The organism is Methanomassiliicoccales archaeon, assembly GCA_029907465.1.
Taxonomy (GTDB): Archaea; Thermoplasmatota; Thermoplasmata; order Methanomassiliicoccales; family JACIVX01; genus JACIVX01.
Map to the genome: position 1 here is coordinate 1 of JARYLV010000001.1, position 115,343 is coordinate 115,343.

Genomic DNA, 115,343 nt, shown 5'->3' on the forward strand with positions numbered 1-115,343 from the left:
TCAACCCCATCGGGGTAAGGAGCTGCTACGATGAGGGAAAAAGAGTCGCGGAGAGTATCTTATTTGCTTACCACAGGAGGGAAGGTGTCGAGATCAAGATCGCGAGGATTTTTAACACCTACGGCCCGCGGATGGCAGAGGACGATGGCCGAGTGGTCTCGAATTTCATCGTGCAGGCGCTGAAGGGTGATGACCTGACAATATATGGAGACGGATCGCAGACGAGGTCATTTTGCTATATTTCTGACCTCATCGACGGATTGATCCGACTCATGAACAAAAAGGATTTCACAGGCCCAGTCAATTTGGGGAACCCGGAAGAAATAGCAGTTATCGAGCTCGCTAAGAAGATCATTGGACTGACTGGTACATCGTCAAGAATCACTTTCAAGCCATTGCCGCGGGACGACCCTTCACGGAGGCGGCCAGATATCACGCTTGCGATGAGAGAACTCGGGTGGAGACCCACAGTCGATTTAGAGACGGGCCTAAAAAAGACGATCGCCTATTTCAGGGAGCATTTGCAAAGGGATTGATGCGCCCTCGCTGCATAGCAATGGATTATAAGCGTTCTTGCCAATTTAGAGAGCAACTTAAATAAAAGATGGTCAGATGAATGTTGTCAAGAGGATCGCAAGGAATACGCTTTCCTTGGCTGCTGCTTACATATTTAGTCAGATCATCACCTTAGTCCTTTCGATTTTCCTCGCGCGGTTCCTTGGCGAGGAGATGTATGGGACGTACGTCTTCGCGTTCGCTATTGCTGGCCTGATCTTTGTGATCGCAGATTTTGGACTCAACGGTCTTTTGGTTGTGGAGGTCTCGAAGAATCGGTCAATCGCTTCGCGATACATGCCAACGACGCTGCTGCTCAGGTCCATACTCGGCGTCATCTGCATCTTGATTTCATTTTCAGCAGTTCTGATCGCATCCTATCCGAAAGACACCGCCTTTGTCATCATGATCGTCGCTATGACGAGCTTCTTCGGAAACTTGACGGCCGTCTTCTTTGGCATGTTCAATGCCTTCGAGCGTATGCATCTGAATCTCCTCGTTCAAATCATCGAGCGGTCTTTTACCGTGACGATCGTTATTGCAATGCTCTTTTCTGGATTCGGCTTGACAGAAATTGTCCTTGTCATTTTCGCAGGAAGCATCCTCAGCTTCTCAATCGCATATCTGATATTTTCCAGGTCAATTACAAGGCCTGTCTGGAAGGTCTCCCTCGGCGACGCAAAGGCACAGTTTAGACGTGCAACGCACTTTGCGACTTCGAGCGTTCTCATCACACTCCTCTACACCGTCAACACTGTCTTAGTGCAGATCTGGGGCGGCAATGTCGCGGCAGCCTATTACGGCGTCGCATATAACCTCGCGATCCCACTCAGCCTTCTCCACACCTTCTTTCTCGGGGCAATCATGCCATTGACCTCGCAGACTTTCGAACAATCGATTACGAAGCTGAAGATGATCCAGCAGAAAGCGATGAAATTCCTGTTTTTCTTCGGCCTCCCGATCACGGTCGGTGGTATTATCGTGGGCGGGGAAGTCGTCACATTCCTGTATGGGGAGAATTTCGCACCAGCTGTCCTGCCATTTCAAATCCTCATCGCCGTCGTCGCCGTTAAGTACTTTTGCGGGAACATTGCAAATGTGCTCGCCTCCGCGAATCTAATGCGCCTCAACGCTTATTCCGCTGCAGCTGGCACGGCGGTCAATATCGGACTTTGCGTAGCACTCATACCCCTTTACGGACCAGCGGGTGGTGCGACTGCGTTCCTATTGGCGAACATTGTGATGGGGTTCATGAGCCTACGCTTCATGACAACACGCCTCTTTTCCGTTGATTATGTTGATATCGGATTGAAGACGACCGTCGCTTCAATCGCACTCGCGGTTTTCCTGTTGATTGTAAAAAGCTATCTCGATATCATCTTCACGATCCTTGCCGGCGCGATCTTTTACTTCGCAGTCGGACTCATGATTGGAACTTTTAACAAGGGGGACAAAGACATCCTCTTCAGACTTGTGAAAGAATGACCTCACATCGGAATTCGAAATGATTAAGTGATTTGACTCTAATCAAATCCTTCAGGGGATAACATGGTTCTTGAGTTGAGCGTGGCAGAAAGAAAGGATGTGATCACAAGGGATGGGAAGAAGATCGGAACGCTGGTAGGCGCCAATGTTGACACGAAGACATGGACGGTCTTGACTTTAATCGTAGAGGTCTTCAAGGAGGTCATCGAGGACCTCAAGATCAAGAAATCCGTTTTGAAGGCACCTAGGATCACCTTGAAGACCGATATTGTTGGTGTTGTCGGGGACGTCGTCCAATTGAATGTCGACATCAAAGAGCTCAGGGAACACATCTGAAGCACGGGAATCCAATTTTGTGGATCTCCGTTTAATCCAGTAGAATCAAAGTTCAAATAAAGAGGCCGAGTGCGTACATAATCGCGATACCAATAAGCACAAGGATAAATCCTGAATATCGCTTTTTCTCCTCATGAAAGGCTTCTGGAAGTAAATCGCATATGCCTACGTAGAGGAATGTTCCAGCTGCGAGCGCGAGGGGGATGCCGAGCTCGATTTTTGCTATGATCTCGAAGGCAAGGACTGCAATCCACGCACCAGCTGGTTTCGTCAATGAGAGGGGGGTAAGATAGGCAAAGATTTTCTTATTTTCAAATCGAGCGAGCTTGAAGACTGTTGATAGAGAGAAGAGTTCGATGCTCTCGTGGGCCATAATCGCAGCAAAGACGATTACACCTAGAGTTGGTTCGACAAGCACCGCGATCCCTAGTCCGATACCAGCAACAAGAGAATGAATCAGAAGGCCGAAGAAGGCGGTGAAACCAGTGAGCATATGATCATGTTCACATCCTTCGACGCATTCCCTTGCATGGCTGTGCATGATTACTCGCTCAGCGAACAAAATGAAAATGAACCCGATTAGAACGAAGAGAAGTGCACTGTTTGCGCCTGCCATTTCCATCGCGTCTGGAATCATGTGCAGGAACGCTGCCCCGACGAACACACCTGCGCTGAACGCAGTGAACAGATGGAGTTGCAGTGATGTCCAATTCCTGATGAGCGGGAGAATCCCTCCGAGGAGTGCTGCAACTGTGATCGCGATTGAGTAGATGAGAAGGATCAGAAGAGAATCCATAACGATCGCCTTTTAGGATGACGGTGTAACGCAGTGACATTGAGATAAACGTTTTCTGTATGAGACCGAATTGGTACTACGAAATGATTATCAACCATGATGTCGCATTTAAAAAAGTGATTAATATGGTCGAAAACATCGAGGATGCATTTGTTACTAATCTCGAGACAATGATAGAATTTGCGAAGGAAGGAATCGTGAGCAAAACGTTTCTCGATACACCAGATTTGAAAATGGTTCTCTTCTGCATGGCAAAGGGGCAGAGCCTCTCAGAGCACACGGCGAGCATGCCGGCATCGATTCATGTGATGAGGGGGAAGGCAATGATAATCCTAGGAGAAAATAAGTACGAAGCATTGCCAGGCACTTGGATATACATGCCAGCTGAGTTGAAGCACGCAATCAATGCACTCGAGGATTTCGTTTTCTTGCTGACGCTGCATAAGTCTATAAAGAAGTCCACAAATAAATGAAAAGAAAGCGAGATTAATACAAATTGACCTGGTTGATCTAGAATAAATCATTATTATCTGAATCGTTGAAAAGTAGTATAAAAATGTAAAATAAAAAAATATGTCAGTCGATCATGCATTCTGGAGTTTACCTAAGCCGATATCATTGATCTGGTAGTCCCGCGAATCGACGAGATAAGACTGCCAGCCCGTTGTCTGCCCAAGATAATTCATGTAGAGGATGATACGACCGTCTGTAGTACCGAGCAATACGTCCGTTCTCCCATTGCCGTCGACATCTCCAGCCGCCATCACAGTGATTGTAGAGATGGTGAAAGATAAGCTACTGATTGAGTACCTCCCCAGCGCTGTCTGCTCGATGAAATATACCTTAGAGCCAGTTGCTAGTACAATATCCCTCAGGGTATTGCCGCCTACGAAAATACCTGCGTCTACATCAATGCACCCTGCAAAATTGGAGTTATCCGCGATTACCTGCACCAAGTACGGAAGGATATTTCCCTCGTTATTGAGTCCAACCCAGACCTTTCCGTTTTTACTCAATTCTCCCACAACAATGAGATCATTCGATCCATCATTGTTCATGTCAGCGATCGCGAGTGCTTTAGCTGTACTTCCAACCAATCCCCCTGCAGCTGTAGTCCTCACAGACATCTGATAAATATTGACATAATCGAGAGAAGTGGCGGTGGAAGCTCTATTCGTGTCTTCTACTTTGATGTACAGCTTTCCTGACGTCTCTGCAGGCAGGACATATGTATATAGAGATGGTGATGTTGAACTCACTCTTACAGATACCATTGAAATGTATGTGATATTATCCGTTGAATAATAGAATTGATAATTATCTTCCGCAGAGGACTTACTTGCATACAACTGGAAAGTATGAGTGGTACCCGGTGTCACTTGTATAGTCCAGCGATGATCTAACTTATCGCCAGTTCTCCACGTCACATTGAGCACCCAATAATCAAAGTCAATAACGGATGGTTCGTTAAGGAAATATGTATTCGAGAAACTCACCTTCAAGCTGATCAAGGAACTTGCCCACTGGATAGAGCCAGTTAAATTAAATTCGTCCTCGATCCACTCCCCTGTTGAATTTCTGATTTGCATCATATTATTCGTGGGATCTCCAGCACCCAAACCCCATTTGATATAGTCAGATCCGTCGTATCGATAGGTTTTATACCTGACCTTAAATATGAGTCGCTCAATCTGCACGTCATCGATCAGGCCAGTTGGGTCCCATGACCTTATATATGCTGTTTGACCATAGATTACGGTGTAATATTGATTGTCATTGGGACGCAGTTGCGTTGCATCCGTTTCGTTTGTGGTATCTTTTGTAGTGTCTCTTGCGGCTGGAGTACTGTCCTGATATCTATAAACCCATTTCTCGATAATTCTCTCGAAGACGCCCGGATCATAAAACGCATTTTGCGTATCTAGATACGTTCCAGTTGGTTGACCAGTTTGAGTTCCGTAAATATGAATATCGGCATCGGCGTAATCAACGACGTCCGTGGCAGTTCCCGTTCTTGAATACCGAGTCCAAGTAACACCAGCACCATCGCTGTTCTTATATATCTGAACTGTGCCATCATTTCGACATACCGCGATGTCCAGTGACCTCAGCGGATCGTTCCCAGGCGTAAGTACCCAATCGAGGTCACCGACCTCAAGGTCGACGATGGCCGAGGTTAACGAGGCGTCAACGACCTTATATGACCAAATACCATCATTTCTATAGAAACAGACTATGCCATTCGAGAATCCTATTATGACATCTAGATCGTTATCGAAGTCTATATTGCCAAGCTCAAGAGCGGTCGGTGTTGCCGATTTCCCGAGATTAGCAATCGTATATCGCGTCCAGTATCCATCATTTATGTATTGGAATAGCCAATAGGTTTCTAGTTTACCAGATTTATACTCTGAAATAACCGCAACGATGTCATTCTTTCCATCGTTATTCATGTCTCCAGTTCTAACAAGGGCGGACTTATAGATAGGATCCTTTGCCTCGTTGACACCTTCCAGCATATCTGGAGGAGACCAGTAGTTATCGTTCTTGTAGAAAAACATCGCGTACCTCTGGCTCCACGAAGCACCACCAGTCGGGAGGTCGATACCTGCGACGAAATCTAATTTGTACTTGGGGACTGTAATTGTAATGATCTTTGAAAGAACGTAAGTTTCGTTACCTGCTTTGAACATATCATACCGCAACGCGTATGCGTTCTTGCCCGGTATCCAGGGAGCCCCTTCAGTGGCGTTGGCCAAATTGATCGCGAATCTATACACATTCGTACCGACCTTTGTCACATTGCTGACTGGGCCGTTCCACCCGCTCACTGGCGGAATCCTCTTGATCTGTGCATTCCAGAAAAAGTCCCTGATCTCGACGTCCCCGCCATACTGGTACCAATCGCCACCATATCTGTTTCTGATCTCAACGTAAATGGTATTGTTTGAGAGATCATAAGTCGAGAACTCACTGGACGGAATTGAATAACTTGAGTCCTTAAAGGTCAAGAACTGGGGGTAATCCGCTGTACCGACTGTGATTAATTGTGTGGCGAAGAAGATATTGTTCGGAACCCATGTGTCCCTCAGTTGAACCTGCACCATGTATTTCTTATTGTTTTGAAGTTTTGAGCAGTCGATCGTTGCATTGTACACATAATATCCCGAGTTATAATCATACCTCTGGAATACAACATTTGGAGTCGAGACAGCTGAGACAGTGACCTTTGTGGTTGGGTCGATCACTAGCAATGTATTCTCGTTCTCCGTGTTTACTAAATACTTACTAGCGACGACCACAACGGCTTTTTGACTCTGCGAGAAGACCGTCCTTGGGGTGGCTGTGTAGTTCTTATTTGTCCACTCAGAGAGCTCAAAAATATTGAACCCTTGCAAGGCGCTATAGTTCAGGTTCCCTGGCGGTTCTCCCCTACCGTAACCGCCTCCCATAAGAATCTCAGAGGTGATAACAGTGTGAGAAATGCGAACGCTCGCCTCGTTACCAGTTTCGTCTGTCGCAGAAATTCTATAGTAATAGGTCCTCGAGGCTGCTTCGAGAATGTCACTCCTTGCGACGCCGTAGCCCGTGAAGTACCCGGGGTTATAGGGATCTTCTACTAGCCTCTGAAAAGCAGAAAGGGTTGTGTTTGTGTAAGTTACCTCAATCCACCAGTAGTCGAAATAAACAACATCACCGCCCTCGTTGTGGAATGTTACGTTTATTTCCTTTAGCTCTTCAGCTGTATCATAACCCATTGCCAGTAGATTGAACACACGTGTGATCGGCGTTGTCCACCTTAACAATGGAAGGCCTTTTCCTGTGCCGTCAACGTTAAGAAACATATTCGTCCCATTGAAGTCAGGACCAGTGTAATATCTGACCTTCAACACAACGGTTTGGAAAGTTTTTCCAGTGATGTCGTCTGGGAAAGGGAGCATCCATGCCGTTACATTCGCATATTCGCCGTCAGGTACAGCGAGAAAATCACCGTCACTGTATCTCAACTTCGTGAGCCCCAATGCAGCAACATCTTCTCCAGTTGCTGGAGATAGGTGTGACGTATTGACAGTTCCTAGAGTCTCATAGTTGTCCTCGTTAGTGACAACAACGCTACTCTTATTGAGATTTCCATTTGGATCTGTCACATAGCACCGGACCATGAAGGTTGAACCTAATATGGAACTGCTCGGTTCAATAGCGGCGTAAATGATTGTAGGTGGACCGGTGGTGTATGGTTGAATCGTCAGTATGAGTACAGAAATCGATCGTCTGCCGCCTGAGTCCTCAGCAATGATTTCAATGGCTCTTTCACCCGTGTTATCCGAAACTGGCACTTCGATATCTACTGTAGTTGAATAAGTGTTGTCACCATTGGAATCAGTCATTTCGTAAATTCCGACACCGAAGCCGATGTCATCATTGATACCGAGGTGAGATACATTGGCATATACATCCTTAAGGTCGCCGTCTATGTCGGTCACCTTGGCATAAACCTTAATCACCTGGGTCTGGAGCACGGTGCTCGTTGTGATCCATAGTGAGCCTGTCTTAACACCTACCCACTTGTTCATAACGACCGGAGGATTATTGCCCCCAGCACCAAGCAGATTCGCCGACCAAATTAATGAATTGACCGTTGGGTCGGCGATCATCAACGTAACAGATGAACTCGGGGTGATAGTGATGCCATTTGCAGTGGCATCAAACCTCCAGACATCCCCAATTTTCCATTCATCCGACTGCACGCCGTTGATCGTCCCATCTCTAATATGCAATGTATGCGGCTCTTCGTCCACAACCAGGTAAATATCAGTCCTGTAGTCCTTTAGAGTTGGACCGGATTTGTGAGTCACCTCGATTATACAGGTTCCACCGTTTATGAACGATAAAGTGGCATCAAAATCTCCGTACACTTCTTCTTTTGGTGGAGGCATTGTGCCAACATACCACATAATGCTAGAAAACAAAGTCACGGTGATTGCCAGGACGAGGATATTCGCGATAATTTCAGACACTCCTTCCTTGGCCTTGCGCAACTTCTTAAGAATCTTATTCATTCCCTAAATCCTCCACAGCTTATTGATATCAATAGCCCTAGCCTCTGGATATTTAGATTCTTAACAGTATATGAAGCTATCGCGATAATTCCGCTTTTTGCAAATCTCGGGTATCAATAGACTGAACAATGGAGTATCAGCGCAAATCTAAGAACCACAAGGATTTACTACCAACTCGTCGTTGCAAAACAATGCCATGAATATTCATTTGCATGATGTTTAATCACACTACCAGTAACTGGGCAACTCCCCTTTTTTGATTTTGATGAAAAAGAAAAAGGGTAAGGAAAAATCGCAGACCTCAATCAACGAGCTTCTTTAGGACCCACGCCATATTTTTGCCGAGCGTCTTGAGGGTCTCTATGCCTTCTTTGTCGTTCAGGATATCCCCTGGCTTCGTGGCAGTCGCAACGTTCCAATAGCTAGATCCCACCACAATCCACTGGCCGATAAGGAAGAAGTAATTTAGATCAGAGAACGTTGCTAGCGCTCCTGCCCTCCTCTGCACAGCGATGCCAGCGCCTACTTTCCGTTTGAACATATCTCCATTGACCCTTGACACAAAACCGACGCGGTCAATAAACGCCTTCATCTGGGATGTCACATTGCCGAAATAAACCGGGGATCCAAGAACCATCCCATCGGCTTCTTTTATCATTTCAATGTATTTGTTGATATTATCTGTGTCAATTACACACTTCCCGTCCTTGTTCTTGAAACAAGCGTTGCACGCGTTGCACGCTTCAATCCTTTCGCTCCCGAGCTGTATCAACTCTGTTTCAATCCCTTCGCTCCTCAGCTCTGCGAGAACGGTTTCCAGTGCATGATACGTGTTGCCATTTTTCCTTGGACTTCCGTTGAACGCAATTACCTTCATCCAATCACCTACAACCGATCAATTTCCTGAGAGCAGATTACATTGGGAGATAATAATTTCTTCCTCGCGAGGTCACCTCTTCTGGCGAGGAACACCCAAAAAGGGAGATGAAGCGTTTAAAAGAAATCAACCATGAAACTTTAAAATCGTCAAAGTCATTCCACCAGATTGGCGACTAAGAAGAGAAAATATGCCAGTAGTCGCAAAGGGGTACAAAGGAGGAGAATATGCAACTCTATTTGAGAATGATCCAAGACAATGCGACGGGAAAAGGTGTCATCGAAATTCTTGAGCAGAGGACCATCACTTGCAGGGCGAGAATAGGACTGATCACATATGACAATGAGGAACAGAAGAAATTCTTTGTGGACGCGCTTCTTGAAGGGGGAAAGTACGGCTCGGTAATCCCCCTTTCGAAATGAGATGAGGTGAAAGAATGAAGCTACAATTGAGAATCGTTCAGGACGAGAAGACTGGAAAGGGCGTAATCGAAATCATCGAAGACAGGAGCCCCATGATCAAAGCGATCATTGGCTACATTTCGTTCGATGATGAAAATAAGAAAAAATTCTTTATCGACGCCCTCCTCAAGGGCGGGAAGTTCGGAGAAGTGGTTCAAGTCTGAACTCGGGGATGAACAGAAAAGGACAGCTTGTCAGATTTGGCATCAGAGGATCATACATCGAAGACTAACTAAACATCTATCAAAACCCGTCCCGCTTTCGCTAATGATTTCTGGCTTCGCCATCAATTTCAACGATCTCTCCGTCCGCAATTGAGACATGTATTACGGCTTATAGGCCACGATATGATCGTTCGCAATTGCGAGGAAGGCTTCTGCCACGACTTGTTCGTCGAGCGCTTCCTTGCCGAGCCGTTTTGCTTCGTCGATCACCGTTCTCGCGAGTGAGACCGCTTCGTCAGCCGTGTAAATTCGGCGATCCGTCACCCTCACGTCAACGAAGCCAGCCGCTTCAATCATCGAGAGATATTCACTCTCAGGAATTGCACCTGAAACACAGGCACTCCAGAGCTCAAGACTCTCTCTTGCCTCAGATGGGAGGTCACCGATGAGAACCCTGTCCGAGATCGCAAGCTTCCCCCCAGATTTGAGGACTCTGAACGCCTCGCGAAAGACTTTTTCTTTGTCTGTCACTAAATTGATCACGCAATTGCTTATTATTACATCAACGGAGCTATCCTCAACGGGAAGATTCTCTATGAGCCCTTTTCTGAATTCAACGTTCGATAGTCCCAATGATTTCGCCACTTTATTCGCTTTTGCGACCATTTCGTCCGTTGCATCGATCCCGATGACCTTCCCTTTGTGACCAACTTTCTGCGAGGCGAGCAACACGTCAAGTCCAGCACCGCTACCGAGATCAAGAACAACTTGACCGGGCTTGAGCTCTGCGATCGCGACGGGGTTTCCGCATGCACAATTTGATTCCTTCACCTCTTCTGGCACTGAAGCCAATTCCTCTTCTGAATAGATCTTGATAATCTCTCTTGTCCCTGCAGAGGAATCGCAACATGATTTTCCTTCGACCGCAACTCTAGAATACCGATTAATGACGGCGGTCTGTATTGAACTGTTTTTTCCACCTCGCTCCTTGAAATCATCAACCATTAATTCAACACCTCCACTGCCAATTAATGCAAAGATTAGGACGACGGGATAAGAGGTTAAAACATCTAGAAACCGTAGAGCGATAGCATTTTTCCATGCGGATGCGAATAACCCCGTCTCTCTCATAAATTTTGTCCCGAGAGTAGAAGAGAATGGACTAAAATTTTCGGAAAAGTAACAACTAATGGAATCAATTGGCTGAGTCGCAAAGATATGTAATGACATTTTTACAATTCTCCCATGAAATAGGCAAGTTAAAAAAAGCTATGAGAACTTGCTTTTGCAATCCCAGTGTTTCCGCCGGATCAAGAAAAATAATAAATAGTTTTGATTTGATGTCAGTAACACGAATATCTAATTCGTATTATGGAGGAAAGAAAAAATGCACATTCCTGACGGGCTCATGGCGCCCGAGATCCTTGCAGTTGGGTGGGCGATCGCACTCGCAACCATCGCGTTTTCAATCTTCAAGGTGAATAAAAAGATCGATGAAAAGACTGTCCCTCTGATGGCGATCCTTGCAGCAGGGATTTTTGTCGCACAGATGCTCAACTTTCCTATCTTTGGGGGGACGACTGGTCACCTCATTGGGGCTGCACTTGCTGCGGTGTTAGTCGGCCCATACGCGGCCGTGATTATCCTGACCGTTATCCTATTGATCCAATGCTTTGTCTTCGGAGACGGCGGACTTACGGCGTTAGGTCTCAATCTCACGAATATGGCCGTCATCGGCACCTTTGTCGCCTGGGGCACCTACAAACTCTTTCCCGTAAAGTTGGAGAAGGTTGGCGTCATTGCAGCCGCGTGGGCATCGATCTTCGTGGCAGCATTCGCCTGTGCGCTTGAACTTGCAGCGAGTTTTAGTATCTCAGGTGGTGCGTACGGTATTGAGGCCGCGATTTCACTCCCTTCGATGCTAGGATATCACGCGGTCATTGGGATTGGCGAGGGGATCATCACCGGTGCAATCTTCCTCTACCTGGCAAAAGTCGCGCCTGAGATCATAAAAACGAGAAAACCAGCTGAGGAGGTGACAACGTGACCGAGAAGACCCTGCTGAAGGCGATCGTCGGCATCATCATTCTCTTCGCAGTTGGGCTCGTATTTTACTTCATCTTTTCCGCCCCATACGGGGACGGGCTCGAAAAGACGATGGAAAATGCGGGCGTGGAAGAGGGGGAACCAGTTTATCACGCTCCCTTTGATTACGGCGAGGACTACGTGACAGCTTTCTTCGCTGGCCTCTTAGGCTTCGCCCTTGTCTTCGGCGTCTCGTATGCCTATTTCAAGATTGCTGGAAAAAAGAAGGAGAGTAAGGAAACGAAATGAAGCATCATGAAATCGATCAGTACGCGAAACAGTCGCCGCTCTGCAACTTCGATCCGAGGGTGAAGATCGCAAGTACAGTCATCTTCATCATCTCGATTGCCCTCCTCCGGGAACTAACCCCATTGGTCATTTCCCTTCTTTTTCTCCTCCTCGTTGTGGCGGCCTCCCGTATCCCTCCGATCCACATCGTGAAATCCTACGCCATGGCGCTTCCATTCATCGTGTTCGCCTCCCTTACGATGTGGTACTCCTCAGGTCCCGAGGAGGCTGCCGCAATGTTCCTTCGGATCACAGATTCAGTTTTCGCACTTATCCTTCTTGTCTCCACAACACCGTTCTTCGAATTCCTAAAGGCGCTCCGTTGGTTTAAGGTCCCAGCGATCATCATTTCACTCCTCCTCTTTACATACCGGTTCATCTTCGTTTTTATTGATGAACTCGAAAGGATGAAGCTGGCGCGGGAGGCGCGTGGCTTCAACGGGGGAAAGAGTCTTCTGCACGTTGAGGCACTCCGCACAATCGCTTACACGGCGGGGATGATCCTTGTACGATCACACAGCAGAGCGAACAATATTTATTCCGCCTTGCTTTCTCGTGGCTACACGGGTGAGGTGAGGACACTGAGCCGTCTGAGGGCGAGACCACGTGACGCGGTCTTCGCTGTAGCGTTCATCGGCACGTCCGTAATGTCCCTCTTCATCCAGGCCGGTGTGATCGTTTGGACGCTTTGAAACTCGTGAACGTTTCGTACACCTATGCCGACGGTATACAGGCATTAGAAAATGTATCGCTGACGATTTCAGAAGGGGAGAGAGTCGCAATTGTAGGTCCTAACGGTGCTGGAAAGAGTACACTGCTCCGGATCCTTGCTGGCTTGTATTTTCCAAATGCCGGGAACGTGGAAATAATGGGTGCGACACTCTCGAAGAAGAACGCTGAGCACTTGAGGAAATACATCGGCTTCTTGTTCCAAGACCCAGATGACCAGATCTTCATGCCGACCGTGTGGGACGATGTCGCCTTTGGGCCGATCAACTTGGGCTTGCACGAAGAGGAGGTAAAGAAGAGGGTGGGAGAAGCGATGAAAATGGCCGGCATCGAGGGGTACGAAGAGAGAGTGCCGCACCATCTGAGCTATGGCGAGAAGAAAAGAGTTGCAATCGCTGGGGTGCTTGCAATGGGGGCACCGATCCTCCTTCTCGATGAACCCACGGCGAACCTTGACCCCCAGGGAAGGAGGGATCTCGTCAATATTCTTGACTCGGTTTCTCAGACGGTTGTACTGGCCACGCATGACCTTTCTGTCGCATTCGAACTGACGAACAGGGTGATCGTGTTGAGAAAGTCAGTAATCTTTGACGGCAGACCGTCAGAACTCGTCGAAAGGCCAGATGTCCTCACGAGTGCTAATCTCGAATTACCATCGATGCTCAGGCTAATGGATCGGTGGCGCCGCACGACCAACAGGAAATTCCGCCTCCCATTGACGGTCGATGAAGCGCTAGGCATTATCGATGAGGAGTGCCGCAAGAATAGAAATTGATAGAGATAAGGTGTTGCAATTCATTTTTTCAAAACCGGCCTGAGACCCTGCTCTTGATGCTGTGAATAAGACTCTCGAATGTCGCCCTTGGGGGCACCACGTCAACCCTGACCCCAGAGGACTCCAGCATCCGTCTCGTCGGCTCCCCGATCGCCGCAACGATCGAACGGTCAAGCGCCTCGTTTACAACTTTTTCTGGATACTTTCTCACCGCAGCTTCAAGGAAAACTCTTGCCGACATGGGGCTCGTGAAGGCAAGAATGTCCAAATCCCCTGCGACCATGGCATCGACAATTTTAGACAAACCTGGGTCTTCAAGATCCGGTACGAGCGAATAAACGATAGTCTCGGTGACCTCAGCGCGACACTCCCTCAACTTCTCGACAAGCTTTCTCTCTCCCTTATCCGATCGAATAAGGAATATCCTCTTACCTTCAATGGACGATGATAATAGCATTTCAATGATGCCTTCTGATGAAAAAATCCTGGGCATCATATCCACGCGAATCCCTATGCCCTCGATCGATTTTGCCGTCTCGGGGCCGATCGTGACGATGCAAATCCGCTCCAGAGCTTCGATCAATTCGTCCCTTCTACCCCTCTTATCAGCCAGCTCGACCATCGCCCTCGCACCGACCGCACTCGTGATAATGACGATGTCGATCTGCCCCAGTATTGCTTGGTGGAGAAATACATCATAATCAGGAGAATCGACGATTCTCACCTTCAACGGCGAGGCGCAGACCGGCTCAAATCCATGAAATTTCGCAATCTCGACCGCTTCTTCAATCTTTTCTTCTGGCCGCATGATAGCGAGGCGCATCAACGCAAATCACCAAGGATGTTTCTTAAAGAAACAACATGACCAATGACGATCAGTGCTGGCGGTCTGATCGATTCCCTCCTGCATATCTCTGAGATCTTTGACAACGAACCAGTGACGACGCGTTCCTCCGCTGTCGCCCCTCTTTCAATGACTGCAACCGGCGTCTCCGGATCGAGCCCCCCGGCAAGAAGTCTTTCTATATTTCGCTCCATCGCCGAAACCCCCATGAGGATGACGATCGTGCCGCCAATGGAGGAGAGTGCGTCCCAATTGAGAACCTCCTTTTCTTTCTCAGCGCTCTCATGACCCGTAACAACAGTGAAGGCCGATGAGTAATCTCGATGCGTGACCGGGATACCCGCAAGCGCAGGGACAGCGATCGCCGAGGTCACACCAGGGATCACGTGCACATCGATTCCATGCCTTTTCAAAAACTCAGCCTCTTCCCCTCCCCTGCCGAATAAGAAAGGGTCACCGCCTTTCAGCCTGACAACAGTCTTCCCTTCCTTCGCCTTTTCCAAGAGAATTTCATTGATCACTTTTTGTTCTACAAGATGCTCGCCACCCCTCTTGCTCACATCGATGATCTCCGTCCCTTTTTTCGCGAAGGAGAGGAGTTCCTTCGGGATCAGGAAATCATGCACGATCACATCCGCCTTCTCGATGACTGCCTTCCCTTTCACCGTGATCAGGCCAGGATCGCCAGGCCCTGCCCCTACCAGAAAGACTTCCCCTTTCCCGTCACTCATCGTCGATCACTTTCCATCCCTTTTCTCAGTTCAGAAACGATACTATCAAGAGCTTGTGGAATCGTTTCAATTGCGAACGTTCGATCGACCTTCGCCAGTCGCTTACCAAACTCGGTCAATACAACCCCCCTCACCCTCATATGATTGCCATCGACCTTGGCCCATAGGCCGATTGGAACGGAGCACCCACCGCCGAGTGCCCCCAGGATAAATCGCTCCACATCGACCTCCATCCTTGTCACTGGATCCTCAATAGACTTCAACATCTCCTCGTATTCTGAACCCTTCTTGCAAACGACCGCAATCGCGCCCTGTCCGACTGCTGGGATAAATTCTTCTGGGTCCAGCGGGAGAAAATGACCCCCAAATCCAATTCGCTCCAACCCTACCCTCGCCATGACGATCGCATCATATTCTCTCGACTCGAGTTTGCGCAGGCGTGTCGTCACATTGCCCCGCAGATCCTTGATGACAAGGTCGCCCCTCTTGCTCATCAGCAGCGCTTTTCTTCTGATACTCGAAGTCCCAACGACCGAACCAGGGGGAAGTTTTTCCAATGGAAGGGGAGGGATAATTACATCCTCGACTGGCCCCCTGGGAAGTACCGCAGCGAGGCAGGTCCCCTCCGTCAACTTAACAGGCATGTCCTTGAGGCTGTTCACAGCGACATCAATATTCCCATCGAGTATCTCCCTGTCAAGCTCTTTGACGAAGGCACCATATCCACCAAGGGCGCTCAAGGGGCGGTCTCTGATCTTATCGCCACTCGTGACGATCCTCTTGATATCAACACTAACATCTGGAAACTTCTTCTTAAGGGCGTTAATAAAAATAGAGGTCTGAGCGAGTGCGAGCTTGCTTCCGCGCGTGCCGACGATCATCGTGTAATTTCCCTCAAGACTTCGTCAAATGCGTTCACAGTTCTCTCGATATCATCGTCAGAATGCGCCGTCGACAGGAAATTCGTTTCGAATTGAGAGGGGGGTAAATAAATACCCTTCTCGAGGAGACCTCTGAACAGCCTGTTGAAGAGCGCAGTATCCGATTTCTTCGCATCTTCGTAATTGCGTATTGGACCCTTCGTCATGAAGAGCTGGAACATTGAACCTATACCAGCCACGGTGAAATCGAGACGCAAATCATTGACTACACCTTCAATCCCCTTCCTGAGCGCTTCACCCCTTCGATTCAACTCCCAATGTCCAATCCTCGCCAGCTCCTTTATCGTCGCGATACCCGCGGCGAGACTCATCGGATTCCCGCTAAAAGTGCCCGCCTGGTACACCTTCCCCGTCGGGGAGATCATTGACATAATTTCCTCGGGGCCGCCGAAGATCCCGAGTGGCATACCGCCACCAGCGATCTTGCCGAGCGTCGTCAAATCAGGCTTGACACCAAAATATTCCTGAGCACCACCCATTGCGAGGCGAAATCCAGTGATGACTTCATCAAAAATCAGCAAAATCCCTTCGTCGCTCGTCAGTTCCCTGAGGGAGGCAAGGTAATCCTCATCCGGCAAAATTGGTCCTGCGTTCCCGATGACTGGCTCAATAATAAGAGCGGCGATTTCGTTCTTATTTTCCTTAACGATTTTCTCAACGGCAGGAATGTCATTAAAAGGGGCGAGCAGCGTGTTCTTCGTGACTTCCGCTGGAATCCCTAACGAATTCGGCACGCTATGTGTCGTAGCGCCAGAGCCCGCTTTGACAAGTACAGCGTCATGGGCACCATGGAAGGCACCCTCGACCTTGATCACTTTGTCCCTCCCAGTATATCCACGTGCTAGTCTGAGAACATGCATCGTCGCTTCGGTACCGCTGCTGACAAATCTCACCATCTGAATAGAAGGATAATAGCGGGAGATCATCTCGGCGAGCTCGATTTCCTTCTCAATCGGAGCTCCGTAGAGCGTTCCGTTCTCTGCTTGTTCCTGGACGGCTTTGACAACAGAGGGGTGAGCGTGCCCGAGGATCAGTGGACCGAATGCCATGCAATAGTCAATGTATTCATTTCCATCAACGTCCCAGACTCTCGACCCCTTACCCCTCGAAATATATATTGGATAAGGTGCGAACGCCCTCACAGGACTCGAGACGCCACCGGGCATGAGTCTCTTCGCTCGGTCGTAGAGCTCCTTTGATCGACACGTATCCCTCATCTGGAGAACCTCACTCCTTCAGCTTCTTCGCGACGTCCTTTGCGAAATAGCTCAATATGATATCAGCGCCTGCCCTCTTTATCGCAGTGAGAACTTCCATCATTATCCTATCTTTATCGAGCCACCCGTTCGCAGCGGCCGCCATGATCATCGAATACTCGCCACTCACGTTATACGCCGCGATCGGCACATTGAACATGATTCTCGCGTCTCTGATCACATCCAGATATGCAAGTGCCGGTTTGACCATCAAGATGTCCGCGCCCTCCGCAAGATCTAGCTCCATTTCTCTGAGGGCTTCACGCGCGTTCGGGGGATCCATCTGGTGTGACCGTCTGTCCCCGAACTTCGGCGCTGATTCAGCAGCCTCCCTGAATGGGCCATAGAATCCCGATGCGTATTTCGCACTATACGACATGATCGGGATGTTCTTGAAGCCAGCATCATCCAGTGCCGTTCTAATCGATGCGACCATACCGTCCATCATTCCGCTCGGTGCGATCATGTCTGCACCAGCCTCTGCCTGGCTGACTGCGGTCTTCGCGTAGAGGTCAAGTGTTTCGTCATTGAGGATCTCATTATCCCTGACCTTCCCGCAGTGACCATGTGATGTGTATTCGCAGAGACAGAGATCGGCGACGACGACAACATCACTCGCTTTCTTAATATTCTGGATCGCTTTCTGTGCCACGCCATCTTTTGCCCACGCGCCGCTACCCTCTTCATCCTTGTGCCTCGGTATCCCAAAAACCATGACCGCCGGGATGCCGAGTTCGTATGCTTCGGCCGCCTGCTCCCCCGCCATTTTAACGGGATACGCATTCACCCCCGGCATCGATGTGATCGGTTTCGGCTTCGTCAGGTTTTCGTTGAAAAACATCGGATAGATGAAGTTCTTAACGGACAATCGCGTCTCTCTCACCATCTCCCTGATCTGCGGGTTCATCCGCAGACGCCTCAGTCTCGTATCAGGAAACATTTTTACTCTCCTCCAATCTGAATAATTCGCGCGCGGCCTTAAGAATTTCTGCCCTTTTCTCACGAGAGGCCAATTTAAGCATCTCCGTCGGATCGGCCAAGAACCGATTCGCAAGGGCATTTGCAAAATCCGTCACGATCGTTTCGATATCCTCTGGACTGTGATTAAGCCGGTTTATCGCCTTGCGAATCTCCACTTCCTTGATCGCCTCGAATTTCTGACGGAGCGCCTTGATAACTTCCGACGCCCCCATTTCTTCCAATTTCTTTTCCAGCAATGAAAGCTCTTCGCCGATGATCCTTTCGGCCTCGAGAACCTCCTTCTTCCTCCTCATTATGTTTTCCTGTGCAATATCCCTGAGACCATCAATGTCGTGCATCTCCACATTTCTCAACGATCGGACATCATCAGCGACGTTTCTCGGGAACGAGACATCGATGATGATGAGTTTCTCCCCCTCACCCTTCTTGGCGAGCGCTTTCTCCACTCGGGCGCGATCGAGGATCACGTGCGGAGACGAAGTCGCGACGAGAACGATGTCGCACCTATGCAGATAGTCATAAAGGCTGTCGAGACGGATCGCCTGGCCACCGAGGTGCCATGCGAGTTCAACAGCCCTGTCATATGTGCGATTTGAAACGAAGATAGCGTTCGGTTTCTTTCCGATCAGGTGTTTCGCGATCAGTGTCGCCATTTCTCCCGCTCCGATGACGAGAATCGTCTTACCCTCAAGGCTACCGAGAAGGCGTTCCGCGAGGTCAACAGCAGCCGACCCAATTGAAACCGCCCCTTTGTTAACCCTCGTCTCCGTGCGAACTTTTTTCCCGACGCTGATCGCCTTCCTGAAGATGAGAGAGAGAACGGGGCCGATACACCCCTCGCTCTCCGCGAGCTCATATGCACGTTTTACTTGAAACTGTATCTGATCTTCCCCGACGATCATCGACTCTAGACCACTTGATACTCTAAGCAGATGTCTGATCGATTCAAGATCGGAGCGGAACTGGACGAGATTTTGATCGTGGTCAAATGGAATGAACCTGCTGACCATCGCCTCCATTCCATTCCTCGTCACACTCGGCTCATCCGTCACGGCATAGAGCTCGACACGGTTGCATGTACGGAGTACCGCGCATTCCTTCACTCCTGGAACCCGGCGGAGATGGTGCAATAACGCTTTCTCATCATGCCGGCCAATGAGTTCAAGGGCCTTCATATCGACGGATTTGTGCGTTACATGTGCGCTTATGATCATTTCAACTACCTCTGTCCACTTTCTTGAGTGCCCGTCTCTTCGCTGATTGATAATCCTCGCCAAGCATCGCAAGAATCTCCTTGTCCTGGACCACTGATCGCAAAAACGCTTCCCTCAGCCTTTGATCGGGGATCTTTTCTTTGATTTCCTTTCGCAATTCTTCCTGCAGCTCCACCATTAATGACCAGTTTGCATCAATGAGCTTATCGATCTCTTCCTTGAGAACCTTTGAAACAGCTGGACTGCGACCTAACGTGGAGATTGCGACAACAAAATTGCCCCGATCGATGACGGAGGGTATTAAAAAAGACCCGATGCCGTCAGCCCTATTGAATTGTTTACCCATGGAAATGGCACAGGCGCAAATCATATCGTTGAGGAAGAAATCATCAGTCGCTGCGACTACAAAATCCGCCCATGCGACCCAACGTTCAAATGAGGTTCGAATGTCCTCTTTGACAAATTCCAGGCCTTCGTCTTTCGAGCCCATGGGGATCTCGAGACTGACTACGACGACCTCAGCCTCCCTTGCGAAGTACCTTGCCTTGCGGAGTCCGACTTCACCCCCACCAAAGACCACAACCCTTTTCCCGGTAAGATCGATCATGAGAGGAAGCATCGGCACCACTCTAATGGCAAGGAGAGTTTTTACTCCATATGCACCCGAAGCATTCTGATATGAGATAATAACCTTTTCTCACGGCGAGTAGATATTTTCAATTTAATTCGCATGATTAGGCCTGGTAGGTTTTCATCTGACCAGCGCGTATTCTAAAGCGGAAGGCCACACCAGAATTCTTGTCGCATAGAGTGAAAGTCAGGTGTGTTCGAAAAGAATTTATCACTTGCGTGTACGAACGACATAATGAATTGGGAGATCTCGACCACTTGTATGAAATCATGACCAATGGATACCTGCCAGTGTGATCATTTAATCGATTTAAGATTCTTCAGAGCGGGCCGATTAAATGGAAGTTATTTTATTATGGCAGTGATTAATCCGGAATGAATTATCAAAGAAAAATGTGAGAAGTGAGGATGACTTTATGGATAAAAGAGGGATACTCGTCGTAGGACACGGAAGTAAGCTTGACTACAATAAGAACGTCGTCAGTCATTATGCTGCTAAACTCGGAGAACGGCTCAAGGAATTCTCGGTCGCCGTCGGTTTCATGAACATTAATCGACCGACGATCAAAGAAGGATTGGATCAATTGCTCACAGAGGGCATTGACACGGTTTGTGTAGTCCCATGTTTCCTCGCGCATGGGATCCACACAAGGGACGACATCACATCTGAGCTCGGGATCCCCCAAGGAAGCAAAGGGGGGGTCGTGGAAATCAATGGAAAGAAGATCACCATTAAGTATTGTGAGCCAATCGGATTCGATGATCGTATTGTCGATATTCTCGAGGAGCGAGTAAGGGAGAGGCTTGGGAAGGAGTAGTTGTGAAGGTCCTCGTAATGGACGCGACGCACGGTGGCTTGACCCTCGCCTTGGAGTACCGGCAGAGGGGTGCGGAGGTCACGCTGGTTGATTGCTACCGAACTGGTGGAGAAGAACTTAAAAGGGAGGCCGCCAGTGCTGGTATTTGTCTCGAAAACAAGGCACCAGCGGATTTTTTCGACATTGTGGTCGCGCCCGTCCACTGCCCTGATCGGTTTCTCGACGGAGTAAGATGGGGGAAAAAGATCACGACGCACAGGGCCGTTGGTGAGCTCTGCGCCTTCGATGCAAAGATTATTGAGATAACTGGTACAAAGGGGAAGACTTCAACAGCCCACCTAGTCGCCGGTCTTCTCAGCGCCAAAGGGAATCGCGTCTTGCTATTGAGTAGCGGCGGGCTCGTCCTGTATGACGGTGAGAAGAAGAAGACGATTAAGGAGAAGGTGAGCATCGCACCTACTTCGATCCTGGAGATTGCGAGGATGGGGGTCGAGTTTGACATCGGCGTTTTCGAGGTCTCCTTGGGCGGGACGGGACTCGCAGACATCGGCGTCATTACAACGATAGGTGACGATTATCCAATTGCACAAGGAACGAGAAGGGCATTTGACGGAAAGGTGCAAATGGCCCAGACGGTGAAGAGGACGCTCGTTATCAGGGAGGATGAGAGAAGCCTCTGGACCCCTCACGTGGGAAAAGACATCAGGGTTTTAACATTCGGTAACGGCGGGGACGTCGATGTAGAAATTGGTCAGGGGTTGCGACTTGGGGATAGGGCTGAAATAAAGATAGTCCTAAAGGGCGGAGATTATGCAACAGTCGGTCTTTCCGGGAACTTTGTCGTGCCAGCATATCTTCCAGCTTTTTCAGCTGCGGCCACAGTTGCCGTTGACCTCGGCTTTAGTCTCAAGGAGATTACAGAATCTCTCGCTGTTTTCGAGGGAGTGCCTGGGAGGGGAGAAATCAGAAAGGAAGGCGCTTTATGGGTTATTCGTGACAGGAATCCTGGCGTCAGCGCTAACTCCGTGCGCTTCCTTATCGAGTGTTTGAAGGGTTATTACCAATTGAAGAGAATTGCTGTTGTCGTCGAACCGGTCTCCAAGAGGGTCTGTGAGAAGCTTGACCTCAGGGCACTTGAAAAAGTTATTATTGACCATAGGGATTGTATCAGCGATGCGTGCTTGCTGGGCGACTCCTATGATGACATGTTGCATGGAGATGTGTTCCGTGTGATCGGGAGTATCGCTGAAGTTGGCAAAGACTCCGAGGTGGTTCTCTGGTGCACCAAGGAGGGGTTCAGATGACTGATGTACTCCATCCGAGGCCAAGTCCGATCATCGCTGCGATGTACACCCTTAGGGATTTAGATGTCGATGTCATCGTCATGCACGGCCCTCCAGGCTGTGGCTTCACAGCGTCCCGGCTGCTTGAGGAAGCTGGTGTCACCGTTGTAACGACAGGTATGCAGGAGAACGACCTTATTTTCGGTGCTGAACAACGGCTTGTGGAGGTTCTCAAGAAAGTGGATGAGGAGTTCTCACCGAAACTAGTCGGCGTCGTCGGAACCTGCGCGAGTATGATCATCGGCGAGAACCTCGATGCGGCGATCAAGAAGGCAGGGATTCGCTCGACCGTCCTCCCGATCGATATCCATGCGTGCGCTGGACCTAATACAGTGGGAGCGATCAAGGTTCTTGAGGTAGCGGCGAGCAAGGGGATCATCCCGAATGAGGAGTTTGAACGCCAGAAGGAAATGCTTATGCGTGCAACCGCGCTAGAAAGAGAGAGGGGGATGACGAGTAAGCCTTACCTTAAACCCCACCGTGGTGCAACGAAGTTGAAAGTTGCAAAGAGGATTATTGAATACCTCTCCCAAAACAAAAGGATCGCCGTGGTCCTCAACGCCAAAAAGGAGACGGCATATAGATTCGCCGATGTGATGCGCGCGATTGAATACGCGAGAAGGAGGATCGGAGGGTATGTGGTTTACGTTGCAAATACAGATCCGAACATCGGTCTCCCCCGCATCAGAAGGTATTCAATGGACATCCTCAGAGACCTGAGAGAAGCTGGTGTCACGGTCGATTACTTGAGCGGTGGGCTTGACGAATACCCCGTTGCTGGGGAGAGGGCTGCAAAATATCTCGAAGACAAAGGGATAGACCTCCGTGTTCTGTGCGGATTGCCGCATGCTATCCCAGACCTCAGGGTGGAGGACATTCTCGTGACCGATCAGCCGAGGGAGCTGAGGAATTTCATTGACTCTGGTTTCACCTTTGCGGTCGGGGAAATCTCGACGCACTCGATGCTCATGGGGGCTAGGGGGATAGTCAATAGCGAGCTCGGGGACACGATCAGGGAGCTCGTTGACGAGGTGCAGACATGAAACAGATCGCCATCTATGGTAAAGGTGGCATCGGTAAATCGACTATATCGGCAAACGTAGCCGCCGCCCTCGGTGAAAGAGGACTCAACACTTGGTACATAGGATGTGATCCGAAAGCCGATGGGAGCATGACGCTCCTCGGCGGTCGCAAGATTGAGACTTTTTTGGAGAGACTGAGATCGTCACCCGGCGAAAACCGTCCAGCTTACGTGGAAGGTTTCAACGGTGTCAAATGCATAGAGACGGGTGGGCCGATCGCTGGCGTGGGATGTGCTGGTCGGGGGATCATCGTCGCTGTGCAAGAACTTTACAAGCGCTATTTCGCGGACAACATCGATGTCATCATCTACGATGTCCCAGGCGACGTCGTCTGTGGCGGTTTTGCCGCGCCGCTTCGCGAGAAATTTGCAAACGAGGTCTACATCGTCACAAGCGGCGAATACCTCTCCCTATACGCCGCGAACAATATTGTCAGAGGGCTTGAGAACCTGAGGGTCAACCTGGGTGGTCTTATTTGCAATTCAAGAGAAATCAGAAATGAAGAAAGAATTGTAAGCGAATTCGCAAGGAAGATCGGAAGCCACATGATCAGCTTCATTCCACGAGACCCTATAGTGAGGGAATGTGAAAACAGGGGAAAGACCGTCATCGAGGGCGCACCGGAGAGTTCGCAAGCTAGTGCTTATCGTAGACTAGCTGACGCGATATTGAAAAATTCAGATCTCAGGATACCGAAACCCATCGACCCGGAGGAGATCCGGGCTTTGCTGAGGGAGAATGAATAATGGGCATCAGGCGGGTCGTCATCGCCGGTGCGGGGAGCGGCGTAGGAAAAACAACGGTTGCTACTGGTCTAATGGCGCTTCTTTCGAAAAGATTCAAGGTTCAAGGATTCAAGGTTGGCCCCGACTTCATCGATCCTGCGTACCACACTGCGGCAACTGGCCGTCCGTCAAGAAACCTCGATTCATTTATGCTCCATCGCGATACAATCCTCAATATTTTCGGCTGGTCGACGAGAGACGCGGATATTGCGATCATCGAGGGTGTCAGGGGGCTTTACGACGGACTCACTTCGACTGGCGATGTCGGGAGCACTGCTGAGATCGCAAAGATTCTTGGTGCCCCTGTTGTCCTCGTTGTCAACGCAAGAAGCCTTGCAAAGAGCGCTGCTGCACACGTACTCGGCTTCAAGATGCTCGACGAGTCAGTCAGGATCGAGGGGGTGATCCTCAACCAAGTGAGCGGTGAAAGGCACAGGAAAAAGGCGACCGAAGCCGTCGAATCGTTGACGAAAACAGAGGTCATCGGTGCGATCGAAAGGAGGAAGGAGCGTCTACCTGAAAGACACCTTGGGCTCGTGACAATGCCAGAGAAGAAAGACGCCAAGGCGACGGTAGAAATGACGGCCGATATCGCATCGGAGATAGACCTGGAACGGTTGATAGACATCTCAGAAAGGGTCGAACCGATCGATTTCCCAGCGGAATTTCCTTTTAGAAAGGGGGAGAATAAGGGAATAAGAATCGCTATCCCAGTCGATAAGGCCTACTCATTTTACTATCCAGAGAATATCGAATCGATCGAGGCAGCTGGTGCTAGAGTTATCAAATTCAAACCAGCGGAAGGCGATGCCTTTCCTGTCGCTGATGGATATTATATCGGCGGGGGATATCCAGAAATCTTTGCTGAGGAGATTAGCTCAAATCAGGATTTCATAGAGGGATTGAGGTCTGCGGCGTTGGAGGGCAAACTAGTTTACGGGGAATGCGGAGGGCTTATGACCTTCTGCAGGTCAGTCTCCTATGAAGGAAAAAAATGGCCTATGGCTGGGATCTTCGACTGCGACACTGAGATGACAACGGAGCGCCAGGGACTTGCTTATGTCAGTGCCATTGGAACAGAACATAATTTTCTTTTCAAAGGTATGAAGATCCGGGGCCATGAGTTTCATTATTCCCGCGTATTGCCAGTTCCATTTGGGCCATATGCATATGTGATTGAACGTGGCGTTGGCATCGACGGAAGGAACGACGGCCTTATCAGAAACAGGACGATCGGCGCATATCTGCACCAGCACGCCCTTTCGAATAAGGAATGGGGCACTAGGATCGTGCAAGAGGCGGGTCGACTGCCCTAGCGATTCTTTGTCTTCCGCGATAAAGGGGGATGAAGGGACCTCTTAACCATTCCCCAATACATATCCATTCGAACACCTTAATGTCCCCAAGAGGGATATTACTTGTTGGTCCCCGAGAGTTCGTTCGATGCTTGTCCGAACGAGTTCGAGCCTTGAACCAAAAACCTCTTCAAATAATCATTTTGTGCAACAATTAGGTGATTGCAAAATGAAAAAGAAAATCATCGGCATCGTCATGTCGCCGTTGCTCGTTGCCCTGCTGCTCACAATGGTGGCCATATCCAGTTCAGTACAAGCAGTAGGGATGGGTCAGACGGCCCAGACAAATTTCTGCGGGGACAGCGACCAGAACTGCCTAGGGTTCCAGAGCGGCAAGCAGATGACACAAGAGCAGATGAGAGAAAGAATCATGGAAATGTGCCAGATTGGATTACAGCGAAGGTTGTTCGGTCCGGTTGAATACGACAATGGTACCGTCACTGGATTCTTCATTGCATTCAATTTCGACGAATCGACCGGAACAATAACCAACTATTCCGTCAGAGAGGGGGATGAAATGCTAAGAGTCTTTGAGAACATCGAGATCAGCGACTTCACATCCGAAAACGTCAAGGTCATAGGCTCGATTTTCGTGGCTTCTGACGAAACACACCGCGTCATCGCTCACAACAATCCGACGGCCCTCCTCCACATCATGGCAAAGGGCCCGGCCGAGATAAGCATCACGATCCCAGAAGATTTTGAAATCCAGCAGGTCAGTTCCAATAACACCTGCCTTGATGTGGTATACAGGATCACAAAGGACAACTTCGTCGGCGCGATAGGGGTTTCAAACGGAACTGCGAGCCTCGTAGAAAATGGAGAGGGGACATACCTCAACGTTTCTGGCAACGACACGCATCTCTTTTTCAGGATGAGGCCTTACTTCCATGGAACAGGTCTAGGCATGCAATCGCAGCTCATGAACGCTGTTGTGGGGGGGCGCATTTGCGCGGAAATCAGAGTCATGGTGCACAACGGTGATACGATCTACGACGCCCAAGTCTATGATCACCGCTACACATTCAGGATTGTCTCGGCGGCGCAGAACAGGGTGACCGTGCAAGTCGCATCGGAACAACACGAAGGTCGCCTCTTCCTCTTCATGCTGGACAACGACACAATCAGTGTATCCAACCAGCTCCGTGTTAAGCTCGATGGTAGCGATGTGGCAAAAGCAAACGATATGGACGAGATCCTCAACGCAACTGGTACATCGACTTCCGACGCTAGATACTATGGATTCGAGATCGACGGGCTTCAGTACGTCCTCGTCTATGTGCCTCACTTCTCGGAGCATACTATTGAGATCTCGAGTCTTGCCACTTCCGCAGGAATTCCAGTGACCTGGATCGCTGTTGCAGTAATAGGAATCGGAGCTGTCGTCACCGCTGCGGCTGTTCTTGCGAAAGGCGGCAGGAAGCAGTAAGCTTGTTAGTCAGGCTTTCTCAACCTTTTCATTCTTCTTTTTTCAAATCTTGCGCAAAATGACTTCGTAGAGTTTTTTTGTGTAAGTAGGTGAGGGGTCATCAAACTCGCTGATATGACAGATCTCATACCCGCGAGCGAGTCGCTTGACCTTTTCCAATGAGAAGAAATGTACGACGAATTTCTGAGGACTTTCCCACATGTCCTCACCCCTGTGGATACCTTTCCCGTAGTGGGGGTCGTGAATGTTTCTCACGGAATAGATATTGAACGCACCAGGTCTCATCACCCGGAGACATTCCTGGAAAATAAAATCGAGCTCCTTCTCCGTCAGTTGCATCGTAAAAAACATGTGTGAAAAGATGCCGTCGACACTCGCATCAGTCAGCGGGATACCATCGCGGGCGTCGTGGACCATTGCGGTAAGCGATTCGCTCAACTGGTTGGCCTTCGCCTTCTGCACGAGATGTTCAATTGCAATAGGGGAATAATCCAGTGCGATGACCTCGAAGCCTTCCTTCAAGAACATGATCGTATCCCTACCTTCCCCACAGCCGAGTTCGATAATCCTCCTGGCCTTATTCTCCTTAAAAAAGCTCAACGCCCTCCTCGCGAATTCACTCGGCGTTTCCCCAAAATAATCTGGTTTCGTTTTGTACACGGTGTCCCAGTGCTCCTTCTGCGGATCAAACACTTTTCTTGACACATCGACAGGAATTGCGTTGCACCTTTTATTAATTCCGTGCATTGGTCAATTGACATCCGGGGTTCAAACGCAGACTGACGATCCCATCCCCGCAATGAAATCCTCAGTTCCTCGATAAATGCATAGCCTTTTACGCTGAGATATTTTTCTCCCTCCTAGTGTCTCTATGAAATGGAAATCAGAGGATTATTGGGTGAGCCATTACAATTTCAGAAAAAGCCTAGATATACCAAAGGTCAAGTTCCATGACACGACATTTAGGGACGGGGAACAGCAACCTGGCGTTGTCTTTACGAGCGAAGAGAAGTTGAGGATCGGAACGATGATGAGCGAGATCGGCATCGACAGGATTGAGGGTGGAATGCCTCTTGTCTCTGAAGACGACAAAAAAGCGGTCAAGATGCTCGCAAATGCGGGGCTCGATGCTGAAATTTTCGCCTTTACGCGATGTATGAAAGAAGATGTCGAGACCTCCGTGGCCTGCGACGTCGACGGAGTGATCATGGAGGTGCCATCGAGCGGACATCTCATTGGCGACGCGTACGAATGGTCTGAGGACAGGGCGAAACAACTGGCTGTTGAGGCAACTGCTTATGCGCATGATCACGGACTTTACGTATCATTCTTTTGCATCGATCTATCACGTGCAGACGCTGAATGGGCGCTCGATATCATCGGGGCAGTCGCGGAAGAAGGACATATGGACGCACTCAACGTTGTCGACACATTCGGGGCGCTTTCGCCTGAGGGTATGACGGAATTGGTCACGATGCTGAAGAACGCTTTCAGAGTACCGATCGAGGTTCATACACACAATGACTTCGGTCTCGCTGTCGCAAACACGATCGCAGCGGTCAAAGCGGGTGCAGAAGTTGTGCACACGACTGTCAACGGACTCGGTGAACGATCTGGAAACGCATCGTTTGAGGAGACGGCGATGTGCCTGAAAGTCCTTTATGGACAAGATCTTGACCTAGATTTCTCGCGTTTCAAGGAACTCTCTGACGCGGTTGAAAAGGCAAGCGGGGTGAAAAAAGCACCAAACAAGCCAATTGTCGGAAACGAGCTCTTTTCAATCGAATCTGGCATTGTCGCTGGTTGGTGGAAAACACTCGAGAAAAAGAACAAGGCTCTGACAATGTTTCCATATCACTGGACTCTTGTTGGACAGGACCCACCGAGAATTGTATTGGGCAAGAAAAGCGGTTTGGCATCAGTGCTCTATTGGGCGGAAAAGATCGGAATTGAACTCAGCGAAGAGAGGGCGAGAAAGGTTCTCCTCGAAGTAAAGAACGCATCGATCAGGAAGAAGGGATTGCTAACTGAAAAGGAGTTCAGAGCAATCGTCGAAACGGTTCGATAAAATAGAAACACGATTATCTATACCAAGGAGCACTAAATCCCAGTTGGAGCAAGCTAGTTAGGGAAATAATAGGCGAGTCTAGAGACAAAATCTACCATCTGCGCAAAGAGGAAATCAAAATAAGAAGGTCGATGCAGACTGGTCTCTCACGACATGAGGTACTCGAAAACCCTCATCGCGCAAGCCCTGCCTTGCGTGATGGCGCTGTAAACGTCTTTCGGGGATTCTGCCGACCCCACCACGAAAACGCCCTCGACAGGCGTACTACATAGATCGAGAGAATCTTTCACATTTGAAGGGAAGCCGTTAGATGAAACTGGAAGGTTGAGTATGCGAAATAGCTCAAGACTCGACTCTGGATGTCTGAGGCCTGTACTAAGAACCACAATGTCCGCTGGGAGCTCGTAAAGCTCCCTGAGCAATGTATTTTCCCCGCACACGATGGCCTTCTCCGATTTTTCTTTTTTCAAAATCAAGGAGGGTTGCCCGCGGACGAATTTAACTCCCAATTCCTTCGCTTTTTTGTACATTTCTTCCCCGTAAGTAGCATGGACTCTGATATCAATATAAAAGACCCAGACATCAAAATCTGGATGTGATTCCTTGAGGAGGATCGCGTTTTTTATTGAATTCATACAGCAGACGCCACTACAGTAAGGCACTCCGCCACTCCTCCCAGTTCTCGAGCCCGCGCACTGAACGAAAGCGATTGTTTTGTTGCAATTGCCATCCTGCCCGCTGAAAAGACCTTTGACATTCCTCTCCTCCTCGACGAGCAACCGCTCAAACTCAATTGAGCTCATCACTTCGCAGTACTTGCCATAGCCATATTCAGGGAAGAGTGTCAGATCGACTGGAACGAGTCCCGTCGCTATGACAATCGCGTCAACTTCGATTTCTTGCTTTTGATCCTCCCCCTCCCTTGGTGAAAGAATTACGGAGAATCGATCGGAGCTCCTCCGGATGTCCTGGACGACCGTATTCGTGTAAACTGAGACGCTTGGTCGCGAACAAATTTCACCAGTCAACCTCTTGGCAATAGAAGCCCCCGGTTCCATGGACGGGAAGACTCTATGAAGCCCAGCCACAATACCTCCCAGAACCGCTTCCTTTTCGACCAAGTAAACCTGAAGATTAGCGCTGGAAAGGTCGAGTGCTGTCTGTAGACCAGCTACGCCTCCCCCGACGACGAGCACCTTTCCGAAAGAATCCATACTCATCCCTGAAATTGCCATTAGGTGTGCTTCCATCAAATGTTCTTCTCATTTGACATTAGACTTGCATTATCCGAGCCCCAATCAATTCTGAACAATATTAAGTCTACTAGAAATTATTCTGGTTTGAGATTGACAATAGTCTCATTGTGCTCTTTCTCTTATATCATCGCATACCATTGTGTCCCTCTGACAAGAACTTGTTATTAAAAAACAATAATAAAGTTCATAAACAATCACATCCAAATACCACAGACAAAGTAGTCACTTGATTGATCATTGGGGTTTGAATAATGTCCGCATGGATCTATGCGATCGCTAGTGTCATACTTGTGAGCCTGATCTCAATAATTGGAATATTGTTCCTCATGCTCAATGATAACATCCTGAAGACATCTGTTTTTATTCTTGTTGGTTTGGCAGTCGGAGCTTTGTTTACCGACGCGTTTGTCCATCTGATTCCCGAAGCTTTCGAAGAGTATGGGACGGGAATTGAGGTGCCTATTTACATAATCGCGGGCATTTTCGCCTTCTTTGTTTTGGAAAAATTTTTGCACTGGCGACATGAGCACAGTTGCGAGTTCCAAGAAATCTGTAAGAAACCTGTTGGATATATCAATATGGTCTCGGACGGCGTACACAATCTTATTGATGGAATACTCATCGGAGTCTCGTACCTAGCTGGCTTTGAAGTGGGAATAGCGACAACGATCGCAATCGTTTTGCACGAAATCCCCCAGGAAATCGGAGATTTCGGCATCCTGGTATACGCGGGATTTACAAAATGGAAGGCCCTCTTGTTTAACTTTCTCGCCGCGACGGCTGCGATCGCAGGTGCAATTGCTTCGCTTATCATCGGGGAAAGCGTAAGTGGATACACGACCCTGATGTTACCACTGGCGGCCGGCGGGTTCATCTACATCGCTGGGAGTGATCTCGTTCCCGAGATGCACAAAGAATTGAACATAAAGAAATCAATCATCCAGATGATTTCAATCATCATAGGCGTGCTGGTCATTCTCAGTCTTGCGTTCCTTGAGTAATTGACTATTGAAATATCACTTGCAAATCGACATTATTCAGCGGGAACGGGCAAGCTCATGCCCTATTAGTAGTATCATAAACTTATAGCGAAATTATACCTCATAATAGTGCTATCACAGACTTAAAACAAAAAATTCGCTCTTGATTAAGCATTTCAATTGATGAATTTCCCGTAAGATTAACATTGATTTTCTTCATCCTTATATGCGATTCGCGTCGTCCTTGTACGAAGATAAAGAATCGAGGGGATTTATCCATCAACTTTGACCTAATTTTTTCATCACGAAGAAGAAAATCGCAACGGCGAATAACTGTATTAAGAATGAAAACACAACAACTGCAATGATTGAATGAACATAGATGAGACCGATGAAAGCCGTACCAAGGAACCAGAATACACCGAATGCAAGACTGAAGATCCCGAATGCCGACCCTCTTTTGTAGACCGGGACTATCTCTGCAATGACAGCTCGCATAAGGGATTCCTGTGATCCAGCGCCGAGCCCCCATAGAGCGACGCCGATAAGGACAAGTGTGAAATTGTTGAAAAAGACAAAAACTGAAAAGAACGAAGAAATGAAGGTGATGATCACGAGAACCTTCATACCGTTTACATCATAGAGATGACCAAACGACAACGCTCCAAATGCATCGACAACATTGGCCGTCGCGTAGAAAATTGGAATCCATATCGAGGGAACAGATCCAATCTTTTGAAAATGATATGCGAGAAATGGAAAATCGATGTACCCGATCGCAACGAGGGATGCGCCTGCGACATAAACCCAAAAAATCTTCGGCAACTTACCACTTTTTTCAACAGTCTTTGATCGTTCCATTTCCCTCGGCGCTGGGCAATATTTCCAAGCGACGTAGAGGATGACAAACGCGGCAGTTGCGGGGATGATCAGGATCAAGAAAGCTGTTGAGTAGCCACCATGCATCATCATCACTAAGGCGACAACGACTGGTCCGAGCACCGCCCCAACCGATGTGATCGCTTCATTCAATCCGAATGTCCATCCCCTACCGACCTCACTAGCGGCGTGGGAGAGCATCGCATCCCTCGCTGGTGCCCTGATCGCTTTACCAGCACGCTCGATGATGATGAGAATTGCTGCGGTGACCCAGTCGCCAGTAAATGCAAGTAGTGGAACTGCAACGAGGTTGATGCCATACCCGACATACAAAAAGGCCCAATATTTTCCAGTCCGATCGGTCATGCTACCGGTGAGTAATCTCGGTGTATACCCTATCAGTTCTCCAAATCCGATAATGAGCGCCACTGCAGCAGCACTGGCTCCAAGAAGCCCAAGATATGTACCAGAAATGCTCCTCGCTCCTTCGTAAGTCATGTCGGCAAGGAGACCAATGAGGCTCAGCAACAGGATAAACTTCAGAGCCTTTTTCTTGGAATTTGGAGTGATGACGTTTTCAACTGGCCTTTCTGAACCGATAATCCCATCCCTCTTTGATCCTATGGGCGAGATGAGGATACGGCAATAAAAGCAGTTCGATCGACTGAACGACCAAATCTCCGAGAAAATCGCAATGCGTGCGAAAAAAATAATTCCGATATCCTTAAATGTCGTTGTTGCCTCTCCAACTTGGAACGTGATAGGGTATGCTTGAAATTGAGGATCTTACGGTCGAGGTCGGCGGCAAAACTGTTCTCAGAGATGTCAATTTGAGTGTCATGCCTGGCTACACGAGTGTTCTCTTTGGCCCAAATGGGTCTGGGAAATCAACTCTGCTTATGACGATCATGGGGTTTAGCGAATATCAAGTCAAAAAAGGCCGAATTCTCTTCAGAGGAGTAGATGTAACGCATTTACCTATGCACGAGAGAGCAAAAATGGGCATTGGTATCATGATGCAGAGACCGCCGAATCTCGTGGGTGTTAAGCTTGGAAACCTCATAAGAGTGATCGGAAAAAATGCTGGTGACTTATATCAACTGGCAACCTCCCTAAGAATGGAGAAATTTCTCGAAAGAGATGTCAATGTTGGTTTCTCTGGTGGCGAGATCAAGAGATCTGAGCTGCTACAACTTACCGCACAGAACCCCTGCCTTTATCTTCTAGATGAGCCGGAGTCAGGGGTCGATCTCGAAAGCATCGAACGAATTGGAAATGCGATAAAAATGCTTCTAAGCGGTAGTCTCGAGTGCGCCGGAAAAAAATCTATCGACGGAAAGTCGGCACTCATTATCACCCACACTGGCCAAATACTTGATTATATTGAGGCCGATATTGGTTACGTGATGTGCAACGGGACCATATATTGTTCTGGTAATCCAAGAGAATTGTTACAAGAAATAAGAAAAAGGGGATACGAGGAGTGCATAAAATGCAAGATTCTTCGAGTGACTTAAGGAAAAGGGCTGAAGCGGCGAAAAGAAAAAGAGCTGCATACGGTGAAGACATCGACCTCGAAGACTACGATATCGCGCCGAAGAATTCACCAGAGACGGATAATCTGGAAAACCTTGATAACGAGATTAAACGCACGTTGCTGAACGCAGGTGTCGTTCCAACAGGTGAAGGGAGGGCTGGCAGTTTCCTTCTCCTCGATAACGCTGTTGTGCATAGATCGCAGAAGGAGGAGAGCGTCGAAGTGATGTCGACGCAGCAAGCACTCAAGAAGTACGACTGGGTCAATGATTATTATTGGAAGGCAATTCCTCCAGACACAGACAAGTACACCGCTACAACCTTTCTTGAAAACGCTGATGGATATTTCATCAGAGCTTTGCCGGGTGCAAAGGCGAGGATGCCTGTTCAGACATGCCTGCTTCTTGGCAGCAGGAACGCGGCGCAGACTGTTCACAATATCGTAATCGTTGAGGAAGGTGCTGAACTTGAGGTCGTTACAGGATGTGCCACGAAACCTGGTGTGGAAAAGGCACTGCACCTAGGCATCTCAGAGTTCTACATTAAAAAAGGTGGTAAACTGACATTCACAATGATCCACAACTGGGCGGAACAGGTCGGAGTCAGACCTAGGACAGTCGTTATCGTCGGAGAGGAAGCGACATACGTGAACAATTACGTGTGTCTGAAGCCGGTTAAATCAATCCAGATGTACCCGACGGCAAAGCTTGAAGGAAGAGGATCATTTGGCCGTTTCAATACCGTTGCAATTGCCCATCCTGGGTCGGAAATTGATATCGGCTCGAAAGTGGTGCTTTCTGCTCCAAATGCGAGAGCGGAGATCGTCTCGAGGAGCATCACGACTGGTGGGAAATCGATCGCGAGAGGTAGACTCGTGGGGGAAGCTCCAGGGATCAGAGCACATCTCGAGTGCAAGGGTCTCATCCTCCAAGAGAAGGGGATTCAGCTGGCTATTCCAGAACTCGAAGCAAGTGTACCAGATGTAGAAATGACGCACGAAGCGGCCGTCGGAAAGATTGCAAAGGATCAAGTTGAGTACATTATGGCGAGAGGATTGAGTGAGGCGGAGGCTGTTGGCATCATCGTGCGCGGGTTCCTGGAGGTCGGGATTAGGGGGATTCCAGAAGAATTGAAGAAAGAGATCGATAAGGCAATCGCCGCAACAGAACTGAGCAGCGGCTGAGGTCACAAACTTACGACCGTTAGCACCGCATCCCGATTGGATTGGTATTCGACTTGGTTCATTCGTATTTTTTTCGATGCCACAATAATTATCAGAATTCGCACCTTCTTGTCGTTGCATTCGCGTCGATCTAGCTGGCCAACGCAGTTATAACTAGCATGCGGAGGATGAGTGTAGTTTATTCTGTCAATCGGTACCTGCCCCTGGGGACATATATACAGAATCTTGCACCCTTCCCATACTCGCCAATTTCCTCGATTTTCATGCCAGTAATCGACAAGATTTCCTTGACCATGTAGAGACCTTTCCCATGCTTTCCAGTAAAAAGGTCTTTTTTCAAGTCATCCCGTATCCCAATCCCATCGTCCTCGTATACAATGAGAAGTCCGTCCCCAGCCTCATTGTAACGAACTTCAATTCTCTTTGTATGTCTCCCATGTCTCATCGAGTTATCGACGAGATTATGGAAGACTTTCTCAAATAATGGATCGACCTCGATGAATACCCCTTCGAGATCGACCTTTATGTTGATGCCGGTAGTATCGAGAGCGGAAATTCCACGCTCAAAGAGATCTGAAGCCTTTTCCCAGCGAGGTTCTACTGAACCAAGACGCTCGTAGTCACGAGTCGAGTTGAGTATGCGTTCAATGTTCCTTCCAGCATTCGCTGCCTTTTCGAGATAACTGCGGATATCATTCTCTGTTGCCCTATCTCTCGCAAGCTCAATGTAACCAAGCACGGCTGTCAATTGATTGAGGATATCGTGACGCGAGACTCTCCCGATCAGATTGAGTTTTCTGTTTGTTCTCTCAATCATCTCCATCATTTTCTTCTTTTCAGTCATATCGGTTCCAAATGAGACAATACGCACACCAAACTTTGAATTCCTGATCTCGCTGTTCTGCCAGAATATGTAACGCTCCTCTCCCGACTTCGTCAATACTGGATTTTCGAAGTTGCGAAGGAGAGCGTCTCCAGCCTTAAAAACTGAAAAGACTTCCCATACTTCTGGGTACCTATCTTTCGGGACAAGGGTCTCGAACCAATTCTTTCCGATCACCTCAACAGCCTTATAGCCTGTAATCCTTTCAGCCGTATCATTGAAAATCCTGATGTTGCCGTTTTCATCAAGGCCCACAATCATCACATTTGCTGTCTTGATTAAATTCTCCGCAAATTCCTTTGCCTCGATAAGTCCTTGCTGTGCTGCGACATGATCGATCGCCATGGCGATTTGATCGGAAACGTAGTTGAGGATGTCCAGCTCCCTCTTAGTGTATCTGATAGTTTCATCATAGCTCTGGACAACGATAGCACCAAGCTTTCTATCGCCGACCATCAGTGGTGCCCCCATCCAGTCCACCGGAAGGGTACCGAAAATTTCGATTTCACCCTCCCTGCTCAACCGCATAATATCGTCCTTTGAAGCGAGAAGCGCTTCTCCCTTCCTGACCACATATTCGGTGATCCCTCGCCCAAGCTTTCTTGACCCCGGAGGTGGGTCGTATTCATCGACAAAATAGGGAAAGGTGATCTCCTCATTTTCATTGTCAATGAGTGCAATGTAGAAATTTCTCACAGGCATAAGCTCCGACATGATCGAATGGACGAGTCTGTATAGTTGCTGGAGTGAGCCGATTGAGGTAACGGCTTGCGAAATACGCAGCATCGCCGATTTAATACTCTCAAGTCTCTTGCGGTCGCTAATATCCCTACTCGTGATGACCGCACCACCGAATTTCCCATTTTCATCGGTGAGGAAATTCCAGAAAGTCTCAACCCAAAGTGGCTTGCCATCCGCGCGGCGAAATCTCAATTCACACGTGTAATACTTATCTATGCCAATACGGCCCAGGACCTCACTTAATTTTGACAAGTCGTCAGGATGGATCAAATCATGCAATTTCCTTCCCATCAGGGCTCCAGGTGAATGACCTGCAGATGAAAGATGAGAAGGACTCGCATATTCGATTAGAAGGTCGGGGCCAACCTGCATGACCATATCCAGCATGTTATCAGTTATAAGCGCGAGACGGTGTTCACTCATCCTGAGCTTATTTTCAATCGACCGTTTGTCACTGATGTCAATAGCCGACAAGAGGCTCTGCTTCGTTCCAGGAATTATTTCGACCGTTACTATAATCGTCTTCACAGTTCCATTTTTGTCTATTGCATATGTCTCGTAACTTCGTGGAGCGTGCCGAGGATCAATTCTGCGCGCTACATGATATTTCATCAGCCTCGGAATCTCCGATGGCGGGACAAAATCCTTCCACGACTTTTTTCCTTCGATTTCTTCCTTCGCGTATCCCACGAGTCGTGAGAATTCGTCATTTACGAGTGAAATCGTTGTGTCTTCTTCGACGATTGCCATTGCTGTACCTGTGTTCATAAAAATCGTACGATACCTTTTCTCGCTGTCAGCAAGCGCAATTTCATACTTTCTCCGTTTCACCGCTTGCTCAATCATATTCGATAGCTCAGCAAATTGGGAGCGGATATCAGTACCCTTGTTGATGTAAAAGTCTGCTCCTAGATTCAGCGCCTCAATAACGACTTCCTCCCTACCCTTCCCCGTAAAAAGGATGAAAGGAATTTGGTTCCCCTGGGATCTGATCGTTTTGAGGAGATCGATTCCCGTACTATCACCCATTTGATAATCCGAGATTATTGCATCGTAACAATTCTTTTGAAGTAGTTTCAACGCCTCATCAACAGAACTTGCAATATCCGCTCTGAATTTCTCTTCGAGTTCAAGAAACCCCTTCGCTATCTCCAAAAATGGAAGTTCATCGTCGACGAGGAGGATGCGGATGAGACTGTGATCCTCCATTCCTATCATACAATTTTTCAATAAATAGAATGATTATAATAACATGGTGGCTTTGTTATCAAAAGCGATATTGACGGGATTTCTGTCAAGTCGATGCCATCGATACCTTCGCCATAGTCGATGATATTACCGTCATGATAATGACCTATCTTTCCCATCTATATCTCTAGGGATCAGTTTATTAATTGGAACACGACAGATCGCTTAAATCGACGGTGAAGCCGAGGAGATGATCAAAATTGATGAGAAGAAGACGTGAGGAAAATGTGGGTGATTAAGAAATCTGGCGAAAGGGAGGAGTACGACGAGAACAAGGTCAGGCAGGCGCTCTTGCGTTCTGGGACGACCGATGCAGAAGCCAATGAGATACTTGAAAAACTGAAAGGTCAACTCTACAATGGCATCACAACTCATGAAATCTATCAGCACGTCAGACGGATGCTTGACCGCAGGAGAAAGATCAGATATGGCCTCAAAGATGCTATCTTTTCGCTCGGACCAGAAGGACATTTCTTTGAGAGCCTCATTGCGAGACTGTTTCAAGAAGCTGGATATGCTGTGAGGGTCAGAGAATGCATAAGGGGAAAATGCATACCACACGAGGTTGACATTCTAGCTGAAAGAGGGAGCGAAAGGTATATTGTTGAATGTAAATTCCATAACCTATCGGGAACTAAATGTGCAATCCAGACTGCTCTTTATACATACGCGAGATTTTTAGACATTTCAGAGGTGATGCCTATTGTATTACCATGGCTTGTAACGAACACAAAATTTTCGAGCGAAGTCATTACCTACGCTAGCTGTATTGGGATGAAGTTACTGGGATGGCGGTTTCCTGAAGGAGAGGGTCTCGAATCACTTCTGGAACGTCACAAGCTCTACCCAATTACCGTTCTTGAGATCAAGAAAGATGTCCGGAACTCTTTACTCGCCAATGGGATTATCACGATCAAAGAAATATTTACGAAAAAAGACCGCCTGTATGACATCCTGCCAGAATTGAAAGCCAATGAGGTTCTTTACACTGCTCGAAGGGTTATGGAATGTTTGTAAGGGAGGACGGTAGATCATCCCGAAAATGAATTTGTATTTAGATGGGTAAGAGATGGGGTGATGAATTATGCAGACATGCTATTTGACATGCAAGAAGTCGAATTCAATCAACTCCTTGTGTAGTGTTCAGGATCCTCCACGACACAGATCTCATTTCCATCTGGATCAGCAAAAATCGCCATGAGCCCTCCCCACTCCTGTCGCTGGGGCTTCATGATGAACCTTGTCCCTTCGTCGACGAGTCTTCTATGCAAATCATAAATACTATCAGTTTCGAGGACAACACCTGTTGGTCCGCCAGGTTGTCGCTTGTCGAACTCCGATGGCACATACAGTGCAATCTTACCCATCGGTTCGGCAGGACCTAACTCAACCCAATTCTCACTGCGTCTGTCGAGCGCGATATCCAGTCCTAGCACTTCTGAATAGAAAAATAATGCACTTGAGAGGTCCCTAACGGGGATGCGCGTCATCCAGACCCGCGTTATCTTACCCTTATTCTGATAATCTGAGTCTCCACCCATTGGGTCCCCGAGCGGCATGTTCATTTAATCTTAGCTACCGATATATAACACTTGAGAAGTACGAGGGTTATTCTGTTCAGCCCGTATGTGGAATGATGGGTGATCAGATTACATTCCATCTCATCTGGTCCCAGATATGAAAGAGACTCATCTTCCGCCTCGGCTCCTCGTCTACCTCGGCAAAGTTTACTATGGGATTTTACTATGAGATACATCACGAGTCTCAAGGATGTTGATTTATGAAAGTCGTCGTTACAGGCGGAGCTGGTTTCATAGGATCTCACGCTTCTGAGTATTTCGCTATCAAAGGCCACGAAGTAGTTGCCTTCGATAATCTCAGCAGGGCAAGACTGCTGAGAAAGCGAAACCGTTTTGTGGATTATAACTGGAAGTATCTTTCATCCTTTGAAAATATCAAATTGATCGATGGAGACGTCAGAGTTGCGAAAGAAATCTCTGGTGTATGTGGTGATGCCGATCTTATTGTTCACACAGCAGCACAGACAGCTGTCACGACCTCCCTCCTCGATCCGAGGACAGATTTCAGAGTCAATCTCCTCGGTACCTTCAACGTTCTTGAGGCAGCGAGAAAGGCGAAATCAAATCCCACCGTTATTTTCACATCGACAAACAAAGTGTATGGAAGTAATGTCAATATGCTGCCGATCATTGAGAAAGAGAAAAGATACGACTTTGCAGATGAAGGAAGATCAGGGGTCGATGAGACTCTCTCAATAGACGGATGCGAGCACACGCCCTATGGATGCTCAAAACTGGCTGCTGACATATACGTTCAGGACTATGCACAGACGTACGGAGTGCGAACTGCTGTCTTCAGGATGTCATGCATCTATGGAACCAGACAATTCGGCGTTGAAGACCAAGGCTGGGTGGCGTGGTTTATCATCGCTCATCTCACTGGTAGAAAAATCACGATATACGGCGATGGAAAACAGACGAGAGATATCCTCTTCGTGGAAGATTTGGTAAGAGCGTTTGATTACTTTATGAACAGAGGTCCAAAGCACGGCGTTTACAACATAGGCGGGGGAAAGGAAAACACGGTCTCACTCATTGAGCTGATAGATCTAATTGAGAGAAGGAGCGGCAGACGATTTGATATGGTGTTCTCATCATGGAGACCTGGTGACCAGAAGGTCTACATTTCCGATATTTCGAAGGCGAGGAGTGAATTCGACTGGCAGCCGCTGATTGGCGTAAAAGAGGGCGTTAACAGAGTTTATGACTGGGTTGAATCCAACAAGCACCTATTTGTTTAGAGTGACAACCCTCTATGGATTTCAAAGCTCGGATGCAATACATTAATCTACAGAGAAGTACACTCTTACAATGAGATGAAAATCTGTATTTCCTCAACAGGAGAGACCCTTGATTCCGAAGTCGATGACGAATTCGGCATGTGCGAGTATTTCATTATCATCGACCCTGATACGATGGAATACAAGGCTTTACTTAACGAAGCTTCACACTCCTTAAGTGGAACAGGTGCTATGGCAGCTCAATTTGTTGTCGATCAAGGTGTCGACGTTGTTCTGACGGGATTTGTGGGCCCTCATGCTAAGCGTATTCTAAAGGAAGCTGGTATTGCGATCGTCGAGGGCGTCGATGGATCGGTGCGATCCGCAATTGAACGCTATCTGAAAGGGAAAATCTCGCGCCCATGATGACCACGGTGAATGCGCAGTGACATTCAACAGAGAATCGCTTCAGAAGCGGGTGATGATCGGCGAATTGGCGCTATATTGGAATCATCCGCCATTTAAGAGGAGGATGAAATCGAATAATGATTGGTAAACAGAAGCAATACCTCGCTAAGGCGTTTGTATTACATATGGGAGCGAACGGCCTGGGAATTACAAGGAGTTTAGGAAGGGTAGGAGTTCCCGTCGTGGGAGTAGACTTCGAGAGGAACGCACCTGGTCTTTATTCTCGATTTTGCGAGCCATTGGTCATACCAAACCCATTGGGCAATCCAGAAAAGGCTCTCGATGTACTGATGGCAAGGGGCGAAGAACTTGAAACAAAGGGTGTGATCATGGCCGCCTCGGACATCTTTCTTCTCTTCCTTTCGCGCTATAGGAACGAATTGTCGAAACACTTTTCATTTGTGATACCACGGGAGGAGATTGTCGAAGGCATCAACAATAAGAAAATTCAATATGAACTGGCAAAGCGTATCGGAATACCGATACCAAGAACCGTTTTTCCAGACAGCAACGGAAATCTAAAAGAAGAAGTGGAGGGCATGCAGTACCCCCTCTTCATCAAGCCCTGCATTTCGCATTTATTCTCTCAGAAATTCGCAGGCAAGGGGTTTATCGCACAGACATTCGACGAACTCAGAATTTCCTGGCAAAAGATCAGAAATGCTGGAGTCGAGGCAATGATCCAGGAGGTCGTACAAGGTCCGGAAACGAATCTGTTTGGGATGAGCGCTTATTTCAATAGGAACGGTCAGATGGTCGCAACATACCTCAACCGAAAAATCAGACAGTACCCACCCGACTTCGGCGTCGCGAGTATTCACGAGAGCATGGTCAACCAGGAAGTCATGAGTATCGGGATCAAATACTTTCAAGGACTTGACTATAGAGGAATGGGGGGCGTTGAGTTCAAATTTGATCAAAGGGATAGGCGCTATAAGCTCATTGAACTAAATCTAAGAACAGGAATGCAGAACATCAATACTACCGCCTCCGGCATTAATTTTGCTTTGATTCGCTATCTAGATGCAATCGGGGAAGAACTTGAGAGCCCTCCAGAACAAGTCAATGGTGTTCGATGGGCGGATGCAATAGCGGATTTCAAGTCATTCCTCATCAGGAAAAAAAGAGGAGACACGGTATCGATCCTCGCATTTATGAAGGACTGGTTGACTGCCGATACCCATGCCTTCTATGCTATTAATGATCCGTTGCCCCTCATCGTCAGATCAGAGTTCGGAATTGCTGTGATGCATGAGATCGTTACCATGGGAAAGAGCGCTCACCGTAAACATAACCCAACACTACAACATTGAGATCTGAATTTCATTGATGTTGAGATTGACCCGCGTTTTAGCTTAACAAAATGGCGTTGATGAGAAAACTTTTTTAGGTACCTGTAAGGTGTATTCATTATCGTCAGACAATAGTCAGACGGAGGTGGACAGTTGACAACCGAGCTATGTTTGACGGCTGCTATCTCTGACGATAATTTCACAACCTTAAAAACGAAAGACTTGGCAAACGCGAAGAGAGAAAACGATGCTCACCGTCCACATGTGAAAATCTCAACCGTTCGCGACTACCGCGATCGATATATTCTCTCAGTTCTCCAGAGAGAGGCGATACGGGAATGTCCTGGGTTTAGGGAGCTGAGAGAGGGGGAAATGGCGAAGATCATCTGGATAGAATCGGAAAAGGGATGGATTCCGGGCGGTTACTACATTTTCTCACGCCGGTGCACCAGGCAGATTCGGCATTCAGACAAACCAGTGGTGTACCCAATGACGCTCCACCAGATTTTTGTAGTCCCAGCATTCCGCGGACTGGGACTTGGCACGATGATGTTGCGCGACTTCATCGCGAAGGGCAACAGGAGAACCGTTTGGGTTGAGAGTCCATTTGACGTGACAAAACACATCTTGACAAAGCTTGGTTTTGCGGAAACGAATAAACCGTACAAACTATGGCAGATGATGGAAGGACTATCTAAATGGGAAAAAATCTCGAGCATGAAGACTAGGAAAACAACAACGGGGGAATCAAATGATATCGAGCGCCACCACTTCATCAGATCCAGAGAAGAATTCGTGATGGTGGGCACGTGATGATGTTCGACCGTATAGTGAAAGTGTCCGTAATAAGTAATGTTCAACTGAAGTGTGAGGCAATTTATCAAGCGATGCGTTCCAGTTTCGAAATTATATTATCGATGTCCCCTGCGTGAGAAGTGAAGGGATTGGCTCCTCGTCGATCTTTTTTAAGTCAAATTAATTGACCACCACGTCTATTAAAGGTCTTTAAAGAATCTGGATTTGATTGCGCGGTATAAGCCAACGGGGCCCGTCATCATGATATCACCTGCTGGCGTGGCATATCTAAAATTCAATTCCGTGGCCTCCATGAGCCCTCTCCTCGGTCCAGTAACAAGGATCTGATCTGGCACGACAGCCCGCTGACTGATGCTAAAAAGGCCATGTCCCCCATCCCCAAAAACTCTTTCGTCAGTTAGCTTCCCAGCAATGAAATCTTCGAGATATTTCTTGAGGATAACGCTGTTTTCAAAGAGCTTCGTGTGAGCTTCAAACCCCCTAACAACTTTCCCGTGATTGAAGAGAACAGCGAGGGAGTGGCCGTTGCCGAAGTTGATCGCGAGTACTCGACCGTCCTCGCGGACACGCGGATCTGCAAGGCATCCGAGTGCGGCCACGGGTGATGTATCCATCACGAATATCTTAGCATCCGGAGCTTCCTTTTTCGCCCTATCAGCCGCGGACCTCATCCGTATGAAATCGCCTGGGATCTGGTCAATCGGATACATGAGGGACTCAAGCCGTGGGTCGTTCGAAAGGAATTTTTTGAAGCGATCAATTCTCGTTATGCGATTACTAATTCCCTTCGGAGAGATCCCATGATCCTGGACTGCAAGCGCGAGGAGACCGACTTCGTCTCGTTCCCCCAGTTTTCTCAGAAAGTTGAAGATTGGCCTCAAACGCACTTCCTGTAACCAGAGAGCACATCCATCAAAATTCAACGGCGGGAACTCGTGATCTGCGATGTCGATGCCAAGCTTTTGAACCTCTGATAAATCATTTCTAATCGAAAAGGCCGCTTGTGGCGTCATGGCGACCTTTAGGCCAGCTGCAATATGCCGTTTGATGGCGCTTGCGAATGGGCCACCTCCAACTGTATCGCCAAAAATATAAAGTTCCTTTCGCGCCGTCGTGGCTCTTGCAACTGCACCCGCATATGTTTGTGCTGGAGAGGGCAAGACAAATTTAATGCAATTTTCTAAACTCTTTTCTGGGTCGATTAACATGACATCTGATGTACCGACCCCAATATCGATTGCTAGTAACTTCATCCGTCTCACTTTCCATGAACTCCGCTGATTTATTATGAGATGTCGAGAAATGATATTTAATTTGAGGGGTTAGACTTGTTGGAGAGAGAATAACAAAAACCCTGACTACTTTCGCTTTTTCGATAACTCGAGGTCCCGCAGTGGATTGGGGCCAATACTACGAATTGTTGAGATAAAGGAAGAGACTTCATGCTGAAATTCCTCCGGTTCATCAGCATCCACAAAACCGAGCATTAACCTCATTTCATCGAAGCCAAGCTGAGAAAGAACGCGCCTGAGCAACGCAATTCTCCTCGTCGTTCTCAAATTACCTATTTCGTAGTGGCAGTGGCCGAGTTTTCCAGGTAAGACTAAGACGCCATCAATCCCCTTTGAAAATGCACTTAGGACCCATTCGGGGTCGATCCTTGCAGAGCACATCGTTCTAATTGTGAGGAAATTCGGCGGGAGATTCAGTTTCTTAAGACCTGCCAAATCCGCAGCAGCGTACGAACACCAATTGCACGCAAAGACAAGGACATTTGGGGATGAGAGATCCTGAATGATCCTCCCCGTCGTCGCTGCTTCGATCTGGGCTAGAATCTGCTTGTTCGAAAAGGAACTCTGGTCGAGCGCACCGCTCGGGCATGAAGCGACACACGCCCCGCAGCCGTCGCAGATATTCTCATCCACTCTTGCGATTTTTTTACCAGCCCGCTGCGGATCATTAATGATGCTGATCGCCTTGATCCTACAGACCGACGCACAGATACCACAGCCGTCACAGATATCCTCATCGACGACCGCCCCGTAACCCTTTTCAGACCCCGACGCAGCCCTCAGCTTTGCTAAGGCCATGCTGATCATCGTCGTTGCTTTCTCCGTTGCCGCAGTGGGATCGTCCCAATGAATCCATGCGCATTGCTCTCGGATATTGGCCATCTCAATAATGATACCGTTCCCGCCTCTCTGGGATAACTCTCCTTGAAAGAGGCGGAAGTATGTGCGAGGAGAACAGGCCCCAATGACGATCCGGTCTAGTGCATTTCGTTCAGCGTCTTTCCTGATAGCCCTTATCGATTGTTTTGAGCACAGATGATCAACGATTTCGACTTTCTTAACACATTTCAAGTGCCTGACGGCATCGGCAATTGTCTTAAGATCCAAGATTCCGCTTACACAACCATCGCAGCTGCAAAGATAAATGCCAATCTTCATATCGTTATCACGAGCCGACCGCTTGATGGGGCGAAAACTATCTTCGTAGATCATAGGATCGGCATTTCCATCCGTCATTGCATCATCCTTTCTGCTTTTTGAATACCTTCTATCCCGACATCCATTGAACGATTCCTCATAAAGAAAACGCTTTGAACTTCGACACCCACAGCAGCACTAACTAACACACCACACATTTCTCTTCTGCTCCGACCACGCAATTTCTTTAGACATTATTCTCATGAATAAAAACTTTACATAACTAGTCATGAAATTATCGTACATTTCTTCGATTTTCAACTGTGGATCTACGATTGAAGATAGATTGTATGAAAATCCACCCGCCAACAAGGGCGTGAGCAATTGCAGACTTATTGGTATATAATCGACAGACCGTTTATTAGGTAACACAACGAGAAATTGTCATGGCAAAGAACGACATTTGACGATTCAATCTCTTCATTACGGATTTAATGCATTCTTTACCCGCTGAAGAGAGGAGAACAGCTTCTCATTTGACCGGATTGGAAGTGATTTGCACTAAAACACTAGTATCCGAGTCCGACTTGTAATCCGCAACGATCGTAATATCCAGAGCGCATCTTCAACGAATATCTTCCGGTTTGAGCTATCCCCGTCTTTCATCTGGTGGACCGGGATTCACCCTATGGATCAAGTTTGCAGGGGATCCACAATTCGGGCAGGATGGGGGTTTTGGCAGACCGAAAGGCACTTCGACTACGTGACCGCAATTTGCGCACCTGAACACCTTCGCTTTCATCATATCCCTGAACCTCCTTCAAGTCAGTGCGACTTCCATTCGCACAATGGTATGTGTTTTGCGAATAATTATTTGAAAATTACTAAAAAAGTATCGAGTTAGCTGAATAAATCGAGTGAACAATCAGAAATACATTATTGAAAGGTCGAATTCACAAGATCAGTTGTGAGTTCTCGCCGATGATGAACCTACATCCCCTCGGAATCGAATTTTCCGATGAAGAGATCTTGCAGCCAGCACCGATCAGACTGTCGACAATTTTCTTGCCACACTCGATAACCGCATCCCCGATGATAATGGACGACTCGATTTCACCATTGATAATCGTTGTGCGATCGCCAATCGATGTGTATGGCCCTATGTATGTATTGGGTCCGATCACACAATTCTTCCCGATGATAACTGGTCCCCTTATCACCGTCCCACTCTTGATGATCGTTCCATCACCGATGCTAACTCTGCCGATGATCTTGACATTCTCTTCGAGCAAGCCCTCATTTCTACTTTCTAGATCTTCGAGCACAAGATGGTTTGCTATCAAGATGTCCTCGGGTCGTCCAGTGTCCTTCCACCAACCTTTTACAATCCGCGCCTTGACCTTACCCGTTCTTTTTTGCAACTGATCGATCGCATCCGTGATCTCAAGCTCGTTCCTCCAAGACGGTTTCAATTCCCTGATAATAGGGAAGATACTCTTTTTCAAGAAGTAGATCCCGATCATCGCGAGATTGCTCTTTGGGTTTTTTGGTTTCTCCACCAGACTGATGATATTGCCTTCGCTGTCGATTTCTGCTATCCCGAATTTTTCTGGGTATTCGACAGGACAGAGGGCGATTAAAGCCTCGCAATCGTCGCGGACAAATTCCTCGACCATGTATCTGATTCCGCCCTTGAGTATGTTATCACCGAGATACACGATGAATGGCTCGTCGCCCATGAACTCCTCTGCACAACCGACCGCATGCGCAATGCCCTTCGGTTCACCCTGCACAATGTATGTAATCTTAACCCCATATCTCGAGCCGTCCCCGAGCAGCTCCTTTACTTTTTCGGGCATGTTGTTACCGAGAATTACGCCTATGTCAGTTATGCCAGCGTCTCGCAGATCTTCAAGACAATACAGGATATTTGGCTTATTCGCAATCGGAATGAGCTGCTTCGGTCCTGTGTGGGTCAACGGTCTAAGACGAGTTCCAGATCCACCCGCAAGTATCAGACCTTTCACACCGATCCCTCCTGGAGCATCCGTCTAAGTCCATCAATAAGCGAAAGCATCTTGAAACCAAGTTTCTCTTCGACCTTTTCCACGTCAAGACATGAATAACACGGCCTTCGCGCAACTAGACCAGAATCTTTCGTGCTGATAGCTCTTATTAAAGAATTGTCAAGTTGGAAGACTTCGGCGACCTTTAAACCAATTTCATATCTGCTGAGACAATCTGGACCAGACGTATGATAGATCCCATGAGCGCCACACTCAAGAAGACTTACAAGGACATGTGCGCAGTGAGGCGCATAAGTTGGTGAGACAAACTGATCAGCAAACAGAGAAATTGACTCTCCCCTTCTAAGCGATTCGATGACCCATGTCACAAAGTTTCTCTTTTTTGATACCCGATTCCAGCCATAGAGTGTCGAAACGCGGCAGACGAGATTGACGCTCGATGAATCCAGCGTTATCCTTTCCCCTTCGAGCTTTGTCTGTGCGTAAATACCCAGAGGGTCAGGATCGTCCGACTCGGAATATCTTCCTTTTTTCATTCCATTGAAAACATAATCAGTCGAAACATAGAGGAGCTTGGCGCCGATGCTTTGGCAAAAGCTAGCAACGTTGAGGGTACCCTCAGCATTAATACTCCACGCTTCTGAAGGATTCTTCTCGCAGAGATCAACATTCGTCTGAGCGGCGGAGAGAATCACTTGATCCGGTTCGAATTTTCCCAACACAGATTCGACTTGATCGTGATTCGTAATGTCAAGGAACTCGGTCCTTACGCCTTCAAACTGAGCCGGAACATTCCTGAATGTGCCGAGAACTTCGTGTCCTTTTGTTCCAGCCTCGCTGACAACATATTGGCCGAGCAGCCCTGAGGCGCCAATGACGGCGATCCGGCTCATATCGATGTCATTGGATGGGTATTCTAAAAGACCTTCGGTGCGTAACTCAAAATTAAAAATGCTAGAGGCCCTTCACATCTTTGTGATTTACCATGGAGAAGAAGCTAATTGATGGGGTCGAGATCAGGAAGCTGCAACCAATAGTGGACGAACGGGGATGGCTGATGGAATTATTTAGGAGTGACTGGAAGGAATTTGAACGATTCGGTCAGCTATATATCACGACCTGTTATCCAGGTATCGTTAAGGCATGGCATTATCACAAGAAACAAAAGGACAATTTCATTTGTATTAGGGGAATGGCAAAGGTAGTCCTTTACGATGCACGCGAGAATTCGATTACGAAAGGAATGATCAATGAGTTTTTCATGGGAGAGAGGAATTTCATGTTGTTAAAAATCCCACCAAATATTTATCATGGATTCAAGGCAATCGGAAACCAAGAAGCCTGGATACTCAACATACCTACAGAGGTTTACAATTATTCCGAACCAGATGAATTCCGTGTGCCTTTTAACTCAAGAGATATACCATATGATTGGGCTGCAAAAAACGGTTGAAACGATGAGGGCTGGAACGACGTCGGTTTGATGGGGTTCCTTTACAATTATCGAGAAATCCTGCGAGATCATTTGAGGCACGACGACACAGAATTATTTAGGTTTATGTTCGTTTGAAGTCACTGGTATAATTGAACCATTTTCTTACTAATAATCATCATGAACCTGACGCGCATCTCCGGATTACACTGAGCAGGTCGTCTTTTCTGAAAGGTTTTGAGATGACCGCTTTTGCCCCAACCTCTAACATCGCGGGTCCTTTGACGGCAGAAAAAGCGGTCAGACAAATAATGGCCGATCTGGGGTTCTCCCGTTGTATCTGCCTGGAGGCTTCAATCCCGTCCATCTCCGGCATCAGGATGTCCATTATGATGATATCCGGATCAGATCTCACAGCAAGTTCAACTGCTTCATGGCCATTTCTTGCCTCGATAATTTCATGATCCGCCAGCATGCTGCGAATTATTTCGCGGATATCGTCATCATCATCGGCGATGAGTATCCTCATCAAGGGTGCGGCAATAAAAAAAGGATTTTTAGGTATTTCGGTCCTTTTTTACGACTAGCTCTCCAAAAAATATAAAACATAGCAGGAATGAATAGAAAATTATACGAAGAAAGAACCGAAGTGAAAAGTAGAAGACTAAGATAACAGGGGAAAGATATGAGGGTCTTTTCCGATAGTATCCAGTTGAGAAAATTTGTTGTTCCTGAAATTGTCTTCGGGCTCGATTCAAGGTATCTTGCCGCCCAGTATGCACGGAACCTCGGTGCAAGAAAAGTCCTACTCGTTACTGATGAAAAAATCCAAGGAGCAGGATGGGCGGAAGATGTCGAAGAGACTTTGAAGGACGCGAGAATTCGGTATGCGGTTTACTCTGATGTGACACCAAACCCAAGAACGGAAGAAGTAATGGAGGGGGTCGATTTGTTTTCAAAAGAGAAATGCGACGCCCTCCTCGCAATTGGTGGTGGTAGCGTTATTGATTGTGCAAAAGGAATTGGGATCGTGAGCAGCAACGGAGGGGAGATCACAGATTACGAGGGGACGGACCGTATTACTCGTCCAATCCCTCCCATCATCTGCATTCCGACGACTGCTGGGACTGCAGCAGATATTTCCCAGTTCGCCGTTTTCATGGACGTTGAAAGGAGTTTAAAATTCTGCGTAATCAGCAAATCCCTTGTTCCCGACGTTTCACTCGTTGATCCCGTTACAACAACGACCATGTCACCACGCCTGACCGCTGAGACAGGTCTGGATGCGTTATCCCACGCTATAGAGGCATTCGTTTCGACCGGGAATTCACCATTAACGGATCTCCATGCGATAGAGGCAATAAGAATCATTGCACGATACTTGCCTCTCGCCGTGGAGAAAGGCGATGACCTGGAAGTTCGAAGCAATATGATGCTTGGCAGTCTACACGCTGGAATCGCATTTTCAAATGCGAATCTCGGTGCAATTCATGCAATGTCGCACTCCCTTGGCGGCTTTCTTGATCTCCCTCATGGTGAGTGCAATGCTATTCTTTTGGAACATGTAGTTGCCTACAATTTTGAATCGTCGCCAAATCGATATGAGGAAATTGCAAGAGCAATGGGAATTGATGTCGAGGGCATGTACTATCCTGAAAAGAAAAATGTCCTCGTTAACGCACTGGCAGAATTGCGCCGTCGCGTGAATATCCGGCAGAAACTGCGCAATCTTGGTGTGAGAAAAACAGACATTCCTAAACTGGCGGAAATGGCGATGAAAGATCCCTGTATGACGACGAACCCCCGACGGCTCCAACAAAATGACGTCGAGGTCATCTATGAACGAGCGTTTTAGAAATACCTCAATGGATGACTCCGAATACAAAGAGATTCTCGGGCTCGGCAGGCATTCGGTGAGAAAGAGCTATTATCCAGAGTTAAGGAGAAGAATTGAGGAACTGGAAAAGATAAAGACGATACTTGATCATTCAAGTTTTGCCATTTTCATCGTCGAAGTACCTTCTGGCAAAATACTATACTCGAATGCGTACGTTGCCAATGAATTGAAATATGATGAGAGGTCCCTCAGTAGGATGAGGATTCATGAGATCTTCGGAGAGCACATGCAGGAATTTATAACCAGATCCCTTGATGCTCATCCGGGAAGATGTGAGCCCTTTGTTTCAGAGATCAAATCAGCAGACGGAAAAACAATACCGTGTGAAGTTGTTTTTTTTACCTCGACGACTGATAACGAAAGATTCGCTGTCCTCATTATTCATGATATCAGGGATATGGTCGGGGTCGAAAGAGCGCTTAGATCAACGGAAAACCTCTTGGCAAACATCATCGAGCAAAGCCCTGTCTCAGTGATGATAACCGATTCGAGTGGCACGGCGATTCGATTGAACCGAAAGTGCAAAGAGATGTTTGGGGTCAATTGTGATGATCAATTAGTCGGCAGATATAACATACTCGCTGATCCTCAGATCCATCGACAGGGATTTGCTGGAGAAATCCAAAAAGTCTTTACAGAAGGCAAAAGTACCCGTTTTACGATCGAATATGATACCTCGGGATTTTCTGATATGGGGGCAAGTGGACAAAGTAGTCGCATTCTAACCTTTGTTATCTCTCCGGTGAGTAATGAGGGGGGTAAATTCGTAAACGCCATTATTATCCACATCGATGAGACGGAGAGAATGAGGGAGGAAAACTTGAGAAAAAAAGCATTCCAGCAGATCGAAGAAAACATTGAACAATTTGCGACGGTCCTTGACGAAATGAGGAATCCCCTCAGTGTGATCATAGGTCTTCTGGAATCAAGCGGTAACGAGGAAATTACGAGTAAAGTGCTCAGCCAGGTAGAACGAATTGAAAAGATGCTCAATCGATTGGAAAAAGAATGGATTGCAACCGAAGAAATGAAAAGGATCATCAAGAGGACAATTGAATAGTCAAATGAAATTCCCGTTTCTTACCAGTAAAAATGAACTCTAAAAGGATCAAATGTACATTTCAGCGGGGGCTCGAGATTTCTAAATTGATTCTGCTTTTAACAAGACCAGTGATAGAACGAGCAACAACGGAACTCGCTTGCGTATCGACATAGATTTTATATCATTATAGAAATACGCCCAGAGGATGAAGGCCCTTATCCTCAACGGCAGCGCCAACAAGAATGGCAATACTGCTTCGCTCTTGGAAAAAATCCGGTTGAAATTTGAAAAGGTATCGATCGATCATGAGTGGATAAACCTTGCGGATATGAAAATCGAGGACTGTAGGGGATGTCTCGAATGTAAGAAAACTGGTCGATGTGGAATTGATGATGATATGCAGACAATCTATGAGAAAATCCAGGAAGTTGATTTTATTGTGCTCGGTTCACCCATCTACATGGGTGCGGAAACTGGCAGGGTCAAATCGTTTGTTGATCGTCTTTACGCTTTTTTAAAATTCACCGACAAAAAAGGCGTTTTCGAAAGCGATCTGAGAAAAGGAAAAAGAGCGATTGTCGTCTTCTCTTGTGGCCTGAAGGATGGCAACATTGTCTATAACCATTTGAATGTGCGGTACTTCAACACCTTTGTGAAATTGCTCGGCTGCGATGATATGCGATCATTCATCATTCCCTCGTTCTACCTTATTGACAAGAACAAGGGATCTGACGCTTCATCTCCGTTGAAACAGTTCCTCGAAGAGACATCCCGATTCATAGATGTGCCATAGCCATATAATTTCAAATGATGAAGCCGCTGCGGTTTGCACATGCTTATACGTAGGACGCAATCCCAACAATAATATCGCCGTTCGTACTTCCTCGTAACAAATGGCAGAAGATAAGAGAATTAAAGCATGCCCATATTGTGGTAGCGTCGAGGTTGTACCGAAAGTTCTTTTCGGAGGCCCACTACCAGGCGTCGATGCAAACGACGGTACATATGTCTGCGAAAAATGCGGTAGGGAAGCCGTTCCCCTGCATTTCAGGAGTTTCGATGACTGGTACGCATTCTTTGAGGCCGATGATAACGCTTCAAAATCCATCGATGCGGCCTTCGCCATCGTTCCTATTGTACCAATCAACACCGCCGCTCTCTTCTCAATAAGGAGATTTGACTTTCCAATCGGCAAAACGGCAAGTGTTGTGAGTATCGTTTGGCAAGACAGCTCAGTCATGCCCCGTGGCGACGGGGTCTCATTCGAAACCTATTGGGAAGCGATATTTGACAAGAGGTACAACGCATCTGCTGCCTTGATCATGGACGTCGCAGGTATTACAGAAGCGAAACCTAATTTCAAGGTCCTTAAAGACCTGACAAAAAGAAGTCGCGAGATATGGCTAGACATCGGTATGCGAAGTGTTCAAGACCTTTTCGATTGTTTCACAATGGGGGTTTCCAGAGCGATCGTGAGTACGCTCACCTCAACGGGTCTAGAGCTCTTCAACGACGTCTTTGAACTCTCGGACAAATGCTTACCGTGCATGTATTTTGATGGAGAGATCGTTTGGGCTAAGAAACGGGCTGGGCCTTCCAAACTGAAAGAAATGGCAAAGGAAATGGAGCACATCGGCTACGATGAAATGGCAGTTGTCGACCTCAGACGACTCGGCACTGGAAATGGCGTCTCAAGAGATTTCCTTGTGGAAGCGCTTGCGTGCGATCTTGATGTCTACATTGGCGGGGGTGTCGTTGAAACTGATCTCGAATTCTTAAGAGAAGAGGGGGCGGCGGGCGCGTTCATAGACCCTCACACCGCCGTAATAAGGAGCCTTTTCGAAATTGAAGGGGGCGTGACACCAACAAACCTCCCCCTCCAAGAAAAGAAAAAGACGGTAAAAGGCAGCAGTGTTCCGATCGATTGAAGTTGTGTAGCGAAGCGCCGCCACGTTTATGGATATCTCACTACAGCAAACTGATTGACAGGCCTTTTCCCTTTGAGTTCCGGTCATCCCCGACAGTCTTCCTAGCGCCCCATTATTAATAAGGCGCCCTTCTCGCCAAGCAATTAATCCTTCTTTCTGAGTAGTGAAAGATACACCCGAAAGAAAATTACCAAAAAAACGAACACAACCGACAAATAATCAGCGATACCATTCTCTCCCCGCGGAAGAAGTGAGTGAATGGGGTTCAAGGTCGTCATTACTGATTACATTTACGGAGAACCAACGGAGGAGATTGAAATTCTAAAAAAGATTGACGCAGAGGTCAGTCTTTTCCAATGCAAGACTGAAAACGACGTTATTCAGGTTGCGAGGGACGCTGATGCGATTCTCAACACATATGCCCCGGTTTCCCGCCGAGTTATAGAAAGGCTTGAACGCTGCAGAGTTATTGCGCGGTATGGGATCGGTTACGACACCATCGATGTTGAGGCGGCCACTGAGAAGGGAATTGTCGTCGTCAATGTCCCAACATACTGCATCGACGAAGTTGCCGATCATACTCTGGCGTTGATCCTTTGTGCCCTGAGGAAGATAACGGTCTACGATAAGGCGATCAGAAAAGGTAGCTGGGACTGGAGAGACGCGAGACCGATCAACAGGCTCAAGGAAATGACACTCGGCCTCATCGCCGTAGGGAAAATTGGGAGGGCTCTTGCGGAGAGAGTCAAACCGATTGGCATGAGAATCATTGCCTTCGACCCATACGTTTCTGAAAAGAAGATGAGAGAGATCGGCATTGAGCCGGTATCCCTCGATAGGCTGTTGAGAGAATCAGATGTAATTTCAATTCATACGCCCCTTACGAAAGAGACTAGGCATATGATCAACTATGATAAACTCAAGCTGATGAAGAGAGGTGCGATCTTAGTCAACACCTCGCGCGGCGGCGTTATTAAAACGGATGATCTCGTGAGAGCACTGGAAGAGGGGCTCATCGCATTCGCTGCATTGGACGTGCTCGAAGACGAGCCTCCGCCGAAGGATCACCCTCTTTTGAAATTCGAAAACGTCGTGTTGACACCACATGCATCTTTTTACTCAGAGGGGTCGCTGAAAGAGGTCAAGAATACGGCAGCGGAGGAAATTGTGCGCGTTCTTACTGGTAGGAAACCGCTCAGTTGCGTCAACCCAGATGTACTGACGAGAGTTGAACTCAAGTGATCACTTGTATGTCAATGATTTACTCTCGGAGTGCTTTCAACCGACCTAAAAAATGATTAAGTATCTGCGTCTCTTTTCAAGTGCCGTGTATAAGCGTATACTCGTAACGGGAGGCATGGGGTTTATCGGAAGCAATTTTATCAGGTTTATGATCGAGAGACATCCTGAAATTGAAATCATCAATCTCGATAAATTGACATATGCGGGAAATCCGCGCAATCTCGAAGATATCAACTGCGAAAGGGTGAAGTTCGTCAAGGGGGACATATGTAACGGAGCCATTGTCAATGATCTAGCGGCAAAATGCGATGCAATAGTCCATTTTGCTGCAGAGACGCATGTCGACCGTTCAATCACTTCCGCAAGCGCTTTCATAGAAACAGATGTGTACGGCACTTACGTGTTGCTTGAGGCGGCGAGAAAACAGCGTGTGAAGCGGTTCATACATATATCCACGGACGAGGTTTATGGAGAAGCGGTGACAGGACCTTCAAAAGAAACCGATGCGCTCATGCCCAAAAGCCCCTATGCTGCAAGTAAGGCTGGTGCTGATAGACTCGTTTTTTCCTATTACTGTACTTACGGGCTCCCTGCGATCATCACGCGCTGCACGAATAACTATGGGCCATTCCAATACCCAGAGAAACTGATCCCACTTTTCATCACCAATGCCATTGAGAACAAGCCGCTTCCTGTCTACGGCACTGGTAAGAATACAAGAGACTGGATTTTTGTCAGAGACCACTGCGAGGCGATAGATCTCCTCCTCCATTCCAACGGATTTGAAGGCGAGGTGTTTAATATCGGCTCAGGGGAGGAAAAGAGCGTCCTAGAAATTGCCTCGGTCATACTGGATCTGCTAGGAAAACCAAAAGAGCTCATCACCTTCGTTCCAGATAGACCAGGTCATGTAATGAGGCATGCTGTTGATACAAGAAAAATCAGAGATCTAACTGGATGGAAGCCAAGATATAGCTTCAACGATGGGATAGAAGAAACGATTAATTGGTATCGAAAAAATGAAAGCTGGTGGAAAGAAATCAAATCTGGAGAATTCAGGAAATATTATGAAAGCCAGTATGCAACGATAGCCGGTATCCAATCATCACAATAATTGAAATCAATGAACATGAAACAATTCGACCGTAAACGCCAGACAATTCTCGATCGACAAGATTTCTAAGATTAATTATATTGATCCTTTCCCTGAACGATGGAACAGGGAATGATGAGTAATAACTTTCTTAGAATCAGTAAGGAATCGAATAGTTTATTGGAGACCTCAAATGCAAATTTCAATCCTCGCCATCTTTTTTTCAATTAAGGATTTTTGCATTTTCTCAGTGATGATGTCAATCTGAGCAATGGCTCCGCTATGTTTATTACTGCATTTAATGATGTGGTGAAAAGTGATTGATGTACTGACAGTCGAGCCAACGGCCGCTTGGGGGGAAATATGTGGGTCTTAACGCCGTGGGTTTTGGAATGATGGGGCTTGTCTATGGTCTCTCCCACTGGATTTTTTACACGAGTGGAGTCCGGGCTAACCCGGCGTGGTGGGAAAAGAAGACCAAGCCAGGAGAGTTAGTCCCTGAACAAGGTATCGGTGCTATGGGTGCCCTGGCGGCTGCGATCTCCCTCCTTCTCATGGCGGTCTGGCATTTTGCAACAGATCCGTTTAACGGGCCGATTTCTACCATTTTCTCAATCGTCCCAGCGTTGTACGGGTTCTTATTCCTAGGAACTTTCTTTTGCGCGACGCAGGGCTGGGACTGGAGACCAGTAGGTGATGCGGCTCTCTGGGGCGCAACGACCCAGTTCATATTGATCCCGATAGCTGCGTGGAATGGTGTGTCTTGGGACTTTAATGTTGGTATGTGGGTTTATGGATTCACAGCCAGTACATGGGGGCTCGTGATACACGGAAAATGCAGTGCAAGAATCCACCAGTTCAACCTATGCTGTTCAATGTTCATTACGTGGTGGTACATGATCTTCGGCGGCGGGATACTAAACTGGGAGGACTTCAAGATACTAGGCGATATCCAGAACATGCTACCGAGAGAGGATTGGGCGATACTTTGGATCGCAATTGGTATCATCAACATGATGATGATTGTCTGGACATACAGGAAAGGTCCATCTAAACAATTCATTTGGTGATTCCAGACTGAAGGGACGATCCTATTCGTCTTTTATTTCATTTACATACTTTACATTAAAAAAGGATAATGATTTATATTGCACAACAAGAGCGATGTGCACTTTGATGCCTAGACGCCAAAAAAATTGAAGTGGGGTAGTCTGCAAAGAAGGACAACATGTTTTCATTGAAATTTCGGTAATACCAATTTCTCTGTTCGCAAAGCGGATGCTCTACAATCTTGCACCTTTATGCTGGGTCTTGATAAGGATTGCTTGTGTACTATCGAATAATAAGGTTTACACTTTAAAAGCGTAGTTGTTACCATTTGTTCACCATACTTCTACATCAGCTAGATTAATAAAAAGATAATATTATTGCGCGATCGGAGAAACAAACATAACGATTTAATCACTCTGAAAAATAAGCTTTCAGATATCAATGATCTAATATAAATAAATTCCAGTGTCTGCCAAGTTTTGGAAAAATCTATATATGTAGTTTCCATTAGTGTCTTTTTGTATAATTCCACACGTGGGGTCTAAAACAAAGGGAGGAAAATGAATGGACGTATATAACATGTTGGTGCCGATAACCCTCGTCATGTGGTTTTGCGGCATCTCCTGTTTCGTCGGCGGATGGCTGGTGTTAGGGAGAGCTGACGCAAAGGGCGGGGGTATGGTAGTAGCCATGGGTGGTATCGCTGCGACGTTGACCGTCTTTATCAGCCTAGCTGTGTACGCACCGTCCAACTCAATGATAGCAGCAGGTCCAGTTGGCACACCCACAAGTGCCGCACTGTTCCTGATCTGCCCGATAATCTATGGATTGGTGCTGACATCTTTCGGGTTCCACGCATTCAATGGATGGGACGGTCGCAGTCAGGGATGGCTAGCGCTTTACATGGGGTTGACCGCACTTTGGTGCCAGTATATGTTCTGGCCGGACGTTTTCTGGCAAATAATGAACTTCACATGGGTTGTTGCGCTGTTTGCAACAGCAGCGGCTAACCTGACGAAGTGGCCTGTCGCAAAGTTCCTGGCAGTCTGGCTGATATTTGCCTGCGGTCTCTTCAGCCTGTTGTTCGCTAGCTGCGCGCTCGTGTCTGGCTGGTCATCTTGGGGAACAATCTAAACCCCTAAAACACTTTTTTTTATTCTTTCTCTTATTTATTTCTTAAGACTGGCAAAAATGCATTTTATCAAACAAATAAAAATAGTGATTTTGAATGGCATCGGTATTATGTTTCTTTCGCCATTTTCATGCGCTCGCTTATAATTTCAATCATTAATTTGGCTTCTTTTGCAGGATTAATCCAATAAATCGTCCTCTTGATTCGTCCAGCAACAATATCGACGCATCCGCTGAAATATCTGGTCTCACATGGTCCCACTGATGTTATTTGATCATATGGGTATTCCTCAACTTCAAACTCTTTCAGGAATCTGGGGATGATTATCACAACCCTCTGGTTGGTGGCCATAAATATACCGACAGGTGTTCTTTCACTCTTACCAGGATATACGTCCTTGATCCGGCAGTTCGTGATCACATGCAGAACTTCTTCTCCGGGCTTCAAAATCCTGTTGATCAGCCAATCCTGATTCCTGCTAAACTGGTACTTGAAAAACTCTTTGTTGATCTTTGCCATCCTTGATCCGCTCCTATTAGCCTGATATGTATCGGACATTTCTTTATTTATTTTAAGCTTCCGAAATATTACATTGCTTTTGCTATTCAAAAAATAATATTTTTGCGACTAACGAGCACTAACTATAAAGATGTAGTAGCTCGACCTCTTTCTGTAGGAAGAATTTATCAATAGGTTTTTTAGGGGTCAAAATGTACTCACTTTTGCCAAATTGATGAGAAAAAAAGAGTCCGGGCTTCAAAATTCACCAAAAAGTTGACAGGGTAGGTATTCAATGATTTCAATTATCACTTGGCTATTATAATCACTACCATCAACGAGGCGCGATAATCTATTTTCTGATCCGCGAGCCGGTATACAAAATAGAAAAACACAAGCTAATTCAGAGTCAGAGAAATTGGTGCCAAATCTTCAAAAAAATCAATTCTATTCAGCCGGCTTATTCCCCTTCCTCTTTTTCAAATAGTAATAAATCACGATCATTGCCGCAACATCAATGACTACAATCGCACTAATGATCGTCGCCCACGGCGGGGGAATCCCTATATCAAAGGGCGCGAAAGAAGTCAGAAGAGGTACCAGCCCCTCACCTCTGTAAACTACTACACGCATTTCATTCCCGTAACTGTAGCCAAAGTCATTAGATGAAAATCTAATTGTCACAAGATAAGAGATCTCATGATCGCTACCCGTCACGTTGGTCTCCGACACACTGCCCTCGATCAATTCAACGGACACAAGAAAATTCCCAGATTCGATGATTTCTCCATCTGGGGCAAAATTCCCTACAGCAACGAGCTCATCTTTGATGTCGTAAATGCTGATGATGATTTTTTCGAATTGAATACTCTCGTCCTCTTCAAGATCAATAATGACCAAAAAACTGCTCTCCCGATCAAGCTGAAAGGCTGATGGCACGTTTGACAGCCTGACCTCGTATGCATATGCACCCGTTGTCAATAAATTGGTACTAGCAATAAAGCCTAACAATAAGATAACCGTTGCAACTGGAACAGACACCCACCGACTCCTAGTCACGAAGACAACCTGCCATTTGTGCAAGATATCTATTGTCTTCTTAGATATTTCACAATTACCGATATCAATCCTACTATTCCATTAATCAATCAGCCGCTATTTGATTGACATGGGGGATGACTACCGATATTGAATAAACAATTGGAAGATCAAAGAATCAAAATTGATAGAAAATGAGCGCAATCGCTCCAACACGTTTTTTAGAACTGAGGGGATGGGATTACAACATTTGAGGTTGATTCAAGATCAATTGACCATACCGTCCCTTTAACGTACGAGTCTCATCGCATTGGAAATAACAGCAAATGAAGTTCCTAGATCACCGATCAGTATAGCGAGCCAAAGTGTAATGAAGCCAGGAAAAGCAAGGACAAAGAAAATCGACTTGACCGCGAGAGAAACTGTGATATTCTGTTTAATCACTCTAGAAGCACGTCTACTCAGCTTAATACCAAATGATAGCGCCCTCAGATCATCCCCCATAAGCGCAACATCAGCAGTCTCCAACGCAATATCTGTCCCTGCAACACCCATTGCAATGCCGATTTCAGCTTTTGCAAGCGCAGGTGCATCATTGACACCATCACCGACCATAATAACTGAGCCATATTTCTGCTGGTATTCCTCGATTGCCTTTACTTTGTGTTCAGGAAGCAATCGCGCTTTATACTCGTCGAGCTGTAGCTCCTCGGCAACTCCCGCAGCAACCTTTTCACTATCCCCGGTTAGCATCACAATTTTTCTTATACCAAGAGCTCTCAATTCTTGAATAACTTCACGGGCCTCGGGTCTCACCGCATCACGAATTGTCAATATCCCAATAGCTTCCCTTTCCGTTCCGACAACGACCACGGTCTTGCCATCAGCAGTTTTGCTTTCGATGAGATCTTTGTGAACCGAAAGATCGATTCCTTGCTCGAGGAAAAACTCGGGACTTCCGCAGAAAATTCTGTTCCCCAAGATCACGGCGGCTACTCCTTTGCCTGATACGGACTCAAACGCATCGGTCTCCTCAATTCCGATCCGCATCTCTTCGGCCTTTGCTATCACTGCTCGCGCGAGATGGTGTTCCGATCGGTTCTCGGCGGAAGCAGCGAGTTTCAGTACTTCATATTCTGAATAATTCTTGAAGGGGATAATTTCATCAACCTCTGGCTTTCCCTTCGTGATCGTCCCCGTCTTGTCAAACGCGATAACGGGTATCTGCCCCATTCTCTCGAGATAAACACCGCCTTTAAAGAGAACCCCGCGCCTCGTTGCGCCCGTGATGGCCGAGACAACAGTAACGGGTGTAGAAATCACAAGGGCACACGGACATGAAATGACAAGGAGGACGAGCCCTCTGTAAAACCAGACTTCGAACGGCTCTCTGAAAAGCAGAGGAGGAATGACGACTGTTAGAACTGCGACGAGAACAATGAAGGGAGTATAGTATTTTGCAAATCTATCTATGAATCGCTCAGTCGGAGCTTTCTCGCTCTCTGCTTCTTCAACCAGCTGTACAATTCTTGAAATGACTGTGTCCCTGAATTTTTTTGCAGCTTCAATTTCAAGATACCCCGATGTATTCAATGTCCCTGCGAAGACCTGATCACCAGGTTTTTTCGTTATAGGCATCGACTCGCCCGTTATTGGTGCCTCGTCAACCGATGAGCTTCCAGAGATCACCGTGCCATCTATTGGAATTCTTTCCCCTGGCTTAATGATAACAATATCGCCAATTTCGATGTCGCTCACATCGTAATACTCTTCTTTACCACCTTTACGAACGAGTGCGCGGTTTGGAGCGATATCCATCAGTTCATAAATCGATTTTCTCGTACGGGCGATGGAAAAGGATTCTAGCATTTCTGCCATGGAAAACAAGAAAACGATTGCAGCGCCCTCCGAGTATGAGCCTATCGCAATTGAGCCGCAGATGGCGATGACCATGAGCATGTTGATATCGAGATATTTTTCGAGAACTGCCGCGATGCCCCTGCGGGCGATGTAGTATCCGCCAATAATAATCGCGATTCCATAAAACAAAAAATAGAGTTTGAGTTCTTCGAGAAGAACTTCTGTGACAATCCCAAGTATTAGAAAAATGCCTGATACAACTGTCGCAACAAGTCTTCTGTTCCTCCATGTAAAAAAATCTTCATATTCACCCCGTTGGATAGGCTCAAGCTTATATCCCAACAGTCCAAGAGACCTCCTAAGCTGCTCAGTTGAAACTTTGCCCTTTTCGACTTCCACCGACATTTTACCCAGAGTATAGGAAACACGGACTTGCTTGACACCCTCAATCTCCTTAACGACTTTCTCAATTTTCTTCGCGCATTCAATGCAGTCCATTCCGTCTATTCGACAGACCAATCGCTGGGACCCTTCCACAAGCAGGGTTTAACTCGTCTTCAACATTTTTGGGTTTTGCTAAAATTCAATCGAAAAGTTATTAACCAGATGGTGATGCGTTTTCGGCATTCCTCGTCATCTCATTTTCAAACAATACTCACCGAGTATCTCACGTCCTTGAGAGATGAGAGCTCCTCTGTAAAAGATCTAAGTTTCGAATACTCTCCAACCGCGATGATTTGCTCCACGCACCGGTCATTAAAATGACTGTGCAATGAACTCTTGATCATCTCAGAATGTTTATGCATGATGTCGGCGACCTGGTGCTTCTTTTTCTTCTCATATGCCAAAGAAACTAGATAGAACCCTTCACCCTCGCTTCCCTCAACCAATTTGCTCAGCGATACGAATTTGTGCAGAGCGGATCTCACGGCATCCGACCTGCTCGTAAACCCCAACCTCTTGGCAACCTCATCAAACTCCCGGAGCTCCTTTGCCGAAATAGATACGCTGATGACCACCATAGGATCGTATAATAAATATGAGCAATGATATTTATTCCTGGCGGAGAATTCATTGGATTGTCCGCCTGATAATATGTATTGAGAATAGAGGAGAAATCAGTTTTTTGCTCTTACGAGGTCTACAAGTTTCCACCCGAGCTCCCTCGCCTCTCTCAGCGCCGTCGAGTGGTCAACAATCGCTGCCTTCTTATCGATACCAGCAATCGTCAACTGACTTGTCAACTCTACGTCGATTGACACGAAAAAAGTTTTGAAGGTCGAGATCAAACTCTCGAAATGCGATCGCTGCCGCCCCCCAACAAGTATGATCCCGCCAACCCTTCGCTTCCCGCCACCGATTTTTTCTCGTTTAATGAATTTCCTCGCCCAAATACATTGGCATCGATCAATCAGCATCTTTAACTGCGCTGGAACACCAGAGAAAAAGACTGGTGAAGAGATGATCATTACATCAAGTTCATCGATCAATTTGTAGATCAATTCCATGTCGTCATGATACTTACAGCTGCCATCATTCATGCAGCTATTACATTCCCTGCATCCGTGAAGGTCGAGTTTTTCAACGATGATCTTCTCGACACTCCCCCCTGCGTCTCTCGCACCGTCCAGCGCCGCATCAAGGAGAAGATCAGAATTCCCTCCAATTCTTGGGCTTCCCATCAGGCCAACAACTTTGATCAGGCAACTGCCCCCTAACAGCGAAAAACTAAGAGATTGGTATTCTTATATAAACTCAAGCCAGAGGAATTTGGTACTAGATGAATTAATCAGATCGGAATACATCGATGATCCGTTCTCTGAGGGTCTTGTAATATTCAAAGGTCTTAACGACATAGTCCTCAACACCATTTTTCATTGCTTCGAAACTGATGCGCGGATCATCAAATGCCGTTGTGAAGATAATCGGCACATTGACTCCCCGAGACTTTATCTTTTTAAGGAGCTCCAAGCCATCGATATCAGGAAGAGAATAATCGAGGATGATAAGGTCGTAGCCGTTTTCACCGATTTTTTTCATCGCTTCCGCTGCGTTGAGCGCCTTATCTAGAATGAATTCATCCTTTGGAAGATACTCTGAGCACAGGGATAAATGCTCGATGTTGTCATCGACCATCAATACTTTCATCGGCTTGGGTAAGGCTCGCAATTGAATCACCATTATCATCTTTCAACATTAAATATATTTTTTCTTTAATTGCTTTTTCAACTAATCTTGCTGATCTCCGAACCCGATTTCAAATTGCGTTTGGTTCTCTATTCGATCAAAGAAAATTGTTATCTCAACGCCGTCAACAAAAAAAATGGGGATCGATGCTACAACAAAGAAAATGAAGTTAGACAATTTTCCAGATGGCCAAGGAATATTCAATATGTGCAAGAATTAGGAGATTCTTTGGATCGTTGTTTTTGATTCATATATGACTCAAAAACCGTCTCTTGAATCGAAATATTTAAATAGAGGTTTTGATTTCTCCTGCCTCCAAGAGGTCTTGGGAAGGATCACCCCCAATTCTCCTCCTGAGTAGTATGAGTTTTGTAGTCTACTACCAACCTTCCCGACCTCTTTAAGTTTTTTGGGTTTTGTTAGAGTGTGGCAAAAACATCAATTCCTTCAAGATCGATCACTCAATCATTAAAGAAGAGAGAGGTCGAATGCGCTTCGGTATAATGGTTACAATTGAGGATGCAGACAAGTTTAGGCACCAAAACTGGGACTTTGCCGAACTTCTGATCCGTGATCAAGATCGGAAGGAAACAATTGAGCACTTCCTTTCGAAGGATGCCATGTGCAAAATCATTCACGCACCAGAGTTAATACATTTTTCAGGTAGAAGGATGATTGTCGATCTCGCAAATGAAGACGATGAATTTAGAGAATCTTGCATTAAGAGAATCGCGGAAATTTGCGAGATTGCTGATTCTTATGGCCTGCCTACAGTCATCCATCCTGGCGGGGTTTACCCATACATGATTTCGGATCACCAAGTGGTATTAGAGAGGCTCAAAACATCGCTCGAGTCGATCGGTGGCAAGAAGTGGATCGAAAATATGCCGAGATTCTATCACTTAAGTGACAAATTATTGCACTGTAATATTCTTCTCTCACCAAAAGAATACAATGAGATCAAACGTCATGTGAATGGTCTTGTGTTAGATACGTCTCATGCATATCTATCAACAGCTGATGACGGCAACGAAATGATAAATCAATATTTTCTCGAATTGAATGAATCTATTAAGCATGTTCATTTGTCCGATGCAATCCAACCAGCGGGCGAGGGTCTCCAAATCGGAGAGGGAGAAATTCGTTTCAATTTTTTGAAAAGGATTGAGAATTTGCCGGTCCTACTTGAGATCCGTGGCGGCCACTTGAACAATGGAATCGGATATATGGAGGCAAGGAAAAGAGTCGAGTCGATCCTCGAGAGAGATTGTGACCTAGACGCCCATTGAAATCCGCAGAGTATCCCTCACGCCTGGAGCAAGTCCTAGAAAAATTATAACGAACTTCATGATATTTGTTAGATTGGGGTACGCCATTAATTCCCGTTTAAAAAGAATATCGATCAAGATGAGGATGAGGATTACGAGCACGAGTTTGATCAGAATCATGATCGCTGCACTCCCAAAGATCTCAATGAAAAATGTCGGGAGCACATGCTTTTCCGCATAACCATAAAGATCAATGCCCCGATATGTGGCAACCCCGTCGAGAAGGTGCGAAAAAATTAAAATGAGATTCAAAGGCGATGAAAGGAAAACTGTCTTGCCCTTACCAATAAACCCAATCGCGGCCATGCATCCAGTCACTCCTGCCGCGATTCCAGGAATTATAAGGAGCTCGAGAGGATTTGTTCCCAACGAATGTGCCGTCCTCGAAAGAGCAATCGATTGCCATTCGGGGGAGTAGAAAAAGGCGATGACAAATGATGTCGACCAGAGAACAAAAAAGAAACCTGCGAATAAAATCGACGATCTCAGGGGGTCGGATCCCATTCTTAGCGATGCGCAATATGCAACAACCATAAGTGCCGCGAAAGCGATTGGGAGAAAGGGAGGGGGGATGAAAATGAAATTTGAGGGGAAGAGAGCAAATGCAATGAAATGCAGCATAAGGAAAATACCAACCAGAATACAAAACGGCAAACACACAAATTTCTTTTGCATTCCTTCTTTTCTTCGTTTTGCGAAGATTCCGGCGACAACTGTAAGGGAGAAGATGGCAATTATCGATATATAAATAATTGGTGAGATGAAAAGATACTGGATCACCCCATTAAATAGATAAGCATCCTCAAGCGCACGGGAGATTCCGCCAAAAAGAATGAAGGGTATCGTGGCTACGATGAAATTTGTTTCCACATCAATTCGAAAGCGCAAGCAGATCTTATACATAAGAAAGATCGAGAGAATAAGTAAAGACCCGTAGACGAGTGTGCTCAGGAAGTTATAGCCCTCATAGATCCCACCCACGGGTTGCCCTGCCTTATCAGACTCGATGGGCCCCCAGAAGTACCGGTAAATAAATTCATACCAGATGATGTCCCTGAAAAAAAGACATGCGATGATAAGAATAAAACCCACAAATGACGCTATTATAACGAAAATGAGAAATTTCCTTCGCATATAGAAATCAGCCAGTAATTCAAAAAGGGAGTATTTCACCGATAAATTGAAAAGGAAAAAGGTGTATATGAGGGTTCGTTCAGGTGCTTGGATGGATGAGGGTCTTTTTACGAAAGCCCGGTCTATGATTTTTCCGAGACATGTCCTTGCGGGCCACGGCGTACTTGATCAGGTACCTAACGTCTGCAAGGATTTTGGGTTGACCGGCACCGCCCTCATCATAGCTGGTGAAAAGACAAAGAAAATTGCGGGGAATGCTGTTGCTGATCAACTTTCAGATCGGGGTTTTGATGTTCAATTTGCCATTGTTGGCGAAGCAACTAAGCAGAACCTCGAAACAACGGTCTCGATCGCTAGGGAAGTAAAGGCGTCTTTCATCCTCGGTGTTGGGGGAGGAAGCAAAATTGACCTAGCAAAAATGACAGCTAAGGAACTGAATTTGGAATTCATCAGCATTCCTACGTCAGCCTCGCATGATGGAATCGCATCTGGGAGAGCCTCTCTCCGCAACAAGAATGGTCCAGTGTCCGTTGAGGCGAAAGTGCCATTGGGCGTTGTTGCAGACACTGCGATCATACTTAAGGCTCCGTACAGGTTGCTTGCTTCAGGATGTGCAGATGTAATTTCCAATTCAACGGCTCTGATGGACTGGGAATTTGCAAGGCGGCTCCGGAATGAAGAATTCAGTAGATCCGCATATGCACTCGCAAGCTATACTGCACAAACACTCATCGAAAATGCTGATCTGATAAGACCAAACCTTGAAGAGAGTGTCTGGATTGCGATCAGACCTATAATCATTTCAGGGATTTCGATGAGCGTTGCCGGAAGCTCAAGACCGACAAGCGGATCTGAACACATGTTTTCACACGCACTGGATCTGATCGCACCGGGTAAGGCGCTTCACGGCGAACAGTGTGGCGTTGGTTGCATCATGATGATGTATCTTCATGGCGGAGACTGGATGAGAATAAAGAATGCGCTGGCAAAGATCGGTGCACCGACAAATGCTTCGCAGCTCGGTGTCACGAGAGAACAGATCATTGAAGCACTCGTCACGGCCCATAAGATCAGACCTGACCGGTTTACTATTCTTGGAACCTCAGGTTTGACCCGTGAAGCCGCTGAAAGACTTGCTACAATTACAGGTGTCATCTGACTTTCATGATTTATGATAAACGATGAGGAAAAGGAGGTGAAATGATGGTAATAGTGACATTAATAGGAGAACGCCAGGCAAAGGAGGGGGCTGAGTTCACATATAGGGGGCCTCTGACGGACTGCCGTGAGTGCAAATTGAAGGCCGTTTGCTTCAATCTGGACGCGGGCAGTGTATACAGAATTACTGCACTGAGGGATGTGCATCACGAATGCAGAATCCATGAGGACGGTGTCAGGGTCGTCGAGGTGGAAAAGATTCCAGTAAGGTGTGCCGTGATGCAAAAATACGCACTCGAGGGTTCAGTCGTAACGCTTGAGGAGATCAAATGCCTCAACATCGGCTGTGACCGTTACCGCATCTGCCACCCCATTGGAATGGAGAAGAACAGCAAGTGTAAGATCGCTAAGGTTATTGGTGAAATCAACTGCCCCGAAGGAAACAAACTTGTCGAGGTTGAAGTTGCCTGATCATCTGTCTCCTGCCTCAGTCATCTCTAAAAGAAATGTACTTCAACTTTCGTCCCCTTTTCCACGATGTCGACATTCGGAGGGATCTCAATCCATCCATCAGCGTGTGCTATGCTCGTAATCGCCCCCGATTCCTTAAAGGCTGGATAAACTTGTCCGTCGATGACACGGACTGTTAAAAATTGATGCCTCCCCAGAGTGGCGGCATATTTCTTTGCCATTGGAAATACGCCGATTACTTCTTGCTTTTTCGGCAAGCGGGCCATCTTCCTTGCTGCTGGAAGTAGAAACACGTATCCGTTTGTCAGACATGCTGTGGGATACCCAGGCATACCGAAAACCGGCGTATTTCCAATCAACCCGAATATCGTAGGCTTACCCGGTTTTATCTGGACACCATGAAATATCACCCTTCCAAGCTCAGTGATCACCTGTTCAAGCACATCCCTCTCACCCGCTGAGCTCCCGCCTGAAAGGACGACCATATCATACTCATAGGCCTTCTTGAGAGCAGTTTTCAATTCCTCCGCTACGTCTTCGACGATGGGGTGCGCAACCGGCACACATCCGTTTTCGAGTAGAATTGAGGAAAGCGTGTAGGAATTAATGTCATAGACTTGCCCAGGATTGAGCGGTTTTCCAACCTCAGCTACCTCGTTCCCCGTCGGAACGATCAAGACTCTCGGCTTTGCATAGACTGTTGCTTCACTCATCCCAAGGGCAGCGATGACACCGACTTTCGAAGGGGTCAGTACTTCCCCACTCCTTAAAACCACTGTGCCAGCCCTGATATCCTCCCCTTTTTTTGAAATATTCGAGCCTGGCGGGACAGCACGAAAAATCTGAACGACATCGTTAATTCGTTCAGTGTTCTCCACCATCACGACAGCATCAGCTCCTTCAGGAATCATCGCCCCTGTCGCAATCTGCATACATTCGCCAACTCCGACCTTCTTGCTCGGAACTTCGCCAGCATGAACGGCACCTATGCATCTGAGCTCAACAGGTTCGAACTTGGCTGCACTAAAGGTATCTACTGCCCGTACAGCGTAACCATCCATAGCAGAGCGATCGTAAGGAGGAACATCGATTCCAGAGACGATATCCTCTGCGAGTACCCGAAGGAGAAGATCCGAAAGGGGAACGCGCTCCTCTCGCTCAATCGGTTGAACGAACTTCTCAACAAGCGTCTTTGCCTCATCGAGGGGGATCAGTGAGGCTAGCGGCTTCACCGATCTACCTCCCAAACCAAATGGCCTAGCTGAGGTAAGATCAACTTTTCCATCGCCAATTTCACAGCATTGGGGGAGCCTGGAAGGCATAGTATGATCTTCCTGAAGGCAACGCCACCGATAGCTCTGCTCATCATCGCTGCGCTCCCGATTTCCAAATAACTCAGATATCTAAAGAGCTCACCAAAGCCTTCCATCCTTTTCTCAAGGAAGGGGCAAACAGCTTCAATAGTCACGTCCCTTTTCGAAAGTCCAGTACCACCATTAATAATGATGACCTTTACGTCATCGTTCTCCAGGTCAGCTGTGATCGCGCTTTTGATCTCACCGATGTTATCCCTCACTACCCTGTAGTCCGTGACACGATGACCTCCAGATTGCAGCATTGTGATTATGATCTTTCCAGACTCATCTGTATCACGGGTTCTCGTGTCACTGACAGTGATGACCGCACATGGAACGTTTGACACCGCGTGCTTTGCATGATCCTCATAGCCCAAAGATCATTCCTCCTTTTCCTTCGAAATTACTTGTATGTCAGTGATCCGCGTAATTGGATATTGACCTCTCTCATCTTTCTCAAGATATTTGACCATGTCCCATATGGTCAGGAGAGCGTTTGAAACGCCCGCCAATGCCTCCATTTCTACGCCAGTCTTATAGTTTGCCTTGACCTCAACAGAGCAAAGGACTGAGTCCTCATAGAGATCGAAGGTAACCGCCACGGACTCAATAGGAATTGGATGACAATATGGAATCGTTTGCCAGGTCGTTTTGACAGACTGGATTGCCGAAATTTTTGCTGCCTCTAAAACATCGCCTTTCTTGACTTCTCCTGCTCTAATCGCATCGATTGATCTTTTCCCGAGGATAATTCTGCCAGTAGCGACCGCCTTCCTTTTCACGATCGGCTTCCCACTGATATCGACCATCCCAGTCATTTCTTGCCCTCCACCCAGACCTCGCCATCTTCGTAAACTTCCTTCTTCCACAACGGCACTACTTTCTTGAGTTCATCGATGAGGAATTGCGCGGCTGCGAAAGCGTCTTTCCTGTGGGCACTCGCGACAGCGATCAGAACGATCTTATCCCCTGGAAAAAGCGTACCGATTCTATGCCAGATGACGACCTCCTGAATGTTAAAGCTCTTCATCGCATGATCTCTCAGTCTGATAAGTTCCTTTTCAGCCATCTCCTCGTACACTTCAATCTCCATTCTGACGAGCTTTTTCCCCTTTTCCTCGCCTCTCACGACGCCGACAAAACTCACGACAGCGCCAGTATCAATCGTCCGTATCTTATTCAGAACATCATCAACAGAGAAATCATTCCTTGAAATGGTAATCATCTAATCAGCTCCTTCAGCCTCCGCTCACGGGAGGTAAGAGGGCAATCTCATCTCCTTCTTTAAGGATCACATCGTCCCCTGCGTATTTCTTGTTAACTGATGTCACGATGGGATCTGTGAATCCATGAAGCCGGGGATAAAGACGCTTCAAGTCTTCGATAAGGTCTGAAAGTTTCGTACCTTGATTCATGTCCATCGTGATTTCATGTTGTCCGACGATTTCCCTGTAAGACGCAAAGAACTTGACTTTTACTTTCACCCGATCAACTCCGGCGAGCATATACAATTTTGCCGATTCATGATAAGGATTTCGGTCTTTGCCCCGCTGGTCCTCGGAAGGTCTGGGAGATCGTCTCGGAATTCATCATCAAGAAGAAAGAAACACATCACCTGAAGCTTTCTCCGGTGATCTTTTCGAACATCTCGATGTAAAGATCACTGATCTCCTCGACCTTACTTTGTGGAAGCGGCGGGATATCAGGCTCAGGAAGCCCTTTCTTCCGCGCATCCATGAGTTTATCGTAGTATCCGATCTCCCTATAGTATTGCCGAACAGCTTCTTTGCTGAGTTCGATGAATTTTCCAGCGGCGTATGCGTCCTGATCCCACCACCTATCCTCATCAGCGGTGCCGAAGGTGTCGACAACCATGAGCCTCCTGTTCTCATCGAAAGCAAATTCCTTCTTGCCGTCAACATGGATTAGCATACGCTCTTCAGCTTCGGCAGCGATAATTTCGTCGATTCTTGTGATGATTTCTAGTATCCTTTCGAATTCCTCCTCCGTCAAACCAGAGATATCCAGTGCTTCTTTTCTTGACAGCTCCCTATCATATTTTTCAAGTTTTGTCGTTACCTCAAAATAAGGCTTTGGGATTTTTTCTCCGTAGCTCACCTGGTGATTCGGCGGGAATCCCAACTCTTCAGGTAGAACCTTCCCCGATTTGACCCTGTCATAAAGGGAACCGGCGACATACCCCCGGCTGATAAATTCAAGAGGGATCAAGTAATTAGTGGTGTTGCAGTTTAATTTACTGTAATCGCTGATCACGTCGACCTTCTTGACCCTCATGCGATTTGGTGGCACGAACTCTTTGAAGTGCGTCCTGATGCCATTTTTCTTGAGAATTTGAAACCAGAACACCGCAGTCCTGCAGAGAGTCTCTCCTTTGTACGGAATCTGTGTGGGTATAATTTTGTCAAACACAGAAATATTGTCGGTGAAGACGAATTCAAGCGTATTCTCATCGACCTCGTAAACCTGTTTTACCTTACCCACACGTATTAATCTCATTGGGTCACCCACTATCGTAATCGGATTGTGGTTCTTATTATTTACGGTCTTTTCCAGATTGATGTCCAAGTCGATACGATCTACGGTGAGCTGATAGGTCGAGAACACTAAATAGTCGGAGTCCACCTATATGCGAAATGAATGTCACTGCGTGTGAACGAGATCACAAAACCATCGCGGTTCAATGACATCAAGGAAGATTGGGATCGAATACTGACAACAAGCGGAGAAGATGAGGTCTTTCTCAGAACCGAGTGGATATGGACTTGGTGGAAGTTTTTCGGTGAAGGAAGGAAGATGATTTTGCTCGAGATCACTGACGGGTCTGCTGTAGTGGGATACGCACCACTGATGATTTCTAAAGTCAGTAAACTGCCCCCATGGAAAACCGTTGAGTTCATTGCAAGCGACGCATCAGATCGTAGCGCCATTATCTCAGAGAATGGAAGGACTGACGTGCATCAATGTGCATGGGAATATGTGCACCAATTGAAAGACTGGGATGGCATCAGTATCAGAAATATGCGAAAGGGATCGCCTACGGCAGAATACGCACTCATCAAATTCAAGGGTTCCCATGTTCTGAGAGAAGTTTCGCCCTATATTCCTATTATGCCGAGCTATGATAAATTCTTAGAAAACCTTGAACGCAAGAATCGACACACCCTATCAAGATGTTGGCGCAGACTCAAAGAAGATCATGTTTTTGAATTTGGAGTGACCAAAGACAGAGATGCAATACGAGAATACATGGATTCCTTCATTTCCCTCATGAAGGCAAGATGGAATATGAGACATGAAACGAGCGTTATTGAAATTCCAGGAATGATCGAATTTATAAAGTCTGCTTTTGAAGCCCTCGCAGAAAGGGGCTGGGCTTCCGTTCATCATCTCGAAGAGAAAGGGGAACCATTCGCAGTTGGTTTGGGCTTCGAGTATAACAAACGATATTCATGCTATCTCTCTGCGTTTGATCCTCAATATGCGAATTATTCACCAGGGACACTGTTACTCGATTGTGTAATCAAAATGTGCCACGAAAGGGGGTTGCTCGAGGTCGATCTCCTTCGAGGGGCGGAGCCATACAAATATCGGCTTGGTGCAATTGATCGAGAGTTGATCGGCATCAACAAGGAAAGAGAGCGAGTGATCAAGGGTATGTTGAAGAAAGCGAAAGAAAAATTACAATAGGACACAACGAAGATCTCATGTTCTTCTCTTCGTTGATTTAGCATCTCCCCTCAAACAATCTTACAAAGTCCTTTCTGGGGAGAAGTATGAATGCCTCTGCGTATCCGCTCATTGAGACAATCGCCGAGCGATAACAATTGAGTCCTCTCACAACCCTGGTAAAATCGATGTTGACCAACTGACTCTTGTGTGCTTCGATGGCCTTTATCTTTTGGGGCATATTTCTTGTGATGTCAACAATGACATTTGGAATCAAAGGGTTCCATATTTCATATAGAGCTGTTAACCAATCAAAATTCAAATCGGTGGTACTCTTGGCACAGCGCAAGTAGGAATAAAAAGTTCTGAGATGGGTATCGTTGTTTTCAACAGGTGACGGGACGAAGACCGCATGTGGTTCATAACTCGAGATTTCTTCATTTATGATTCTTGAAGCGTCATCAAGGGATGGAAATTTCATTGCCAGAAATTTATAATCCGTCACGCCCATGTGCTTAAGTGAATTCTCAATTTCATTCATTCTTTCTTCTGGTCTGATTCCCGCTTCTGACTGAATTGACAAATAGCGAATACGGACATCTTTTTGCGACTCCACGAGTTTTGAAATCGTACCCCCACAACCAATTGCATCATCGTCGGGATGAGGGGCTAAGATAAGAAATCTCTCACCTGGAATCGTTTCAATCAATTTCGGGGTCCAGCTTGCCTTAGAAAGCATGAGATCGGTCACAATTCTGTTTTTGATTCTTTCGGCGATGAATCTCAACTCGAGAAACAATTGATTACTCACATGATAACATAGCAATTGAAATCATAAATTAATTCCTACATCTAATAAACATTGATTGACCAAGATCACGCGGGGACAAATTGATCTGTGCGGGACCAATGACCTGTTAAACATGGCGAACACGACGTGTGAATTGTCTAGAGTAACTCATGGGGTTTTTTTGCGATTTCTCAGAGTCCCACTGAAACCCTCAAGCGCCATTCCACCTTTCTGTAACTACCCCATATAAAGTGATGATTTCCTCTGGCTCAAGATGAGCCTCAAAATGAGAAAGACACGATGAAATTGAAACCAAATATCGGATTCCTAATGCCATGAGTATTATCCGTCAAGATCCAATCACAGTAATAATAAAAAAAATAAATACCTTTGGTATGAATGGGATGTTTAGTGTTTCAAATAAAAATCTACGATGTTACCGCGAGGATTGAAAGCAATGATTCTGGATTCGAATCATACATCAGGGGAAGTTTTTCGCCATCTATTGTAGAGTCGGCAGATTTGGATACTGGAAGACACGAAGACGTCATTATAAGAATCGAGTTCCAAAAGTCCGGTAACAGGATGGCCAAAGAATGGATAGAGGTGACAGAGAAAAGGAATCCGATTGTCCTTGGGTCAACGGTAAGAGCTGGAGAGGAATCTGTCTACTATCAATATGGGCCATATTGTATTTCAGTGAGTAAAGAAAAAGGGGTTCTGGAGATCAGATCGCTTTTTCAGATGATAAGGAGATTCAGACTCCAAAAGGCATTTCACCAGAATCGCATCTACGATTATTATCAGAGTTTAATGCGTCTCGCGATTCATTATCCGATTTTTCATTTATTGGAGTTGAAAGGCTGGTCAGTCCTTCACTCTTCACTCGTATGCTTCGAAGATAACGGCGTATTGTTTACAGGTTTGAATGGGGTTGGCAAGACCACGACAGCCCTGAGTCTTCTTCCGGAGGCAAGAATTCTCTCGGATAATTTTGTATTATTCAATGGGGAGAGACTCTTCCCTTTTCCTGAGTACATTCGAATCCCGCACCACGTCATGAATTTTTTCAATCTAAGGCCCACTGGCTTCAGAGTTTTCGGAAAAGATCAAGTGATAATGGATCGTGATATAATGAAGTATCAGCCCAAGCCTGCTGCCATAATCATTCTAAAAAGAGGGGAAAAAGCCAGTTGGCGAGAAGTGAGTAGAGACGAAGCCATAGATTACATCAGGGCTGCTGACGCTTTCACTCACGAAGGTCACCGGTACTCACACTTTTCCTTTCTTAGCAAACAAATGAACATCCGATATCCAGATTGCGACACCTATGAAGCAATATTGGGGTCTTTCAACGAGTCAATCGATATGATTAGGAGAAAGGTGGGGGGTCTTCTTGGAATACAATATAGGTAACATCATTAAGATTAGATTCCCCGATGATGCATTTCCGACCGTTCAGGAGGAATTTGAGCTCTGGAAAAATGATATGAATGAGGGGAAACAAGTTGATATTTCAGTGGAAAAAGGAAAGGTAGAGGACTTAGGGATAATAATTGACGAGTGTTTCTCAGTCTCGGAAGGCTTTTTCTGCGTCAGGAATTCCTCTACGATATGCTCAATCAGTGATGGCCGCATAATTGTTGATGGAAATCCTTCGCACGATTTCTTCGAAGCTAAGGTTCTTCAGCCCACTATGAACAGGCACTTTGTACGTAGAGGGTGGTGCGTCTCACATTGCTCAGCCGTCAGCTATAATGGAAATACAATCGTATTCCCAGCGTTTGGAGGAACCGGTAAGACAGGTCTAATGCTCGAATTCATGAATGCTGGGGCCAAGTACATCGCAGATGACCATTTACTGTTAGGGCAAAATGGACGATGTGTATTCTATCCGAGGCATGTCCATTTACTTGAATACAACTTTGGCATGTTTCCAGAGTTATTCGAAATGGCTTTTCCGGATGACAAGAAAAGGAGGATTTTCGAAAGACGCCTGGAACTCTACAGGACCGGCCTTAGGTTGCATGGTGATAACGTAATCTCAAGGATGCTCCGAAGAAATTTGACTTCGAGATATTATTTCGAATGCCGCATTAGACCGGAGAAGCTGTTTTCAGAATCAAGGATCCAAAAAGAATCGAAGATCACGCACACCTTTTTTCTCCTCAAGAAACGGAATGAAAAAATGATAAAACGGTCAGATTCTCAAAGACTGGCGCAACTCGCCGCAATTTCAAGTTGGATGAACGAATGTGCAGAGCAGCACAATTTGGTCGCAAAAGTTGCTGGCTGTTCCTATCATACGCCTGAGGATCGAAAAGATATACTAGATCAATGCTTTCAAAAATCTGAGTGTTACGAGGTATACATTAACGGAAAATATGATAGAAAAGGCTTGGACAAAATCTTTGCGGAAATCAGGGCTATTGTTGAATAGTTTAAAAACTCAAATAAAAAAAGTTGAAGTAGAAAATTCACAATGAAAGAAGGGAATTAATGAGAGTTGCAATCCTGTCATTTTATGATTTCAATGAGTTCGGAGGAGGGACTGAGGTCTTCATCAAAGACCTTCAAAAGGTCTTTCCCAGTTCAGATCATATCAAATACTCGGATTCAAAATCATTGAAAAAATTACCAAAGTTGCATAAAATCAATTTGGAAGAAGCTCGCATGGGCTTCGAGATCGGCCTAAAATTCCACCAGATGCATCGGGAAAGAGACTACGATCTCTTGATTTCAAATGGAATTGCGGGTTGGTATCTGTCGGTTCTTCGACCTGATATTCCCGCAATCAATGTGACTCATTTCACTTACAAAGGATTGGCTGATAATGCTCTTCGAGGAACGCCAGGATATTACCCTTCTAAATATTTTATTCCAACTTTCGAAAAAATTAATTTTTCTGGAAAAATCAATGTTGCTGTTAGTGAGAAAACACGAAGGGAATTGAAAAAATACTATCGCTGCGATGCGAAAGTAATCCACAATGGCGTTTCCCTTGAACTCTTCAAACCCTATGACAAAAGATTGTCGAGAGAGCTGCTTAGTATAGATTGGGATGGCCCACTCGGCGTTTTCGTTGGGAGAGCAGAATACGCGAAGGGGTTCGACATCATCGAATCAATTTCGAAACTCATGCCGTCGATCAAGATACTCTGCGTGACAAATTCGCCAGTGAAGAATAAAGGTCTGATAGTCATTGAAAACCTACCACACAATTTGATGCCTTTCTGTTACTCAGCATCGGACTTTTTCATTTTTCCGTCGCGGTACGAATCGGCTAGCTATTCAGCTCTTGAGGCAATGGCCTGCGATTTGCCGATCGTGGCTAGCCGTACAGGAATTTTTGAGGACATTCCAGAAGAGAAAGTCGGAAAAATCGTCTTTTCTTTCAAGCCTGAGGATTATTGCCATGCAATCAAGGAGATCTTGAGGGGAGGGAAATACCCTGCGAGAGAATATGTCTCGGAGCATTTCTCCTTTGAACGTTTTTCAGAAAATTACAAGAATCTGGCGAGAGAGCTTATCAAGGGATAAACGTAGGCTTGTCTCTCAAGAAATAATAATTTGTTGTCGATTAGTGGCGGAAAGATGCCCATTCCATTGATTTAGAAAGAAGGTGATAAGAGTCGATTTCTACAAACAGAGAAAGAGTTTTTTCCCATAAATTTTGGAATTGGGTTCTCTTTTTGGCATATGTAGTATCTAAAATTGTAATCAAAAATGATAACCGAATGCAAAATTTCTTAGGCTATTTTGTTGAAAGAAGACCGAGAAAAACCATTATCAACTATGATAACAATAGGTGCTCGGGATGCACCGATTAAACGCTTACACAAATCTTGAAAAATGAAAAAGGAATGCGGTCGGCTTGGCTCGGCAAACAATGAGGTTATCTTGCCGGAACATCGAGAAATCACGCGACTGTGATCTTCATTTGAGGCGTAGCCAGGCAACTGAGATTTAAAGCAAATATCCAGAAGTGTCGAACAATGTCAGACTTCAGGTCTTAACATAGAGCGATGTGGGGAGCGAGATGCAGAAGGGAGTGATTGTAAAAAGGACCTCAACGCGTCGTTTGCCACAACTGCAAACCGTTACCAGGCGATCCCATAGAAATGCTGTTTCAATGAATCGTCGAAATCCTGATAACGCTCAAACAATCTCGCCATATTTGAAGAAGCTTGTTCATAGCTTGCCCTCAATCCTCCCTAAGATCTGTGCAATTGCTCTCGTTTTGGTAATGACATTGGGCCCTTACGATTTACTTATTATGGGCTCGCATGGAAACACAATTTCTGAATCAATAGGCGATACCTCTGCGACAAACTTTGAAAAAATAAATCATGAGGATTTTTCAATCGGTGTAAGATCAGCAAATTTGACCATATCAACCGGAGAAAAATTGATCACCGTCTTGACTGAAGAGTACAAACTTGTTGTTGAATACGCTACATATTTCGTCAATTATACGATCCACCCGTATTTCACAACCGATTTCATTTGGTATCGGAGAATGGATCCATATTATCCCGGCAATGGAACAACAGATCACTTGGGCAACCCAATAGACAACGTCAAGATGACGATTTCAAAATGGGGAAGAAATGGAAACATTGTCTGGTTTCTTGAGTCTTGTCCAGAATTCAGCCTGAACCAGAGTTTCAATTTTTTCAGAGACTACTTTGAACTCAATGTCACATATATCCCAGGGACTAAGAAAGTCGTGACGACGTATTTCATCGGTTTGTTTTCAGCATCTCGTACACTCTACAGCCTCGTGAGCGATTCAACTGGTCGGTACAATAGATACGTTCCTGGAGCACCTGAAAATACACCATCATCGAATGTGATAGGTGGTTGGTATCCGCGTAACGGGATGTTCGCACCAGCATGCGATATGAGAGCGTACGGAAGCAGTCTGGGGGTTGAGTGGGGATACAATGAGACCGTGGCGTACATCGCCTCCCCTCAATGGATGCAACCGAAGAATCCCACAAACGGCGGACCTTCTGTTTTCGGACTTAAATTCTCGTCAATCAATAGCGTTGTGCCAAATCCTGCACTCGGCACAAGCAAGACATTCCAGATGTTTGTTAGACCCTACCAGTATACCGATGGAAAGCCCAGAGGGTATGATGTCGGATACGCCCAGTGGATAGGAGCTAAAATCGCGAACGCATGGGGAAATCATGACACGCCCATCTTTCCCCTCACCATTATGGATTTGGGAAGCTGGACATCGACCTTCAGAAATTGGGTGGAAAACAGTCAGGTAAAAGTGGCCACCTATTCAAACAACCCTGCACAGATCAATTGGAATTACAAATCGGCGTCAAGAGCGAACTACAAACCAGATGATCCCACACACGTTCCGACGGCATGGCAGATATACAAGAGTCCAGGGACGCCATACACCGATTCAAGTGGTAGCGTCATCTGTAGCCCAGTAAGCGGTCCATACAACCAACAAGGCACTTTCCGATGGCATCTAATCATGAACGATTCTTCGCCTTCGTGGTGGTGGGGTTCAAAGGGCGTCTTTTGGGATATGATGGACTCAACGGACAGTCTCAATCAACCACGCAATGATTACCAGCAGAGGCCAGAGTTCGTTTTTCTGGGCTATCTTCATCTCGTTAAGGAATCGTACGCATCTGGTTATTGGGATTACGTGATCACAAACTCATACATGCCTGTGATACATCTTGCGATTGCAAGCGACCTTACTGTCATGGAAGGGTATGAACCCTCGAGCGCATTCGGCGTTTCGATGAAAGCCCAGACAATTTCCACAATGAACTTTGTGAAGAATATACCAAAAGAATACAGGCCAAATATACTTGTATATCAGTATTATGATGCAACCGATAATCCAAGTGACCAAGTAGATGTTTACAGTGCCCTATTTGGTGCTGCTAGATACGGTTTTTACATCACTCTGTACTCATATTCCTCATACGACAGCCAAATGCACAATCTAGTGATGGCTGAAGAAATGTTCAAAGCGATGGGGACTGGCAGAGATGATGATGAAAGGATTGAAGTAGCGACCCTTGATCTAGGTTCAGAAGGTTCCTCCATTACGACCAATGCGTCGATGGTAGTAACACTTGGTAGCGGATCCCCAACAGTTACATTCCTCTCGTCATTCGATAAATACACAATTACAAATCTCCATTCTGGATCAAACCAGTTCACCTTCGTCCTGCCAACTACCAAATTATACGAAAAAGGAAACGATATTGAAAGCGATGGTCGCATGACCTTTTTCCCGGATGGGAAAGCAGTTTTTCGAGGAACGATAAGCCCGGAGAAGACTGGACATATTCTTGGAAGAAACGATGTCTTTGTCTATCACCAAGTATCAGGTAATGTGACTGTTAATCTGGTACAAAAGAACAACAGCTATGCAAAACTCAACGTGAGCGCCACTGGTGGAACAACGATGATAAAGCTCGCAGGCTTTACACCCGGACAGACCTATGACATTGTTATCAATGGGCAAGTTCTCTACAAGGTCTCTGCCGATAACCAAGGCATTGTCCAGTTTACGCACGCGTATGGCATCGAGAATCAGGTCATCGTCCAGAAAGGTAGCGCCACCGACACTACAGCTCCGACTGTGGTTTCGACAACACCAGCAGATGGGGAAAGAGATGTCGAAGTAACAGAAAAGATCACTGTCTTTTTCAGTGAGGCAATGAACACTACTGCAACAGAGATGGCTTTCAGCCTCATGAGAAAGGGTTCAACAGTCTCTGGATCCGTCCAATGGAACTCCCAGAAAACGACGATGACGTTCACGCCATCAACTCTTCTCGAATACTCAACAACCTATTTCATCAATATTTCTACAGGAGCGAAGGACGTTGCGGGAAACAGGCTCATTTCGTCAATTTCGTATTCGTTTACGACAAAGGGAACCGACGAAACGACACCACCGAGAATCACTGATGTATATCCAAAAAAAGGTAGCACAGATGTCACGCTCGGCACCATGATCGTATTGACATTCAGTGAGCCTATGAACACCACAATCACATCTCGATCGTTTCACCTCACCTCGCAACAGGGAGAGACCTCCGGAAAATTTGAGTGGCTTGACAACAATACAACCCTCATATTCACCCCTGCTGGTGGCCTCCTTCCGTCAACGACCTACATGCTCCTCGTCGAATCGAGAGCATCGGATATTTTTGGGAATAACTTAACGGAGCCTTTCACGAGCACATTCCGCACGGTGGAAGACAAAACTGACGATATTCCGCCATCCATTCAATCAACGATCCCAGTGGCGGGGGCTGAAGGAGTCGATGTCACACAGGACATCATCATCGTTTTTAGTGAGCGGATGAATAAGACGTCGGTCGAAAACGCATTTTCACTGGAATCATCTTCCCAGCAGGTGCACGGGATCTTCTTGTGGGATTCCAATGCTCAAGTCCTCGTATTTACACCACACTCGCAACTAGAGTATAATACAACCTACAATTTGACGGTTCAATCGAGCGCAAGAGACATTGCTGGGAATGCTCTTGCTTCAAAATTTGAGTCCGCATTTACGACGGAAAATGGCCAAACGACGAACGCTCCCACAGTGATCGACATATATCCATTTGACGGGTGCACCGATGTCCAGCTCTCGAGCAATATTATCGTGACTTTTGATAAAATCATGGATGTAGCAAAGACTAATGAAGCAATCCATGTCATTAGGTCCGGGGTAGAGCTCACTGGTGAGAAATACTGGATGGCAAAAAATACGACGTTGGTATTCGTACCCGCGACAATGCTAACTCCAGCTTCAGAGTACACCGTAACCGTTTCGGCGTCCGCTACAGATATCTTCGGAAACCCACTTGGCAGAGATTTTTCAAGCAGGTTCACAACGACATCTAGCCAGCAAGATACCGTTCCTCCGATTATTCTGCACCAGCCAACTTCTAACGCCGAGGTCGGAAGGGTTTACGAGTTGAGGGCAAACGTGACTGATGTGAATAAACTTTCATTCGTCAAACTTTCGTATATTGATGTGGACGGGATTTATCACGAGGTTGCCATGGGACTTGGACAGTACTGCTTTGACGCAACGATCCAAGCGCAAACAAAAGAGGGGACGATCCGATATCGCATTCTCGCAGCCGACGAATACGGAAATCTGGCAACGACGCAAGAGTACTCTATTCTTGTGCGAGATACGACTTCTCCAGAAATCCAGATCGTGTCCCCGCTTCCAGGTTCTAAAATAATAGAGATCACGAATATTGAAACAATAGCTCGAGACAATTATGGTATAAGATCTGTAGAGTTTTATGTTGATGATGCCCTGGTAGCAAATGACGGACAGGAACCTTACGTGGCACCATTCAATCCGAGGGACTTCAAGGAAGGTGCACACAGGTTGCTTGTCAAGGCGATCGACCTAGTTGGCCTCGGAGCTGAGTCATCACTCGACATAATCGTTGAGCATGTGGATACTGAGGCACCGAGCATTGTAAACGTTTTTCCTCCCAACGGAATGACTGACGTGCCAGTTAACACGAGCATCACGATTACATTTAGCGAGGCGATGGATCACCAGAGTACGGAAGCTGCCATAGAGATCGAAGGTGGCGATCAATTCATCGAGTTCTATGTCGATTGGCAAAGCGATTCGTATCTGATCATCACACCAGTAAACCCACTTAATTTTTCGACTCTTTATTACATAAATATCAGTGCGACAGCGATGGATTTATTTGGCAATAGATTGATCTCAGCATGGCAGACAGTCTTCAAAACATTAGAGATCCCAGACACAAATCCACCATATGTTGTCAGTCACAGTCCAAATAATGGCCAAACGATGATCAACCTTGACGAAAAGGTCGTTGTAGTATTTAGCGAGAGCATGAACGCTACTTCTGTTGAAAGAGCTTTTCTCATGAGAAGCGGATCAGAAAAGATTGCGGGGCAATTTATATGGTCAGAGAGCAACATAGTGATGACCTTCGTGCCAGATAACTTCCTAAACATTTCGACAACATATCAGATTACGATATCTAAGAATGCAAAAGATCTTGCAGGTAATGGATTGCTGGTTGATCTCTCATTCTCCTTCACCACTTATTCGTCAATGGAGAACGGGAGTATTTCGGGAATCGTCGTCTTCGATTCAAAACCTGTTGAGGGGGTCATCGTCACCGATGGATCAAGATATGTGGCTACTGGTCCAGATGGAAGATTTTTGATTCTAGATGTACCGCCCGGAAAGTACACGATCACCGTAGCGAAATTCGGGTATGCATGTAATAAATTGGTATCAGTGACGGTCGAGAGAGGAGTCTCCATTTCCGGGATAATTTTCGACATCGAAGAGTCGCCCGGTAACTCTACGATTACTGGTATCGTCGTCAGCAAGAACGGATATCCCATTCCATCCGCCACGATCACACTGAAGGGGTTCACGGAAAAGACGTTTACCGATGAGAATGGAAGATTCATCATAACTGGCGTTCCACCTGGAAACTATTGGATAAAGGCATCAAAGCTTTTCCACAAGAGTACCACCATTTCGGATATCAACATCAAGGCGGGAGAGGATTTAGAAATCGTTCTCATCTCTTTGACATCCAATTTTGAATCGACCACACCACAATCTTATGGTGAAAATACAAACCCCGCAGACGGTGGTGTTATCTTATCAATCGCAATGGGGGCTGGAGCACTCGCTCTGGCAGGAGCCATGATCATGAAAAAGCCATGGCGTTCCGAAAAAACAAGAACAAATGCCAGGTATGAATTTGAAAGAGATGCGTCAGACGAATCCTCGAAAGAGATTAGAATAGCCCAAATAAGGCGAATCGACCAACAATTCGAAAACAACACGTTCTTGCAAGATCAGAAGAAAGAGAACCTGGAAAGAGATGATGGGCAGAAAACAACGGATTTTGTGCGGATCAAGAGCAACATCGATCCAAAAGGAGAGGAGGATTTCGAACGGGGATTAAAGGAATTAGAACGACTTGTCTGATACAATCCTCCCTAAGAGGAATTGATGCGGGGACATTGAATATAAGAGATGGGGTCCTACGGCTACCTCAAGAAGCAGTCAAAGGATCATCGCAAGGCCGATAATGAGGCCACATTCCAATGATCTAGAAATGCCATTGAGGACGACACAATGAAACTTCGAATAGAGCCACCCCAAAATGATTGCGAAGATAAAAACGACAAGGCAAAACTCAATCAAGCCCCACAGAGCGCTTAGCCCGGTGTCTAGCAAAGCGGGAATGACGATTGATTGTGTCCTCGAACTAGTCGGTTCCATGTTTTTTTGCAACCCACTTCTGAAAAATACTTCCTCCATATAACCGAAAAAAATTGCTATCGGCAACAATGGCAGAAGCAGATCCGTTCGGACAATTCGAGCTATTGTTCCATGAAGCACGGAAAAACTGACGATACCAAAGCCGATGCCAATCACGATTGCAACAGCGATCCAATAGCGTTTATACGGCAAGCAATCAACAAATGAAACATTGGACAATAGCAGCGCTAAAAAGAACACAATTGAAAGGACAAGAATATCGATATACGCATCCCCAGATGAGGGCAAGGAGACGGAGACAAAAGTAAATGCAGCAAGTATCGATAAGAATTTTCCAGTTTGTATTATTTCGATTTTGAGCGAGTATGCTGCCAGAGCTGTCGAAAAAATCAAAGCGATTAGCAGAGATCCGAGTGCAAAGACATAAATTACACTGTCATTTAATTTAATTGATACAAATAATAAAAGGTCTGCTACAATAATCAATGCAAAAACCAGGTATAGCTTCCAATTCAAGGCTTTATTCTTGACTGCCGACATGTTCCCATTCAATTTCTCCCCTAATATCTTATTGGTATTCATCATCATTCCACGGATTCAACGCAAGATCATTGTTACTTTGATGAAGATCAATAGGGCAACTGCGAAGGTTATTAGGAAAATAGATGGTGCCATCATTCTTGCCCTGCGGTCGATCGCCATTGATTTCACACCTTCTCTGATCAACAACAAACAAATAAGAACGAGAATACCGCCGATTAGAACCTCGTCAAGATGCGCACCTAATAAACCAACGGGCGGCGGAAACACTAAATATCCCTCCTAGACTCACAAATCATTCTGTTACTGTAACCCATAGCCATAACTCCTGAACCTTTTCCCCATACATCAGACGAAAAATAATCTTGTATTCTCCGGGTGTATCGATCGAAAATGTAAAGGTATTTTTCTGGCACTGATCAGCGGACAAAACGAATTCATCGCAATAGGCAATACCAGATTGCAAGGTTGTTGCGTTATTCCAATCGATTTTATCGTAAGATGTGATAGAAGACAGATCACCGATTCCAATTGTTAAATTATAGCTCATTTCGGTGTTCATCTTGTTGGTTATTGCGACTATGAGAGCTGACACGTCCCCAACTCTAACTGAACTTGGCAATTCATTAAGATCGCCTTCTACACCTTTGAGTTCCATAATCGCATCTCGACCTTCATACGGGCTGTAGCCAGGTCCGATTATAGCCACTGCAAGTGCCGTTGCAAACGCTAGAATAATGAAAATCAGAATAACCTTTTCCCCCTTTGTGAACTTCATGCGTGGAAGACTGACTTCGATGACAAGTTTCAATTGTTCATCAGGTGGTATCTTTGATCGTACATGATAGGCTATAGCTGAACAAGCAAATGTTAATAGAAGGATTTCCGTGGTGACGGTTCGCCAATCTAGTAAATTAGACATTGCGAGCGCAGTGCCGATGAGAGAAAGAACTATCAGACTGATAACAACACTGATTGCAAATCTCTCAAGGAAAGATATGCGCATCTTCATTCCTTTGGAACTTGAAGAAAAAGCACGTGAAATTGGCAAATCGTTGCGAGGGAAGATTATAGCCGTGATTACATACCCTGGGAAAAAGAAGATTGAGAACGTCGCCAAAAGCCAATTGATAGGGTGACCTGGTACGACCGCTGAAAGACCACATGCTACAACAACGGTAGAACATGCGATGAGGAGATCATACGGCTTACCTGGCGCTGCAATCGTGATAGTTGGCACTTTTTCAGCCTGAGTAGAAATCGCGGTATTATTTCAAGTAATCTACTGTCGGGACTTCGCAATCAATGAATCTATGATATTGTGCACCCGTTTTCCTACTACCTCCCATGAGTACTTTTCATCAATGAGTCTGCGCCCTTCGGAACCAATCCTCTCTCGAAGTGCGTCGTCGGTGAGTAACCTCATGAATTCGTTCAGGAACGAGGATTTGTCTCTTGCGACGAGGCAATTCAATTCGTGCTTCAGCTCTGGCATTCCTACCGTTGCAACTTCTGTGAGAATTGTCGGCTTTCCTGCTGAAAGCATGTCTACAACCTTTGTGAGAACTCCGACTCCGCGCCAAAGCGGGGCAATGCATATATCAGAAGCGTGAAGCCATAGGCAAAGACCTGGGTCAAAGGGAACGAACCCAAGATGTTTGACATTTTCTGGCAGTCTCTCAGGTTTTGCCCCGCCCCCAGCGATGCAAAAAACTACTGACGGAAATTCTTTTTCTACTCTTTTTGACAACACTTCGATAATAAAATTGACCGCCTCCATGTTCGGCTCATAGCTGAGAGTTCCAAAAAAGAGGACAATCACTGTATCGCGCGGAATGCCAAGAATCTCCCTCACCATTTCTTTCGACTTCGCATTTCTATCCATTATCTCTGTATCGGCGCAGATCGGAATAATGTGAAACTTATCCATCGAAAAACCCATTCGGGCATATTCGTCAAAGTCTGTTTTTGAAACCACAAAAATTTTCGAAACGACTTTGTGAAGATACTTTTCCATTAAAATGTTCGCCGTTGAAAAGACTCTTGATTTCCCCATCGCCTCAGAGTACAATTTTACGTTCCCATGGTTGTCCCATACGGAAGGCTTTCCACTAATTTTAGCAGCAAGCGCTGATGCCAATGCAAAGTATGAGTTCTCAGCGAAAACGAGGTCGATGCCATTCGTTCTGATTGCTTTGATAGTCCCGAGAAAAAGCAGAAACTCGTCAATTGTGAAGAAAAAATACCTCAGGAATTTATTGTATTTTTGATCGTAGACCAGATGATTTAATTTACTAGGAGAAATGGGATAAATATCATAATATTTGGAAAGTGCAAGGAACATTTTTGGAACACGCTCGTTTGTGGTCACGGGCAGGGAAACAGCTGGAACGAATGCGATTCTCTTCCTCTTGGAGTTGAAGTGCTGCAATTCAGGCCTCCTTATAGATCTTTAAAAATCTGTCGGCGGAGACTTCAAAGTCGAATTCACGTTCAGCAAGATTCCTCCCGATGCTCGCCATTTTTCTAATACGGTTACTGTCCGTTACGAGAGTTACGAGTTCTTCTCCCATTCTTGCAGAATCGCCTGACAACATGACGCCAGCACCCTTATCGATAATGTCTGTCTTTATTCCTCTTCCAAAGGATGATGCGATCGGCACTCCGCATGAGATCGATTCAATAGCGACAAACGGGAAAAGATCGATTCTGCTTGTAATCAGCAAAAGGTCCGCGACATTGTAAAGAAGGGGCATCGTATTGTGTCTAAAAGGTTGAGTGATCAAGCGTATATTCTTCTTCAGATTCAATGAATCGATGAGTTCGCGGAGCTTCCCTTCCTCAGGACCAACACCTTGGATAATCAAAATGGAATTTGGGAGTTCTCTCACCACATTAACCATCGCCACTATGAGTTTGTCAATCCCCTTAATCCAATCAAGTCTCGAGACCGAAAGCAGGACGAAATCCGCATCCTCAATCCCAAGTCTCTTCCTGCATTGGTATTTGTCCATAGGTCTAAAATTCGTCGTATCTACGCCAGAGTGCACAATCTCTCTCAATTTATCCTGCGGAAACCCACATGCAATAAGATGCGATTTTGCAGAAAGGGAGCGAGGAATTAAACCGGAGATCCCATCAATCATCGCCCTCTTGCTGAATTTATAAAAAAGGGATTGAACCATCCCAGCTGGTTGCCTCATGAAAACATCGATCTCCTGCCAGACAAAATGACGAGCTTCAATGGATTTTGCTCCCAGCCATGAAAGTACTGTCCCAATCTGGAACAAATCTGACGCTTGAACGACATCGTAATGCTCTCTCGCTATTTGCGTAGCAAGCGAAGGCGTGAAGGGCATGAAAGGAGCTGGGATCGCTGATTGCAATCTCGTAGGGAGATAGTGAACTCGCAAATTTTCATCAAAGACAACCTGCTCCAACGGACGAAATGCATCGGCGACAAAGATGTCAACCTCGTGTCCCCTTGAAGCAATCCTCTTACCCATTTCAAGAATCTGAATGCCAGAGTCAGTCGCAGGTCTTAGGTTATTGGCTTTGAATAGAAGACTGGGATCGGAGAGCACATCCGAACTCTTTGTTATCAGATTGACAAGTCCAATTTTCATCCTGCCCGCCGACCTTTGTAGATTATCCAATACGCGCCGTTATCAAATACCTTATTGTAATTCCCACTTTCGTTGACATAGTGCTGGTAAATGAATTCCATACCGTATTGTCTATACCACAACTCAGAAGTTCGATCGAATATGATGGCCCCCGCTGTCCTGTTTGATGTGAAATTCTCAAGTTTCAAGGGATAAGCGTTGAAGAGGTAAATGTTGTAAAAATTCTTGGGCGGCAAACCACTCCATACATCGGAAGGGAAGAATCCGCCGATAATGAACGATCCATTAGCAATATTTTGATTGATGTAATCTGATGCTTCAAAAGACTCCTCGCTGACGATATAGAGACCCTCCTGATAAAAGAGGGTACTAGCGCACGACATGGAGATAAATATCAAAAAAATCCCAATGGCTGACCCAATTTTTTTCTTTTCAATCCGAACATAGAATATCGCGACGATAATGGATGCACTCAAGACGAGGAAAAGGAGACCGCGATCATAAAGCTGCCCCTTGAACAGCACGATGTCCAAAAGACCTACGGCAATTGGCAAAATAATCAGTGCGATAATCATTGATTTAATACTTGACCGCCTCTTTTTCGCTGAAAATGCGTAAAGGAGTAACGCAAAAAACGCCTGGAGAAGAAGAATGAGGATGAAAACCAATCGAATCAAAGGCGCGACACTAAAAATATTCCCAGCCGTTCTCATAGTGACGGTGCCCGTTGCTGCCATGGGTAAATAGACAAGATACTGGAGCCGATTCACCACTTGATCTAATAGAATTGTTGAGTAGGTGATCGAACCTGTGAAGAGCCACAGGAACCAAATGAGGAAAAAAACTGGAAAGGGCCATGTTCTTTCAAACTGTTCACCACGTGTTTTCATGACGACTCTTTTCATCCTCAAATAGATCTCTCTGATCAGAATCCCGCCAAGCACAAATAGTACTGTGGTCGGATGAGAGATCACAATGAATAAAAAGGCGAAGATTGCAATGAGCGTCCATATTACTGTTTGTCTTTCAAGAAAGACGAAAACAAAAAGCCCTACAGCAAAACCGATCGATTGAGGCGAAAAATGCAGTTGAATCCAAACATCGCCAAGAATAGCAATAAAAAGGGCGTATCGATACTCGACACTGGGCACATAGGTTCGAATGAAGAAATAAAGGGCCAAGAGAGTAAAGAGTGCCGAAAAGAGTGGGTAATACTTCAGGAGTATCAAAGAAGGCACAGATGCGAGAATTTCGTAAGACGCAGTAACGACAAACATACCTGGGTAATTATATGCGTAAGAATAAATCCCCAAATCTTTTAGCCCTCCACTCATAGCAATTTGCGACACTGGAACAAAATGAGAATAGCTGTCCCAAATCGACGGGTATCGTTCAAAGAAAACGGGAGCGCACCATAGCGAGAGGAAGAGAAAAGATGTGACAAGAAGAAAGAGATGCTCATTCATGAGGTTCCAGCTGAGAACGACGGAGAAAACGATAAAGAAGATACCAATCCAATAGTATATCGGCAAAACCTCTAGTAGGCCGAACTGAAGAGTTTCAGGCAACCATTCGTATTCAACCCCAATGGATGAGACGACCACAATCGTGAAGCCAGCGAGAGAGAGTAATGCGATTAGGAGCGGCCTAATCTGATGAGTCTGATTGGAAAATGAAGCATTTTCTCTTTGCTTGCTATCGGACAATCCGAGACCTTCTGTGACCATAAGACTGCATCCTTATTGACCCATGCACGACAGTCTTTGTGCAATCAAGAACTTAGCTTTCGGGATCATTATAACAGTTTCGCATATCTCCGACTGGTCGAGTAGAAATAGTCCCTCCCCAATACCAACTATCAATGTGGCTCCCCGGCCATTTAGCTCTTTCAGCTCTTGCGGTTTTACCGGTCATCGAGGCTATAGCCTCCAAGAGAAGTGTGAACCGGATTCAAGTTCTCGCATTTCTCTTCTTCTTCTCCGTCTTTCCAGATTTCTTGCACATCGGTGAACTTCGGATTCTGACTCATAGTCTCCTCGGTCTCAGCCTTTCTGTAGCCATTATTACTTTACTAATATGGAAACTGGTAGGAATCGATCGGATCCTCTTGTCCATCACAATCGTAGCATCAGGACTTCATCTTTTAGGGGATTGGATCTTTGGACATTTCTACCCCTTATTCCCATTTTCCACGCAATATTTCTCAATCAACAATTTCAACACACTGCTGAATATGAGAACAGAGTTATTATTATTCATACTGGTGCTGCCTTTTATCTTTCTCGTCTTAAAAAAGGCGTATCGAGACACCAACTCCATCAGCTACCCGCCGAAACAACGGCATATTGCACTCGTCATGGTATCAGCATTTATGTTGATGGGCACCGTCCAAACGATATTATTTTTCGGAATGAGTGTGCAACATGCTCCTACGCTGACTTCCATATCCCTATTCATTACATATCCAATTATTCTCTTTCTCTCGATTTTGATCGCTATCGCGATCAGCAAAAAGGGCTTTTTATGAGAAATATTGTGGAATTGCAATAGCCCCTTTCATTTTCAATTCCCTAGGAAAAATCCAGTGCGAATGCTGCGGAAAGGATCGTTCGATGACCCTCTAACTATATTACTTTCAAAAAGATGGGAAAAGTTTATTAATATTGTGTAGCACATAAGTAACTGAAATTTGCCTCTTGGAAAACTTGGGTTTTTCTGGAGCAAATTGAGAAAGAAAGATCGATTAATTGGATGAAGACTCTTCAGGGGGGACGGATACGAGAAGCGACATATTAGTGGATATTCGGAGTAACTCCTCTGGGATCGATCTCAAAACTGGGAGAGGAGTGAAAGATGGAGAAAGTTGTCGTTATTATCCCAACTCTCAATGAAGAGTGTCGCATAGGCAACGTCATTGATGGACTTTTGGAAATAAGAGATCAACTTACAGACTTGCAGCTTGAGATCATCGTCGTTGACGGCGGATCAACGGATAAGACCACCGAGATTGCGAAACGAAAGGGAGCGAGAGTTTTTGTCCAGAACGGCAACGGTAAAGGAAATGGAATGCGACAGATCTTTGCGTTAGGAAACCCTCAGGAGGTGGTCATACAAGCCCTTTCGTTGAGTTCCGATGTTGATTCAAAGCTTCACACACTTCTAACACTCCTTGGCTCACGATATATCATGATGATGGACGGTGATGGCACTTATCTTGCATCTGATCTTATAAAGGTCCTTGAAGCGCTTCGCAGAGGATATGATGTCGTAATGGGTTCAAGATTTCTCGGAAGAATTGAGAAGAATGCGATGAGGAGATTGAATTACCTAGGCAATCTCATGCTCAGTTTAATCGCATCGATTATTTATCAGAAAAAAACGACAGATCTCTGCACGGGCATGTGGGGTTTTAGCACACAGGCTCTCAGGCAAATGGATCTCGATTCGACCCATTTTGACCTAGAGGCAGAGATGTTCGCTGAATGCTCAAAAAGAGGATTTAGAATAGGGGAGGTTCCCATAAATTATCTACCCCGGGCGGGCAATTCGAAACTTATCCCTACCGTTGCTGGTTTTGCAATCTTCAAGAAACTCATTCAAAGACGATTTGCTAGCATGGGAAGCAAAATTGCCAAGACGTCTGAAACAAAGAAAAAAGCTATCACTGTGGAAGTGCGTTGAATACTCAGTAGGCAATTGCTGAAAGGATAAGTATGAGAGTCGCGATCACTACCCCCGAATTTTTGTCGGATTGGGGAGGCGTTGGCACCTATGCAGCTCTACTTGCAAAGAATTTGCCGGAAGAGTTCGAGGTTCATGTCATCACACTTCGGCCTTCGAAAGAAATTGAAAGCTTGAAGCAAAAAGAAGTCTTTGAACGCGCAAAGGTGCACATAATTGGGTCAGCTAGTGACACATTCATTTACAATAGTCAATTCCAATTTAACCTCATGAGAAAATTCAGAATGCTGCAGAAAGAAGGAAAGTTCGACATCCTTCACGCGAACCACGCCCAGATGCCCGATCTTCTACTTAAGTTTTTCAAAGTTGGTATACCCTCTGTGACAACCGTTCATACCACTTTAAGATCGCAGATGATGGGGACATCATCTTCGCATCTCAGTCTAAAAGAGATGGAACGTTCGGAGAAAATGACAGCCCTATTTTCGCCTGCACTCCTTGCCGCGGAACGAATGTATATAGGGCGATGCGAAAATCTGATTTTCGTTTCTAATTACATTCAGAAACTGTTTGAGGTTTCATTTGGAAAGCCCAAACGTTTCGAGGTCATTCATAACGGTATCGACACGGATCTCTTTAGACCAAGAGATGAAAGAGAGTGTTATAGCTATTTTCCAATGCTGGAGGGCCACGAGAACATCATTCTATTCATCGGAAGAATGCTTGCTTTGAAGGGACTCGATGTACTCATTGATTCCTTTGCGAAGATAATTCAGGAAATTGATGCGCACCTGGTACTTGCAGGTGCTGGGAGTTTTGAACCTTGGAGGAAACGACTCATAAGGAATAACATTCCTGGCTCAAAATATACCTTCCTGGGAAAGGTCCCGCACTATAAGATCCCATTTTTGTACCCTCTTGCGTCAGTGTTCACACTACCTAGTTACTCCGAAAGTTTTCCGTTAACGATTTTGGAAGCAATGTCTTGCGGCGTCCCAGTGGTAGCTACCAATGTTGGCGGCCTCCCGGAAATGATCGAAGACGGTGTTAATGGTTTCTTAGTCGAACCGGGTGATCCTGCCACGCTAGCCCAAAAAATATTCCAAGTCATCCATTCGAGGGAAAAAGCCTCGGAACTCGCAAGAAAAGGAAGATATAGGGCCGTCATTGAATTTTCTGCGAAGAGGATGGCGAACGAAACAGCGGAAATGTACAAGAGAGTGATCGGGGTGGTGGAGTGAAAGTCCTACTCGTAAATCCACCACGATTTAACGGTGTCCCAGTGATTAGAGAAGAGCGATGTGAGATTACAGAAAGATACTCCGTCTTAGAACCCTACAGTTTACTTCAAATCGCCGCAGATCTGCTGCAACGGGGGTATCTCGTCTACCTTGCTGATTTGAATGGTTTCAATCTTTCCTATGACAGATTTGCTTCAGACCTGAAGAGAATTAGTCCTGACGTAGTCGTATTTCGATTCACGCCGACGACTTTTGATTGGGACATGAAGACCGCTGGAATTGCCAAATCCTTCGATGCGCGAATCAAGACTATTGGTATATGCTGGACATTGAGAACAATGCCTGAAACAGTGATGACTAATGCGCCGAATCTCGATATATATGTCCGGCACGAGTATGAGGTCACAACACCTGCCGTTCTCGATGCGATTTCCTCCGGAGTGGATCTCGCTGCCGTGAGGGGTATTGCCTATCGTAATGATGAGGAGATCAGGGTTACCGACGACGCCTTTCCTCTGCACGATTATGATTCACTTCCACTACCTGCCTATGATCTCTTACCAAGTTTCAAACCTTACTATGTCACCGCACCCGCGGGTAAGCCGTTTACAATCATGTACACGAGCAAGGGATGCCCCTTCAAATGCTCGTTCTGTACTGTTGCTGGTACAGCTTGGAAGCCAAGGTCTGCCGAGAAAATACTGGAAGAACTGAGATTTCTCAAACAAAGGTACAAAATTCGAACTGTCTCCTTCTTCGATGAGACTTTCACGCTCGACAGGAAAAGAGTGGAAAAGATCTGCAAGATCCTGATAGAGGAGGATCTCGATTTCCAATGGTATTGCAACACGAGGGCGCATCTCGTTGACCGCGATCTCCTTTTCCTCATGAGAAAGGCTGGTTGCACTGGGATCTCCTATGGCATTGAATCGGGGAGCCAGAAAATCCTCGATTATTGTGACAAGAATTTGAAGGTCGAACAAGGAAAGAATGCGATCAGGTGGGCAAAAGAGGCGGGGATTAAGACATTTTGCAGCTTCATATTAGGTCTTCCCGGGGAGGATTGGGAAACGATCGGTGAGACATTCAGATTTATCGATGAGACTTTGCCAACGAGTGCACAATTCAATGTCGCCGTACCATATCCAGGGACAAAGTTGTTTGAACAGATGAAAAAAGAATACCCTCGCGAATTTGATTTTAGATTGCTTTATCAGGACGATGCTGTTGTCGGCACAGAAAGTCTTTCACCAGCAGATCTCAACAAAGTACGGAAGATGGCATACAGAGCCCTCTACTTCAATCCGAATTGGTGGATTTCTAATATACAACATGTCCTAAAGAACCCTAAGGACATGCAGCTCGCCCTTGCATATGCGTTGAAAATAGCAGATAATTATTTAATTCACGGGATGAAAGATGCTCACTAGAGACGAGGATCGGAGACGATGGAGACAAGAAAAATTCTGATGGTTTCAACATTCTATCCGCCCTTTCATATCGGCGGGGATGCCGTCCATGTGAAGTACCTCGCAGAGGAGCTCGCAAAAAGGGGTCACGAGGTGCATGTTCTTCACAGCATTGATGCGTATGCGTTCAAACAGGGCAGGATTCGCGAGCGACATCAAGGCGATCTTGTCCATCTGCATTCGATCCAAACAAACTATCCAGTCATCTCAACCGTTGCTACTTATCTCACGGGGAGAAACGGTGCTGTTGAAAGAACGCTCCGTCATATCATGACTGAGATAGATCCAGAGTGGGTACACTTCCACAACATTTCTCTCCTCGGCTATAAGATCCTGACGATCCCAAATAAGATGAAAATCTACACTGCACACGACCACTGGCTCATATGTCAGAGAAATGATTTAATGAATGCTGGGAGATTCATTTGCGAGAAGGCATCGTGCATGAAGTGTTCAGCTAAGTCCTTGAGACCATACCAATTTTGGAGAGATCAGGAATACAGGAACGCACTCACGAAAATCGATATTATCCTCGCGCCTTCTAGGTACATGGGCGGAGTCTTGAAAAAGCACATGGGGATCGATCCAACCGTTCTTCCCAATTTCGCTCCAAGGAATACTTGCAGAACATCAGAGATATCGGACGGAGCCCCTTTTTTCCTATTTGCCTCAGTCCTGGAAAAGCACAAGGGATTACATTTATTGCTGGAGTGTTTTTGCGGCGGTGGTCTTGACTCAGACCTTCATGTAGCGGGAAAAGGTCATTTGGAAAAACTTGTGCTTAGAAAAGCGTCTGAAACGAAAGGCCGTGTGAAATACCTTGGTTACCTTTCGCGATCGGAGCTAATAGAAGAACTCGAGTCCGCGACGTGCTTTGTCTCCCCCTCGATTTGTGTTGAGAATTCTCCACTTTCATGCATCGAAGCATTATCTATGGGGAAACCGCTCGTTGTAAGCAACAGAGGTGGATTACCAGAACTAGTTACAGATCCTGAATGTGGTATAGTCTGTGAGCCGACTGTTGAAAAGATCAAAGACGCTCTCAGAAGAATTGAAAACGATGAAAAACTGAGATCCCAGATGTCTGCGAATGCGTTAAGACGCTACGAACTGTATCATACGCCTGAGCGTTATTTGGAATCGTATTTCAGAGTAATTGAAGAGCTGAGGGAAAATGTCACTTAAGATCGCATTAATAAATGTAGGATTTGGACCAGAAGAGAAGATGGTTGGGATTAGCCCGCCGTTGGGGATTTTGCATATTGGGGCATATTTGCGCGACAACTCTTTCGATGTCAATCTTTTTGACTGGTGCGGAGAGCCGCTCGACGCAAATCACAGGGCTGCTCTTGACCATTATGGGCCTCAGATTGTTGGTATTACCGTGACAATAAGCTCCTCTATCTCAAGGGCCATTACCGTCAGTCGCTGGGCTAAAGAAAGCGGTGCGACTGTTGTATGGGGAGGTCCTGGACCGACATCGCTTCCTGGATTGTGCTTGAAGGATGCGCCAGTCGATTTTGTTGTCATAGGGGAGGGCGAAGAAACGATGCTCGATTTATGTAGATCGCTGGAAAGGAATGCGGATTTCACGCAGGTAGACGGCATTGCTTTTCTTCGCGACGGCAGACTTACTATGACAAGGGCGAGAAAAAGAATTTTGAGACTCGATGACTTGCCTTTACCGATGTGGGAAGGGCTAGGAGATCTCAGGAAGTACATTGCCCCATTCTATGGCAGAAATTCGATTCCAATGTCAACAAGCAGGGGATGTCCAAATTCATGCACATTCTGTTACACCAAGGCTATGTGGGGGTACGCGTGGTGCGGAAAAAGTGCTGGGCGAATTGTCGAAGAAATCGAGAAGATCATTCGGATTGAGCCGAGTATTGATGCGTTCAGTTTCGAGGACGATCTCTTCGTAAAAGACAAGCAGAGGATTTACGAATTTTGCAAAATTGTGAAGAAAAGAGGGCTCGACATCATATGGAATTGTGGAGCCAGAGCTAAGGATTTGGACCCTGATATTCTGAAGGAAATGAAGGAGGCAGGATGCAGACAGGTACTCATCGGCGTTGAATCAGGTTCGCAGCGCATTCTCGATCTCATGAAAAAGGGGGTCACCATCGATAAGATCAGGGAAGCGTTTGAAATGGTACAAAGAGCTGGGATGGATGCTTTTGCATTCATCATGCTTGGACTACCATATGAGACGAGAAGTGAGCTAAAGGCGACTGAAAAATTCCTCAAGAAAATCCGAGCGGACGGTGTCGAGTTCAAGGTGTACATGCCATACCCAGGGACAGAAATGTTCGAGGTCGCTAAGGAAAAAGGGTTTAAAGAGCCAGATTCCCTACTAGAATGGGATAAACGATCCGATGTACTCGTCCGAGCAATTTATGAGCGGAACTTTTCGGAAGCGCCCGCAGAAGAGATCGTGAAAATGATTGAAAGAATTCAGAAATTTGTCCGGCTGAGAAGCTACTGGAAAGAATTTTCCAAGAACCCATTCACCTCCCCCGTTAGAGCGCTTCGATTCATCGCGAAAATTCGATCGTGATAATCGGCCGTTGATTGGCACAATCTTCAAATGTCAAGGTGCTGGGAATGAAACAAATAGAAACCCTCTCGAGAATCGAAGAAATCATTGATCTCCAGGATGACTGGGAATCTCTCAGAGAGTCTTGTCGCGGTTCAATCTTCACATCATTTGAATGGTCTATTACTTGGCTTGAATGTTTCAAGCACTTCGCAGCACCTCACATTACCGTGCTAAGAGAGAACGGACAGATCAAGATCATACTCCCGTTTGTCGCTTCAAAGATAAGGGTCATGAACATGAGTTTAGACAAACTTTGGTTAATCGGCAACCAAAGATCTGCGATCGAACTCTATGACCTCGATGTCCTCAGACGCGTTTCTGATGAGAAGACAGCTATCGAGACAGTCGGAATGATCGATGAATTAGATTGGCACCTTCTCGAGCTTGCCAATATGAGAAATACCGTTTTTTCAAGGAGTCTTTGTCAGCTGCTTCCATCAAAATGGAAGACTAACGATATTCTTACAACACCATGTCCATTTACTAGAATCTATCTGGCCGACGATCCGATTGAGCTTATTGGCAAACGGACGCGGAGAGCGATCAGAAAGATGATGTCAATTCTTAAAAATGAGAACAGAATGCAATTTGAGATAGCAGAAAGCCCGGATCAAATCAAAGAGTCAATCAATACATACATCAAATTACACAGGAAAAGATGGGAGAAGAAAGGAGGCAGCATTTTCTCCGATGAACACGCTGCCGACTTTCTTTTGAGAATATCAATGAAAATGGCTGCGGCTGGAAGCGGAGTATGCTATAATTTGATCATCGATGACGAGGTGGCAGCTCAGCTCCTTTGTTTTGACGATAGGGCCTGTGTGCGTGCATACAGGGTCGGGGTGAATGACGAATATCTCGACTATTCTCCAGGTAATATTGTGACATATCTCGCGATGAAGGATCTGAAACTCAAGGGAAAGAAGTATTTGGACTTCGCAAAAGGAGCAGAGGAATTCAAGTATCGAATGGGAGCGGAAGACCGCTATCTTCTGAGTGTTCATGGGATGAGAGGTGGCCTTGCCACGCTCTCGAAACTTGCAAACCTTCCATTGATACGGGCGCTCGTGCAAAAAACGAAAATAAAGGACTCAGTGCTCAAAGAAATTTATCGATGAGGTATCAAAAGACCTCCGCGCCAGCGTGAACCTCGATGCCCCTGTTTGTGATCGAATAGGGCTTCACCCGCCTTGAATGATTGATCCTCCTCATTTTGAGAACTCTCAGGGTCAGCCTTATTTCGCCCTTATCTGGAGATTCTTCATACTGAAGCGAGATTACACCATCTGCCGTGTATTCTATGAGACCGTCCCGCGATGCGAGAGGGTTATTGTCCTTGACTTCTGCTGTCATGACACATGTCGCTCCAGTCTTTTTTATCATCTGGGCGAGGTTAAAGAGGTTCGTGCGCTTCTCATGCTCCGATTCGAACAGCATATTTAGCAAGGAAATTGAATCGATGACGATCCTTCGCGCACCGAAGGACTTTATGAAGTCAGGGAGCTCGCTCTTAATCCTCGAGATCGTCGTCTTCGCATCTGTTGGCTCCAGCTTCACAACGACGAGATTCCTTGAGTCAATCGCCGGTTTCAGATCCCATCCAAACGATTTTGCATCTTCAATAATCGACTGTTCATCTTCCTCGAGTGTGATATAGATGCCCTTTTCCCCATTTTTCAACCCCTCGTTTAGGAATTGAAGGCAGAACGTCGTCTTTCCTGTCCCAAACGAACCCATGACGACAATCGTGTGAGCGCGCGGAAATCCGCCGTTGAGCATTTCATCGAGGCCATTTATTCCAGTCTTCACCCTTTCATCTTGAACCAAGTGATCACCCTACCCGCTCCGTATCGATGACAACCAAACCGCTCTGGGCGGTCACGACGGTCGCAAATCGCGCGATCCTTTCCTTATCCAGGTGAGGAAGAATACTCATGAATTTCTCAACATACAGGTATCGCTGTCTCTTCGAGGAATGACTGAATTTACTCCATTCAAACACGAGCGCCCCATCAACGCTATCCATGATCATCTTTTGTTTGCGCTGATCCAGTATATCCTGAGTGAGAATCAGGTAAATGATCCCTCCCCATTTCTTCGAGACCCTCTGCATCCCGCGTAGAACTGAGACCAAATCCGCGATCTCAATCTTCGCGTTGACAGCAAGATCGGTGATTGAATCGATTATTACGAGACTATTTGGCGCGTTTTCATCGAGAAAGTTCACTAACCCCTCAAGCAGATTGTCCTCCACCTGGCTCTTGAACAGGGACGCTTCTTCGCCTGCCCATGTCGCTGGGACCAACGTATGCCTGAAATAAGCACCAGAGAAGTCTTTAAAAATGACATGCTTCGCAAATGCGTTGTAGAAGTCCACGTTGAAGGAGACGGCAATTTCTTGGAGAATTTCCTCGCGCGATCGGGAGAAGGTTACATAACATAATCGGTCCGGCAAATCCCGGGTATCGACGTTTCGGCCGAGGAAAAAATTAGCTGTCTCAGGGTATTCTTTGACGAGGGCGAGTTTGGCGGCAGAGGTCAATGCAAATTCCTGCTGACCAGCTCCGAGCTCCCCTAACAAAAGGACAACAGAACCGGCAGGAAAGCCGCCTTTGATGATTGAATCAAAATCAGCTACACCAGTAGGTATTCTCTTAACGAGTGCACCCATTCCCTACACCTGACTGGAAATGTATTCGAGTGCAGGCTTAAAGAATTTTCTGTCCGTGTTGGTCAAAGGATTGTCGGATTACTCGATTGAAATTCTATAAATAGTCATTAAAATTAGACCCCAGACATACTCTCAAAAGTATCTACTCGGAGATCATGGGCCCCTAATCTCCATTTTCATGTCATTTATATCGGTCCTGAGAAATTCAAGATTGATTTTTCCAAAGAACCCCCTTAACGCCATCTTAAAATTATCTATTGGCCAGTTGGCGAATATTGAAAACCCCTATTGTGATTGAATGACAAAATTAGGTGCATTCCCGAATGAAATCTCAGGGCAGAAATTTTCCCGGCAAGTGGTAGAGAATAAAATCTCCTTTCAAAGATGATGAACATCAGTCCACGACAGCGTTTTTCAGCTACGACTTCAATGGCCACCCTTTTATCGCTACCTCCATTACTTCTACGAAAGACATGGGTTAGTTTTCTCGCCATCCATCACATATTCTTTAAAATCAATTCGTGGATGTTTGCGATCCCCTATGCGAATTGCACAATGCTCCACGATTTTTCGTCGATGGGAATTCTCCGATGGAGGTGATGATATTGATATTGAAGTTGGTCTTTGCATCTAGAAAGAGAATTTATCGTTCTAGCTGCCAAACACCTATTGATCCAGTTGCTTAAGTAAACTCATAATGAAATAAATATCACGATGATATTATAATTTCAAACTGCCATTAATCTCTTCTACAATCATTGGTTCGCGCAATAACTCTCTCATAGCAAGTTCTCAAACGCCACAAGACAAGAACGATCCTCGAGCACCAGTCTTCCGCATTACCCGATTCTTTCCAAGCATTCAATTACCATGCGGATAAGGAGTTCGGCCGCCCTTCTTTTCACCTCTAATCGATTGCCTTCGATGATTGCCTTTCTTACCTCCCCTATATCGTCGCCAAGATCGACAGCACAGTATACAAGACCAACCGGTTTTTTGTCTGTGCCACCGCCTGGCCCTGCGATGCCGGTGAGCGATGAACCGATACCAGCACCAGTAATTTCTCGGACGCCCTTTGCCATTTCCATCGCGGTTTGTTCGCTAACAGCGCCGAACTTTTCAAGGGTCGACGGCTTGACGCCTAGCAGCTTAGTTTTCATCTCGTTGCTATAGGCGACAACGCCACCAACAAAATAATCGGAACTCCCAGGCACATCGGTAATGAGACTCGCAACGAGTCCCCCTGTCATCGACTCCGCAACGGCAATCGTTTTCCCCTTTTTTCTTAGTCTACATCCAAGCTCTTCCCCGAGCCCCATAAGAAACCCTAATGCAAGCCCTTCATGAGATCCTTGATTCTCTCAACGCCCCTGATCTCCTCGATGACATCCGCAACAGCAGGAGGAACGAGGTGTTTCCATTCCTGATCCGCCAACATCCGCTTCCTGATCTCTGTTCCGGAATAAAGTTCAATGTTAAAAAGCGGCGCGGCCCTCACCTCGAATCCTGCCTCCTGAAAGAGACGTTTGGTGAGCGGATTATTCGTGTATACGGCCCTAAATGGCGGAACCATCGAAACGACGTGTGCAACCCACACAGCGTATCTATTAATATCCACGATCGGGACAAGGAAATACCTTTCAATTCCCTCATCTCTGAGTGCCCTCGAAATCATGAGATGGCGCTCTCCCGCAGTGAAAGGATTTTCGAAGGTGTGGGAATACTGAGCACTGCCTATACCAATGGTAACATAGTCAGATTCTCTTGCAATTGTCTTAATAACCTCTAGATGTCCCTTATGAAATGGTTGAAAACGTCCTATGATCAAGCTGTTGAAATCATCGCTGTCCACAGATCTCCTCTCCCAGCAATAACGAAATGATGCACCGGATATTCAAATTTTCTAGCAAATCGATATAAAATATATTGAAAAAAATTACTGGGTCGTAGGTCTTCCAGTGCCAGGCACAGTCGCGCTTTCTACCATTGAAGCGAGCTTCCTCAACAGACCTTCCTTCTTCGTGCCACCAACAAGCGCGTGGCTTAGCACTTCACTCAGGTTTTCCACTGGCACAATTTCGATTTTGCCGACGTACCTTTCTTCGAGTACAACGTCCTTCATGTTCTCCTTAGGAATAAGAACCTTCTTTATCCCAGCTTCTGCTGCCGCCTCAATTTTCGCGGTCACCCCGCCAACAGGCAAGACTTTGCCTCTCACGCTGAGACTTCCAGTCATTGCAACGGACTGATCAACAGGTACGTCCTCGAAGGCTGAAATGACCGCCGTTGCGACGGAAATCGAGGCGCTGTCACCCTCAACACCATCGTACGATCCGACGAACTGAACGTGCACGTCATGGTTGCTGATGTCTTCGCCTGTATACTTCTTTATGAGTGCCGAGACATTCTGCACTGCTTCCCTGGCAATTTCACCAAGCCGGCCAGTTGCGATGATCTTCCCACCGTTTTTGGTCTGTGCTGGAGTCACTTCAGCAACGATTGGGAGTACGACACCAGAATATTCAGCCATGCTTGACTCAGTGTTGAGCGCGGCGAGCCCGTTGACAACGCCGACCGCAGACCCTTCCGTCACGAAGGTCTTGTACATCTTTCGGATCTCAATGTAGCGATCCGCGACTTGCTGCTCAAGGCTTCTCGCAATTTTCTTTGCCCTTATGACGTGATCGGCCGTTACAATCGGCTTGTTTTCCTCTCGCGCGATGTCACCAGCGACCCTGATCAACCCCCCTAGCTCTCTCAACCTGAGGGTCAGTTGTCCACGCCTTCCAGCCCGGCGCTGTGCCTCTTTAATAATTTCTGCAACAGCGCTCTTGTCGAAGTGGGGAATCTTCTTGTCCTTCGCGACCTCCTGTGCCACGAACCTGATGAGCTTTTGTCTGTTCTCGTTTGTGTCGTCCATCGTCGACTTCATATAGACCTCGTAACCGTACCCACGAATCCTCGACCGCAACGCTGGATGCATTCCTTGGACGGCATCGAGGTTACCAGCACACACAAGAATGAAATCACATGGAACAGGCTCGCTCTTCACCATCGCACCAGAACTTCTCTCGCTCTGACCAGTGATCGGGAACTTCCCCTCCTGGAGCGCTGTGAGCAGGCTCTGCTGGGACTCAATCCTCAGCATGTTGATTTCGTCGATAAAAAGAACGCCCTTGGACGCCTTGTGGATCGCACCGACCTCGAGTCTCTCATGCGCGGGTGTCTCAAGACCACCGCTCTGGAAGGGGTCGTGTTTGACATCGCCGAGCAACGCGCCAGCATGTGCTCCCGTTGCATCGATAAACGGTGGCATCTCCCCCTCTTCATGAGATATGAGGAGTTTCGGCACCATGATATTCTCCTGCCTCGTGCCAGAATACCTCATAGCAAAGAAGATGATGGCAGCTGCCACAATCCCAATGAGAATGATACCAGGATCATGCATCCCTGACTGGATATAAAGGATAACTGTGAGGATGATGATCATGAAAACGATTCCAGTCACCATTGATGCCTTCTGCTGCCTCCGCTGCATCGCTTCCCGCTTCTGCGCTGCGACAATTTCTTTTCCTTTTCCGGCAGGGACAACCCTGATCTTGGGTTCATTTGGATCTTCTGGGTTGTGATAGGCGATGACGTCCTGAAGTTCACCCTTTGGGAGGAATTCAGTCATTGACCGGGCCAGCATGCTTTTCCCCGTACCTGGATCACCGATCAGCATGACGTGGCGCTTCTGCTCGGCTGCTTTCTTGATCACCTCGACGGCCGCATCCTGCCCGATAACCTGATCGGCGAGCTTTTCCGGGATCTTGATGTCGGCTGTCGTCGTGAAATTCTGCGTCTTGATCCATTCGTCAACATCAGGGAGTTCTTCAACAGGTCTCTCGTCTGTCATATCCACTTGACTCGTTTCACTCATATCTGTTACCACTAATTAAGCATTTCCCCAAGTTTTTGACTTTTGATCGTGATCCAGATATTCAATTTAATGGAAAAGACATTGATGACAGGGGACGTCATTAAGTATCCAAAGTCGATTCACCTGACCAAATGATGGGGAAAAAATCAAGTGCCCTTGCCTTACTCGCAGCAGTTCTCATGTGGTCGTCTTCATTCCCGCTGTTAAAATTATGTATTGGTTATCTCCCGCCCATCACACTCGCCGCGATACGCTACCTGGTCGCGGCATCTTTCATGTTCCTTATCGTTGTCACGATACGTGGGAAAAAGGAGACTATACAGAAGTTCTCCGATAACTGGAAGAAGCTCACATTACTTGGATTTATTGGCATCGCACTTCCAAATGCCGCACTCAATCTGGGGTTGCAGTATACGACCGCAAGCCTCTCGTCCATCATTCAGGCATCTGGACCTGCATTTACGATCGTGCTTGCGGTGCTCATACTCGGCGATAAATTAACGCCGCGCAAAGTCGCTGGTCTTATTTTAGCTCTCATTGGAACGATCCTGTTAGTAAGGGGCGAGGACAATGGTCTCGAGCATGGAGCAATGATCGGGAATTTGCTCGTGCTTACCTCCGCCGTCTCTTATTCATTCTCCGGCGTTCTCGCAAAGAAAGAATTGGCAACAAATGAACCAGCGATCGTCAACTGTTGGAGCCTCATTACAGGTTCCTTGATCCTATCTCTTGCAATTCCATTGGAGGAGAATAATGGTGTGGCGATTCCTCCAGATATCGTTCTCATCATCCTCTTTCTCGCGCTTTTCCCAGGTTGCATCGCGTTTCTCCTATACTATCAGGTATTAAAGGAACAAAGTCTGAGCTCGATCTCCTATTTCCTTTATCTGATACCCTTGTTCTCGACAATGATATCGATTCCGATGCTCGGGGAAACGGTCACTTTGAAAACCGCCCTATTTGCCATACTTATTATAGCGGGTGTGGCCATTTCTCAATATAATCCTTTAGGTGATGGAGAAAAGAAAAATGACGTTGGAAAAGCTCGGAATTCCCGATGATGTCGTCAAAGTCTTGAAAAAGGACGGGATCGTCAATTTATATCCACCGCAAGCGGAGGCGCTCCCCTACGCGCTGGCAGGCAAGAGTCTCGTGCTCGCAGTTCCGACTGCCAGTGGAAAATCCCTGGTCGCCTATCTCGCGGCACTCAAGCATGTATTGGAGCGTGGCGGAAAAGTCCTTTACATCGTTCCGCTTAGAGCACTCGCAACAGAGAAATACGAAGACCTGAAGAAGTTCGAGGAACTGGGAATTAGAGTGGAAATGTCCGTGGGCGACTTTGATACGCCTGATCCCGAGCTCGAAAGATTTGATATTATCGTTGCGACATCTGAAAAAGCGGATTCCTTACTTCGCCATAGAAGTCGATGGCTCGAAAGAATCTCGCTTGTTGTGGCCGATGAAATCCACCTCATCCACGATCCTGAGCGTGGACCGACCCTCGAGATCACGCTTGCCCGCTTCCGATTATTCAACCCAAACATACAAATCATTGCCCTCTCCGCGACTATCAAAAACTCGAAGGAACTCGCCGATTGGTTAAACGCGATTCACATCTCTAGCAATTGGAGACCGGTGCCATTAAAAGAGGGTGTTCTCTGCGGAGGGATCATTAAATTCACCGACAACACAGTGAGGGAGATAAGAGATCGTGGGGATATCATTTGGAGCCTAATCTCTGACGCGATCCTCACTGGTGGCCAGTGTCTCATTTTCGTCAATACACGGAAGTCCGCAGAATCCCTTGCTGTCCGATATGCTCCGAAAATGAAAGAGATCATAAAAGATCGTGTGGAAATCGATGGTCTAGATGACCTCATCGACGAAGATGAGCCAACGTCGGTCGGCAAGCGGCTGAAGAGCTGCATGAAGAAGGGCATCGCCTTTCATCACGCTGGTTTGACGAATGAGCAGAGGAAGCTTGTCGAGAAGAGCTTCAGGAACGGCACGATTAAGTGCATCGTCGCGACTCCGACTCTCGCTGCAGGGATCAATCTGCCGGCCAGAATGGTCGTCATCAGGGATGTCTACCGCTACGAATCCGACGTCGGCAACGTTTCCATACCTGTGTTAGAAATCAAGCAGATGTGTGGGCGTGCTGGAAGACCGAGATTCGATCCGTACGGTGAGGCGGTGCTTATTGCACGCAATGAAGGCGAAATGAGTTTTCTGATGGAGAATTATCTTCTTGGCGAACCCGAGGAAATCTTTTCAAAACTCGGCAATGAATCCGTTCTGCGCAGTCATATCCTCGCGGCGATCGCGACGGGCGTTGCGAATTCGATGGAGACCCTGATGAGTTTCTTCAGCATGACATTTTTCGCGCATCAGGTGAGCATTGAAGGTTTGAGCGACGCGGCGGAGAGAATCATTGATTTTCTCGAAAAAGAAGGGATGATAAGGGTAAACGGGGGAATTCTCCCGACCTTTTTTGGGAGGAGGGTCTCCGATCTTTACATCGACCCATTAACAGCGGTGAGACTAAGAGACGCGTTGAAAGCATATAAGGTGGGGGCGTCTGATTTTGGACTCCTACATGCAATTTGCTCGACGCCCGATATGAGGCATATGTACCTCAAACGGGGAGAATATGAAGCAATTGAGGAGATCTATTCACTGAGAAAAAATGAACTCTTGATCCCTCCGCCAGAAGATCTGACCGAGTATGAATTCTATCTATCAGAACTCAAAACTGCGTGCGCCCTTGAGGAGTGGGTCGAGGAGGTTGGCGAGGAGGAAATCCTCGAGAAATACAATATGGGACCAGGTGACCTCAGGAACAAAGTTGAGATCGCTGAATGGCTCTTATATTCGATGAGGGAACTCGCGAATATCTTTAACAGAGAGGCGTACCCTGCGCTAAATGATCTTGTCACCAGGGTAAGGTATGGGGTGAGAAAGGAGCTCCTTGATCTCGTGAAGTTGCGGGGTGTCGGGAGGGTGAGGGCAAGAATGCTTTTCAATAGCGGCTTCAAGACACTCGACGATCTGAGGAATGCAGAGCTTCATGCAATTGCGCGCGTACCACGGATAGGTGAGGCACTCGCCCGTAGCATCAAAGCACAGGTAGAGCCGGCCGGAAAACCAGGACTGATAGCGCCGTCAAAAGAATTGCGTGTTGAAAGGGAGACGACAATAGAAGGACAACGAAAGTTAACGGATTTTTAAAAATCGATCATCGCACGGGTGACACTAAACTGATCACCCTTCTTAAGAAGCGAAAAGTAGCTTGTCACATGATCGGCTTCTCTCATTTTAACGCATCTTATCTTCCTCAATACCTCTCCTTCTTTTTCCTCAGTCATCCTGAGATGAATGATCCCGTCGGCCAGGAAATCCGCGTCGTGCGGCCCGTAACAAGTGAAGTGCCCCACGGGCATTTCAGAAATAATAAGGGTCGTGATATCGAGAGATCTCAGCCATTCAAACAGTCTGAACATATCTTCCCGGGGTCTCGTAAAATTCGAGATGATCTCGAGAGCGCCAAGGGAATCGATTACCAATAACTCATAATTCATTCTACGCTTTATCTCATTGACAGCAAATCGAAAAGTATCAAACCAATTAGGCCCTTCTGCCTTTTTCCGTAACTCTCCCATATCAAGAATCTCGACGCAGCCCTTCGTCTCACCTCGCAATCCCATCTTTTCCATTTGTCGGAGAAGGCTTCTCCTGCTCTGTTCAAGAGAGAGATACAGACCGTTGACGCCTTCGTGCTTTGCGTTCATAAAAAGGATATAATAAGCGATGGAAGATTTCATCGTGCCAGTTTCGCCAGCAATAAGAACGATATGCCCCTGTGGAATGCCACCGTCGATATTTTCATCGAAGCCATTTATGTAGGTTTTAAATTTCATTCGGCGCTCGTTTTCGTTCATTTTGGTCCTGATGAAAATAGGTTTCGTAGCTAAATATCATTTGTCTATGGAAAGTATCAAGAAATCGCTGGACTAAACCAAAATACTCGAATCCCATTTCATAGTGAGTGTGATACCCCTGAAATGATCTTTTTCACGTGATCGACATCTGCTGGTACAGGTTCAATCTTACCAAAAGATTTCATAATCGTATCAGGATCTTTGAGCACATTGCCTGTACAAATGCAGACCACAATCTCATCTTTTTCGATTTCTTTGAGATGTGCCATTTTGAAAAGACCGGCAATCGATGCGGCACTCGCCGGTTCGACGCCTATACCCTCGGCCTTGCCAAGAATTCGCTGCGCGTCCAGTATCTCCTCATCCGTTACTTCAATAGCGTAACCATCCGTTTCATAAATCGCTTTCAAGGCCTTTTTCCCGCTGACTGGATTCCCGATCCTGATCGCCGTCGCGATCGTCTCAGGATGTTCGACCGCCGTGAAATCCTTCCGCCCCTCGCGAAACGCATTAACAATTGGTTTTGCGCCACTGGCTTGAACGCCAATAAGTTTTGGAAGTCGGTCGATCAAACCGATGCTGTGTAATTCATCTAGCGCCTTATAAACCGACCAAATGTTCCCGGCATTTCCAACTGGAAGAATAATCCTATCGGGAACTTGAAAATCGAGCTGGTCAATGATTTCGAATGCGACAGTTTTTTGTCCTTCTGGTCTGAAAGGATTGATCGAGTTAAGTAAGTAAATATAACCCTCTGCAGCCAGCGTTCTCGCGATTTGCAATGCGTCATCGAAGCTACCATCAATCGAGATAACTTTTGCTCCGAAGAAAACTGCCTGAGCAAGCTTTCCTGCGGCGACTTTTCCCGCGGGGAGGATCACGACACAATCGAGACCTGCTTTAGCGGCGTATGCTGCGAGAGAAGCTGATGTGTTGCCAGTTGATGCGCATCCTACGATCCTGGCCCCGATTTCCACCGCCCTCGTAACGCCTACAGTCATCCCCCGGTCTTTAAAGGACCCCGTCGGATTAGCGCCTTCATACTTGACATACAGTCGATTGATACCCACGATCTGGGCAAGATTCCGACAGTCATAGAGTGGCGTTCCGCCTTCTTTTAGGGTGATTGCTTTCTCCTCCGCGACAGGGAGGAATTCGGCATACCGCCAAACACCAAATGGTTTCCGCCTAAGTGTGTATGGTTCGATATTTTCTAAAGAAGAAAGATCAACCTTGATGTCGAGAAGACCCCCGCATTTCATGCAACTGTCAGCATAAGGGTCCTCGATAATGGCGCCGCATTCCCAGCACCTGATCTCGTACACCATTTACTCGATCCTCCTGCAACCAGATCCTGGCCTCGTCACCCATGTGTCGCACCTGATACCATTGGTCTCATAAACCTTCTTCATCGCGTTGGCAATTGATCCGCCATTGACCTTCTGCACATCAAACATAGCAGCAATAGATGGACCCGAACCGCTAAGAAATGCCGCGCATGCACCTGCCTCCTGAGCAGCCGATTCAACCTCGCGGAGATACGGAATAAGATGTGCTCTCGAAGGTTCGATGACGCTGTCCCTTACGTTGCGACCTATAAGCCCAATGTCCCCCTTCACCATTCCAAGCACCAGACCTGACGCATGACCGACGTGATAAACGAGCTTCTTCAGTTCCACTTTCTCTGGTATGACTTTCCTCGCTTCCCTTGTAGAAATGAAGACTTCGGGCATAGCAATTGCAATACCGAGATCGGCTGGTGGATCGACCCGCTCTACCTCAAATGGGTCGTATGAAGTGATAATTGTGAATCCGCCTAGGATGGCTGGTGCGACGTTGTCTGCGTGAAATCCGCCTGAAGTCACCTCCTCGGCTCTCGCCGCACAGATGACAAGTTTCTCCGCAGGCAGGGGTTTTTCCAGGAGAAGATTCGCCGCGAATGCACCTCCAGCGGCAGATGCGCCCGAAGACCCGATACCACTACCTGGCCTGATTCCCTTTCTGATCACCAACTCGATACCGAAATCAGCACGCCCAGCCTTCAGAACTTCCATTGCCGCGATACCGGCTGAGTTTCTCATAGGGTCTGGGGTGATGTGTTTGCTATCGGATCCGCTAATCGAGGTGATCAAAACACCTTTTCTGACCGTACGTTGTGCCTCGATAATATCATATGGTTCACCAAGAGCGAGACCAAATATGTCGAAACCCGCCCCAATATTCGAAAGAGTGGCAGGCGCGATTACCGTGACCTTATCGTAACGCATCAAGTACACCTTGATCTTGGAAGACTGAGCTGTGGAGATCAATTTGCGGAAATAAAACTTTCTTACAGTATTTGTTATTTTTTGGCCGATCATATGGAAAAAGACCCGGCGCCCAATACCAGGAAAATCGGCACGAACGGGACTATCAGCGATATATTGATGCGAATACAGCTTTTTTATAACAACTTCAACTCCTGCAGAACAATTTATTAACCCAATCGAATCTATCCGACCGCCCTCCGGTGAGACCCTGAACGCCCCAGACCTGAGCATCTCGGTCATCGTGTTATTCGTCGTCTTCATCCTCATCGCGATACGCCAGGTCGGGAAATTTCGCCTAAAGATATGGCAGATTATGCTTTTCGGAGCGGTTGCGGTGCTTCTCACAGGCCAGATAAGTCCGATTGACGCACTCCTTTCAATCGATATCGACGTAATGCTCTTCCTTTTCGGAATGTTTGTTGTCGGTGAGGCCCTCTATGAGAGTGGTTATCTTTTTTATCTCGCACACAAAATTTTTAAGAGAGCGAAAAATGTCGATCAACTCATCCTCTTGATCCTTTTCACTATTGGCACACTCTCCGCCTTTCTCATGAACGATACCCTTGCGATCATTGGCACGCCACTCGTTCTTCACTTTGCATCACGATTCAATGTGTCCCCAAAGCTTCTCTTGCTTTCGCTCGCTTTCTCCGTTACAACAGGTAGCGTCATGAGTCCGATTGGTAACCCACAGAATCTCCTCGTCGCTATCAATGGAGGAATCGAGAGTCCGTTTGTCACTTTCTTTTCTTATCTAGCGGTTCCCACACTCATCAATTTATTTATTTGCTACATTGTTTTGAAGCTGTTCTATCGAGATGAATTCAAGAAACAGACGTCAAATAACGACGAATCGCCAGTGACAGACCCACGCCTTGCCCTTGCATGTAAGATTTCGCTGGCATTGATCTTCATTCTCGTCGTCGTCAGAATTGCTCTTTCCTTTGCAGACCTTGGCCGAGAATTCAGGCTGACCTACATAGCACTCGTGGCGATGTTGCCGATAATTATAATCAGCGACCAACGGATGAAGATTTTGAAGAACATTGACTGGTACACCCTTATTTTCTTTGCTTCGATGTTCGTGCTGATGGCAAGTGTTTGGCAGTCTGGATTCTTTCAGTCGCTGCTGGTTGGATCGAGCTTCGATATCGCCTCGGTTCCAGTGATTCTAATGATCAGTGTCGTATTGAGCCAATTTATCTCGAACGTTCCCTATGTCGCCCTATATCTTCCCCTTCTTTCCGAAGTTGGGATATCCACGCACGGTTTAATGGCACTCGCGGCTGGGAGTACGATTGCTGGAAACCTCCTCATTCTCGGCGCCGCGAGTAATGTGATCATCATACAGAACGCAGAAAGGAGGGGAGAGACTCTTTCTTTTGTCGAATTTGCGAAAGTGGGATTTCCTTTGACATTGATCAATGTACTCGTTTACTGGTTCTTTCTATCGATACTATAGGAGTTGATTGCAGACGTTTTCCCTCAATCAAAGTGACAATGCACTAAATTGCAGAAATTAATCTCTTGCCAAAAATGCCTCCTGAGGCGGAGAAGTGTTTTTAACAGGGTGTTGCATTCGATGCATTTGTGACGGAGATCACGATCATAGGCGCGAGGGGTCATGTCGACGACCCAAACAGACTGATTGCTTCCCTCCAGAACCTAGAGCGGGGGATAGGTATCCCACTGAATGCCGATCTCGTATGCGGTAGGGATCACTTGTTATCCGCCACCCTTCACGCGATCAGGTCATTCGAGCGTGGAGAGAACATTTCCTCGAATCTTTCAAATGAGATTTTGATTTATGCTTCTGGCGAAAGACAGTTCGCAAAGGCAGTCGAAAAGATGGGGATATCAAAGGGTTCTCAGAGAATTGCAATCGTTTTTCTAGACTGTCCCCACCCTGAAGAAGTTATCAGAGATTTGGGTTTATCACACGATGATTCAGTGCTTGAACCGACAATCGAGAAACTGAGGCGATTCGGAATCGATGAAAGCGAAATTTCAACGCTGAGCGCGACAGAATTCGCAGATGTTGTACTTGAAAGAGTAGCCTTCGTCGACCTTATCAAGAAATAAAAGATTCAGCAGAGTACTCAAGCAATCAAAAATGGAGATTTTAGTGCGGAGGCTATTTGGTAACGAGAAAAGCATTTCGAATTTTGGATAATCAAGTCAAAAGATTAATGAATTAAAGGGTCAATAAGTTTAGCGATTCGAATCACCCAGAACCTCAGAAGATCGACACGTACGTGGAGATGAAGGGATTTGCCTGGCGATTACATCAGTCAGCTTCAGCTTGCTAGACAGCTTGAACAGAAAGCAAGAGAAGCTGCGAGGAATCGCGAAGAGGCCGAGAAAAAAATAGATGAAGCAGAAAAGGCCCTCGCCAGTCTCAGAGAATTCGATACCCAGTCAGCGGATGCTCAGCGATTTTTTTTGGAAGCAAAGGAAGCCTTTTCCAATCGAGACTTCAAGACGGCTCTCAGTCTGGCAATAAAGAGCATCGAGGCGACTGAGAGGACAAAAGCCGAAAAAGTCGAAGCAGTCATATCGTCGATTACTGACCTTTTGAGTCTATTTGAGAGGGGGGAAAGGGATTACGAGGAGATCATTAATTTAATACAGAAAACGAGAAATTTTATTGCTGAAAAGAGATTAAAAGAGGCGCTCTCAAGCGTGACTTCTGCATGGAATAAGGCTGAACAATATGTCAATAGGAAACTTGCAGACTATTTCGGCAAAGTGCAATCACTACTGCTCCTCGCAGAATCAAACGGAATAGGCGTTGATGAAGAGAGGAAGATGCTCGCACATGCGAGGAAATGGCTTGATGAATTGCAGTATGCATCTACGATTAAGGAACTCAACGCCTGCTTTGATAGGATCAAAAATCTTATCCACTCACATCTTGAACTGCAGGTTGGGAAGATCCTTGACTTCAGGACGACCTACGAGGAACTTGGGATCGATTTTTCACCTGTTGACAAAATCATCGCGCAGGCTCGAAAGGAAATCGAAGAAGGAGATTATGATCGTGCTTTCAGAACCATCAAGATGGGTGAGATAGAGGTTCAGAATCGTTTGAATTCTGGTATCCGATCAACCTTGGAAAGAATACGGAAAAGGGTGGAATTTCTCGAAACGAACGGTATCGAGACTGGACGCGCTAAAGAATTGATACAAAACGGGCTCGAATTCGTAAGTACGCAAAGGATTGCCGAGGCAAGAGAAGCCCTAAAGGATTTGAAAAATGTGATTTCAAAGGGCGAGGAGGCATATCTCGTACGACTTATTTCGAGCCTGCGCACCAAGCTCGTTCTTGCGAAAAGACTAGGTGTTGATTTAGACCAGCCTTTAGCACTCCTCGAGTCCTCGAAAGGATCATTTAAGAGCGGAGACTTTGAAAGTGCAATCGATTTCGTTCGCAAAGCTGACGGGATTTTAGAAAAGGCGCTCGAAGGCTACAAAGAAGTGGAGAGAGAACTTTCAAAGACGAGGCAGCTTCTTTTGATCGGTAGTCTCTATCCAGCAGATTTGAGAAGCGCAAAGGAGTTGATGAATGACTCAAGAGAACTTGTTCTTGCCAGGAATTTCAGCGGGGCTGTAGAGAAACTTAAGGCTGCTCAAAAAGAAGCGAATAGAGCCATTCAGGAGCATTTCGCTAAGGCCGTCATGGATCTCGAATTGAAGGCCGCGACTGCGGTAAGGATGGGTGCGGACCTTACCGAGGAACATGCTCTCCTTGATAGGATCATCAAGACGATCAAAGAGGGAAATTACATCGAAGCTGCTGCGTCGATTAAACGTTGTAATGAAATGATCAATGAAAAAATGAAGCTCACTACGAAAGCGATGATCGCAACGGCCCAGAAGTACGTGGAAGATCGTTCGAAGCATGTCGATGTTTCCGCTGCGAGATCAATGATCGCGGATGCGACAGCTGCTCTGGAAAATGGAGAATTCGAAAAGGCATACGATCTTGCACAGGCAGCTATTGAGAGCCTCCGGAAGAGCGAAGAAGAATCTCTGTCAAACAAGATCCAAGAAGCGAAGAAATTGCTCGATCTCGCAGAACGTCTTGGTGCAGTGAGCATCACTCTATCTGAAAAACTGAAGAGCGCAGAGCAACTTCGTGATAATGGTGAGACATCGGAGTCGTTTAGAATCATTATCGATGTCATCAATTTTGCAAGTTCAATCGTTGCTGATGAATTAACGAGGGAATTGACAAAATTGATCCGCTCGATAGGATCAGCCCGACGAAATGGCGTTGAGGTCAAACAGATTGATCGCCTAGCCGAGGAGGCGTCGTTGGCGATCAATGCAAAGGACTTCGAGCGAGCATTCAATATTATTAAGGAAACGGGAGAATTGCTCAATAAGACAAAAGCGCTTCATACTGAGATTTACGATAGAATTGTAGAAATCTCAAGCTTGTTGAGAGAGGCAAAGGAGCAAGGCAAGGACACTTCCGAGGCAGTGACACTTCTAACAAAGGGTAAGAGATTGTTTGAGACTGGCAAGTATGAAGAGGCGAAGACTGTCCTCACCAAGTGCTACTCCGAAACAGAAAAAATCGTCGCTCCATTCATAGCGACGCGCAGGATACCACTTGTCAGAGATCTGATTGCGATTATGAAACGAATCGGCCTCGAGACATCACCGGTCGAAAAGATGATTGCAGACGCAGAGGCAAACGCAAAAATGGGACGGTACCTTGAGGCCCTCAATGCATCAGGAGAGGCTGAGCGGATCGCGACGACCAGCCTCATCAGGGAGATTTCTATGAGAATCGAGAATCTCAAATCGCAGATCGCACGAGCGAAAAAGTCTGGTCGAGACGTCAGAAATATTGATCAGATTATAAGAAAAGCAGAACAACTCTTATGGGAAAGCAGGTTCAACGACGCACTCAAGGCTCTCGACCTTGCAAAAGCTGAAATTGATCAAAATGTTGTCATGGAGAGAAGAGCGAACGAGCACATTCAGATTTCTGAGAGAGTCATTGACGAAGTCGCATCGCTCGGCATTGATGTGACCTCAGCACGCAATTCGCTGGGCCAAGCGATCAACCT

Annotated in this window: 102 protein-coding genes (1 of these 102 running past the window's edge); 53 read left to right on the forward strand and 49 right to left on the reverse strand. The window is 46.5% G+C overall.

Features of this window, described 5'->3' with window-relative positions:
• The 3 genes from QHH00_00005 to QHH00_00015 all read left to right on the forward strand — a co-directional run.
• The coding region (locus QHH00_00005) for a GDP-mannose 4,6-dehydratase (protein ID MDH7507765.1) at positions 1-536 on the forward strand (536 nt) is incomplete at its 5' end.
• Between the two features lie 76 nt (positions 537-612).
• The gene (locus QHH00_00010; protein MDH7507766.1) at positions 613-2,040 is read left to right on the forward strand and encodes a flippase; all 1,428 of its coding nucleotides are present in this window, start codon (positions 613-615) and stop codon (positions 2,038-2,040) included.
• Between the two features lie 63 nt (positions 2,041-2,103).
• Positions 2,104-2,376 (forward strand): hypothetical protein, encoded by a 273-nt coding sequence (locus QHH00_00015; protein MDH7507767.1) that lies wholly within the window; start codon positions 2,104-2,106, stop codon positions 2,374-2,376.
• A 52-nt stretch (positions 2,377-2,428) separates the two neighbouring features.
• Here QHH00_00015 and QHH00_00020 read toward each other — a convergent pair whose 3' ends face one another.
• Complete coding sequence (locus QHH00_00020) at positions 2,429-3,172, reverse strand: ZIP family metal transporter (protein ID MDH7507768.1); 744 nt, start codon at positions 3,170-3,172, stop codon at positions 2,429-2,431.
• 125 nt (positions 3,173-3,297) lie between these two features.
• On the opposite strand from QHH00_00020, the gene QHH00_00025 reads away from it, so the two are divergent.
• On the forward strand, positions 3,298-3,645 hold the full coding sequence (locus QHH00_00025; protein MDH7507769.1) for a cupin domain-containing protein: 348 nt from the start codon (positions 3,298-3,300) through the stop codon (positions 3,643-3,645).
• Between the two features lie 111 nt (positions 3,646-3,756).
• Here the strand turns inward: QHH00_00025 and QHH00_00030 are convergent, their stop codons facing one another.
• Both QHH00_00030 and QHH00_00035 read right to left on the reverse strand, forming a co-directional pair.
• Positions 3,757-8,232, reverse strand: coding sequence for an FG-GAP-like repeat-containing protein (locus tag QHH00_00030; protein MDH7507770.1), 4,476 nt, complete (start codon positions 8,230-8,232; stop codon positions 3,757-3,759).
• Between the two features lie 301 nt (positions 8,233-8,533).
• On the reverse strand, positions 8,534-9,109 hold the full coding sequence (locus QHH00_00035; GenBank protein MDH7507771.1) for a flavodoxin family protein: 576 nt from the start codon (positions 9,107-9,109) through the stop codon (positions 8,534-8,536).
• Positions 9,110-9,336: 227 nt separating this feature from the next.
• Here QHH00_00035 and QHH00_00040 point away from each other — a divergent pair, with 227 nt between their 5' ends.
• Together QHH00_00040 and QHH00_00045 are read left to right on the forward strand one after the other, a co-directional pair.
• On the forward strand, positions 9,337-9,531 hold the full coding sequence (locus tag QHH00_00040) for a hypothetical protein (GenBank protein ID MDH7507772.1): 195 nt from the start codon (positions 9,337-9,339) through the stop codon (positions 9,529-9,531).
• Between the two features lie 14 nt (positions 9,532-9,545).
• Positions 9,546-9,734: a hypothetical protein gene (locus QHH00_00045; protein ID MDH7507773.1), complete on the forward strand. Its 189-nt coding sequence runs from the start codon at positions 9,546-9,548 to the stop codon at positions 9,732-9,734.
• 162 nt (positions 9,735-9,896) lie between these two features.
• On the opposite strand, the gene arsM is transcribed toward QHH00_00045, so the two are convergent.
• Positions 9,897-10,739 (reverse strand): arsenite methyltransferase, encoded by an 843-nt coding sequence (arsM, locus tag QHH00_00050; GenBank protein MDH7507774.1) that lies wholly within the window; start codon positions 10,737-10,739, stop codon positions 9,897-9,899.
• A gap of 382 nt (positions 10,740-11,121) precedes the next feature.
• On the opposite strand from arsM, the gene QHH00_00055 reads away from it, so the two are divergent.
• Genes QHH00_00055 through QHH00_00070 form a run of 4 tightly spaced genes read left to right on the forward strand, consistent with a single transcriptional unit; the run spans position 11,122 to position 13,611 of the window.
• The gene (locus QHH00_00055) at positions 11,122-11,781 is read left to right on the forward strand and encodes an energy-coupling factor ABC transporter permease (GenBank protein ID MDH7507775.1); all 660 of its coding nucleotides are present in this window, start codon (positions 11,122-11,124) and stop codon (positions 11,779-11,781) included.
• Positions 11,778-12,068: a hypothetical protein gene (locus QHH00_00060; GenBank protein ID MDH7507776.1), complete on the forward strand. Its 291-nt coding sequence runs from the start codon at positions 11,778-11,780 to the stop codon at positions 12,066-12,068. Before QHH00_00055 ends, QHH00_00060 begins: the two co-directional genes overlap by 4 nt.
• On the forward strand, positions 12,065-12,799 hold the full coding sequence (gene cbiQ, locus QHH00_00065) for a cobalt ECF transporter T component CbiQ (GenBank protein MDH7507777.1): 735 nt from the start codon (positions 12,065-12,067) through the stop codon (positions 12,797-12,799). The genes QHH00_00060 and cbiQ overlap by 4 nt, the downstream gene beginning before the upstream one ends.
• Entirely contained in the window at positions 12,787-13,611 is an 825-nt protein-coding gene (locus QHH00_00070) for an ABC transporter ATP-binding protein (protein MDH7507778.1), read from the forward strand. The genes cbiQ and QHH00_00070 overlap by 13 nt, the downstream gene beginning before the upstream one ends.
• A gap of 28 nt (positions 13,612-13,639) precedes the next feature.
• Here the strand turns inward: QHH00_00070 and QHH00_00075 are convergent, their stop codons facing one another.
• From QHH00_00075 to QHH00_00105, 7 genes are read right to left on the reverse strand one after another with little or no spacing between them, the layout of a single operon-like run.
• On the reverse strand, positions 13,640-14,434 hold the full coding sequence (locus tag QHH00_00075) for a uroporphyrinogen-III synthase (GenBank protein ID MDH7507779.1): 795 nt from the start codon (positions 14,432-14,434) through the stop codon (positions 13,640-13,642).
• Positions 14,434-15,186 carry a uroporphyrinogen-III C-methyltransferase gene (gene cobA / locus QHH00_00080; protein ID MDH7507780.1) on the reverse strand — a complete coding sequence of 251 codons (753 nt, stop codon included), beginning with the start codon at positions 15,184-15,186 and terminating at the stop codon, positions 14,434-14,436. The genes QHH00_00075 and cobA overlap by 1 nt, the downstream gene beginning before the upstream one ends.
• On the reverse strand, positions 15,183-16,067 hold the full coding sequence (hemC, locus tag QHH00_00085; protein ID MDH7507781.1) for a hydroxymethylbilane synthase: 885 nt from the start codon (positions 16,065-16,067) through the stop codon (positions 15,183-15,185). Before hemC ends, cobA begins: the two co-directional genes overlap by 4 nt.
• Positions 16,064-17,344, reverse strand: a complete 1,281-nt coding sequence (hemL, locus tag QHH00_00090; GenBank protein ID MDH7507782.1) for a glutamate-1-semialdehyde 2,1-aminomutase — start codon at positions 17,342-17,344, stop codon at positions 16,064-16,066. The genes hemC and hemL overlap by 4 nt, the downstream gene beginning before the upstream one ends.
• Positions 17,345-17,354: 10 nt before the next feature.
• Positions 17,355-18,323 carry a porphobilinogen synthase gene (gene hemB, locus QHH00_00095; protein ID MDH7507783.1) on the reverse strand — a complete coding sequence of 323 codons (969 nt, stop codon included), beginning with the start codon at positions 18,321-18,323 and terminating at the stop codon, positions 17,355-17,357.
• Positions 18,313-19,578 carry a glutamyl-tRNA reductase gene (hemA, locus tag QHH00_00100; protein ID MDH7507784.1) on the reverse strand — a complete coding sequence of 422 codons (1,266 nt, stop codon included), beginning with the start codon at positions 19,576-19,578 and terminating at the stop codon, positions 18,313-18,315. The genes hemB and hemA overlap by 11 nt, the downstream gene beginning before the upstream one ends.
• 1 nt (position 19,579) lies before the next feature.
• Positions 19,580-20,197 carry a bifunctional precorrin-2 dehydrogenase/sirohydrochlorin ferrochelatase gene (locus tag QHH00_00105; protein ID MDH7507785.1) on the reverse strand — a complete coding sequence of 206 codons (618 nt, stop codon included), beginning with the start codon at positions 20,195-20,197 and terminating at the stop codon, positions 19,580-19,582.
• 427 nt (positions 20,198-20,624) lie between these two features.
• Here QHH00_00105 and cfbA point away from each other — a divergent pair, with 427 nt between their 5' ends.
• The 6 genes from cfbA to QHH00_00135 all read left to right on the forward strand — a co-directional run bounded on the left by cfbA (position 20,625) and on the right by QHH00_00135 (position 27,020).
• Positions 20,625-21,026: a sirohydrochlorin nickelochelatase gene (gene cfbA / locus QHH00_00110; protein MDH7507786.1), complete on the forward strand. Its 402-nt coding sequence runs from the start codon at positions 20,625-20,627 to the stop codon at positions 21,024-21,026.
• A 2-nt stretch (positions 21,027-21,028) separates the two neighbouring features.
• On the forward strand, positions 21,029-22,330 hold the full coding sequence (gene cfbE, locus QHH00_00115) for a coenzyme F430 synthase (GenBank protein MDH7507787.1): 1,302 nt from the start codon (positions 21,029-21,031) through the stop codon (positions 22,328-22,330).
• Complete coding sequence (cfbD, locus tag QHH00_00120; GenBank protein ID MDH7507788.1) at positions 22,327-23,412, forward strand: Ni-sirohydrochlorin a,c-diamide reductive cyclase catalytic subunit; 1,086 nt, start codon at positions 22,327-22,329, stop codon at positions 23,410-23,412. The genes cfbE and cfbD overlap by 4 nt, the downstream gene beginning before the upstream one ends.
• On the forward strand, positions 23,409-24,197 hold the full coding sequence (locus tag QHH00_00125; protein MDH7507789.1) for a nitrogenase iron protein NifH: 789 nt from the start codon (positions 23,409-23,411) through the stop codon (positions 24,195-24,197). Before cfbD ends, QHH00_00125 begins: the two co-directional genes overlap by 4 nt.
• Positions 24,197-25,552, forward strand: a complete 1,356-nt coding sequence (gene cobB, locus QHH00_00130; protein ID MDH7507790.1) for a hydrogenobyrinic acid a,c-diamide synthase (glutamine-hydrolyzing) — start codon at positions 24,197-24,199, stop codon at positions 25,550-25,552. The genes QHH00_00125 and cobB overlap by 1 nt, the downstream gene beginning before the upstream one ends.
• A gap of 208 nt (positions 25,553-25,760) precedes the next feature.
• Positions 25,761-27,020, forward strand: coding sequence for a hypothetical protein (locus tag QHH00_00135; GenBank protein ID MDH7507791.1), 1,260 nt, complete (start codon positions 25,761-25,763; stop codon positions 27,018-27,020).
• 42 nt (positions 27,021-27,062) lie between these two features.
• Here the strand turns inward: QHH00_00135 and QHH00_00140 are convergent, their stop codons facing one another.
• Positions 27,063-27,725 carry a class I SAM-dependent methyltransferase gene (locus QHH00_00140; GenBank protein ID MDH7507792.1) on the reverse strand — a complete coding sequence of 221 codons (663 nt, stop codon included), beginning with the start codon at positions 27,723-27,725 and terminating at the stop codon, positions 27,063-27,065.
• 166 nt (positions 27,726-27,891) lie between these two features.
• Here QHH00_00140 and QHH00_00145 point away from each other — a divergent pair, with 166 nt between their 5' ends.
• The gene (locus QHH00_00145; protein MDH7507793.1) at positions 27,892-29,088 is read left to right on the forward strand and encodes a hypothetical protein; all 1,197 of its coding nucleotides are present in this window, start codon (positions 27,892-27,894) and stop codon (positions 29,086-29,088) included.
• A 146-nt stretch (positions 29,089-29,234) separates the two neighbouring features.
• On the opposite strand, the gene QHH00_00150 is transcribed toward QHH00_00145, so the two are convergent.
• A complete protein-coding gene (locus tag QHH00_00150; GenBank protein ID MDH7507794.1) occupies positions 29,235-30,338 on the reverse strand; it encodes an FAD-dependent oxidoreductase in 1,104 nt (367 codons plus the stop codon).
• A gap of 257 nt (positions 30,339-30,595) precedes the next feature.
• Between QHH00_00150 and QHH00_00155 the strand changes: the two genes are divergently transcribed.
• A complete protein-coding gene (locus QHH00_00155) occupies positions 30,596-31,345 on the forward strand; it encodes a ZIP family metal transporter (GenBank protein ID MDH7507795.1) in 750 nt (249 codons plus the stop codon).
• 258 nt (positions 31,346-31,603) lie between these two features.
• Here QHH00_00155 and QHH00_00160 read toward each other — a convergent pair whose 3' ends face one another.
• Complete coding sequence (locus tag QHH00_00160; protein MDH7507796.1) at positions 31,604-32,731, reverse strand: MFS transporter; 1,128 nt, start codon at positions 32,729-32,731, stop codon at positions 31,604-31,606.
• Between the two features lie 239 nt (positions 32,732-32,970).
• Between QHH00_00160 and QHH00_00165 the strand changes: the two genes are divergently transcribed.
• Positions 32,971-33,720, forward strand: coding sequence for an ABC transporter ATP-binding protein (locus QHH00_00165; protein ID MDH7507797.1), 750 nt, complete (start codon positions 32,971-32,973; stop codon positions 33,718-33,720).
• On the forward strand, positions 33,696-34,922 hold the full coding sequence (locus tag QHH00_00170) for a SufD family Fe-S cluster assembly protein (protein MDH7507798.1): 1,227 nt from the start codon (positions 33,696-33,698) through the stop codon (positions 34,920-34,922). The genes QHH00_00165 and QHH00_00170 overlap by 25 nt, the downstream gene beginning before the upstream one ends.
• A gap of 178 nt (positions 34,923-35,100) precedes the next feature.
• Here the strand turns inward: QHH00_00170 and QHH00_00175 are convergent, their stop codons facing one another.
• Positions 35,101-37,755, reverse strand: a complete 2,655-nt coding sequence (locus QHH00_00175) for a PAS domain S-box protein (GenBank protein MDH7507799.1) — start codon at positions 37,753-37,755, stop codon at positions 35,101-35,103.
• A 270-nt stretch (positions 37,756-38,025) separates the two neighbouring features.
• Between QHH00_00175 and QHH00_00180 the strand changes: the two genes are divergently transcribed.
• Positions 38,026-38,811: an ATP cone domain-containing protein gene (locus QHH00_00180; GenBank protein ID MDH7507800.1), complete on the forward strand. Its 786-nt coding sequence runs from the start codon at positions 38,026-38,028 to the stop codon at positions 38,809-38,811.
• A gap of 107 nt (positions 38,812-38,918) precedes the next feature.
• On the opposite strand, the gene QHH00_00185 is transcribed toward QHH00_00180, so the two are convergent.
• Entirely contained in the window at positions 38,919-39,353 is a 435-nt protein-coding gene (locus tag QHH00_00185) for a VOC family protein (protein ID MDH7507801.1), read from the reverse strand.
• Positions 39,354-39,574: 221 nt separating this feature from the next.
• On the opposite strand from QHH00_00185, the gene QHH00_00190 reads away from it, so the two are divergent.
• From QHH00_00190 to QHH00_00205, 4 genes are all read left to right on the forward strand, one after another.
• On the forward strand, positions 39,575-40,615 hold the full coding sequence (locus QHH00_00190; GenBank protein MDH7507802.1) for an NAD-dependent epimerase/dehydratase family protein: 1,041 nt from the start codon (positions 39,575-39,577) through the stop codon (positions 40,613-40,615).
• 75 nt (positions 40,616-40,690) lie between these two features.
• Positions 40,691-41,020, forward strand: a complete 330-nt coding sequence (locus tag QHH00_00195; GenBank protein ID MDH7507803.1) for a NifB/NifX family molybdenum-iron cluster-binding protein — start codon at positions 40,691-40,693, stop codon at positions 41,018-41,020.
• Positions 41,021-41,139: 119 nt separating this feature from the next.
• A complete protein-coding gene (locus QHH00_00200) occupies positions 41,140-42,375 on the forward strand; it encodes a hypothetical protein (GenBank protein ID MDH7507804.1) in 1,236 nt (411 codons plus the stop codon).
• 132 nt (positions 42,376-42,507) lie between these two features.
• Entirely contained in the window at positions 42,508-43,167 is a 660-nt protein-coding gene (locus QHH00_00205) for a hypothetical protein (GenBank protein ID MDH7507805.1), read from the forward strand.
• Positions 43,168-43,349: 182 nt separating this feature from the next.
• Here QHH00_00205 and QHH00_00210 read toward each other — a convergent pair whose 3' ends face one another.
• From QHH00_00210 to rfbD, 4 genes are all read right to left on the reverse strand, one after another.
• Complete coding sequence (locus QHH00_00210; protein MDH7507806.1) at positions 43,350-44,423, reverse strand: DUF1786 family protein; 1,074 nt, start codon at positions 44,421-44,423, stop codon at positions 43,350-43,352.
• Between the two features lie 105 nt (positions 44,424-44,528).
• The gene (locus tag QHH00_00215) at positions 44,529-45,674 is read right to left on the reverse strand and encodes a hydrogenase iron-sulfur subunit (protein ID MDH7507807.1); all 1,146 of its coding nucleotides are present in this window, start codon (positions 45,672-45,674) and stop codon (positions 44,529-44,531) included.
• Positions 45,675-46,552: 878 nt separating this feature from the next.
• On the reverse strand, positions 46,553-47,626 hold the full coding sequence (locus tag QHH00_00220; GenBank protein MDH7507808.1) for a glucose-1-phosphate thymidylyltransferase: 1,074 nt from the start codon (positions 47,624-47,626) through the stop codon (positions 46,553-46,555).
• Complete coding sequence (gene rfbD, locus QHH00_00225; GenBank protein ID MDH7507809.1) at positions 47,623-48,519, reverse strand: dTDP-4-dehydrorhamnose reductase; 897 nt, start codon at positions 48,517-48,519, stop codon at positions 47,623-47,625. Before rfbD ends, QHH00_00220 begins: the two co-directional genes overlap by 4 nt.
• A 92-nt stretch (positions 48,520-48,611) precedes the next feature.
• Here rfbD and QHH00_00230 point away from each other — a divergent pair, with 92 nt between their 5' ends.
• On the forward strand, positions 48,612-49,079 hold the full coding sequence (locus QHH00_00230) for a dTDP-4-dehydrorhamnose 3,5-epimerase family protein (GenBank protein MDH7507810.1): 468 nt from the start codon (positions 48,612-48,614) through the stop codon (positions 49,077-49,079).
• A gap of 157 nt (positions 49,080-49,236) precedes the next feature.
• On the opposite strand, the gene QHH00_00235 is transcribed toward QHH00_00230, so the two are convergent.
• Positions 49,237-49,587, reverse strand: a complete 351-nt coding sequence (locus tag QHH00_00235) for a response regulator (GenBank protein MDH7507811.1) — start codon at positions 49,585-49,587, stop codon at positions 49,237-49,239.
• A 156-nt stretch (positions 49,588-49,743) separates the two neighbouring features.
• Between QHH00_00235 and QHH00_00240 the strand changes: the two genes are divergently transcribed.
• The 8 genes from QHH00_00240 to QHH00_00275 all read left to right on the forward strand — a co-directional run bounded on the left by QHH00_00240 (position 49,744) and on the right by QHH00_00275 (position 58,444).
• The gene (locus QHH00_00240; protein MDH7507812.1) at positions 49,744-50,913 is read left to right on the forward strand and encodes an iron-containing alcohol dehydrogenase; all 1,170 of its coding nucleotides are present in this window, start codon (positions 49,744-49,746) and stop codon (positions 50,911-50,913) included.
• Complete coding sequence (locus QHH00_00245; protein MDH7507813.1) at positions 50,897-52,015, forward strand: PAS domain S-box protein; 1,119 nt, start codon at positions 50,897-50,899, stop codon at positions 52,013-52,015. The genes QHH00_00240 and QHH00_00245 overlap by 17 nt, the downstream gene beginning before the upstream one ends.
• A 187-nt stretch (positions 52,016-52,202) precedes the next feature.
• On the forward strand, positions 52,203-52,790 hold the full coding sequence (locus tag QHH00_00250) for a flavodoxin family protein (GenBank protein MDH7507814.1): 588 nt from the start codon (positions 52,203-52,205) through the stop codon (positions 52,788-52,790).
• A 100-nt stretch (positions 52,791-52,890) separates the two neighbouring features.
• On the forward strand, positions 52,891-53,925 hold the full coding sequence (locus QHH00_00255; GenBank protein MDH7507815.1) for a HisA/HisF-related TIM barrel protein: 1,035 nt from the start codon (positions 52,891-52,893) through the stop codon (positions 53,923-53,925).
• A gap of 258 nt (positions 53,926-54,183) precedes the next feature.
• Positions 54,184-55,167 carry a C-terminal binding protein gene (locus QHH00_00260; protein ID MDH7507816.1) on the forward strand — a complete coding sequence of 328 codons (984 nt, stop codon included), beginning with the start codon at positions 54,184-54,186 and terminating at the stop codon, positions 55,165-55,167.
• Between the two features lie 85 nt (positions 55,168-55,252).
• The gene (gene rfbB / locus QHH00_00265; protein ID MDH7507817.1) at positions 55,253-56,281 is read left to right on the forward strand and encodes a dTDP-glucose 4,6-dehydratase; all 1,029 of its coding nucleotides are present in this window, start codon (positions 55,253-55,255) and stop codon (positions 56,279-56,281) included.
• Positions 56,282-56,625: 344 nt separating this feature from the next.
• Positions 56,626-57,330, forward strand: coding sequence for a hypothetical protein (locus QHH00_00270; GenBank protein MDH7507818.1), 705 nt, complete (start codon positions 56,626-56,628; stop codon positions 57,328-57,330).
• 625 nt (positions 57,331-57,955) lie between these two features.
• Entirely contained in the window at positions 57,956-58,444 is a 489-nt protein-coding gene (locus QHH00_00275) for a hypothetical protein (GenBank protein ID MDH7507819.1), read from the forward strand.
• A gap of 106 nt (positions 58,445-58,550) precedes the next feature.
• On the opposite strand, the gene QHH00_00280 is transcribed toward QHH00_00275, so the two are convergent.
• From QHH00_00280 to QHH00_00305, 6 genes are all read right to left on the reverse strand, one after another.
• Complete coding sequence (locus QHH00_00280) at positions 58,551-58,961, reverse strand: PH domain-containing protein (protein MDH7507820.1); 411 nt, start codon at positions 58,959-58,961, stop codon at positions 58,551-58,553.
• Positions 58,962-59,387: 426 nt separating this feature from the next.
• A complete protein-coding gene (locus QHH00_00285) occupies positions 59,388-59,981 on the reverse strand; it encodes a hypothetical protein (GenBank protein MDH7507821.1) in 594 nt (197 codons plus the stop codon).
• Positions 59,982-60,266: 285 nt separating this feature from the next.
• Positions 60,267-62,336, reverse strand: a complete 2,070-nt coding sequence (locus tag QHH00_00290; protein ID MDH7507822.1) for a cation-translocating P-type ATPase — start codon at positions 62,334-62,336, stop codon at positions 60,267-60,269.
• A 146-nt stretch (positions 62,337-62,482) separates the two neighbouring features.
• Complete coding sequence (locus tag QHH00_00295; protein MDH7507823.1) at positions 62,483-62,860, reverse strand: ribbon-helix-helix protein, CopG family; 378 nt, start codon at positions 62,858-62,860, stop codon at positions 62,483-62,485.
• A gap of 96 nt (positions 62,861-62,956) precedes the next feature.
• Positions 62,957-63,538, reverse strand: coding sequence for a flavodoxin family protein (locus QHH00_00300; protein ID MDH7507824.1), 582 nt, complete (start codon positions 63,536-63,538; stop codon positions 62,957-62,959).
• Between the two features lie 85 nt (positions 63,539-63,623).
• Positions 63,624-64,019 (reverse strand): response regulator, encoded by a 396-nt coding sequence (locus QHH00_00305; GenBank protein MDH7507825.1) that lies wholly within the window; start codon positions 64,017-64,019, stop codon positions 63,624-63,626.
• 509 nt (positions 64,020-64,528) lie between these two features.
• On the opposite strand from QHH00_00305, the gene QHH00_00310 reads away from it, so the two are divergent.
• Positions 64,529-65,314: a TIM barrel protein gene (locus QHH00_00310; protein ID MDH7507826.1), complete on the forward strand. Its 786-nt coding sequence runs from the start codon at positions 64,529-64,531 to the stop codon at positions 65,312-65,314.
• Here the strand turns inward: QHH00_00310 and QHH00_00315 are convergent.
• Positions 65,300-66,526 (reverse strand): DUF63 family protein, encoded by a 1,227-nt coding sequence (locus QHH00_00315; GenBank protein ID MDH7507827.1) that lies wholly within the window; start codon positions 66,524-66,526, stop codon positions 65,300-65,302. The genes QHH00_00310 and QHH00_00315 overlap by 15 nt on opposite strands.
• 52 nt (positions 66,527-66,578) lie before the next feature.
• On the opposite strand from QHH00_00315, the gene QHH00_00320 reads away from it, so the two are divergent.
• Together QHH00_00320 and QHH00_00325 are read left to right on the forward strand one after the other, a co-directional pair.
• Positions 66,579-67,646, forward strand: coding sequence for an NAD(P)-dependent glycerol-1-phosphate dehydrogenase (locus tag QHH00_00320; protein ID MDH7507828.1), 1,068 nt, complete (start codon positions 66,579-66,581; stop codon positions 67,644-67,646).
• 41 nt (positions 67,647-67,687) lie between these two features.
• Positions 67,688-68,116, forward strand: a complete 429-nt coding sequence (locus QHH00_00325) for a UPF0179 family protein (GenBank protein ID MDH7507829.1) — start codon at positions 67,688-67,690, stop codon at positions 68,114-68,116.
• 26 nt (positions 68,117-68,142) lie between these two features.
• Here QHH00_00325 and QHH00_00330 read toward each other — a convergent pair whose 3' ends face one another.
• The 6 genes from QHH00_00330 to QHH00_00355 form a co-directional block, all read right to left on the reverse strand.
• The gene (locus QHH00_00330; protein MDH7507830.1) at positions 68,143-69,348 is read right to left on the reverse strand and encodes a molybdopterin-binding protein; all 1,206 of its coding nucleotides are present in this window, start codon (positions 69,346-69,348) and stop codon (positions 68,143-68,145) included.
• Positions 69,345-69,848 carry a MogA/MoaB family molybdenum cofactor biosynthesis protein gene (locus tag QHH00_00335; protein ID MDH7507831.1) on the reverse strand — a complete coding sequence of 168 codons (504 nt, stop codon included), beginning with the start codon at positions 69,846-69,848 and terminating at the stop codon, positions 69,345-69,347. The genes QHH00_00330 and QHH00_00335 overlap by 4 nt, the downstream gene beginning before the upstream one ends.
• Before the next feature lie 3 nt (positions 69,849-69,851).
• On the reverse strand, positions 69,852-70,289 hold the full coding sequence (moaC, locus tag QHH00_00340) for a cyclic pyranopterin monophosphate synthase MoaC (GenBank protein ID MDH7507832.1): 438 nt from the start codon (positions 70,287-70,289) through the stop codon (positions 69,852-69,854).
• A complete protein-coding gene (locus tag QHH00_00345) occupies positions 70,286-70,696 on the reverse strand; it encodes a molybdenum cofactor biosynthesis protein MoaE (protein ID MDH7507833.1) in 411 nt (136 codons plus the stop codon). Before QHH00_00345 ends, moaC begins: the two co-directional genes overlap by 4 nt.
• A gap of 13 nt (positions 70,697-70,709) precedes the next feature.
• Positions 70,710-70,955: a MoaD/ThiS family protein gene (locus QHH00_00350; GenBank protein ID MDH7507834.1), complete on the reverse strand. Its 246-nt coding sequence runs from the start codon at positions 70,953-70,955 to the stop codon at positions 70,710-70,712.
• A 127-nt stretch (positions 70,956-71,082) separates the two neighbouring features.
• Positions 71,083-71,988, reverse strand: a complete 906-nt coding sequence (locus tag QHH00_00355; protein MDH7507835.1) for a phosphoribosylaminoimidazolesuccinocarboxamide synthase — start codon at positions 71,986-71,988, stop codon at positions 71,083-71,085.
• A gap of 141 nt (positions 71,989-72,129) precedes the next feature.
• Between QHH00_00355 and QHH00_00360 the strand changes: the two genes are divergently transcribed.
• Positions 72,130-73,179, forward strand: a complete 1,050-nt coding sequence (locus QHH00_00360; protein MDH7507836.1) for a GNAT family N-acetyltransferase — start codon at positions 72,130-72,132, stop codon at positions 73,177-73,179.
• Positions 73,180-73,216: 37 nt separating this feature from the next.
• Here the strand turns inward: QHH00_00360 and QHH00_00365 are convergent, their stop codons facing one another.
• Entirely contained in the window at positions 73,217-73,969 is a 753-nt protein-coding gene (locus QHH00_00365; protein ID MDH7507837.1) for a PIG-L family deacetylase, read from the reverse strand.
• Between the two features lie 390 nt (positions 73,970-74,359).
• Between QHH00_00365 and QHH00_00370 the strand changes: the two genes are divergently transcribed.
• The 4 genes from QHH00_00370 to QHH00_00385 all read left to right on the forward strand — a co-directional run bounded on the left by QHH00_00370 (position 74,360) and on the right by QHH00_00385 (position 83,966).
• Positions 74,360-75,364: a hypothetical protein gene (locus QHH00_00370; protein MDH7507838.1), complete on the forward strand. Its 1,005-nt coding sequence runs from the start codon at positions 74,360-74,362 to the stop codon at positions 75,362-75,364.
• Complete coding sequence (locus QHH00_00375; protein ID MDH7507839.1) at positions 75,345-76,388, forward strand: hypothetical protein; 1,044 nt, start codon at positions 75,345-75,347, stop codon at positions 76,386-76,388. Before QHH00_00370 ends, QHH00_00375 begins: the two co-directional genes overlap by 20 nt.
• A 59-nt stretch (positions 76,389-76,447) precedes the next feature.
• Entirely contained in the window at positions 76,448-77,488 is a 1,041-nt protein-coding gene (locus tag QHH00_00380; GenBank protein ID MDH7507840.1) for a glycosyltransferase family 4 protein, read from the forward strand.
• Positions 77,489-78,356: 868 nt separating this feature from the next.
• Positions 78,357-83,966: an Ig-like domain-containing protein gene (locus QHH00_00385; GenBank protein MDH7507841.1), complete on the forward strand. Its 5,610-nt coding sequence runs from the start codon at positions 78,357-78,359 to the stop codon at positions 83,964-83,966.
• A gap of 78 nt (positions 83,967-84,044) precedes the next feature.
• On the opposite strand, the gene QHH00_00390 is transcribed toward QHH00_00385, so the two are convergent.
• From QHH00_00390 to QHH00_00415, 6 genes are read right to left on the reverse strand one after another with little or no spacing between them, the layout of a single operon-like run.
• Positions 84,045-84,803 carry a CPBP family glutamic-type intramembrane protease gene (locus QHH00_00390; GenBank protein MDH7507842.1) on the reverse strand — a complete coding sequence of 253 codons (759 nt, stop codon included), beginning with the start codon at positions 84,801-84,803 and terminating at the stop codon, positions 84,045-84,047.
• A gap of 57 nt (positions 84,804-84,860) precedes the next feature.
• Positions 84,861-85,073 carry a hypothetical protein gene (locus QHH00_00395; GenBank protein ID MDH7507843.1) on the reverse strand — a complete coding sequence of 71 codons (213 nt, stop codon included), beginning with the start codon at positions 85,071-85,073 and terminating at the stop codon, positions 84,861-84,863.
• Positions 85,074-85,098: 25 nt separating this feature from the next.
• Positions 85,099-86,043 carry a DUF1616 domain-containing protein gene (locus tag QHH00_00400; protein ID MDH7507844.1) on the reverse strand — a complete coding sequence of 315 codons (945 nt, stop codon included), beginning with the start codon at positions 86,041-86,043 and terminating at the stop codon, positions 85,099-85,101.
• A gap of 42 nt (positions 86,044-86,085) precedes the next feature.
• Positions 86,086-87,234: a glycosyltransferase family 4 protein gene (locus tag QHH00_00405; GenBank protein ID MDH7507845.1), complete on the reverse strand. Its 1,149-nt coding sequence runs from the start codon at positions 87,232-87,234 to the stop codon at positions 86,086-86,088.
• 1 nt (position 87,235) lies between these two features.
• Positions 87,236-88,429, reverse strand: coding sequence for a glycosyltransferase family 4 protein (locus tag QHH00_00410; protein MDH7507846.1), 1,194 nt, complete (start codon positions 88,427-88,429; stop codon positions 87,236-87,238).
• Positions 88,426-90,156 carry a hypothetical protein gene (locus QHH00_00415; GenBank protein MDH7507847.1) on the reverse strand — a complete coding sequence of 577 codons (1,731 nt, stop codon included), beginning with the start codon at positions 90,154-90,156 and terminating at the stop codon, positions 88,426-88,428. The genes QHH00_00410 and QHH00_00415 overlap by 4 nt, the downstream gene beginning before the upstream one ends.
• Positions 90,157-91,282: 1,126 nt before the next feature.
• On the opposite strand from QHH00_00415, the gene QHH00_00420 reads away from it, so the two are divergent.
• Genes QHH00_00420 through QHH00_00445 form a run of 6 tightly spaced genes read left to right on the forward strand, consistent with a single transcriptional unit; the run spans position 91,283 to position 98,540 of the window.
• Complete coding sequence (locus QHH00_00420; GenBank protein MDH7507848.1) at positions 91,283-92,110, forward strand: glycosyltransferase; 828 nt, start codon at positions 91,283-91,285, stop codon at positions 92,108-92,110.
• A gap of 32 nt (positions 92,111-92,142) precedes the next feature.
• Entirely contained in the window at positions 92,143-93,351 is a 1,209-nt protein-coding gene (locus QHH00_00425; protein MDH7507849.1) for a glycosyltransferase family 4 protein, read from the forward strand.
• On the forward strand, positions 93,348-94,781 hold the full coding sequence (locus QHH00_00430; GenBank protein ID MDH7507850.1) for a radical SAM protein: 1,434 nt from the start codon (positions 93,348-93,350) through the stop codon (positions 94,779-94,781). Before QHH00_00425 ends, QHH00_00430 begins: the two co-directional genes overlap by 4 nt.
• Positions 94,782-94,799: 18 nt before the next feature.
• On the forward strand, positions 94,800-96,005 hold the full coding sequence (locus tag QHH00_00435; GenBank protein ID MDH7507851.1) for a glycosyltransferase family 4 protein: 1,206 nt from the start codon (positions 94,800-94,802) through the stop codon (positions 96,003-96,005).
• Positions 95,995-97,380: a radical SAM protein gene (locus QHH00_00440; protein ID MDH7507852.1), complete on the forward strand. Its 1,386-nt coding sequence runs from the start codon at positions 95,995-95,997 to the stop codon at positions 97,378-97,380. Before QHH00_00435 ends, QHH00_00440 begins: the two co-directional genes overlap by 11 nt.
• 47 nt (positions 97,381-97,427) lie before the next feature.
• Complete coding sequence (locus QHH00_00445; GenBank protein MDH7507853.1) at positions 97,428-98,540, forward strand: GNAT family N-acetyltransferase; 1,113 nt, start codon at positions 97,428-97,430, stop codon at positions 98,538-98,540.
• 4 nt (positions 98,541-98,544) lie between these two features.
• On the opposite strand, the gene QHH00_00450 is transcribed toward QHH00_00445, so the two are convergent.
• The 5 genes from QHH00_00450 to lonB all read right to left on the reverse strand — a co-directional run bounded on the left by QHH00_00450 (position 98,545) and on the right by lonB (position 104,015).
• Positions 98,545-99,249, reverse strand: coding sequence for a KaiC domain-containing protein (locus tag QHH00_00450; GenBank protein ID MDH7507854.1), 705 nt, complete (start codon positions 99,247-99,249; stop codon positions 98,545-98,547).
• A 4-nt stretch (positions 99,250-99,253) separates the two neighbouring features.
• On the reverse strand, positions 99,254-100,093 hold the full coding sequence (locus QHH00_00455; GenBank protein ID MDH7507855.1) for a hypothetical protein: 840 nt from the start codon (positions 100,091-100,093) through the stop codon (positions 99,254-99,256).
• An 839-nt stretch (positions 100,094-100,932) separates the two neighbouring features.
• Entirely contained in the window at positions 100,933-101,412 is a 480-nt protein-coding gene (locus tag QHH00_00460; GenBank protein ID MDH7507856.1) for a nicotinamide-nucleotide amidohydrolase family protein, read from the reverse strand.
• A gap of 8 nt (positions 101,413-101,420) precedes the next feature.
• Complete coding sequence (locus QHH00_00465) at positions 101,421-101,945, reverse strand: nicotinamide-nucleotide adenylyltransferase (GenBank protein ID MDH7507857.1); 525 nt, start codon at positions 101,943-101,945, stop codon at positions 101,421-101,423.
• Between the two features lie 84 nt (positions 101,946-102,029).
• Positions 102,030-104,015: an ATP-dependent protease LonB gene (gene lonB / locus QHH00_00470; GenBank protein ID MDH7507858.1), complete on the reverse strand. Its 1,986-nt coding sequence runs from the start codon at positions 104,013-104,015 to the stop codon at positions 102,030-102,032.
• Between the two features lie 131 nt (positions 104,016-104,146).
• On the opposite strand from lonB, the gene QHH00_00475 reads away from it, so the two are divergent.
• Positions 104,147-105,076 (forward strand): DMT family transporter, encoded by a 930-nt coding sequence (locus QHH00_00475; GenBank protein ID MDH7507859.1) that lies wholly within the window; start codon positions 104,147-104,149, stop codon positions 105,074-105,076.
• A complete protein-coding gene (locus QHH00_00480; GenBank protein ID MDH7507860.1) occupies positions 105,045-107,243 on the forward strand; it encodes a DEAD/DEAH box helicase in 2,199 nt (732 codons plus the stop codon). Before QHH00_00475 ends, QHH00_00480 begins: the two co-directional genes overlap by 32 nt.
• Here the strand turns inward: QHH00_00480 and QHH00_00485 are convergent.
• From QHH00_00485 to QHH00_00495, 3 genes are all read right to left on the reverse strand, one after another.
• On the reverse strand, positions 107,240-107,932 hold the full coding sequence (locus QHH00_00485) for an ATPase domain-containing protein (GenBank protein ID MDH7507861.1): 693 nt from the start codon (positions 107,930-107,932) through the stop codon (positions 107,240-107,242). The genes QHH00_00480 and QHH00_00485 overlap by 4 nt on opposite strands.
• A 119-nt stretch (positions 107,933-108,051) precedes the next feature.
• A complete protein-coding gene (gene thrC, locus QHH00_00490) occupies positions 108,052-109,281 on the reverse strand; it encodes a threonine synthase (protein ID MDH7507862.1) in 1,230 nt (409 codons plus the stop codon).
• Positions 109,282-110,529 (reverse strand): homoserine kinase, encoded by a 1,248-nt coding sequence (locus QHH00_00495; protein MDH7507863.1) that lies wholly within the window; start codon positions 110,527-110,529, stop codon positions 109,282-109,284. It abuts the gene before it with no gap.
• Between QHH00_00495 and QHH00_00500 the strand changes: the two genes are divergently transcribed.
• From QHH00_00500 to QHH00_00510, 3 genes are all read left to right on the forward strand, one after another.
• Positions 110,504-111,724, forward strand: coding sequence for an anion transporter (locus QHH00_00500; protein MDH7507864.1), 1,221 nt, complete (start codon positions 110,504-110,506; stop codon positions 111,722-111,724). The two genes, QHH00_00495 and QHH00_00500, sit on opposite strands and share 26 nt — an antisense overlap.
• 128 nt (positions 111,725-111,852) lie before the next feature.
• Positions 111,853-112,344, forward strand: coding sequence for a KEOPS complex subunit Cgi121 (gene cgi121, locus QHH00_00505; protein ID MDH7507865.1), 492 nt, complete (start codon positions 111,853-111,855; stop codon positions 112,342-112,344).
• Between the two features lie 189 nt (positions 112,345-112,533).
• Positions 112,534-115,343, forward strand: the 5' portion of a protein-coding gene (locus tag QHH00_00510) for a hypothetical protein (protein MDH7507866.1). It continues 1,537 nt past the right edge of the window; only the first 2,810 of its 4,347 coding nucleotides appear in the window; the start codon lies at positions 112,534-112,536; its stop codon lies beyond the right edge, outside the window.

Bases quoted from the DNA above. Each gene is read 5' to 3' on its own strand.
- QHH00_00015 (MDH7507767.1), top strand. From the start codon at position 2,104: ATGGTTCTTGAGTTGAGCGTGGCAGAAAGAAAGGATGTGATCACAAGG.
- hemL (MDH7507782.1), bottom strand. From the start codon at position 17,344: ATGAGGGATACGTGTCGATCAAAGGAGCTCTACGACCGAGCGAAGAGA.
- QHH00_00240 (MDH7507812.1), top strand. From the start codon at position 49,744: ATGAGGGTCTTTTCCGATAGTATCCAGTTGAGAAAATTTGTTGTTCCT.
- QHH00_00030 (MDH7507770.1), bottom strand. From the start codon at position 8,232: ATGAATAAGATTCTTAAGAAGTTGCGCAAGGCCAAGGAAGGAGTGTCT.
- QHH00_00235 (MDH7507811.1), bottom strand. From the start codon at position 49,587: ATGAGGATACTCATCGCCGATGATGATGACGATATCCGCGAAATAATT.
- QHH00_00460 (MDH7507856.1), bottom strand. From the start codon at position 101,412: ATGGGGCTCGGGGAAGAGCTTGGATGTAGACTAAGAAAAAAGGGGAAA.
- QHH00_00040 (MDH7507772.1), top strand. From the start codon at position 9,337: ATGCAACTCTATTTGAGAATGATCCAAGACAATGCGACGGGAAAAGGT.
- QHH00_00480 (MDH7507860.1), top strand. From the start codon at position 105,045: ATGACGTTGGAAAAGCTCGGAATTCCCGATGATGTCGTCAAAGTCTTG.
- moaC (MDH7507832.1), bottom strand. From the start codon at position 70,289: ATGACTGGGATGGTCGATATCAGTGGGAAGCCGATCGTGAAAAGGAAG.
- QHH00_00010 (MDH7507766.1), top strand. From the start codon at position 613: ATGAATGTTGTCAAGAGGATCGCAAGGAATACGCTTTCCTTGGCTGCT.
- arsM (MDH7507774.1), bottom strand. From the start codon at position 10,739: ATGGTTGATGATTTCAAGGAGCGAGGTGGAAAAAACAGTTCAATACAG.
- QHH00_00245 (MDH7507813.1), top strand. From the start codon at position 50,897: ATGAACGAGCGTTTTAGAAATACCTCAATGGATGACTCCGAATACAAA.
- QHH00_00295 (MDH7507823.1), bottom strand. From the start codon at position 62,860: ATGGTGGTCATCAGCGTATCTATTTCGGCAAAGGAGCTCCGGGAGTTT.
- QHH00_00390 (MDH7507842.1), bottom strand. From the start codon at position 84,803: ATGTCGGCAGTCAAGAATAAAGCCTTGAATTGGAAGCTATACCTGGTT.
- QHH00_00440 (MDH7507852.1), top strand. From the start codon at position 95,995: ATGTCACTTAAGATCGCATTAATAAATGTAGGATTTGGACCAGAAGAG.
- QHH00_00190 (MDH7507802.1), top strand. From the start codon at position 39,575: ATGAAAGTCGTCGTTACAGGCGGAGCTGGTTTCATAGGATCTCACGCT.
- QHH00_00250 (MDH7507814.1), top strand. From the start codon at position 52,203: ATGAAGGCCCTTATCCTCAACGGCAGCGCCAACAAGAATGGCAATACT.
- QHH00_00455 (MDH7507855.1), bottom strand. From the start codon at position 100,093: ATGGGTGCACTCGTTAAGAGAATACCTACTGGTGTAGCTGATTTTGAT.
- rfbD (MDH7507809.1), bottom strand. From the start codon at position 48,519: ATGAGCCGGATCGCCGTCATTGGCGCCTCAGGGCTGCTCGGCCAATAT.
- QHH00_00175 (MDH7507799.1), bottom strand. From the start codon at position 37,755: ATGGAGGATCACAGTCTCATCCGCATCCTCCTCGTCGACGATGAACTT.
- QHH00_00290 (MDH7507822.1), bottom strand. From the start codon at position 62,336: ATGGACTGCATTGAATGCGCGAAGAAAATTGAGAAAGTCGTTAAGGAG.
- QHH00_00420 (MDH7507848.1), top strand. From the start codon at position 91,283: ATGGAGAAAGTTGTCGTTATTATCCCAACTCTCAATGAAGAGTGTCGC.
- QHH00_00495 (MDH7507863.1), bottom strand. From the start codon at position 110,529: ATGAGGATGAAGACGACGAATAACACGATGACCGAGATGCTCAGGTCT.
- QHH00_00310 (MDH7507826.1), top strand. From the start codon at position 64,529: ATGGTTACAATTGAGGATGCAGACAAGTTTAGGCACCAAAACTGGGAC.
- QHH00_00280 (MDH7507820.1), bottom strand. From the start codon at position 58,961: ATGGCAAAGATCAACAAAGAGTTTTTCAAGTACCAGTTTAGCAGGAAT.
- QHH00_00150 (MDH7507794.1), bottom strand. From the start codon at position 30,338: ATGGAAGCACACCTAATGGCAATTTCAGGGATGAGTATGGATTCTTTC.
- QHH00_00045 (MDH7507773.1), top strand. From the start codon at position 9,546: ATGAAGCTACAATTGAGAATCGTTCAGGACGAGAAGACTGGAAAGGGC.
- QHH00_00215 (MDH7507807.1), bottom strand. From the start codon at position 45,674: ATGATCTACGAAGATAGTTTTCGCCCCATCAAGCGGTCGGCTCGTGAT.
- QHH00_00155 (MDH7507795.1), top strand. From the start codon at position 30,596: ATGTCCGCATGGATCTATGCGATCGCTAGTGTCATACTTGTGAGCCTG.
- QHH00_00145 (MDH7507793.1), top strand. From the start codon at position 27,892: ATGAAATGGAAATCAGAGGATTATTGGGTGAGCCATTACAATTTCAGA.
- hemB (MDH7507783.1), bottom strand. From the start codon at position 18,323: ATGTTTCCTGATACGAGACTGAGGCGTCTGCGGATGAACCCGCAGATC.
- thrC (MDH7507862.1), bottom strand. From the start codon at position 109,281: ATGGTGTACGAGATCAGGTGCTGGGAATGCGGCGCCATTATCGAGGAC.
- cfbD (MDH7507788.1), top strand. From the start codon at position 22,327: ATGACTGATGTACTCCATCCGAGGCCAAGTCCGATCATCGCTGCGATG.
- cobB (MDH7507790.1), top strand. From the start codon at position 24,197: ATGGGCATCAGGCGGGTCGTCATCGCCGGTGCGGGGAGCGGCGTAGGA.
- QHH00_00165 (MDH7507797.1), top strand. From the start codon at position 32,971: ATGCTTGAAATTGAGGATCTTACGGTCGAGGTCGGCGGCAAAACTGTT.
- QHH00_00410 (MDH7507846.1), bottom strand. From the start codon at position 88,429: ATGAAAATTGGACTTGTCAATCTGATAACAAAGAGTTCGGATGTGCTC.
- QHH00_00320 (MDH7507828.1), top strand. From the start codon at position 66,579: ATGGATGAGGGTCTTTTTACGAAAGCCCGGTCTATGATTTTTCCGAGA.
- cfbA (MDH7507786.1), top strand. From the start codon at position 20,625: ATGGATAAAAGAGGGATACTCGTCGTAGGACACGGAAGTAAGCTTGAC.
- QHH00_00435 (MDH7507851.1), top strand. From the start codon at position 94,800: ATGGAGACAAGAAAAATTCTGATGGTTTCAACATTCTATCCGCCCTTT.
- QHH00_00185 (MDH7507801.1), bottom strand. From the start codon at position 39,353: ATGCCGCTCGGGGACCCAATGGGTGGAGACTCAGATTATCAGAATAAG.
- lonB (MDH7507858.1), bottom strand. From the start codon at position 104,015: ATGAGTGAAACGAGTCAAGTGGATATGACAGACGAGAGACCTGTTGAA.
- QHH00_00055 (MDH7507775.1), top strand. From the start codon at position 11,122: ATGCACATTCCTGACGGGCTCATGGCGCCCGAGATCCTTGCAGTTGGG.
- QHH00_00255 (MDH7507815.1), top strand. From the start codon at position 52,891: ATGGCAGAAGATAAGAGAATTAAAGCATGCCCATATTGTGGTAGCGTC.
- QHH00_00195 (MDH7507803.1), top strand. From the start codon at position 40,691: ATGAAAATCTGTATTTCCTCAACAGGAGAGACCCTTGATTCCGAAGTC.
- QHH00_00025 (MDH7507769.1), top strand. From the start codon at position 3,298: ATGGTCGAAAACATCGAGGATGCATTTGTTACTAATCTCGAGACAATG.
- QHH00_00210 (MDH7507806.1), bottom strand. From the start codon at position 44,423: ATGAAGTTACTAGCAATCGATATTGGGGTCGGTACATCAGATGTCATG.
- QHH00_00020 (MDH7507768.1), bottom strand. From the start codon at position 3,172: ATGGATTCTCTTCTGATCCTTCTCATCTACTCAATCGCGATCACAGTT.
- QHH00_00425 (MDH7507849.1), top strand. From the start codon at position 92,143: ATGAGAGTCGCGATCACTACCCCCGAATTTTTGTCGGATTGGGGAGGC.
- cobA (MDH7507780.1), bottom strand. From the start codon at position 15,186: ATGAGTGACGGGAAAGGGGAAGTCTTTCTGGTAGGGGCAGGGCCTGGC.
- cbiQ (MDH7507777.1), top strand. From the start codon at position 12,065: ATGAAGCATCATGAAATCGATCAGTACGCGAAACAGTCGCCGCTCTGC.
- QHH00_00135 (MDH7507791.1), top strand. From the start codon at position 25,761: ATGAAAAAGAAAATCATCGGCATCGTCATGTCGCCGTTGCTCGTTGCC.
- QHH00_00305 (MDH7507825.1), bottom strand. From the start codon at position 64,019: ATGGTGATTCAATTGCGAGCCTTACCCAAGCCGATGAAAGTATTGATG.
- QHH00_00230 (MDH7507810.1), top strand. From the start codon at position 48,612: ATGGAGAAGAAGCTAATTGATGGGGTCGAGATCAGGAAGCTGCAACCA.
- QHH00_00200 (MDH7507804.1), top strand. From the start codon at position 41,140: ATGATTGGTAAACAGAAGCAATACCTCGCTAAGGCGTTTGTATTACAT.
- QHH00_00105 (MDH7507785.1), bottom strand. From the start codon at position 20,197: ATGCTTCCTCTCATGATCGATCTTACCGGGAAAAGGGTTGTGGTCTTT.
- QHH00_00445 (MDH7507853.1), top strand. From the start codon at position 97,428: ATGAAACAAATAGAAACCCTCTCGAGAATCGAAGAAATCATTGATCTC.
- QHH00_00325 (MDH7507829.1), top strand. From the start codon at position 67,688: ATGATGGTAATAGTGACATTAATAGGAGAACGCCAGGCAAAGGAGGGG.
- QHH00_00345 (MDH7507833.1), bottom strand. From the start codon at position 70,696: ATGATTACCATTTCAAGGAATGATTTCTCTGTTGATGATGTTCTGAAT.
- QHH00_00035 (MDH7507771.1), bottom strand. From the start codon at position 9,109: ATGAAGGTAATTGCGTTCAACGGAAGTCCAAGGAAAAATGGCAACACG.
- QHH00_00415 (MDH7507847.1), bottom strand. From the start codon at position 90,156: ATGGTCACAGAAGGTCTCGGATTGTCCGATAGCAAGCAAAGAGAAAAT.
- QHH00_00380 (MDH7507840.1), top strand. From the start codon at position 76,448: ATGAGAGTTGCAATCCTGTCATTTTATGATTTCAATGAGTTCGGAGGA.
- QHH00_00125 (MDH7507789.1), top strand. From the start codon at position 23,409: ATGAAACAGATCGCCATCTATGGTAAAGGTGGCATCGGTAAATCGACT.
- QHH00_00260 (MDH7507816.1), top strand. From the start codon at position 54,184: ATGGGGTTCAAGGTCGTCATTACTGATTACATTTACGGAGAACCAACG.
- QHH00_00170 (MDH7507798.1), top strand. From the start codon at position 33,696: ATGCAAGATTCTTCGAGTGACTTAAGGAAAAGGGCTGAAGCGGCGAAA.
- QHH00_00360 (MDH7507836.1), top strand. From the start codon at position 72,130: ATGTCACTGCGTGTGAACGAGATCACAAAACCATCGCGGTTCAATGAC.
- QHH00_00475 (MDH7507859.1), top strand. From the start codon at position 104,147: ATGATGGGGAAAAAATCAAGTGCCCTTGCCTTACTCGCAGCAGTTCTC.
- hemC (MDH7507781.1), bottom strand. From the start codon at position 16,067: ATGATCGTCGGCACGCGCGGAAGCAAGCTCGCACTCGCTCAGACCTCT.
- hemA (MDH7507784.1), bottom strand. From the start codon at position 19,578: ATGATCATAAGCGCACATGTAACGCACAAATCCGTCGATATGAAGGCC.
- QHH00_00485 (MDH7507861.1), bottom strand. From the start codon at position 107,932: ATGAAATTTAAAACCTACATAAATGGCTTCGATGAAAATATCGACGGT.
- QHH00_00355 (MDH7507835.1), bottom strand. From the start codon at position 71,988: ATGAGATTAATACGTGTGGGTAAGGTAAAACAGGTTTACGAGGTCGAT.
- QHH00_00075 (MDH7507779.1), bottom strand. From the start codon at position 14,434: ATGCGCCTCGCTATCATGCGGCCAGAAGAAAAGATTGAAGAAGCGGTC.